This window comes from Shewanella piezotolerans WP3, assembly GCF_000014885.1.
Taxonomy (GTDB): Bacteria; Pseudomonadota; Gammaproteobacteria; order Enterobacterales; family Shewanellaceae; genus Shewanella; species Shewanella piezotolerans.
This window is the reverse complement of record NC_011566.1, coordinates 2,237,634-2,335,000: the sequence shown is the minus strand read 5'-3', so window position 1 is coordinate 2,335,000 and position 97,367 is coordinate 2,237,634. Positions and strand designations below refer to the sequence as shown.

Below are 97,367 nucleotides of genomic sequence, written 5' to 3'. Positions count from 1 at the left end.
TTTCAAATACCCGAAGATATTCGAAGTTTACATATTGCTATGGTCACTCAGTGGTTCATTGAGAAATATTTTTGATTGCATCTAAGATGCAATTTCGAATAACTCAACACCTGTGAGTGCCCACACAGATTTGCTTGTCATATTGTTAAAGAGCGTGAAGTCATCTTTCATACTTCGCCGAAGACGCTAGGTCGTTGGCTTGAGGAGGCGTATTCTACACTCTCCAGTGTCGGCGTCAAGCGCTTATTTTAAGAAGTTTTCTAAGCGTTGATTTCTTAATCACTCTCGTGAAATCCATCATCACCCGAAGCCCTTAAAGCGATTGTCACCTGAGGCTAATTTCCGAAGAAGTTAATCTCTCTAACACTGCTGCAAGTCCCGTACTACCTAAGTAGTTGGCCTGCTGTGCCGTGTCAGTGGATGCGAATTATAGGCAAATCCTGAGCAAGCGCAAGCGCTTTTTAAAGAAATAATATCTTTTTTATCACGTTTCTAGTTAAGCACATTTTAGTCACTAGTTACCCTCAGAGTTATCCACAAACAGCACTTAAAACGGCTACTTTATGGGCACGCGGCCTCAATGCTATAGTTGAGTACATTATTAACTTAGTCTTTAATGTTAGCGGTGTTTCCAGTTCACGCTAGTCAAAGTGCTAAGAGCTTAGAATAAGCGGCGGGCCCCCTTATTCGCTTCAAAATAAATTACTTAATAATAAGTAAAAAAAAGGGCGACTTTATAAGTCACCCTTCTATGTCTATTTTGTCGCGGTCTTAGCTTAGCTTAGCTTACCGTGACACTGTTTGTACTTCTTACCAGAACCACATGGACAAGGATCATTTCGACCCACTTTCTCACCTTCACGTACCTGAGGCTGAGTTGCAGCTAATGCTGCGCTCTCCTCCGCACCGACTATAGCTTCAGCTGCAGCATGTTGGTAATCACGACGGATCTTTGCATCTTCTTGACGACGACGCTCTTCCATCTCTTCAACATCTGACTGCGCTTGAACTTGTACTTTAGACAAAATACTAATCACATCGTGCTTTAATGACTCAAGCATCTGCTGAAATAGCTCAAACGACTCACGCTTATACTCTTGCTTTGGATTCTTTTGCGCGTAGCCACGTAAGTGAATACCTTGACGTAGATGATCCATGGCCGATAGATGCTCTTTCCAAAGCCCATCCAAAGTTTGCAACATAACTGCTTTTTCAAATTGACGTAGAACTTGCTCGCCTACCATCTCTTCTTTAGCTTTATATGCATTAATCCATGTATCTACAATACGCTCACGCAATGTTTCTTCATGAAGATCATCTTCCTTATCTAGCCACTCTTGGATAGGAAGTACCATTGTATACTCTTGCTGCAATCGCTGTTCTAAACCTGCAACATCCCATAGCTCTTCTACTGACTGAGGCGGGATATACTGATCCATTAATTCATTGATTACATCAGTCTGAATATTAGTAATGGTATCTTTAATACTCTCAGCATCCATAAGCTCATTACGTTGAGCATAAACAACCTGGCGCTGGTCGTTAGCAACATCATCAAACTCAAGCAGCTGTTTACGAATATCAAAGTTACGTGCTTCAACTTTACGTTGTGCATTCTCAATGGCACGAGATACCCACGGATGCTCAATAGCTTCACCTTCTTCCATACCGAGTTTCTTCATCATTGAAGATACTCTGTCAGAGGCGAAGATACGCATTAAGCTATCTTCCATAGATAAATAGAAGCGGGAAGAACCAGCATCACCTTGACGACCAGAGCGACCACGCAACTGGTTATCGATACGGCGAGATTCATGACGCTCTGTACCTAGGATATGCAAACCGCCAGCATCAACAACTTCGTCGTGACGAATTTGCCAATCAGCCTTAATTTTAGCTCTTTGCTCATCGGTAGGATTAGCAAGGGCTTCAATTTCCATATTCCAATTGCCACCTAACACGATATCGGTACCACGACCGGCCATGTTAGTTGCAACGGTTACCGCGCCAGTACGACCCGCCTGGGCAACGATGTCTGCTTCACGCTCATGGAATTTAGCATTCAAAATCTCATGAGGGATCTTTTCTTTCTTTAATAAGCTGTGCAGTAATTCTGATTGCTCAATTGAAACAGTACCGACAAGCACTGGTTGACCGCGTTCACGACAACCAACAATATCCTTTACAATCGCTGCATACTTCTCTTCAGCAGTCAGATAAACCAAATCAGGATTATCTTGACGAACCATTGGACGGTTAGTCGGAACGACTACGGTATCCAGACCATAAATATGCTGGAATTCGAAAGCTTCGGTATCCGCAGTACCCGTCATACCCGCAAGCTTCTCATATTGACGGAAGAAGTTCTGGAAGGTAATAGATGCTAAAGTTTGGTTCTCATTTTGAATATGAACGCCTTCTTTTGCTTCTACAGCCTGATGCAGACCTTCAGACCAACGACGACCAGGCATAGTACGACCTGTATGCTCATCAACAATGATCACTTCATTATCTTGAACAATATAGTCGACATCTTTTTCAAATAAGGTATGTGCACGCAGTGCAGCATTAACATGATGCAACAGAGAAATGTTAGCAGCAGAGTACAGTGAGTCGCCTTCGGCTAACATGCCACGCTCAGTAAGTAGCACTTCGACCTTTTCTTGGCCTCGCTCTGTCATATGAACTTGCTTGGCTTTTTCATCGATAGAGTAATCACCTTCACCGATCTCTTCTTCAGTATCTTCTTTTTCTTGCTGAATCAGATTTGGGATGAGGGTATTTATCTTAGTATATAGCTCTGAGCTATCTTCAGCTGCACCAGAAATAATAAGTGGAGTACGCGCTTCATCAATTAAGATTGAATCGACTTCATCGATAAGTGCATAATGCAAAGGGCGCTGAACACGCTCGGCAGGCGAAAACGCCATATTGTCACGCAGGTAATCAAAGCCAAACTCGTTATTGGTACCGTATGTGATATCGGCATCATAAGCGGCTTTCTTTTCTACTTGCCCAAGTCCTGCAACATTAATTCCTACGCTTAAACCAAGGAACTCAAAAAGAGGACGGTTATTTTCGGCATCACGACCAGCTAGGTAGTCGTTAACTGTAATAACGTGAACACCTTTACCTGTTAAGCCATTTAAGTAGGCTGGCAAGGTCGCCGTAAGCGTTTTACCTTCACCGGTACGCATCTCTGCAATTCGGTTACTATCCAAAATCATGCCACCAATAAGCTGGACATCGAAATGACGCATTTCGAAAACACGCTTTGATGCTTCGCGTACGGTTGCGAATGCCTCTGGTAAAACGTCATCTAGGGTTTCCCCTGCCTCTAGACGTTCACGAAAGACTTTAGTTTTTGCTTTTAATTCTTCATCTGATAACTGCCCGTACTCTTCTTCAAAACCATTAATTTTATTAACGACTTTACCGAAAGCCTTAAGCGTACGATCGTTGCGACTACCAAATACTTTTGTCAGTAATTTACCAAACATCTGAACCACTTCTATGTTGTTGGCCAAGTCCCTTTTAGAGCCTGAAAGCCTATTTTCGATTAACCTGCCTTGCGGTAGACATATTTTTGCGGATCAATTTGCTGTCCACCGCGCAACACTTCATAGTGCACATGAGGCCCGGTTGAGCGCCCAGTACTTCCCATAACAGCGATCTTATCGCCTTTAGCGACCACGTCGCCTACGGTTACTGACAAAGCTTTATTGTGACCATAACGAGTTCGTAGACCATTACCATGATCAATTTCAACTAGCTCGCCATACCCAAACATCTTGTCCGCCCACATAACTACGCCACCTGCGGTAGCGACTACATCGACGCCCTCTTCTCCAGCAAAGTCGATGCCTTTATGCATCGTACGTTTACCGCTAAAGGGATCATTTCGTAAACCATAGGGCGATGATAACCAACCTTTCTTAATTGGTCGCCCAGATATATAACGTTCTTCATCTATATGGAGATTAGATGCTACCGTTTCAAGTAGTGAGAGCTGAACATTATTATTATCCATTCTTAATACCAGCGCATCCATATCGGCAATGAGCTGATCGAGTTCAATGTTAGTACCTAATTCACTCGCACCACCAACACCGACTTCTGAAGAGAAATCAAATTGATCTTCTAATTGATTATTTAGAGCAACTTGCTGACCCAACGCTTCTATACGCGTGAGTTTAGCTTGCATACGTGCAACGTGCGCCACTAACATCGACAATTGAGTTTCAGTTGCACTCTTTAAAGAGAGCAACTCGCTTTTTTGCTCTTCACGAGCCAAGCGTTCACTATCGGCATTGGTCTGTTGCTCTATAAGCTGCTTAGCATTGTGTTGATAAAGACCTGTTCCTGCTGCAATGAGCAAGATAGGTAATAACAACCAACGCTTTCCCGGTTGCCAGCGTGCGGCACCGTTTCGACCTTGAATAAAAACTGTTACACTCATAGCCTAATTAAGCCATTTTATTATCATATGAAAAAGCCCCCACAGGATCTCAGTCAGTTACTGCATCAGCAAGGGAACATGCCCAATTTGGCTGAAAAAGCAGAACTGCTATTACACTTAGATCACTACGTCAAAAAAGTGCTTACTGATCCAGTGATAGAGCAGCTAAAGGTTGCCAATCTACGCCAAGGTACCTTGGTAATTGAAACAACAACGGCGGCTTGGGCTGCAAGAATTAACTTCCAAAAACCCAAAATATTGCAAATGCTGCAAGCCGAAACGCTACCCATGCTTACCGCTATCGAAGTCAAAGTCAACCCAAGCTTGTTAATGTATGAAACAAAATCCAAACCTGCTCACAACCACATAAGTGAAAATGCGGCAGCTCACATTGAAGCTTTAGCTGAACATGCAGAAGGTACGTTGGCGGTAAAACTAAAACGGCTGGCTGCATTAGCCAGCCGTTCAAGGCAATCTTAATTCGTTATTAAGCGAATACGGCACCTGAAGGTACTGAGAAACTTACTGGAGCATCAGCTTCTTTTTCAAAGCTGACTATCTCCCAAGCATCTTGCTGTGCAAGCATTGCACGCACTAACTGGTTGTTCAGTGCATGCCCTGTTTTATAGGCACAGAACTCACCAACAATCGCATGACCTGCAACATAAAGGTCACCAAATGCATCTAAGATCTTGTGCTTAACGAACTCGTCCTCATAACGCAGGCCATCGGGGTTGAGGACTCGGTATTCGTCAAGTACAACGGCGTTTTCCATACTGCCACCAAGCGCAAGATTATTTGCTCTCAAGTATTCAATATCGCGCATAAAGCCAAAGGTTCTCGCACGACTGATATCTTTAACAAAAGCAGAAGATGAAAAATCCATCACCATGTGCTGTTGACTACGGGCGATCTCTGGATGATTAAAGTCAATGGCAAAATCAACTCTAAAACCTTTGAATGGTTTTAACTCAGCCCACTTATCACCGTCTTCAACACGAATCGGTTTAGTGATCTTGATGTACTTCTTAGCGGCGGCTTGCTCTTCAATACCTACAGACTGTAGTAGGAATACAAAAGGGCTCGCACTGCCATCCATAATCGGGATTTCAGGAGCATCAACTTCAATAATGGCGTTATCAATGCCCAATCCAGCAAGTGCTGCAAACAGATGCTCAATTGTCGAAATACGAACACCGTCGTCATTTACTAGCGCAGTACACATTGTTGTTTCACGTACTTGTTCAGCAACAGCTGGAATTTCAACTGCCGGTGACAAATCGGTACGAACAAGCATGATGCCAGTATTAACAGGTGCGGGTTTAATGATCAAAGTAACCTTGTTGCCGGAATGCAATCCAACACCAGTAGTTTTAACCATTTCTTTGACTGTTCTTTGAAAAATCATGTATTTACCCGTTTATTCGCTCAACAAAAAAGCACAATCCATACACTTTTCAACCGTGTACAGGCGATGCTGGTCGGATATCTTAGCATATCTTTGCAAATATACCAAAAACACACCCACTATAAGACAATATATTAGTATAGCCTTATAATAGTTAACACCTTATTAACATTCGCTTTAATCAGCTTGCTTACGCAAAAATGCTGGAATATCTAAGTAATCAAGGTCGCTCTTTTTCTCTGCTGTTGGTGCTGCTGCTGGTTGAGTTGCAGCAGCTGTATTCCCGTGTGATAACGTTGGCGAAATTGGTTCTTCCGCTGCAAAGGTTTCAGCACGAGTTTCCGCAGGAACAATCGGCTCTGGACGTGGAGTGGGCTTTGTTACCAGCTGAATATCTGGCTTTTTCTCAGCGCCAATACCTGTTGCTACAACCGTGACACGCAATTCATCTGACATTTCAGGATCAATAACTGCACCGACAACCACAGTCGCATTGTCAGAAGCATAAGCTTTAACATGGTTACCCACAGTCTCAAACTCTTCGATGCTCATATCCATACCGGCTGTGATATTCACAAGTACACCACGAGCACCGGCAAGATCGATATCTTCTAGTAAGGGGCTTGCAACAGCAGCTTCTGCAGCTTCTTCTGCGCGATCTTCACCGCTCGCTACACCTGTGCCCATCATAGCATTGCCCATTTCCGACATCACGGTTTTCACATCGGCGAAATCGACGTTAATCAAACCTGGACGCGTGATAAGCTCAGCAATACCTTGCACCGCACCAAGCAGTACGTTGTTTGCTGCAGCAAAAGCATCAAGCAGTGATGTACCACGACCTAACACTTTTAACAGCTTTTCGTTTGGAATGGTGATCAGTGAATCAACATTTTTAGCAAGTTGCTCAATACCTTGATCCGCGAAGGTCATGCGTTTTTTGCCTTCGAAAGGAAATGGCTTAGTTACCACAGCAACGGTAAGGATGCCCTCTTCGCGAGCAACCTCTGCAACAACAGGAGCTGCACCTGTTCCAGTACCTCCCCCCATACCCGCGGCGATAAAGATCATGTCAGATCCTTTAATTGCGTTGCGAATACTTTCTTTGTCTTCTTCAGCGGCTAAACGACCAATTTCAGGATTAGCTCCAGCACCTAAACCTTTAGTTACATCGCGGCCCAATTGAATCGTTGTGCTAGCAGCAGACTTACGTAATGCTTGCGCATCAGTATTTGTCGCTACGAATTCAACACCTTCGATATTGTGCTTAACCATATGTTCGACAGCATTACCACCACCGCCACCGACACCGATGACCTTGATCACCGCTTCATCTGTATGACTATCCATGATCTCAAACATGGTATTTTCTCCGTTTGCCTGCGTTACTAAATTAAAACTCGCCTTTAAACCAACTTTGAACCCGATTCCAAAGACTGGTGACCCCTTGTCGTTCTGGACGCTCAAACTGACGTTCTATCACTCTGCGCGCACCATAATGAAGCAGCCCAACTCCTGTGGAGTAGATAGGCTGATCGACATATTCATATAAACCTTTAACTGGCAACGGTTGTGCCATTCTTACTGGCATTCCAAACGTTGCTTCGGCAACATCAACAGCCCCTTCAATTGAGGCCGTACCACCTGTTAACACAATGCCCGCTGCAACTTGGTCTTCAAGTCCGCTTTCGCGTAGTTGCTTTAGTATTAATTCAAATAGCTCTTGGTATCTTGGCTCAACCACTTCTGCCAATGTATGCCTAGACATACTGCGCGATGGTCGCCCTCCGACTGAAGGGACTTCGATGCTGTCTTCTCGACTTACCATGGAGCTTCGTGCACTCGCGTGCTGCACTTTAATTTGCTCAGCATGGGATAACGGAGTGCGGAAAATTTTAGCGATGTCGTTAGTCACCTGATTACCTGCAACAGGCACTACTGCACAATGGCGTAGTGCACCATTAGTATAAACCGCAATATCGGTTGTACCGCCACCCATATCAACTAAACAGACACCCAGGTCTTTCTCGTCATCGGTTAACACCGAGTCTGCAGAGGCAATGGCTGAAAACACTAGATCATCAACTTTTAGTCCGCAGCGCTCTACGCTCTTGGTAATATTCTTTGCCATGTCATTAGCGCAAGTCACGATATGTACTTTTGCCTCCATTCGCATACCAGACATGCCAATAGGACTCTTAATCCCATCTTGTACGTCGATGGCATACTCTTGCGGTAACACATGCAAAATTCGTCTTTCAGTTGGAATTTTTACTGAGCGCGCCGTATGGATAACATTGTCGACATCTTCTTGTGTCACCTCTTCATCGTTAATCGATACCATGCCATTTTCGTTCTGACATTCGATATGTTTACCCGATATACTCAGATAAACGGAAGAGACTTGGCAATCTGCCATTAATTCTGCTTGATCGAGTGCTCGCTGTACGCTGCGTACAATAGAATCAAGATCGTTTACACCACCTTTATCCATCCCTCGTGAAGGGTGGTTGCCGAGGCCGACAATACTGATCTCGCCATCAGGCAATACTTCACCAATGATCACAGCAACTTTTGAAGTTCCTATGTCCAAGGCAACGATCAGATTTCTATCTAGATTCTTAGTCATTAATTAACGGCTCTCTGTTTGTGCATCATCCCAATCTACGGCCAGTCCAGTGTCGTAGCGCAAATCCACCACTCCTACCTTTTTATCTTGCGCAGCAAGCTTGGGGTAGACGTGGATAAACCTTTGTATCCTTGTCATACTATCTTCTCGGCCAAGCTCAAGCCTGATACCGTTATTTAACTCTGCATGCCATGCATGTCTTGCACTTAAGCTCAAACTCTTCAAGCTAAATCCATTGATGGTTAACAGCTCTCCAAGTTGCTGATAGGTTGTCAGTACTGACTTACCTTGTGCCTCTGGTCCCGTCAACGAAGGTAAATTGGGTATCCCCTCTTTCACTGGAGCATCAAACACCTCGCCATAGGTGTTGAGCCAAGCATCCCCATTCCAATGGGCAACAGGAACTTGCTCGATCAAATACACTTTTAACTTTGCAGGCCACTCACGTCTTACCGACGCCTGATAAACCCATGGCAAGGCTTCCAATGCCTGCTGCACTTGATTCACATCTGCAGAGAAAAAGCTTCTTTGCATCAAATCTTGCAGTGCAACTTGAATCTCTTGGTCAGCGGTATAATTTCGCTCACCATTAATCGCAACAGCTTCAATCGGTAACGCATCTGCATCATTTAGCACTGCATTCAGTTTAAAAGCAGCAGCTGAAAGCCCAATTAAAACACATGCTAGAAACACTAACCCAAAGCATAAATACCAATCGGTTTTTAACAGCAAAACTCGAATACGTTGGCCTTTATCGCTCCAAGACATCTTTACGCCCTCTTTTTAGGTCGCGAAGAGGGAAAACCGGCCATTATATAGACCTTATCCTGAGCGTCAAAATTTGCTGGGTAACTCATTGTATATATTTCTAAGTTACCCATTTTTCTCTTCAGCTTCTTTTACGTTAAAGCCTAAATTCGACTGTGCCAAATTTCGCGACAACACGCCAATGTTACCCGCGCCTTGAGTGAGAAGCAGATCACCGTTTTGAAGTATTTCTGGCAATACGGTTTGCAACTGTTCGGTACTAGCAACAAATACAGGTTCAAGTTGACCACGTACGCGGATAGAGCGACACAGTGCACGGCTATCAGCCCCTGGTATCGCAGCTTCTCCAGCAGCATAAACATCAAGTAGCAATAAGCAATCCACCTGAGAGAGTACCTCGACAAAATCCTCGTAGAGGTCACGAGTGCGGCTATAACGATGTGGCTGATAGATCATCACCAACCTTCTTTCAGGCCAGCCCTGTCTAGCAGCTTTGATTGTTGCTGCAACTTCACTTGGATGATGACCGTAATCATCAACTAATTTGACTTCACCTTTAGCGGTTTCAAAGTCACCAACCTGCTGAAAACGGCGACCTATGCCTTGAAACTCTGCTAGCGCTTTGATGATAGCTTCATCTTCAATGTCATCTTCACTGGCGACAGCAATTGCCGCTAAAGCATTTAGTACATTGTGTTCACCAGGCAAGTTCACTGACAGATTCAGATCGGCAACGCCACTTCGCCTTACTGTAAACTGGCTGCTATAACCTGTTTGAGTGAAACCAACCGCTTGTACATCTGCATCATCACCGAAACCATAAGTCACTACTTTCCGGCTAAAACGCGGTAAAAGTTCTCGCACAATAGGATCGTCGATACAAACCACCGCGACACCATAAAATGGTAAGTTATGAATGAAGTCGACAAAGGTGTTCTTTAACTTCTCAATGTCTCCACCATAGGTATCCATATGGTCGGCTTCGATGTTAGTTACAACACTCACCATAGGCTGTAGATGCAAAAAGCTCGCATCACTTTCATCGGCTTCAGCTATCAGGTAACGGCTATGCCCTAAACGTGCATTAGTGCCTGCGCTATTTAATAAGCCACCAATAACAAAAGTAGGATCACGATCTGCTTGGCCATATACACTGGCAATTAAACTGGTTGTGGTTGTTTTACCGTGAGTGCCTGCAACAGCAACGCCGTGGCGGTAACGCATTAACTCCGCTAACATCTCTGCACGTTGTACCACAGGGATCCGCAATTCTTTCGCAGCCATCAACTCAGGGTTATCAGCACTGATCGCGGTTGAAACTACGACTACGTCAACATCCTTAACATTATCGGCATTGTGGCCAATATGGATCACAGCGCCCAACTGACTTAGTCGATCTGTAACTGTATTTTCAGCGATATCAGAGCCACTCAATTGGTAGCCCTCGTTAACAAGCACTTCCGCTATGCCGCCCATACCTGCACCACCTATTCCTACAAAATAGATATGCTTCACCCTACGCATTTCGGGGATCATGGTTCTTAGCTGCGAATACTTCTCTGCTTTGTTACTCATCTCAACCCTTTTCCGCTAATTTAATACAGGCGTAGGCAACTCGTTGCGTTGCATCGAGTACTGCCACGTCTCGGGCGCGCTCGCCCATTTTGCATAACTCTTTTCTGTCAGACGCTAGCATCGACAATTTACTTATCAACTTACTGCTATCCACTAAAGGTTGTGGTAGTAAAAATGCAGCGCCAGCCTCAACTAACACCTGGGCATTTTTGGTTTGATGGTCATCTACAGCATGAGGATATGGCACTAATAGACTCGGCAGTCCGACTGCTGCAAGCTCTGATACCGTCAATGCACCCGAACGGCACACAACCACATCAGCCCAGCGATATGCTGCTTCCATATCGTCAATAAACTCAGCGACCTTCACGCTACCATCTTGGCCTAAGTGCTGATATTCAGCCTTAACCGATGCTAAATTATTACGTCCAACTTGATGCCAGACTGTCATTGGATGGGTTTTACTCACCCCCTCAAGCGCACCTGGCATGACATCGTTAAATATCTTGGCCCCTAAACTACCACCCACCACTAAAACCTTCAGCGCTTCCTCTTCACAAGCTTTATCTCTATTGCCACCCAGGGCAATTAACTCTTTGCGAATTGGATTACCAACAGTTTCAGCACGAACATCTGTAAATGTGTCCGGGAATGCACACAGCACTTCAGTCGCGACCTTAGATAAAAGCTTGTTGGTCATCCCTGGAATAGCGTTTTGCTCATGTAAAACTAATGGGATGCCTGATAACCTTGCAGCTACGCCACCCGGTCCACTGGCAAAACCGCCCATGCCCATCACCACATCAGGTTTAAAATCTTGGATCACTGAGCGAGCCTGCATAACTGAGCGCAGGATCTTGAATGGAGCAGCCAATTTACGTAATAAACCGTTTCCTCGAACCCCTTTGATATCAAGAAAATCGATATCGAAGCCGTGTTGAGGCACTAATCTCGCTTCCATTCTATCGGCCGTACCTAACCAGCGCACCTTCCACCCCTGCTGGCTTAAGTATTTAGCAACCGCAAGCGCAGGAAAGACATGGCCGCCAGTGCCGCCTGCCATAATTAAAATGCGCTTTTGTTGTGCTTGGTCAGTCATTAATTCACTCATTATTTTGGACCTCGGCCTTCAACGGCTTGGATCACACTTAATCGTCTTTCGTAATCAATTCGGATCAGCATCATCGCTGCTGCCGTCATGACCCATAAACTACTACCACCATAGCTAATGAATGGCAGGGTCAACCCCTTTGTGGGTAGCATGCCGATACTTGCACCTACATTGACCACCGTTTGAAAACAGATCCAAATACCAATGCCGTAGGCAAGGTAGCCATCAAATGCACGTTCAAGCGATAAACACATGTTACCTAGCTTAATCGCTCTCAAAGCGACAAACAGCAGCACTGCAAGCACCACAATAATGCCGATAAATCCTAATTCCTCACCAATAACGGCAAAGATAAAATCGGTATGAGCTTCAGGCAGGTACTCTAGTTTTTGAATACTATTTCCTAAACCTTGTCCAAACCAGTCGCCACGCCCATAAGCCATTAACGATTGGGTTAGCTGATAGCCACTGCCAAATGGATCTTGCCAAGGATCTAAAAATGACGTCACTCGTCGCATACGATAAGGCTCTAATGCCACCAAAGCCACAAACGCTAATACTCCGGTCAGGATCAGCGCAAAAAAGTCTAACAACCTGGCTCCAGCCAAAAATAACAAGCCTACAGTGCCAACAAATAGCACCACTACAGTGCCTAAATCCGGCTGCATTAAAATTAGAAATGCATACACTGCAAATACGGCAATTGGCTTATAAAAGCCTTTAGCGTTTTCTCTAATTTCTTGATGCCGCCTTACCAAATACCCAGCCATATAAATTGCAAAAACAAACTTGGCGATCTCTGCAACTTGTATTCGAATCGGACCAACCGTTAACCAGCGCGTAGCACCGTTTACCGTGGTCCCTACTAACAATACTGCGACCAGCATAATGCCTACAATCAACAGCAAAAATGGACTAAAATTTTGCCAATGCCGCATCTCTACTTGTAAAACGACTGCCGCAATAATCATACAGCCCACTAAATACGCGCCATGGCGCCATACAAAGTGAAATGGATTACCTGTTAAACTCTGCGCTTCAGGCATCGAGGCGGACATCACCATCACAAATCCAAAGCAGATTAACGACAATACCGCGAACAGCAGTGCTCTATCATACAGCTGCATACCTGGCGCAGCTCTATCTGCAAATAAGTTTGCTAGCGACCACTTAAAGCGGCCGCTAAACAGACTGAGCTGCTTCTCTGTGCTAGGCATTTAACTTGCCAACTTCAGCACGAAAATCATCACCACGCGCCATAAAATTAGGGTACATATCTAAACTGGCACATGCTGGTGACAAAATAACGATATCGCCTGCAGTTGAAATTTCATTGGCTAACGCTACCGCCTCAGCCATAGTCTTAACGGACTGCGAGCCCTCTTTAAGAGCGGCAATTTTGTCACCATCTTTACCTAAGGTGATTACACTGCTGACCCTTTCGAGCGCCGTCGCTAGGGCGGTAAAATCTGCACCTTTACCATCACCGCCAGCAATCAAAATCAATTCGCCTAAGTGCTCACTTAAGCCTTCGATTGCTGCTACTGTTGCGCCAACATTGGTAGCTTTAGAGTCGTTGACATAAGTCACCCCAGCAATATCGGCAACCACTTCACAGCGGTGAGTCAGCCCTGTGAACTGTTTAGCCACTTCGACTAAATATTCGCGGCCAATATCAACACTACTCGCCAGCGCCATTGCTGCAATCAAATTAGCGTGGTTATGACTGCCCACCAATGCAACCTCACTAATAGGCATAATCACACTGCTACCACGTACGATATTCCCTTCTGCACCCCCCCAAGCATCAACTTCTGGCGCATCTAAACCAAAGCTATTTTGGTTCATTGGGCTATTTGGCAACGTCAGAAGATCTTCTCGATTAAACAGTACGCTTTTGCTTTGGTCATACAGATTCAATTTGGCTTGTCGGTAAGACTCCAAATCATTGTAACGATCCATATGATCTTCACTAATGTTTAAACAGGTTGCAGCAATACAATTGAGGCTATGGGTGGTCTCAAGCTGGAAACTTGATAGCTCAAGCACATAAAGCTCTTTTGGATTCAATAACAGATCCAGTACAGGAATACCGATATTGCCACCCAAGGTATAAGATAATCCTGCCGCGGCAGCCATTTCACCGACTAAAGTAGTGACTGTAGACTTACCATTTGAGCCGGTAATACCTATCACACGGGCGGGGCTATTGGCGATCGCTCTAGCGAATAGCTCGACATCGCCAATCACTTCTATGCCCATATCAAATGCCGCGCGTACCTCTGGTGTTTCTACCGAAATACCGGGGCTAATAACAATCTGAGTCGCTTGAACTAAGTAACGGCAATCAAACCCGCCAGCGATTAACTCAACATCAGGATAGGCGGCAGCCAGTTTATCTGCGCCAGGGGGCTGCTCTCGACTGTCCATCACCAATGGGGTTATCCCTTGATCACACAGGTAGCGTACAACTGACAAGCCAGTTGCTCCCAATCCTAATACTATGTGTGAATACTGCTGCGCCATGTTATATGTCCGTTTTATCTAAGCTTCAACGTTGCAAGACCGAGCAACACTAAGAACAGGGATATGATCCAAAAGCGTACGATAACGCGCGGTTCTGGCCACCCTTTTAACTCATAATGATGATGTATAGGTGCCATACGGAAGATACGCTGGCCTCTTAGCTTGTAAGAACCGACCTGCAATATAACGGATACGGTTTCCATGACGAATACACCACCCATGATGACAAGCAAAATCTCCTGACGCACTAATACCGCAATTGCGCCAAGTGCTGCGCCAAGTGCTAGAGAGCCAACATCGCCCATAAATACTTGTGCTGGATAGGTGTTAAACCATAAGAATCCAAGCCCTGCACCGACAATCGCGGTACAGACAATCACTAACTCACCCGCTCCAGGAAGATAAGGAATGTGCAAATAGTTAGCAAATTGAACGTGTCCAGAAAGGTATGCTATTAATGCAAAAGCAGCTGCGACCATAACAGTTGGCATAATAGCTAGACCATCGAGACCGTCTGTTAAGTTAACCGCGTTACTTGACCCCACAATAGTGAAGTACACTAATACAATGAAAAAAGCCCCCAATTGTGGCATCACATCTTTAAAGAAAGGCACCACTAACTGCGTTTCTCCAGCCGTATCGGCTGATGCGTAAAGATAAACTGCAATCACAATGGCAGCAATAGATTGCAATAGGTACTTCCAGCGTGCAATCAAGCCTTTAGTATCTTTCCTAACCACTTTACGGTAATCATCGATAAACCCAATGGTGCCGAAACTTGCTAGCACAAACAGCACAACCCACACATAGCGGCTACCTAAATCGCCCCAAAGCAATACACTAATAAAAATACCAGCAAGAATAAGTAAGCCACCCATAGTAGGTGTTCCACGCTTACTAAAGTGAGACTCAGGGCCGTCATTACGCACGACTTGACCAATTTGCAATAATTGCAATCGTTCTATCATCTTTGGTCCCCACCAAAGACTAAACATCAATGCCGTCATCAATCCAAGAATGGCTCGGAAGGTGACATAAGAAAATACGTTAAACCCACTGTAAAACTGGGTTAAATACTCCGCCAGGTAAACCAGCATTAAACAAACTCCCCGCGACCAAAGGCCATTGTTAAAGCTTCAACTACACGTTCCATTCTCGCACTGCGAGAACCTTTGACTAATATAGTGATATCAGCATTAGACTCATTAATGTAAGTCATTAACTTTTCTACTAATTCATCAATATTTCTGTGGTGTGCAGCACCAAAAGCATGACTTGCACCTTCACTTAGCTCGCCAACACAAAACAGTGCATCAACACCCTTTGCTTTAGCTTCTGCGCCTAGCTCATTGTGCAAAAGGGCGGCATTGTCGCCTAATTCTCCTAAATCGCCCAGCACTAAACACCGATTTCCGCTAATTTCTTGAAGCCAGTCAATCGCGGCGCCTACCGAGGCGGGGTTAGCATTATAGCTATCATCAATTACCGTCACTCTACCTAAACGAGTTGGCAACATTCTGCCCTTAACGGGTTCAAGCAGGCTCAGTCCTTGATTGATAAAGCTTAATGACATACCAAGTGCCAAACATATACTACTAGCAGCCAATGCATTAAGTACCTGATGACGGCCTGCAAGTGGTAAAACAACAGATTCAACCTGGTCTGCATAGGAAATATCGAAGCTGTATCGTCCACCTTTATCTGCGTGTAATGCAGTTGCTTTTACATCAGCGGCCGCATCAATAGCGAAGGTCAACTGAGTTAAATGTTGAGATGCCGCTAACATCACAGCCGCAAAAGCATCATCGGCATTGATAACCGCTATACCATCTGTAGCAACGTGATTGAATATCTCAGATTTAGCTTTGGCAACACCCGCTAACGAACCAAACCCTTCAAGGTGCGCCGAGGCAACATTATTCACCATCGCCACACTAGGTTTAACTAGGCTAGAGGTATAATCAATTTCACCAGCATGATTAGCACCAAGCTCAAACACACCAAACTGATCACCGGCTTGTAATCGTAATAATGTCAGCGGCACACCAATTTCGTTGTTAAAATTCCCAGCGGTATAAAGCACTTGATGTTGCTGTGACAGAATGGTGGCAACCATCTCTTTGACGCTGGTTTTGCCATTTGACCCTGTTAATGCAACACAAACTGGCGCTAGCTTCTCTCGAACATAAGCGCCAATATCACCCATTGCTCGCTGGCTATTGTCTACAATGATTTGCGCAACAGCATCTGGGAGTTCGCGCTCAACCAGCACAGCCCTTGCGCCATTCTCAGCAGCTGATCCAACAAAGTTATGGCCATCAAAGTTGTCACCTTTCAGTGCCACAAATAGTGTTTTTCCATCCACTGCGCGACTATCACTCGATACCTGCTCTATCGAAAAATCGTCTCCGAGCAACTTGCCACCAAGGTGCTCAGCGATTTCGGTTAGCGATAGCTTTATCATGCGTTACCTTCCGCTATGGCTTTGGTAAACGCGCGTTCGTCATAATTCAATTTTTCACCATTAACTTCTTGGTAAGTCTCATGCCCTTTACCGGCAAGTAGCACCATGTCACCAGGTTTTGCCAAGGCAACCACTTCTCTAATCGCCGTTTTTCGATTAACTTGAGATTGCGCCTTTTGTGGCTCTGTAAATCCTGAGAATACATCTGCGATGATATCTTCAGGGTTTTCACTGCGTGCATTATCGCTGGTCACCATCACGTGGTCCGCAAACTGCTCTGCACTACTTGCCATCATAGGGCGCTTACCTGAATCTCTATCTCCACCACAACCAAACAGGCACCATAATTCACTCTTACAGTGCACTCTTAACGCCTGTAAAGCCTGCTCGATAGCATCTGGCGTGTGGGCATAATCAACCACTAAAGTCACATTACCTGAGGTGGTAAAACGCTCCATTCGACCAGCAACAGGCGTCAGGGCTGACGCGAGTCTTACTATGGCCGCCATATCTTCACCGACAAGGTAAAGTGCGCCCAGCGCTGCCACTAAATTAGAAAGATTAAAGTCACCTAATAGCGGCGACTGCAGTTTAGCTTCGCCTTCAGGCCAAACTAATGTGCATGTAACACCACCATCATGGTATAGACACTGCTTGGCATAGATATCTGCCTTAGTATTGCCCTTAATACTGAAGCCTAATGTTTTAGTTGATGTAGCTTGAGCTAACCACGAGGCGCCTATTGCATCATCGCAATTTATCAAGCCGGCACGTAGAGAACTGAATGTAAACAGACGTTGCTTAGCTGCGCCGTAAGCCTCCATCGTATGGTGGTAATCGAGATGATCACGGCTCAAATTTGTAAAGACAGCCACATCAAAAGGTACCGCCTCAACACGGCCTTGTACTAAACCATGACTAGACACTTCCATAGCGCAGGTATCTGCATGGCTTTTTTCAAAATTTTGTAATTGCTTAATCAGGGTAATTGCATCGGCAGTGGTGTTGCCACTATCGACGAGTTCCCCCCATAGTCCATTGCCCAGCGTCCCCATCACAGCAGTTTGCTTGCTCTGCAGTTGCTGTAATTGGGCAATTAACTGCGTAACTGAGGTTTTACCGTTAGTGCCCGTAACCCCGATAATTTTTGGTCGTTTGCTCGACAAAGGGTACGCCTGCGCTGCTAGCACTGACACTTGACGGTTTAACTGGAAAAACGAAATTAGCAAACCATCATCGGTGCTAATATTGCCGTGCTCTTCTGGCGAGTCGGTATGCACCAACACCGCTGCGGCGCCATTGTCCAATGCGGCTTGAATATACTGTCGTCCATCTACCTGATAACCCGGTACAGCGACAAAAAGATCGCCCGCTTTTAGCGCGCGGCTATCAAGCGTGAGATCATTGAAAACTTCTATGCCTGAATAGTGGAACCAGGGAGCAAGGAGATCTCGAATTAACATTATTCTGCACTCCTAGATAAAGCAGCCAAACGAACTTTTTCGCGGCTAGAAATGGGCTCAACATTCAACATTTGTAATGCTCCAGACATTACTGATGCAAATACAGGGGCAGCAATATCACCGCCGTAGTATCTATCGCCTTTGGGTTCGTTAACAACAACGGCGATAGCAAGTCTAGGGTTATGCACTGGTGCGACTCCGGCAAAAATAGCCACATAATCTTCACCATAACCTCCAGCAACGGCTTTACGCGCCGTACCTGTTTTACCTGCAACAGGATAACCTTCAATATGTGCCTTGCGCGCGGTACCCCCTTTCTCGGTGACACCAACCAGCATCTCCATCACATTCTGCGCAACATCCGCAGAGATCACTTGGGTACCTTCAGGCTTTTGTTTAAGCTTTAAAATTGAGGTCGGATAGAGTACCCCCTTGCTGCCAAGGGTTGCGTACATTCTGGCGATCTGTAATGGTGTAGCCATTAAGCCATAACCAAACGACAGTGTGGCTCGCTCAAACTCAGACCACCGACGTCGATCATGGATCAGGCCAGCACTCTCGCCCTCAAGGTTAATACCTGAATAGTTGCCCAGTCCCATCGCTTGATAGGAACCGAGCAACTCTTGTACTGGCATCGATAATGCAATTTTTGTCATGCCGACGTTACTTGAATGCACCAAGATACCTGCAAGTGATAAGTCACCATAATTACGGGTATCACGCACGATTTTACCACCAATACGCATTCGACCGGGATTCGTTTTAATGATGTCATCGAGCTTAATCGTGCCCGCTTCAAGCGCTGCAGCAACCACAAAAGGTTTAATCGTTGAGCCAGGCTCATAAGCATCGGTAAGCGCACGGTTTCGCATGCGATAACTTTGTAAGTTCTCGCGGGAATTTGGGTTGTAAGAGGGGGTATTAGCCATCGCCAACACTTCACCAGTATTCACATCTAGCACCACAATGGATGCCGACGTTGCTTGGTTAGCTTCAGTGGCCTTTTTTATCTCTCGATATGCTAACTGCTGAATACGTTGGTCAATACTTAACACGAGGTCATTAGGGCTTTCGCCCTCTTGCACCATATCCAGACGCTCAACAACGTGACCATCACGTGATTTGCGCACCTTCTGTTTGCTCGGCGTGCCCGTTAACCAGTCGTTGTAGGTGTTTTCTATCCCTTCAATGCCTAAATCGTCAATATTGGTAATACCGACTAGCTGTGCCGAGATCTCACTGGTTGGATAATAGCGACGTGATTCAGGCTTGAGGTATACACCAGGAAGTTTAAGCTTCTTAATATAGTCAGCAACGGCTGGTGTGACTTGGCGCTTTAGATAGGTAAAGCGTTTACGCGGATTACTTTGTACTCGCTTTAAAATTTTCTCTTTCGGTTCATGCAACACGTCAGCGAGAGCTTGCCAACGGCGCATATCAACAAAGCCATTTTCGTCATGTACAACTTTAGGATCGGCATAAACCGCTTTAACAGGCACACTGACGGCCAACATTTCGCCATTACGATCGGTGATAAGGCCTCGCTGCACTTCACGACTGGTGGTCCTTAGAGTACGCATGTCGCTTTCGTGGCGCAGCTTTTCTGGTTCAATAATTTGAATATATGCCGCTCGACCGATAAGACTGGTAAATAGCATGCAGACAAACGCCACAACAACGTATAAACGCCATTGAATCAGCTGTGGTTTCTGTTTGCGCTTTGCCTGTTTACTCATGGGACTCTAACTACCACCTCTTCTTTGGGTAAAGGACGCCTCATATCGAGCTCTTTAGTCGCCATCCGGGTTACCCTGCTATGTTCTGAGCGAGACTGCTCTTCAAGTAGCAAATTTCGCCATTCAATATCTAATCGATCCCGCTCTTGTAGCAACTGCTCCCACTGGCTGGTGTATTTTCGCCCTTCATAACTGGTGTATACCACCGCTATTGCATTGAGCATGACGAGTAGCGCAACCACCATGACCCATTTGTGATGCCATAAATCCAGCAACACAATACGAGTTAGGTTTAGCTGCGATTTACTCACCAAAACCTCTACACTGACTCAAGGTCATAAGGTAAACGTTCACCAATACGCAATACTGAACTTCTCGCTCTAGCGTTACGCTCAATCTCTTCTGCCGACGGCTTGATTGCTTTGCCTATGCCTTTCAACTTACGTGACTTATTGATCTCGGCTTCAGTGATAGGCAAACCATGCGGCACACTTTCCCCTTGGCTATGACGGCGAATAAAGCGCTTAACCATGCGATCTTCCAACGAGTGGAAGCTAATGACAGATAAACGCCCTTCTGGCGCCAGCACAGTTAACGCCCCCTCCAATGCTTGGTCAATCTGCTCAAGTTCACTATTGATATAAATACGAATAGCTTGGAACACGCGGGTTGCAGGGTGTTTATTACGCTCTTTATTCTTGGTAATACGTGCAATGAGATCGGCTAACTCTTTAGTCCGTAAAAAGGGGGTCTTCTCGCGATCGGCTGCAATGCAACGAGCAATATGGCGCGAATTTTTCTCTTCGCCATAGGTTTTAAATACCCATGCCATATCTTCAATTTCGGCACGAGCAATCCACTGGGCTGCGGTCTGACCTTGAGAATTATCCATACGCATATCCAACGGACCATCACGTAGGAAACTAAAACCACGTTCAGCATCATCAAGCTGCGGTGAAGACACACCAAAGTCGAGCAATACACCGTCAATCTTACCTTTCAGCCCGAGCTCTTCAACATACTGTGCTAACTGACCAAAACCACCGTGCACAATCTGAAAACGACTATCGTCTTTAAACTGTTCTGCGGCCAAAATGGCCTGCGGATCTCTATCAATCGCAATCAAACGGCCATTAGGTCCGAGTTGCTCAAGCACTTTTCTTGAATGACCACCACGGCCGAAAGTACCATCTATGTAGATGCCATCTTCGCGTATATTTAAGCCTGCGACTGTTTCGGTCAACAAGACTGATAGGTGTTCAAATGATTGCGTCATGTTTATCTTCTATATATTAATTGTCGCTAACTAAAGCGAAAAGTCAGCTAAACGTTGATTAGCTGCTAAATCTTCATTAAGAATCGCAATGCGACTCTCTTCAATCTGCTGTTGCCATGCTGCTTCATCCCACAACTCAAACTTATTAAGTTGCCCGACTAACATCGCCCGTTTTTCCAAATTGGCGTATTGACGTAGGGGGGTGGGTAACAGAATGCGGCCATTGCCATCTAATTCACATTCATGGGCATAGCCAAGCAACATGCGCTTAATGGCTCGCTCCGCTGGCTGGGTATCTGATAATTGAGATAACTTAACCGCTATTTGCTGCCACTCTTGCACTGGATAGAGCAGTAAACAGGGTGATTGAATATCGACAGTAATCACTAATTGACTGTTATGATGGGCGTGCAAAGGCTCACGGTGCCGTTTTGGCATCGCAATTCGTCCTTTCGCATCTAAATTAATAGCGCTAGCCCCAGAAAACACGTTATGTCGTCCTTGTTAAATTATCAAAAATCCACAAATATCCACATTTACCCACAACAGCTAAGTTTAGGGACACAATGCAAGAATTGTCAAGGGGGCGGTGTTATTTAAAATCCAGTAACCAAGCGGGTTAGCAGGGAGTTTGAATCTAAATGCTATCGAGTGCACAAATAGGGATTTTTGTGGGAGATGGGTTATTAGAAATATCTAAAAAGTAGGAAAAACAGACAGAAGAGAGTCGTACAGTGGACTTTCAGTAACACTTAAGTGGAGTTTATTCCCCTTGGCTCTTCATTAATAAAGCCTAAATTACACTCGCTATTGGCTAATAATCTAGGTTCGATATCTGCAAACTTAATTTAGGTTAACGATATTTAACCCATTGCCGACTCTATTGAGAGTCTTATTCACTCACTGCACTTCACCGCGTATCCAGATGAGGGTTCTGCTTTCACAGCAGATCAAATAGTGTCATTCACTGCAATTTTTATTATATAGTTTATATTTGACTAAATTTTAACCAAGTCCTGCCGATATATAAGTAATCAATAACTTACGTTGTGAAGGACCTATGATTAGTTTAGACAGTGTTTATGCCATGTTAGCAAGACCACCTCTGCGTGAGATTAAGCAAAAAGATGGCGTAAAACCGGTTAACAATAGCGCTGCTATCACCGCTGATAGCCATGAACAGCCGCAAGCACAACTGCCACCACATTTAGAAAGGCGTCAGTCTCGAGAAGACCGACGCAAAAAAACGTCTGTACTTTATCAACTTGATCCTAGCTTAGAAAGGCGTAAGAACTACGTCGAAGACAGGCGAGAGGATGAGCAACAGACATCAATGAACAAAAGAGACGAGGATGACTCGCCCTTTGGTCATATCGACATCAATGTTTAGCGAGTTCTGGCCACAGCCTCTTTCCAGCCGTCATAAAGTGTTGCTCTCTGAGCATCGTTAATCTTAGGTTTAAAGCGTCGTTCAATACCCGCTTTGTGTTTAAGTTCAGCAGTCGAACTCCAAAAACCAACAGCTAATCCAGCTAAAAAGGCTGCACCCATTGCCGTGGTTTCGGTTAACTCGGGGCGCAATACATCTACATTAGTGATATCTGCTTGAAACTGCATTAGGAAGTCATTAGCGACCGCACCACCATCAACCTTGATCTGCTTCAGCTCCACGCCGCTGTCTTTACTCATAGCATCAAGTAGATCTCGACTTTGATAAGCAATAGCTTCCAGAGCTGCACGAATAATATGATTTCGATTTGCACCACGGGTTAAGCCAACTAAAGCGCCTCTGGCATCGGGATCCCAATACGGCGCGCCTAAACCAACAAAAGCAGGTACCAAATATACGCCATTGGTATTTTCTACCTTCGAAGCAAAGTATTCAGTGTCTTGTGCATCCCTAATCAACCCTAACTCATCGCGCAGCCATTGAATCGTTGCTCCGCCCATAAATACTGAGCCTTCGAGTGCATAATTAACCTCACCTTTAGCGCCCACTGCAATTGTCGTTAACAAGCCTTGTTGGGATTTTACCGCCTCAGTACCAGTGTTCATCAGTAAAAAACAGCCTGTACCATAGGTATTTTTAGCCATGCCCTCGTCAATACAAAGTTGACCGAATAACGCTGATTGTTGATCGCCCGCAATACCTGCGATAGCAATGCTACTGCCTTCACCTGCTATGCGAGTTTGACCATAGATAGCAGATGAAGGTTTAACCTCTGGCAGAAGAGAGCGCGGTATACCTAACGCGTTAAGTAGCTTTTCATCCCAAGCTTGCTGATGAATATTGAACAATAGCGTTCGGGAGGCATTGGTTGGATCGGTGACGTGTACTTTACCTTCGGTAAGCTTCCACACTAACCAAGTATCAATGGTACCAAATAATAATTCGCCCTTTTCTGCACGCTCCCTTACTCCCTCAACATTATCTAGGATCCACTTAATTTTGGTGCCAGAAAAATAGGGATCGAGCAGTAACCCCGTGCAATCTTTAACGTACTCTTCTAAACCTTGAGCCTTCAATTCATCACAAATCGCTTTGCTTCTTCGGCACTGCCATACAATGGCGTTATACACGGGTTTGCCAGTCATTTTATCCCAAATAACCGTGGTTTCACGCTGATTGGTGATCCCTATCGCGGCGACATCTTCACTATGAATATCCGCTCGTGCTAACGCTTCAATTAAGGTTGAGCTTTGCGATGCCCAGATCTCCATTGCATCATGCTCTACCCAACCTGGTTGTGGGTAAATCTGGCCAAATTCTCGTTGTGAGCTCGCCACCATATTCGCATCGTGATCGAAAACAATTGCTCTTGAACTCGTGGTACCTTGATCCAATGCGATGACATATTTCTTTGACACAAAAACTTCCTTATTGACGTGTTTCTTTTAGTAAACCGATTTCTGGTTGCACAATATTATCGCCGCCAGGCTCCAGTTCACAGGCATGGGCAGGGTAATACCACACCGCATTAATTTTACCTTGCTTTAACTCATAAACCCCGATGCTACATTGGCTATCTAGCTCACCGTCATGACTCCAAGTCACCTTTTCAATGGTACTCACATAATTGGCTGAGCTTACCGCCTGCGTCAACGTGGCTTTAGCATCAGGTAGTGTTTGAAAATAGTCGGCCATCGCCGCACCAAGCTCATTTTTTGATGAGGTCTCTATGAGCATTTTACTGCCAGATATATTGAACCAATGTACAGAGTCAGTAGTGTGAGATAGCAACTGCCCGACACTATGCTCATTAAAAGCCGCTATAAACTGCTCAACCACCTCGATTGAAGCATTAGCTTTGATTGGCATTACATCATCGGCACTGCAATAGGCTGGGACAAAACTGATTAACAGCAAACAACCCGATAAGTTAAGGGCTTTAATGTTCATTTGAAACCTCTTTTATGTAGAGCTAGATGTGACAATAACTCGATTTAGTTTCGCGTACTGAATTTGAAAACTGGGTGTTATTAACCCGCAGCAAGTTAACTCTTTTACCATGAAACCCACCTAATAATCCAATGGCTAACAAAGTAAAAAGCCCCGCTAATGCGAGGCTTAAACTTACAGACACATATGTTTAATACATGCCAACTTGTTATGACTACACTTTAAAAGCGGTAGCTTGTTTGGATACCTACTAACAAAATATTACCACTCGTTGTGCCGGTAAAAGTACCACCAAAATGAGCAGAAGAATCGTCTGAAGGGATACCTGGACGCGGTTCTACAACTGGAGATTCATCAGCAAAGATGTAAGTCAGACCAAAATCCACATCAAAGTTTTCGCTAATGCGGTAACCCATACCAGCACTCAACCATAGACGATCCATCTCTGGAATTGTCAGAGTACGGTTAGCATCAGACACAGCAGATTTGTCGTAAGCAACACCCGCTCGCATGCTTACAGTGTCATTCAGTTGATATGTCGTACCCAGCGCAAAACGGTAGTTATCTTCCCAATTCTCTTGCTTCACTAGCTGAGTAGGCTCAGAGAGTGCAGGGATAACCGCTTCTAACTTCTCGAATGAGCTCCAATCGGTCCAGTTAATACTGGCATGAATAGCAAGTTTTTCGCTTAATTGATGGTAAGAAGCAAGCTCCGCCGTTGCAGGTAAAGACAGCTCCATAGAACCCGCCATCTTCATTGTTGGATCCAATGGATTAAAGGCTAAACCATTGGCTTCACCTTCAAGATTTTGATCTACTGCTGAGCGGTAGTTAAAGCCAACTCTGTTGTCAGCATTTATCTGCCAAGCACCGCCTAACTGCCATCCCCAAGCGGTGTCGTCACCTTCCATATACTTCAACGTGGTACCTTTCGGTACTGGTAAGTTACCAACTGGTGTAGGAAGAACTGTGTCAGCTGAGCTTTTCGCACCAATGCTACCTTCACCAATCACAAAGCGCACACCGCCGCCGATACTAAACTGGTCATTGATACGGTAAGCGACGTTAGGATTGATCTCTATAGTGGTAACAGATGCTTCATTACCAAACTGAGTGCCGCGGAAGTTGTCATCCAGTTCAGTTGCCATGCCAAAGTTACTACCAAGCGCTAAACCAACAAACCAGTTGTCATCTATCTGGTGAGAGACATAGAAATTAGGAATAACAGCATCATCGGCAATGTCGTGAGCAGATGTTGGATTAGTACCGTCGGTATAAGTCACTTCACCATTGATATCAATATTCGGCATAACCAAGATGGCACCAGCTGTCATTTGAGTACCATTTAAATAGGTAAGCATTGCAGGATTGCGAAACTGTGCCGCCGCGTTATCAGCCATTGCCGCTTCACCAGCAAACGCACGCCCAAGTCCCGTAGCCGAGTATTCTGCTAACTGAAATCCAGCAGCTTGAACCTGTGTTACATTCCCCAAAAGTACCGTACTAACGGCAAGTGTTAATAAACGCTTATTCATTTGTATTCTCTAATTATGTAATTACAACAAGTAGAGCAATTACTCCACTTAAAAGTGGAGCGGATTTTACAACCACAGAATATCTTTACAAGTGTTTTAATAAAAACAGCGTAAAACACTAGCAAAAGACAAGGGGAGCAGTGAAAACAAAACCAAGATCACATCACAAAATAAAAAAGAGAATACAAATCTATAAAAAAGCTCGCTCAACCGAAATAAAAATATAAGAGCGCCTAACAACAAGCTCAATAAAAACAGATATTTAAAACAAAAAACCAAGCAAACAGCTGTTCACTTAAAATAAGTGCACCTAGTAGCACAAATGACTAGCGGAAAATTAAAATGAAAAGCACTACTAATGGATATAAAAAATAACCTTTAAATACAACAAACTAAACAAGTGGCATTAGTAATTAAAACAAAAGCCACCTAGCTATAACGCTAAATGGCTTTTATATATCAACTCAGTGGTACATGTGTATGCTTAAATCATATTGCTTAGGAATAGCGTTATGCTCTCCAAGCAGGAAGATTTGCCTCATAGTGACTGATGGCATCACCATGAGCCAAAGTTAACCCAATAGCATCAAGTCCATTAAGCAGGTTATGTCTGGCCGATTCTGCTATTTCAAAGCTAAACACCGATCCAGATGGTGAGGTCACTGTTAGCGCTTGCAGATCAACGGTCACGTCAGCACCGGGTAACGCTTCAACTTCAGCCATAATTTGCTCAACTTCGGCTTCCGTTAACTTAACGGGTAATAAACCGTTATTTATCGAATTACCGTAGAAGATATCAGCAAAACTCGGCGCAATAATCGCTTTTAAACCAAAGTCAGCTAAAGCCCATGGCGCATGCTCACGGCTCGAGCCACAACCAAAGTTCTCTTGCGATACTAAAATAGAAGCGCCTTTATAACGCGGTTTGTTCAAATTAAAATCTGGATTAGGCTGGTCTCCTGCATCATCTAGATAGCGCCAATCATGGAATAAGTGAATACCAAAACCATCACGAGTGACTTTCGACAAAAACTGTTTTGGGATAATCTGATCAGTATCAACGTTTGCGCTATCAATGATAACCGCAAGCCCTGTGTGTGCAATAAATGGTTGCATAACTTAACTCTCTAGTAAGGTTTACGGATATCAACAAAATGGCCAGCTACAGCGGCTGCTGCTGCCATAGCAGGACTCACCAAGTGAGTGCGACTACCTCGTCCTTGTCGACCTTCAAAGTTACGGTTACTTGTCGATGCGCAGCGATCGCCAGCTTCCAACTTATCGTCGTTCATGGCTAAGCACATTGAGCAACCAGGCAGACGCCATTCGAAACCTGCTTCCAAAAATATTTTATCTAAGCCTTCAGCTTCAGCTTGCTCTTTTACTAGACCTGAACCTGGCACAACTATCGCCTTCACGCCCTCTGCAACCTGACGCCCTTTGGCGTGCACAGCAGCAGCACGAAGATCCTCTATGCGTGAGTTAGTACAGGACCCAATAAATACCTTATTAATTCCAACATTAGTCATTAAAGTGCCTGCGCTTAAATCAACATATTCAAGTGCTTTCTCGATGCTTGAACGAACTGTTGAGTTAGTCTCTTCAGCAGGATTAGGTACGAACTGATCTATCGCGACCACTTGCCCTGGGTTAGTCCCCCAAGTCAGCTGCGGCGCAATGTCACTAGCTTGCAGTACCACAGTTGCATCAAAAGTGGCGTCAGCATCAGATTTCAATTCAGCCCATGCCGCAATTGCTTGCTGCCAGTTGTCGCCTTTAGGTGCGAATTCACGGCCTTTTAAGTACTCTGCAGTCGTTGCATCAGGCGCAATCATACCCGCTTTAGCCCCCATCTCGATCGCCATGTTACATACTGTCATGCGCCCTTCCATTGTGAGCGCCTCTATCGCTTCACCGCAGAACTCCACCACATAACCAGTACCACCATCCATGCCGATTTTGCCAATAATCGCCAGTACGATATCTTTAGCGGTAATCCCCTCAGCCACGTGACCGCGTACTTCGATCTTCATGGTTTTGGCTTTTAGCTGGCGCAAGGTTTGCGTCGCCATAACATGCTCAACTTCTGAAGTACCAATACCAAAGGCAAGCGCACCAAAGGCTCCATGAGTCGCAGTATGTGAATCACCACATACAATCACAGTTCCAGGCAAGGTAATACCCAGCTCTGGGCCCATTACATGAACGATACCTTGATTTTTATGGTGAATATCATAAAGTCTTACGCCAAATTCTTTACAGTTTCGCTCAAGTGTTTGCACTTGAGTTCGCGCCATAGGGCTAAGTGCGTCTAAGCTCGCACTCGTTGTTGAAGTGTTGTGATCCATGGTGGCGAAAGTCTTTTCAGGTGCACGCATTTTGCGCCCAGCCACCTCTAAACCACTAAAGGCTTGAGGTGATGTCACCTCATGCACTAAATGCCTATCAACATAAATAATTGGTGCTTCACCTTCGGCGGCAACCACGATATGGGCGTCCCATACCTTTTCATATAATGTCTTAGCCATGATTAAACACCTTCTTTAACAAGCTGGGCGATATAGTCACCCATTTCACTGGTTGATTTCGCATTATGGCGCTCTTCACTAGACAGTAACTCACCTGTTAAATAGCCATCACTTAATACTTTACCCACTGCGGTTTCAATTGCTGTAGCCGCCGCTTCTTGCTTTAGGCTATGGCGAAGTAGTAGTGCTGCAGACAAAATCTGCGCGACAGGGTTAGCAATTCCTTGACCAGCGATGTCTGGCGCACTGCCACCTGCAGGCTCATATAAACCAAAACCAGAACTATTCATGCTGATAGACGACAATAGCCCCATAGATCCTGTAAGCATGGCTATTTCGTCTGAGATGATATCGCCAAATAGGTTTGAGCAAAGCATGACATCAAACTCGTCTGGACGACGCAGTAGTTGCATAGTCGCATTGTCGATATAGATATGTTCAAGCTCAACATCGGGATAGTCTTTAGCAACCGTCTCTACCACTTCACGCCAAAGTACCGAACAGGCAAGTACATTCGCTTTATCAACAGAGGTAACCTTTTTGCGACGACCTTGAGCAGTCTCAAAGGCAATCTTAGCAATACGGGTGATCTCTTTGCGGGTATAACGCATAGTATCGAATGCTTCTTCATTCTCACCTTCACCTTGACGACCTTTGGGCTTGCCGAAGTAAATGCCACTGGTAAGTTCACGTACACACAACACATCAAAACCACGTGATGAGATATCACTACGCAGCGGCGACATATGCTCAAGACCTGCATGCAGCTTTGCTGGGCGCATATTACAGAACAACTCAAAGTGTCCACGTAACGGCAATAATGCACCGCGCTCAGGTTGATCATTTGGTGCTAGGTGCTCCCACTTTGGACCACCTACTGAGCCAAAAAGGATCGCATCGGCAGCTTCACAACCTTTAAGTGTTGCGTCAGGCAGAGGACAACCTTGGCTGTCAATCGCAGCGCCACCAACATCGTAATCAGTATATTCAATAGAAAGGGAAAAACGTTCCTCTACAGCCGTAAGTACTTTACGGGCTTCTGCCATGACTTCAGGACCAATCCCATCTCCAGCCAATACTGCTATTTGATAACTCATACGACAACTAACTCCTTTAATTTTCTTTATATTCTGTAATCAGGTACATATACCCAAGTAAATTGGGTATAAAGCAAATATGGACATTAAGAACTTAAACGCCGCCTAACACTTGCTTTTCTTGCTGGATTTTTTGTTTACAATCAGCCACTTTATCCGCTCGCCAAGTCAAGTTCATCACATGCACTAAGGCCTTTACTGATGCTTCGACAACATCTGTTGCAAGCCCAACACCGTGGAAATTCTGATTGCGGTAACTAGCAGTAATATCGACTTGGCCAAGTGCATTTTGCCCCTCACCTTTCGCGCCGAGTTGATAACTGGTGATATCAATTTCACAACCACTAGCGCGTGCAACTGCTTTATAAGCGGCGTCTACAGGGCCATTACCAATGGCAGCTTCAGTCACTGTTTCGCCGTTCACCTCAACTTTTACCGTGGCTGTGGCACTACCTTCTGTTGAATCTGAATGTACAACTAGCTGCTGCAATTTAAAATGGTCATCATCTTCAGCTTGCGCTTCCATAAAAGCCAAAGCTTCAAGATCATAATCAAACACTTGACCTTTCTTGTCTGCAAGTACAAGGAAATCTTCGTATAGAACATCCATATCGTAGTCTTGATCGCCGTAGCCAAGCTCACTCATGCGGTGCTTAATGACATGTCGACCCGAGCGCGAAGTCATATTCAAGTTGTTACGGTTAAGACCAATACTTTCCGGTGTCATGATCTCATAGGTATTCTGCGCTTTAAGCATGCCATCTTGGTGAATACCTGAAGAGTGTGTAAAAGCATTCGCGCCAACAATCGCCTTATTTGCTTGTACAGGCATATTACATAGCTGGCTCACCAAACTAGAGGTGCGGTGGATCTCTTTTGCATTAATGCCAGTTTCTAAACCCAATTCACCTTTACGGGTAGAAAGGATCATCGCAATCTCTTCCAGAGAACAGTTACCAGCACGCTCACCAATACCATTCACGGTACATTCGATTTGGCGAGCACCATGCTGCACAGCCGTAATAGAGTTCGCCACTGACAAACCCAAATCATCATGACAATGTACAGAAATAACCGCTTGGTCGATATTCGGGACGCGATTAAACAAGGTTTGAATAATGCCACCAAACTCGCTGGGTACTGTGTAGCCCACGGTGTCAGGAATGTTAATCGTGCGAGCACCAGCCTTAATCGCTTCCTCTACCATACGGCATAGGTTATCGATGGGAGTACGGCCTGCATCTTCACAGGAAAACTCAACATCATCAGTAAATCGGCGAGCGTATTTAACCGCACCGACAGCCATTTCCAATACTTGGTCGAATGAGCGCTTAAGCTTGCTCTCAACGTGAATGGTTGATGTCGATATAAAGGTATGGATACGAAACTGATCAGCAACCGATAATGCTTGAGCTGCAGCATCGATATCTTTCTCTAGCGCTCTTGATAAGGCACAAACACGGCTGTTCTTTACCGTTCTAGCAATTGTCTGTACTGATTCAAAGTCACCAGGAGAAGAAACCGGAAAACCGACTTCCATGACGTCAACACCTAGACGTTCCAATGCCAGTGCTATTTGAAGTTTTTCCTTAACCGTTAAACTGGCAGCCAATGCTTGCTCGCCATCACGTAGTGTCGTGTCAAATATAATTACGCGGTCAGACATCTATTCTCTCCATTGAACTTCAAACGTTCAGTTATGCTTTCAGGCAATTTAAATACAAAAAACCCCGCGTACTATTCGCGGGGTTTATAAATGCAGGCTTTCTTAAGCGTGTAGCACTATATCCTCCGCGCAGTGACTGCGAGAATGAGACTGAGGAGTATGAGTAATGTGCTTGTACGCTTCATAAATGGTTATTCAACTTTTCTATATAACTATGTCAGCGAGTTCTGCTGCTTCGGTTAATTTTTAACGCGAGCAGCCATCTATGTCAAGCCTAAATTGCTCAACTTAGGCATTTAACAAACTGAACATTGCTCACAAAAATCACAAACTTGAAAATTAACTCTACAAAAAACGACTTTTAAAAGATATTATTGCGCAGCATCTCTAATAATGCTGTTAAGTCGCAATATTCTCAACTGTTTAGCTTTTTTATGCATATTTTTAGATAAAATGGTTATAATAGCCCCACTCTGCTAATGGAAAGCGGATATAGAGTCACTACTGGAGCTACAAATGGACTTTAGGAGCATCGTACTCTGTCTAATACTCTGGGTTTCCCCAGTGTTTGGCAGTACGTTGGAACAACTAGATCAGTTAAATACACTCGTCTACCAATATCCAAGCAAAGCATTGTCAGAGATCAATGCGCTTGAACGTCACTATTTGGGTGTATCGAGATCAGATACTCTATTGATGCGTTTAAACGCACTCAAATGTGAGTCCTATATCCAACTAGGTGAAAACGCTGCCGCCATTAATCTGGCTCGCTTAAATGATGCCAAAGCAAAGCAATTAGCGCTTGAGCATGCGAGGCCCTATTTTCTAAACTGTATGGCACAAGCTTATGCAAGTTTTGGCGACTACCAGCAAGCACTACCGCTTTTATACTCTTCCATTTCGCTATCGCGCAAACTAAAACAACCGCAGGCACTCATCGGTGGCCTTTGGCTCAGAAGCAAGCTCAATGCCGATGTAAAACACAATAATGCTGCGATAGAAGACATAAGACTTGCTCTGGATATTTACCCCGAGATCACTTTGCAAGATCAACGCTGGACTTGGCCCCCGAAAGGTTATTTATATACCTCTATGGCTAAGCAGTTATCCGATATTGATGAACAAAAAGAAGCCGAGACTTACCTTAAAAAGGCACTTGATGAACCCACAACACTAGGTAAAGTGAAGCTTTTTATCGCACTTGATATGGCCCGATTTGCTCAGCAAAATCAACAGCCGAATCTACGAGATAAATATACCCAAATAGCCAGAGTCACACTTGCTGAACTCAGCACCCCACTAGAGCTAGCCGTTGCTTACAATGCGATCGCTTTAATTGATTTTAATAGTGGTAAATATAGTAGCGCAGAACAACTGATTAACCTCAGTTTGGCGACCTTTCGCAAAGAAGCTGACTCTATTGGCACCATTAGCGCATTATCTCTCAATGCTCGGATCAAACTGAAGCAGTACCGTGAAGCAGCTGGCCTCACATTAATGGAACAGGCTATTTCGTTGGCGAAAGAGAAAGCACGCTACTCTGATTTAAAACATAGCTATGCCACCTTGGCAGAGTATTTTGCTAAACAGGGAAAGTTTTCACTGGCTTATCAATACCAGCTCAAACAGTTAGAGGCACTAGAAAGCGAAACGCTATCAATTAAAAACATTTGGTTATCGCAACTCAAATCGGGGTTAAGTCGTGAAGAGCAAATAGCCGCTCCTAATCACTCCCTCATTACAGCAACAACAGTAAACAGCATTATTCCCAGTTCACTTTTCCCTATCGCTCTAATGATCATCAGCCTAATCATATTCATCACTTGGCATCAAAAGAAAGCACCAAAACCAACACAGCCCGAGCAAATAGTCCTCAATCTTGATACTAAAGTTGATAAAAAGAAGTCATTTGAAGATCTGTTAAACATAAGCAAGCAGGCGGGTTATCCGTTGTCATTATTAGTATTCAACCCTAACCACATTTTTAAAACTGACGTGCCAATAGTGATAGAGCAGTTAAAAACTAAGCTCAGAGAACAGGATGTGCTTTTACAGCAAAATGATCAGCAGATCGTAATTATGTTGCCGCACACCTCTGAGCAAGGTGCAATAAACGTCATTGATCAATTGGCAAGTACTATTCAAGTTTGGCAAGAAGGTTCCAAAGTGAATATTGGTCTAGCCTGTATGCAGCAGTTTGATAATTTAGAGTCAATGATCAAGCGAGCCAATATCAGCCAGTTGAGGAAGCTAAAAGTTAACTGATTTTTTGTTAACCTTCCGCTAAGTAATTTTCAATTTCATCTAAAAATTCACCGCCAAAACGCTCCAACTTACGTTCACCAACTCCATTTACAGCCAATAATTCACCAGGGCTTGTTGGTAATATTGCAGCCATTTCAGCCAAGGTTGCATCGTTGAATACCAAATAGGGTGGTACATCTAACTCTTCAGCTAGTTTGCGCCTTAATAACTTCAATCGAGCAAAAAGTTTACGATCGTAGTTTAATGGGGCTTTCGGATTATGACCACGACGCTTGGTGGATTGAATCACGATTCTTGGCTCTGCAAGCAGCAATTCCACCTCGCCTTTTAACACCGTTCGTGCAGATGGATTAAGCGTGACCGATGAACCTCGAGTAATGTCCTGATTAGCGAGCCCAAGATGAATAAGCTGCCTAATCACACTCAACCAATGCTCATGACTTTTCTCTTTGCCAATGCCCCAAGTTGAAAGCTTATTATGGCCTCTATCCATTACCGTGGCGGCTTTTGAACCTCGTAGCACCTCAATGAGGTGGTTAACACCAAAGCGCTGTCCAAGCCGGTAGATACACGACAGCACCTTTTGCGCATCTTGAATGCCATTATATTTCTTAGGCGGGTCTAAACAGATGTCACAGTTACCGCATGGTTCTAGCGCACTTTCGTCAAAATAGTGCAGCAACACTTGGCGGCGGCAGGTTTGCGCCTCAGCAAATGCAGCCATGGTGTTGAGTTTATGGAACTCAACTTGCTGCTGTGGCCCTGGCTCTGATTGTTCAATAAGGTGCCTGACTCTGCCAATGTCAGCAGGGTCAAACAACATCAAAGCTTCAGAGTCCAAACCATCACGGCCTGCTCGCCCAGTTTCTTGGTAGTAGGCTTCAACACTTTTTGGGATATCATAGTGCACCACATAACGCACATTTGATTTATTGATCCCCATACCAAAAGCGACCGTGGCCACTACAATATCGAGTTGATCTTTTAAGAACCGGTCTTGAACATCTGCCCGCTCTTCTTGGGTTTTACCTGCATGGTACGCCTCAGCTTGATGCCCTTGCATACGCAGACGTTCAGCAACCTCATCAACCCGGCGACGACTACTGCAATAAACAATACCGCTATTACCATTTTGCGCATCAATAAACTGTCGCAACTGATTTGCAGCATTTAGCTTTTCAGCGACAGTATAGCGAATATTAGGTCTATCGAAGCTGGTTAGTAGCGAAAATGGTTCAATGGTTAACCGCTCGCAGATATCGACGCGCGTCGCATTATCCGCCGTTGCTGTTAACGCCATAATCGGCACCAGAGGAAATTGCTGACGTAAACGCCCAAGCGCAGCATATTCGGGTCTAAAATCATGACCCCACTGTGAAATACAGTGCGCTTCATCAATGGCAAATAGCGAGATATTCAACTCGTGTAAACGATCGATAAAGCTGGCTTGCAACAACCTTTCTGGCGATACGTACAGCAACTTTAGTTCGCCATAGCGCATCTGCTGCAAAATTTTTAGGCTTTCTTCTCTTGGTTGAGAAGAGTTAAGGTAAGCGGCTGAGACACCCGTCTGAATAAGACTATCGACCTGATCTTTCATTAGCGAGATCAGCGGTGAAACCACAACCGTTAAGCCTGGTAACTGCAGCGCGGGTAACTGGTAACATAGGCTTTTACCACCGCCGGTCGGCATGATCACCAAGCAATCTTGGCCAGCACAGATCTGTTCGATTACTTCACGCTGACCATCCCTAAACGTGCGATAACCAAATACCGACTGAAGGCTTGCTGATAATTGATCGACCGGATGTTCTAGTGCCGCCTGATCCATAGTGAACCTGTGTTAATCATAAGGCCGACCATTCTAATCGAGCGAACCTCTCTTGTCTCTCTTCAAACGATTTATCGACCAAAATTTAAACTTGCAACACAGGCTCCATTAGCGATAGATTAAATGCTCTAATACTAAGCAATTGATCTGACAAGGAACGCGCAGGGAGCCGTATGAGCAATATTATTCAGCAAGAAACATTACGCAGAGTTGCAGAGGTTTTTGACAAGCATGTGCCTTTTCATAACTTACTTGGGATGGATATCAAGCGTTATGATGTGGACGGTGTAGAAGTTGTCGTAAAAATGAAGCCTGAATTAATTGGTAATATTCATCAGCAAATATTGCATGGAGGCATGACCGCCACCGTTTTAGATGTCGTTGGTGGCCTCACTGCTTTTTCAGGCTTAGTCGCCAGTCGTGACGATTGGAGTCTTGAGGAACTAGAAAAACGCATTCAGACATTAGGCACTATTGACCTTAGAATTGATTACTTACGCCCTGGCCGTGGTGAAATATTTACAGGTACGGGTACGGTGATCCGCGCCGGAAATCGAGTGTCTGTTTCTAGAATGGAGCTTCACAATGAAAAAGGAGACCATATTGCTTTCGGCACAGGGACTTATATGGTGGGTTGATGCTAATTATAGCCACTAGGACGTCGCCCTTTTGCGGCGTTTTAAACACCCTGTGATCTCAAACTTAATGATAACTGGCACGGTTTATTGACTAAACGTCATGGCCGCCAGAGAAGATAAACGGCGCGGTTAGCTTGAGTCTAGGCTTAGGCAGGATTACAATCAGCGCTTACTTCCTCTTCTTAGTACATTTCAATGCAAGATACTGAACATCGCAAAGGCATAGCATTTGCCATTTGCGCTTATACGCTGTGGGGCTTTGCGCCGCTGTACTTTAAATTATTGACAGATGTATCTGCCGCTGAGATTTTACTGCACCGCGTACTTTGGTCGTTCCTTTTTATGGGATTGCTGATGAGCTTTTTCGGTGGATTTGGTCGTGCCAGGCAGTTACTTAAAAAGCCTAAACAACTGGCAGTACTTTGTGTCACCTCCTGTTTAATCGCCGCTAACTGGCTGTTATTCATCTGGGCAGTCAATAACGATCATATGTTAGATGCCAGCCTAGGTTATTTCATCAACCCATTGGTTAATGTGTTCTTAGCCATGCTGTTTCTGGGGGAGCGCCTGCGTAAACTACAATGGGCAGCTGTATCTTTAGCAGCTATTGGGGTGTCAATTCAGCTTATTTCATTCGGCTCAATACCACTAGTATCGCTGGGTTTGGCGGGATCATTTGCCTGTTATGGCTTATTGCGAAAAAAGGTCAACATTGATGCGAAAACCGGCCTATTAGTAGAAACCGCTATCTTAATGCCTGTCGCGTTATTCTACCTACTTAGCAATATGGGTGACTCGCTGACGCACCTTATGAGTAACGATATACATCTAAACGGATTGTTACTCGCAGCAGGCGTCATCACCACTGTGCCGTTGCTGTGTTTTGCCGCTGCAGCAGTACGGATCCCATTTACTATGTTGGGCTTTTTCCAGTATATCGGCCCCAGTATCATGTTCATTCTTGCTATAAGCTTGTTTAATGAACCTTTCGATATGGAAAAAGGCATTACTTTTGGCTTTATTTGGGCAGCATTAGCACTGTTTACCGCTGATATGTTTTATAAGCGCAAACAGAAAAAGTAACCCTTTAACATGCAAAAAAGCGAGCCTAGTCGGTTCGCTTTTTATTATTGAGCTTAAACTCTATGTCGCTATTACTTAAAGTGACTTAACAGTGCCTCTGGTTGCTCAAGGCTCAATAGTATCGGATAACCTTGGACTGTCGGGATCAGCACCACATTATCAGTTTCAGTAACCGCAACAAAAGCTTTCGAGTGACCGCCTAAACTGAACCAGCCTAATTGAAATCCAGGCATACCCACACCATTAACCCGAAGATCAGGTTTAAATTCAGTATCAGTTTCTGCTGACCAATTTAATTGGCGCACTCCCACTAAATCTACCTCTTCTATCGGTAGGCTAAACTGATAAAATGGTACATCGATAGTAATCAAATCCGCCGTCACAATCAGTTTTGCATCATTAACTTTATAGAACATCCAGCTGAATGCTATGACCATCGGCAGTAATACTGCAGCAATAACCACCTTACTGGTTTGCGGCAGCGCTTTGTAATAAATATAAATCCCTATTCCAATTAAGCCAATGAGTAAGGCAATAAAGCTCAACGTACCTGTTACGCCTAGGGGAGTAAGTGCAAAAATTTGAGTCATCGTCTGATCCTGTCAATGAGATAAGCTAATCTTTGACCAGACGACATATTATGTCAAGATAGGATTTTGGGGACTCGTTTACAGATCCAACGCTAAAATCTTTGATTTGCGCTGATAATTGTAGAGCTGTTTCTTCTTTCCTGGTAACTCATCAACTTCAACGATATTAAAACCATGCTCTAAGAACCAGTGAATACTGCGTGTCGTCAGCGCAAATAGTCTTGAGTAGCCTCTCACCCGCGCTTGGCTAATAATATTTTGCAGCAGTAAACTGCCCCTATCGGCATCTCGATATTCTGGGTGAACCACCAAACAGGCAAACTCACCAGCATTATCCTCTTCAAACGGATAAAATGCCGCGCAGCCAATCACTAAACTGTCACGCTCGATCAACATAAACTGCTCAATTTCGACCTCTAGCTGCTCTCTTGAACGGCGCACCAGAATGCCTTTTTCCTCCAGAGGACGGATAAGATCGAGTATGCCACCGATATCCCGAATAGAAGCACGACGCAGACGTTCGGCACTTTCTGTCACAATTTGGGTGCCGATACCATCACGGGAGAAAAGCTCTTGCAGTAGAGCTCCATCATCTAGATAGCTAACAAAGTGACATCGACTAACGCCATTTCTACAAGCATCTATACTGGCTTGCAAGAATGCTTTAGTACTTAAACAAAGTGGCGCTTGTTCAGGTAAATTATTAAGAATAGCTTGCGCATCTGTAGGCATCAGCTCTGCAAGCACTTCGCCAGCCTCATCCATAATCCTATTATGGGCGCTAAAGCCAATCATCTTATCGGCCTTGAGTTTTACCGCAATTTGGGTTGCAACCTCTTCAGCCGTTAGGTTAAAGCTTTCACCCGTCACTGATGCAGCCACAGGGCCTAACAATACAATGCCACCATTATCCAGTTGACGCTTTAAGCCTTGGCTATCTATACGCCTTACTCTGCCACTGAGACTGTAATCAACTCCATCTTCTACCCCCAACGGCTGTGCAATAATAAAGTTACCGCTAACCACATTGATTTGTGCCCCTTGCATAGGCGTGTTGCTCAAACTCATCGACAATCGCGCTGTAATATCGAGTTGCAATGCGCCTACAACTTGCTTAATGACTTTAAAGGTTTCTTCTTCGGTAATTCTCACACCATTGTAATATTCAGGGGTTAAGCTTTGTTGTGCCAACGCATCATCAATCTGCGGACGCGCACCGTGCACTAGGACAATTTTAATTCCTAGACTATGCAACAAGGCAATATCGTTAATAATGGCTTTAAACTGCGGCTGAGCAAGCGCTTCACCACCAAGCATAACCACAAAGGTTTTACCTCTGTGAGCGTTAACATAGGAAGCTGAATGACGAAAACCATCGACGAGTTCTGTAGTACGCACGCTAAATCCACCTTATAAGTCTAAATAGACAGTCGCAACAATCTGGTTTTTTGATAATAAACCATTATGATATTGCATTTTAATGCAATTAAAAAGCATTTATTATCACTATTGCTATTAACAAATATCGAGCCAAACCCATTAAACTTAAAAGATTAGATGTAAAACCACCTATATGCACAAGTGAATAGTTGTTGCTAACTGCATTATAAAAGTAGTGAGATTGAGCAATCTCGTAAATTTTGAAATCACTGATGCTCTTAATTCAAGTGGTGGGATGAAAATTAGGATAAGAAATGGCTATTAGGCCAATAGCAGAAGTGATATTCACTAGGTTCAAGGTTTAATCGTTCAGCGAGTGTTTAGTGGGTGGTAAATTTAAGGCAAAAAAAAACCTCTATAAATAGAGGTTTTTGAAGATGCTTTAAACAAGTATTTACTTGATTTTAGCTTCTTTGTACATAACGTGCTGACGGATAACAGGATCAAATTTCTTGATTTCCATCTTTTCAGGCATGTTACGCTTGTTCTTTTCAGTCGTGTAGAAGTGACCAGTTTTAGCGCTAGATACTAGCTTGATCTTCTCACGATTACCTTTAGATTTAGCCATGGTTTATTATACCTTCTCGCCGCGGGCACGAAGTTCAGCAACAACAACTTCAATACCTTTCTTATCGATGATACGCATACCTTTAGTAGAGATACGTAGCTTAACGAAACGCTTTTCAGTTTCTAACCAGAATCTGTGATTCTGTAGGTTAGGTAAAAAACGACGACGCGTAGCATTCTTCGCGTGCGAACGGTTGTTACCAACCATTGGTTTCTTGCCAGTTACTTGGCATACTCTTGACATGTCAAACTTCTCCAAAACAATATATATAACGCTCGAGCATTAATGTACCTCGAACACGGCCGTCGCCTGAGGCACACAACAGAGGGCGCATTTTATACAGGATCTAAAATCAAAGATCAAGGGTTAGATTAATCTATCCACCCTCGTTCAGCGAAAGAAACTATCTCTCGATCGCCTACAACCATATGGTCCAGCAAGGAAACATCGATGGTTTGTAGTGCTTGTTTCAATCGCTCAGTAATTCGTCTATCGGCTGTACTTGGCTCTGCAATTCCAGAGGGATGATTGTGACACACGATCACAGCCGCAGCCTTTTTCTCAAGCACCAAGCCCACCACATCTCGTGGATAAACCGACGCTGAGTTAATGGTACCCCTGAATAATTCAACGAATTGAATCACCCGATGTTGACTATCAAGTAGTAAAATAGCAAACACTTCGTAGGCACGATCTCCCAATTGTCTCATTAAATAGTCTCGAGTTAAATCAGGATCCGATAAAATTTTGCCTCTTTTTAGATTTTCTTTCGAAATTCGCTTGCCAATCTCTACTGCAGCTTGCAATTGAGCAAACTTAACCGGGCCTATCCCATCTAGCCGGCACACTTGGGCTTGAGAGGCTGTCAGTAAGCTTCTGAGCCCACCAAACTCCGTTATCATCATACGAGCAAGCTCAACAGCACTTAACCCTTTTAAGCCAACTCTGAGCAATACAGCGAGTAACTCTGCATCCGACAGCTGCTCTGCACCATCAAGCAGTAGTTTTTCTCTTGGTCCTTCACCCTGTGGCCAATCTTTAATTCCCACAATAACCTCCTTGTCATTATTTCTAATTGAGTATGGTCGACAATTTACTAACTTGTTCATCAACTGCAGAGTGATTGTGATATCTTACGACTGCGCAGATAATATTTAGATCTGTAAAAATGATTATGGAAAGAGTAGCTATGGGTTTGAAAAACAAGAAAGTACTTTTAGGAATTGGCGGCGGTATCGCAGCCTATAAATCTGCTGACTTAGTTCGCAAACTAAAAGATCGCGGCGCTGATGTTAGAGTGGTTATGAGCCTGAGCGCGCAGGAATTTATTACGCCACTCACCCTGCAAGCATTATCAGGCTATCCGGTCTCGACCGATCTACTTGACCCAAGTGCTGAAGCATCTATGGGGCATATTGAATTAGCACGTTGGGCAGATTTAGTGATTGTGGCACCAGCCACGGCGAATTTAATCGCGCGCATCAGTAGCGGCATGGCTGATGAACTCATCACCACCACCTGCTTAGCGACCGAAGCTCCTATCGTACTTTGCCCAGCAATGAACCAGCAGATGTATCGCAACGCCGCGACACAAGCCAATTTAGTCACCGTCGCTCAGCGTGGCATGACGATTTGGGGCCCAGACTCAGGCTCTCAAGCCTGCGGAGAAGTTGGCCCAGGTAGAATGTTGGAGCCTGTGGCTATTGCGGAAAAAGCCGCACAGTTCTTTGGCCCTAAATTATTAGCAGGCATATCTTTATTGCTAACAGCGGGGCCTACACGCGAAGCCATCGACCCCGTTAGATACATCTCTAACCACAGCTCTGGAAAAATGGGCTTTTCATTAGCAAGTGCCGCAGCAGAAATGGGGGCTGAAGTGACACTGGTTGCAGGGCCAGTTAATCTAGCAACACCAGCGAATGTCAGCCGCATCGATGTTGAGTCGGCACAAGAGATGCTTGATGCAGTCCTACCAGAAGTCGAAAAAAACCAAATTTTTATCGCTTGCGCCGCAGTCGCTGATTATCGAATTGCGGATGTGGCCGAGAGTAAGATTAAAAAATCAGCTGAGCAGATGCAGCTTGCGCTAGTGCGAAATCCTGATATCTTAGCCAGCGTTGCCAGCCACCCAAAACGTCCGTTTACGGTTGGTTTTGCAGCAGAAACCAATAATGTTGAGCAATACGCAAAAGGTAAACTTGAGCGCAAAAAACTTGATATGATTGCCGCCAATGACGTGTCGAATAGCAACATTGGTTTTAATAGCGACAATAACGCGCTTAGCGTCTTTTGGCATGATGGTGTAACCCACCTCCCCGCTGTCGACAAGCAAACTCTGGCCAAGCAATTACTGACCCTAATCGCAGAAAAAGTAAGAACTAAATGAAAACACCGATCGAACTAAAAATTCTCGACTCACGCATTGGTACACAGTTTCCGTTACCCGCCTACGCGACTTTGGGTAGTGCAGGAATGGATCTACGAGCAATCACTGATATTGCACTCACCATACAGCCAGGTGAAACCGTACTCATTCCAACGGGTATTGCTGTACATGTCGCAGATCCGAGCTTGGCGGCTATTATTCTGCCTCGTTCAGGCTTAGGCCATAAGCACGGTATCGTACTCGGTAACTTAGTGGGACTGATTGATTCCGATTATCAAGGGCCACTGATGGTCTCTTGCTGGAATCGCGGCAGTGAGCCATTCACTATAGAAATCGGTGACCGCCTCGCGCAATTAGTATTTGTTCCCGTTGTGCAGGCAGAGTTTAAGCTTGTTGATGAGTTTGATAGCTCAGATCGCGGTGCTGGCGGCTTTGGCCATTCAGGCACAAAATAATAACCACATTTAAGCACATCACTACATTTTATGGACAGCACGGAGCGTTGTTTCCTTGCCGTCTCGCTCAGTAGTAATCGAGTGAAGGACTGATAAATGGCTGCAAGCCCAAAGATTAATCGCCGCGAACACATTCTACAATGTTTAGCGACCATGTTAGAGACAAGCCCAGGACAACGCATCACTACCGCTAAACTGGCTGCAGAAGTGGGTGTATCAGAAGCGGCACTCTATCGTCATTTTCCGAGCAAAGCGCGGATGTTTGAAGGCCTGATAGAGTTTATCGAAGAGTCATTACTATCTCGCATCAATCTCATCATGGATGAAGAAAAGGACACCATGAAACGCTGTCAACAATTACTGCAATTGTTGTTGGTTTTTGCCGAACGTAATCCAGGGATTTCAAGGGTGCTCAATGGTGATGCGTTACTGGGTGAAAACGAGCGTTTACGCAGCCGCATTAGCCAGCTTTTCTCAAAAATTGAAACTCATCTGAAGCAAATTTTACGCGAGAAGAGCCTGCGCGAAGGGCAAGCATTTAGCATTGATGAAGCAGTATTAGCCAACCTTTTAATGGCGATTGCCGAGGGACGAATTGCCCAATTCGTGCGCAGCGAGTTTAAACTAAAACCGACTAAGCATTTTAACGAACAGTGGACATTTGTGCAGCAGCAACTTCTGCAAAGCTAGCAATTAATGGGGTTAAGTGTCGAATATAAAGTCACTTAACCTAACTCTTTATTAATCTATTGATCCGTAAATAATTTTACCATACTCTCCCCCTGTTGCTGTTTAAAAATCAAACACACCCAAATACAACAAGGAAGTAATATGAGGATCTTATCTCTCATCTCTCTCGTTGTGCTTATTAGCACGACAATACCTGCTTTTGCAGATGATACACTTTCCATCGCCCAAAAATTCAGCCGAAGTGCCGAATTTACGAACCTAAAGATTTCCCCAGCGGGTGACTATATAGGAGCGATTACCAAGCACGAAGGTAAAAACAAACTGCTCGTGTTAGATGCCAAAACCAAAAAACTACACCACGCGGTATTTTTTCCTAGCAATGCCCAAGTTGGTGATTACTATTGGGTAAATGACGATCGAATCGTATTGCAAAAGGAATACTTAAAAGGCTGGCAAGACCACCCGATCTATTATGGTGAGTTATACGCTGTCAACGCCGATGGTTCAAAGCCGATTTATCTATTCGGTTATAATAGTGGTCAGCAGCAAGCAGGCTCAAATATAAAGAAAAATACCCCAATCAGGGCAACGGCTTATATTTTAGACCCATTGCCAAATGATAAACGTTATATGTTAGTTAATGCTATCCCTTGGGGTAACACTCGCACCCTAAGCTACGAGAAGAAACAAGACGTTTATCGAGTCGATGTTTATAAAGGAAAACGAAGAAAAGTTACTCGTTCTCCCATCGGCCAGGCACGATTTTTAACCGATCACGAGGGTAAAGTTCGTTTTGTTACCGGTGAAGATAAAACCAATACAACGAAACTATTCTACCGCGATGAAGAAGGATGGCATGACAGTGATAACCTCAATCTCGGTTTATCTGATTTCTCTCCAATCTCCTTCGCGGAAGAAAAAAACAGTATTTATGCCGCAGGTCGTGAACAAGGACAAACGTTAGGTGTGTACAAGATCAATCTTGAAAATGGTGTGAAGAAGCAAATCATTCAAGATGAAACAGTCGATCCAAGTAACTTTTGGATTAATCAGAAAACCAAACAACTATATGCTGTTGAGTTTGAGAATGGCTACCCTGATTATGCCTTTGTGGATCCAAAAGACAAACATGCAACACTGTTAAAACAACTGATCGCCTCATTACCAGGTCACCAGATACGAATAGTCAGTGAAACAACCGATTCTAGTAAGCTCATTATCGTCGCGATTAATGACCGTAACCCCGGTGATTACTACATGTTGAGCACTGATCCAATCAAACTAGAGTATTTGGTCTCAAGAAAAGACTGGCTCGATCCAGAGCTAATGGCTGAAGTAAAACCAATTAGCTTTACAAGCCGCGACGGCATTAAAATACATGGTTACTTAACGTTACCCCATGGCCAAGAAGCTAAAAACTTACCCCTAGTGGTCACTCCCCATGGCGGCCCTCATGGACCGCGAGACTGGTGGGGCTTTGATCCGCAAAACCAATTACTTGCCAGCCAAGGGATTGCAGTATTGCAGGTTAACTTCCGAGGTTCTGGTGGCTATGGCGGCGCCTTTGAAGAAGCTGGACACCTTAAGTGGGGCACTGAGATCCAATACGATATTATCGACGCAACTCGGTATGTAATAGAGCAAGGCTACGCCAATAAAGACCGCCTATGTATTGCAGGAGCAAGCTTTGGTGGCTACAGCGCTTTACAGAGTGCGATTATAGAACCAGATCTGTTTAAGTGCGCCATAGGCTTTGCAGGTCTTTATGACCTTCCGCTATGGAAAGAGGACAGTGATGTCGCCGACACAGATACAGGTCAGAGCTACCAAGAGCAAGTACTTGGGAATGATCTAAGCATACTTAAAGCAATGTCACCTGCCTATAATGTTGATAAGCTGAAAACATCATTAATGCTAGTTCATGGTGGTGATGACGCACGAGTCCCCATTGAACAATTAGAATCACTGGAAGATAGCCTAAAGAAGGCAAATTATCCTTATCAAAAGCTGGTTATGGATGATGAAGGTCACGGCTTTTATAACGATGAGCATAGAGCCAAATACTACAGTGAAATGCTAAGCTTTTTAAAAACCAACCTTAACTTGTAATTTGCCAACGAGAAAAACCGACTAAATTAGTCGGTTTTTCTTATCGTCTTCAGGTTTTTTGGTGTATATTTGCAGCAAATCGCTGTATCCTCCGTGCTTCTTAGAGCCAATGCGACCTGTTCAGCTCTATTATTACTGTTTAGCGACAACCAATCGAAATGTGAGTCGCCACCAAGAACACCAGAGACAGCACCACTATCCGTTACAGTGGAGGACCTTATGACATCAAAAGAAGCTATCCTCAGTGAATCAGCACAACTGGTTCAAACAGCTCTGCTTGAGCGTGGGCTTGAAACTCCAATGCTGCCCAGTGAGTTCACTCGCGAAGAGCGTAAAGACAAAATAGAACATCATATGCGCGAGATCTTGACCTTAATGTCGCTCGACCTGCGTGATGATAGTTTAGAAGAAACTCCACGCCGCATTGCCAAAATGTACGTTGATGAAATATTTTCAGGTCTCGATTACGCCAATTTCCCCAAAATCACCGTTATTGAAAACAAAATGGGTTTCGATGAGATGGTTAAGGTGAACGACATTAGCCTAACCAGCACTTGTGAGCACCACTTGGTGACTATCGATGGTTTAGCACGCGTTGCATACTTGCCACGTAAGAATATTATAGGTTTATCGAAGATTAATCGTATTGTGCGCTTCTTTGCTCAACGTCCACAGGTGCAAGAACGCCTGACACAGCAGGTATTAGTCGCCCTGCAAACTTTGCTTGAGACCAAAGATGTAGCTGTAAAAATGGATGCGGTGCATTATTGCGTGAAGTCTCGCGGCGTCATGGACTCGACCAGCTCAACCACGACGACTGCCTTGGGTGGGATCTTTAAATCTAACCCTGCGACACGGGCTGAATTTCTGAGTAATTAGCCTAGGTTGATATCCCCCGGTAATATCAGAATATAAAAAAACGCTGCATCATCCAATGCAGCGTTTTGTCATCTTAACTCGAAGTCACCCTATAATGTCCTAGTGACTACGACCCTCTGTTAGATCCCGTATTGGTCACGGTAAGCGCTTACTGACGCAAGCTGTGCTTCCATTCCTGATTTTTCAGACAGGTAGTTAATCAAGTCTTCAAGCTTGATGATAGAAACAATATCACAACCAAAATCACGCTCAACTTCTTGAATAGCCGATAATTCACCTTTGCCTTTCTCTTGACGATCAAGTGCAATCAACACCCCTGCAAGCTTGGCATTATGAGCCGCGATAATTTCCATTGATTCACGAATAGCAGTACCAGCAGTGATCACATCATCAACTAACATCACTCGACCTTGTAACTCGCTACCCACTAAACTTCCCCCCTCACCGTGATCTTTTTTCTCTTTACGGTTAAAGCAGTAAGGCATATCAATATCGTGGTGATCACACAAGGCAACCGCTGTAGTGGTTGCAATTGGGATCCCTTTATATGCAGGGCCGAACAACAGATCATACTCAATGCCTGAATCAACCAATGCTGCCGCATAAAAGCGACCTAAACGCGCTAAATCACGACCAGTATTGAACAAACCAGCATTAAAGAAGTAAGGGCTAGTGCGGCCTGATTTTAACGTAAATTCGCCAAATCTAAGTACCTGACGCTCAAGGGCAAACTCAATAAACTCACGTTGATAGGCTTTCACAATATCTCCTTAAAATATGTAGGGTAACTCAGTTCTATTTAATCAGTCTTCTATTATAAGCGCTGTCAAAAAGCACTTACAAAAAGGACCCCGTAGGGCCCGAATATCAATGCTGCTTAGCTTAACGAAGCTTTCTGAATATCAACGATTTCTCGGATACCATGCTTCGCCAAGTCCAATAAGCTTAATAGCTCTTCATGAGTGAAAGGCTCACCTTCAGCGGTGCCTTGGATCTCAATCATCTTACCTGTTTCAGTCATGACAACGTTCATATCGGTTTCAGCCGCGCTATCTTCGATATACTCTAAATCGCAGATTGGCTCACCTTTGTAAATACCAACGCTGACTGCAGCAATCAGGAACTTAAGAGGGTTAGTCTTCAATATACCTTTACCACGAGCCCAGTTCAGTGCGTCAACTAAAGCCACACATGCACCAGTAATAGCAGCTGTACGCGTACCACCATCAGCTTGAATCACATCACAATCGATCACGATGGTGTTTTCGCCCAGAAGCTTCATATCAACAGCAGCGCGCAATGAGCGACCGATTAAACGCTGGATTTCTTGAGTACGACCTGACTGCTTACCACGAGCAGCTTCACGGTTCATGCGGCTATGTGTCGAACGCGGCAACATGCCATATTCAGCAGTTACCCAACCTTGGCCTTGGCCTTTAAGAAAACGCGGTACACCCTCTTCAAAACTGGCAGTACAAAGGACTTTCGTGTCACCAAACTCAACCAATACCGAACCTTCGGCATGAGCGGTAAATTGGCGGGTAATCGTCACAGGACGAGATTGTGCTGGAGTTCTGTTGCTTGGGCGCATGGTGAATTCCTGTAGTTAAGAGCTAAGGGCTAATTTGGCTGCATATTATAGGGATATGTTAGGCACTATGCTATCTGTAAAATAAAACCATCTTAAATTCTCAACAGTAAATTATGGTGCAATCCTGCACCTCGATGCTAATTGCGTATATAATCACAGCTCACTTAGACGAACTACACTGGAAACCATCCATGATCCAAAGCATGACAGCCTATGCTCGCATTGAGCACAAAGCAGATTGGGGCACAGCCTCTTGGGAAATCCGTTCAGTTAATCAGCGCTACTTAGAAACATACCTGCGCCTTCCGGAACATTTCCGCAGCTTAGAGCCCGTGCTTAGAGATCGTCTACGTAAACGCTTAAACCGCGGTAAAGTTGAAGTTAATTTGCGTTACGACCTTAATGAAGGTGATAGCAGTGAACTGCAATTAAACCAAGAACTGGCTAAGCAGATCATCAACGCTGCGAACTGGGTAAAGGATGAAGCCAAACAGGGTGAACTCAACGTCGTTGACGTACTGCGCTGGCCTGGCGTTATGTCTAGCTCTGAGCAGGATATGGATGCCTTAGGCAAAGATCTACTGAATGCTTTCAACTTAGCCATCGATCAATTTATCGAAGCCCGTGGCCGCGAAGGTGAAGCTATCAATACCATGCTGCAAACTCGCCTTGACCAAATAGTGGATCAAGTCGCAGTTGTTCGTGAACACATGCCAGCCGTTATGCAATGGCAACGCGATAAGCTAACTAACCGCCTAGCTGAAATCACCGGCGAACTTGATCCTGCCCGTATGGAGCAAGAGATGGTCTTAATGGCGCAGAAGATGGATGTCGCCGAAGAGATGGATAGACTTGATGCACACGTTGCCGAGACGCGTCTAATCTTGAAGAAGGGTGGCGCACAAGGTCGTCGTTTGGACTTTATGATGCAAGAGTTTAACCGTGAATCAAACACCTTAGCCTCTAAATCTATCAGCGCAGAAGTGACTGCTGCGGCAGTTGAATTAAAAGTGCTTATTGAGCAGATGCGCGAGCAGATCCAGAACGTAGAATAAGATCCACCCGCGTCCTCAACGGTACTACACACGCTGTTTTAAAAGGGTTTTATTAAAACCCAAGTCCGTAGAGGTCCACAGTTACCCACCGAAATCGTTAACTAACTGGTGGGTAATATGGTGGGTATGTTAGTATCTAGTCAAAGTGTAGTGGTGGGTAAAAATACCCACCCTTGTATTTACATTGGCTGGAGATGATTTATGGGTGATCTAACCGCAAAAGAAGTTGCAGCAAAATCCAAAGGCGAGCCCGGTCGGTTTGCCGATGGCGAAGGTCTGTATTTTGTCGTACCCAAGTCTGGTAAAGCATTTTGGATGCTGAGATACACATCCAACAAAAAGCGCAAAGAGATGACATTAGCCAAGTACAGCGATATGTCATTGGCCGATGCTCGTACCGAAGCCGCGATCAAAATGAAGCAATTTCGTGATGGCTTAGATCCCCTCCTCGCTAAACAACGTGCCGAACAAGTCGCGATCAAAACCGTTGATGACCTGTTTGCCGATTGGCATATAGGTAATACTAAACGCCTCAAGCATGCCAACATCCCAGAGCGTATTTACCGTAAAGACATCGCGCCACACATAGGTAGCTTTAACGTCGATAGCGTCACCGCCAGGGACATAAGAGAAGTATTGACGACCATTGCAGCCACAGGCCGTCCAGCAATCGCTAACGACGCTCTCATGTACTGTAAGCAGCTTTTTAATCACGGTATAAAACTAGATCTTCTTGGCGCAAATCCTGCCAGCGCGTTTTCGGTATCTGATGCTGGTGGCGTAGAAAAGAGCAAAGACAGAGCCTTAACCATTGAGGAGTTAACCCAGTTCTTTCAAACGGCAGGCAAAAACAGCGACAGCTTTAGCCGTGACAATTATCTCGCCAGTGCATTACTGGTTACATTGGGAGTTCGGAAGTCAGAATTGGCAGAAGCGCCATGGAAGGAATTTGATCTTGAAGAGAAGGTATGGAATCTACCCAAAGAGCGGAGCAAGTCTGGCGTCGGTATTACCATTCCATTACCTGAAATCGTTATGGACTGGATACAAGAGCTAAAAGTGAGAGCTTGCGGATCTGACTATGTGTTCCCTAGCCGTAGAACCAGCAAGAATCCGCACATGGGCGCAGATACGTTAAACAGAGCTATTACCAAGCTCTTTGGTCATGAGGCGGGCAAAAAGAAACAACCACCCAACTTAATGGGTGGTATGGAACATTTCACAGTGCATGATTTACGCCGCACTTGTCGTACCCTGCTAGCCAAGCAAGGCACACCAGGGCATGTCGCTGAACGTTGCCTAAATCATAAGCTCAAAGGCGTTGAGGGAATTTATAATCTGCATGATTATTTCGATGAGAGAAAAGAAGCTATTACTAAACTATCAGAGATGATTTACTCAATTACATCCACGTGATCAAAACTTTCAGATTTTAGCCCTGCATACATGAGTAGGTGATAAGCAGGGCGAACGGTTTATGTGATATAAATTTTAAAGTAACACTCTAGCTCCGGGAACATATCCACCTGCTTTGGCGATCTCTTGCTTTAATTCAAAAAGTGAATCACTTGGCAGAGCAAACCATTTTCGAATTTCTTCAATGCATTCATACAAGCGAAGTGAACTGATATTACGAATAACAATCAATCTATCGTCAGGACCAATATCACCAAAATACTTCTGCTCACTGAGCGAGTCTTCATCAATAGATGCCCACTCCATGATCGATTTCTGAGATAGCTGTATCATAAAGTGATAGTTCATATTATCACTTAAGTACAATTCACAACGTGCATCCTTCCAATAATCAGGCATGTATTGCTCAGGTTTTAAGCCAAGCTGGTGATACTCACTAAATTGAAAGTGATTTTTATTCTTACCAAATAACTCATAAACACCTGAGGTTACTTGTGCACTTTCTAGTGAATGGCTTTTCATTATCAATATACGTTTACCTGTTAGCACTACAGGCTCGATAGATACTTCTGGTTGAATATTTTGGGTAGTGTGCTCACCAAATTGAAAATCAATATCCCACTGAATGAGTTTGGAATATAAAAACAACAATTTAAAGACTGCCAGCTCTTCAATCTGTAAACCTCCAATCTTCAATACCCTATACCCATCTCTACTTGCCGGGCTCCACATAGGCTTTTCTTTAGACACACAACGAAACAACTCATCCCGCAACTGAAACATTTCTCTAGAATCGTCGCTATATTTATCGTTTAGCCTTGTGATGTCCGAGTATTTTCTGCATATTTCTAAATATTCCTCAGATGATAAAAGCTCATTCATCTGAGTTTCAATGGCACTCTTGTCAGCTTTATAATCTTGATTCGAAGTTGAAACCAAATTTAAGAAATGATGATAAAAATCATCATTTTTAGCTAGTTTAAGCAGTTTTCTGTGGAAACGATTAGCAGTAACACTTTTGAAAGAATCAAAAAAACTATGTAAATCGTCATATAGCTCAACTTCTTCATAGCGACCTGAGTTTCTTCTTGGAGCGCCGCAATACTCGACGATCTTGGCCATTAAATTTGGAGAGATAATGCCATTCCCACCTTTCATCTCACTCACCCTAGACTCTTCAAGGCCCAACTGTTTTGCCATATCCTTTTGAGTTTTACCTATACTCTTGAAATACGTTATTGCGTGGTTTATCCAAAGTATCGTGTCATGTTTAGTTAATTGTTCCATCTCTCACCTCTGTAGTTAGCTAGGCTATTAATCTAAAATAACACCCGAAAAATGTAATTACATTTTTATCGTAATTTTTAGTAATTAATTACACTTCAGTATTCTAAGAAAATATGTGCATAAAAATGTATGGTCCGCCTCGTTATTGCAAATGATATTTTCGATAACGAGGTTGGTTTGCGCTAATGTATTCGGAGTCTTCATTAGGTGCTTACCACCTGCTCCACGATGAGTTCCGCGCTAGATTGTCCTCAAAAAGCCCAAAGCATACTGCGTTGCTGTTTTTTATGTCAGGTCTTCAATCTAGTGGTCTGACCGTTCTGTCATCTTCTCTATCATCTGCAAACTCGGTTTAAACTCTTACTTCAAATGCTTGCTTGGTCGATAATACCGACCATGCTATCCGCACTAACTTATTCGCCAAAGCAACAACGGCTACGTTAAATGGCTTCCTTGCTCTGAGCTCTAAAATCCATTCACCAAACACCGCAACCGCAACTTCTGGCCGCGATAATATGGAGCGTGCGCCATGGATAAACAGCGTTCTTAACGCTTTATTACCTCGCTTACTTATCCCCAATAACGTGGTTTTACCACCTGTTGAGTATTGATGAGGGACTAATCCTATCCATGCGGCTAACTGTCGCCCGTTCTTAAAGTTATTTGCATCAGAAATATCAGCTAAGCACTGACTCGCCGTTAGATCTCCTATACCTGGGATTGACTTAAGCTGTTGAGCCTCTTCGCTTTGCTCGACAAGCTGTTTCAGTTTTTTATCTTGCCCTGCTATACGCTTATTAAGCTGTGAATAGTACTCGTGATGTTCAATTAGCTCCTGCATTAACATGGGAGGAATAGGCTCTTTTTTATCTGCAAGCCATTGAAACAACACCTTCATTTTGGCATGCCCTTTAGGAAAGCTCATACCAAACTCAAGCAAGATAGCGCCAATACGCGACATGCACGCTGTACGCTCTTTAACGTAGCTTGAACGGATCCTTTGAATCACTGAGATAACTTGGGATGATTCTGTTTTAACACCCACAAAACGCATCGACGGGCGCGTTGACGCTTCAGCTATCGCATCGGCATCTATGTAATCATTTTTATTGGTTTTGACGTAAGGCTTAACGTACTGAGGGGGGATCAGTTTAACTTCGTGCCCAAGAGATTGACACTTTCTAGCTAGCCAATGTGAGCCACCGCATGACTCCATAGCGATGACGGTTGCAGGCGTTTGAGATAGAAACTCAATAAGCTTTGCACGAGAAAGGTGCTTTCGAAATAGCTCTCGACCGCTATAGTCATGAGCAACAAGATGAAAAGAAGATTTGCCTAAATCGATTCCAATTACTTTAATAGTAGACATGATGGTTCGCCTCTTTGATTGCCTAACCCTAAGGTTAGCTTAGGGGTGAGGCGGACCATCTAATTAAGCCTTCAACAAAAAGGCTAAATCTCCTAGATAAGACGGGGCTCTATCTCCTCAAACTTGTGCTTTTAACTGTAACCAGCCTTATTCACTTAATCGGTTCCATGCAGCAAGAATGTGAACAGGTTCCATTTGAGCTTTTCTAGAACTCCAGCGATGTAAAAGCTCAATGAGTGGTAATAATCAGCAATTGGTGACATAAAGATGCGTTTGACAATTCGGACATGGGTTAATCTTATTACGAATTCCAGTGAAATTTTTACCGCAACCGATGCATTGACATTTAATCTGTTGATGTAATGGGACCTGCAAAACATTACTACCTGTAGCTAATCCTTGGAGGGCATCATTGATGAGCTGGTGCTTTTTATCAAGAAGCTCATTCTCACGAGGATGATATAGCCAGTGTTTTGCCTCAATACTAGTTTGCAGCCACCCCATCAACTGAGATTTTGCTGTTCCTAGTTTCTCAGTCTCCGCCATTGGATGGTGGTAAAAAATCTGCGCTAGGTCTTCAATATCGAGTAATAACACCCCAGCTCTTACATCACGTAACAACGAAAGTTCAAATGGAAACTTGCGGCCTCGGTAGACCAAATAAACAACTAAAGAAGCTGTATCAAACTGATACAAAGCGTCTACTTTATGCCCGAAAAAATCGGCATCCACAGTAAGCTTGGAATCAGCAGCCCTTAAGCACTGCTCTTTAGCAATCTTTACTTCAGGCTTGATATTACCCTTCAATGACTTAGGCACAATTACCGATTTGACATATTCAGGTAATTTGAGAAACACGCCTTCTAGCAGTAATTGATGGGTCATCATCCTAAGCGACACCTCAAAGGAGAACTCGCAGTCGACAATTTTTTCTTTTGGGATATTTCTTGTGTGATGGGCAAAATGCCAATCACGCTCATCTCCGTGCCGAGCTGATAAAGGCAGCTTGCAGGAAGGGCAAATACAATTACATGCTAGGCCACGACTCACCTCCGCGACATCGCACCACTCACCTGTATCTTTATCCTGACCAAAAGGGATACCCAAAATCATGTATGTCAGTCCTTTGAATATAGTTACGAGTATTAGCCGAAGCGATAGCTAAAACATCAACCTAAACAACAATATTAATGGCACAGGCGTTTATACATCCAGCTTTGCTATAAGACAAACTAGTATCATAACTTCGATGAACTAAACACCTCTCATCAAAGGAGCTCATAAACAAGAGCACCTTGGCCTTACTAAACAAGCACTTCCATTTCAGTAATACTAAAACGGGGATTAACCGATATAATTGCTACCGAATTTTAGCAACCAAAAATCGTCTTACATCATTAAATACAATCTAAGCACCTTTAAATATATGAACTCTGTGGTACTCCATATACTTCGCTTGCTCGTCGTTCAGCTTTCCTAAGGAAATAGGTAAGTTAATATTCCAGGTTTTAAGTGCAGATTTGACATGAACATCGAAACATATAATGTTTCCATTCTCACCGAACGATATCCACCCTCGGTCAAATAGCCTATCTATGTGAGGAGCAAGCCACAGGCCATTATTACCATCCAAGCATTCCTTCGGAGTTTTACAGTCCCGCCACGGCTTAACATGGCTCGCAGTTAGAAAGCTTTTATTATCTATCCCGGTTATACGGCATTTCGTTTCGACCTTAGATAAGTTCTTTCTATACTGTCCATGCCCAATTCTTGCCTCTATCATCTGAGCCTTTTTCATCTCATCAATAGTCTTGCTTTGCTGAATCTGCGCTAATCTTTTTGTCTCTTTTTTAACAATGGCTTTCTCGATCGCACTACCGTCAGCACGGGTTTCAAACCATATTTCATAAAGCGGTGAATGATAGAAGTCGACCGCTTTAAGCCCTAGCCTTTTAGCCTCACGTGCTTTTATTTCTGCCAACTTAAAATCAACTTCCCAGCACGCAAGCTTTTTGACATCACGTGAAGATAAATTCTCAAACGCCTTAACTATTTTCAACCTGTGGTTATTACTGCAAATACGCTCAAACTTTTTAGGAAACAAAAGAAACAACAAAATATGCCTAAATTGCCTAGATTTAGTCCCTGAAATAGCCTCAACCCATTTTGAGAAGTATATGGCATCACCCAACAATGCTGATCTATCTGAAGATTTTTCCCCAAAAAAAGTTCTCATTACTTCAATAAAGTATGACAGTTCTCTCCAGCGATTAGTGTTATAACTAACACCCGTCTTTGCATACCCTGTAAGCACAGGATCTTCTATAAGTGAACCATCATTAATTGAATCTCCACTCCATTGCCATACATTCAGGACATTACTCCGCTTTGTCTCTGGCTTAACATTCAGCGATGCCAAAGACATGACCCAAAGCATCTCTGCAGCCAGTTTTACTACACGCGGAGGACACTCACTCAATTGCGCTTCGAGTTTATCGAAAAAGCTTTTATCCGGGCTCTCATCAGGGTTTTCAACAAATGCCTCATAAAGACTTTCAACATTAGATTTGGTCCATACATTTGATTCGGAGAAAACACTACCTTGCTCCACAAGACACTTTTTCTTCCAAAAAGTCGCCGCGGAAATTATCGGTTTAAACTTGTTACCCATGACACCACCCTACACAGAAACATCACAGTACCCATTTAGGACTATAATAAGCAATTTCTGCTCATTTACTCGCTAATGCATTAAATCCTATGAATCGCCAGTGACAGCGACAGTCTTGACAAGACTAACTGCACAGTTAACTTGTTAAAAAATAAAAGAGGATGTACTAAGACATCCTCTATCTTAATTATTAAAGTCTCATAGCCATGACAATCAAATATTTACGGAGTTAACCTTACTTTGAAATTTGTCTACAAATAATTTTTCAGCAAATCCCATTATAAATCCAGCAGACAATGCGGAGTAATTCTTAGTTTCTATTGACAAAGAACTAAACTCACCAAGCTGTATACTTAACAAGCCTGACTTCATCAAAATTGCCATTACTACAGAAAAAGCCATTACAAATATTATTCTAGTGTGTACTCCTTTTTGATCGCCTAATATTGGTAATATTTGGCTAAATTCCATACCTCTTGTTCTAACTGCCAATGAAAGCCAACAACCAACATTTGCACCTAACGCAACGAGTATAAGTTTAGACCCGTACTGAAGAGAGCCATCTTCAAATAAATTTACTCCAAAAAATATCAGAGTTAGAAGTAGCACTGGAAAAAATGATATTTTAATATACTTAAAAAGAAGACTTGTTCGTACTCTAGGGCCAACTTCATGAACAAGTTCTTTTTTCAAATTGTCTAAGCTATTCTTTGCTAGATTAGTTTGTTCTCTCCCTCTATTAAAAGCGAGATCAGCTATCACATAAAGTTTTTCATAATAGCTATCATAAGATGTTTTGTCTTTGTAGTGGTACGGTGAATTTGGCCACCTAGTTAGAGGTGATATCATTACCTCATAAGTAAACAGGTGACACTATGACGAAACGTACAAGAAGACTTTTTAGCGCAGAATTCAAACTTGAATCAGCTCAATTAGTGCTAGATCAAAATTACTCAATTGTTGAAGCCGCTCAAGCTATGAACGTGGGTAAATCGACCATGGATAAGTGGGTTCGGCAATTAAGAGAAGAGCGACAAGGTAAGCAACCTAAAGCATCACCTATATCACCAGAACAAATTGAAATTCGAGAGTTAAAAAAGCAACTAGCTCGCCTCCAGGAGCACAACGAAATATTAAAAAAAGCCACAGCTCTGTTGATGTCGGACTCACTGAACAATTCTTAATAATTGAGAAACTCAGGCAGAGCTACAGCATAAAAACATTATGCGAAGTGTTCAGTATTCATCGTAGTAGTTACAAGTATTGGAGAAAACGGCCAATAACCATAAACGCAGATAAAGTAAAGCTTCGAAGTCTAGTTAGCGAAGTACATACTGCAAGTAACGGCTCGGCAGGAGCTAGGACGGTTGCAGATATGGTTAGCCAGCAAGGTATCTCGTTAAGCCGTTATCGCGCCACTAAGCTGATGAAGGAGCTTGGTATAGTGAGTTGTCAGGTACCTAAGCACAGATACCGAAAAGCGACACTAGAGCACATCGAAATCCCTAATCACCTAGGTCGACAATTCGCTGTCACCGCTCCGAATGAAGTTTGGGTTGGTGATGTCACCTACGTGTGGGCAGGTAACCGCTGGATGTACTTAGCGGTTGTGATTGATCTATTTGCTCGTAAAGTCATTGGCTGGGCTATGTCGTTATCACCTGATAGCCGTTTAACGGGCAAAGCGCTTTCGATGGCCTATGAAGGTCGTGGAAAACCTAAAGGTGTTATGCTCCATAGCGATCAAGGGACTCACTATACAAGCAGAAGATATCGACAACTATTATGGCGATATCAGCTCAAGCAAAGTTTATCTCGACGTGGGAACTGTTGGGATAATAGTCCAATGGAACGCTTTTTTAGGAGCCTTAAGACAGAATGGATACCACCAATAGGGTATCGTAGCTTTGCTGAAGCTCAGCAAGAAATTACACGATACATAATTGGATATTATTGTCAGCTTCGCCCGCACCAATATAACGGCGGACTGACACCTAATGAATCAGAACGATTGTTTTGGTTAAACTCTAAGATCGTGGCCAATATTAGTTGACCACTACAATGTAATGTATAAAATGATGAAGGCGTGGAAACAACAAGTATATAGAGATAAAAAAGATAGGAAATAGCGTTACATTGTAAGATTTCCTTACTCATGAGTAGACTGCTACGCCATCTCAATGATGTTAGCAGTCTACTTACTAGCAAAGCTAACTAACCAGAAAGTCTGGTGATAACGTTTGCCAATGATTTTGCAAAGCTTCTTTATGCTCATCCAGCATAGGCAGTGCTTCAAGCATCTCTGGCCACATAGAGCGAGCCTTCTCTATGGTATCTAGGAGATGTGGTTTAATTGCAACCCATGGAACACCTACCGTATTTGACCACTTCTCAAAATGCTGCATCGTCATTTCATACCACTGCTTAGACTTTGCCATATTCAAGGCAAGGTTATCATGCTCTATGTATGGGGCAGTGAACACCACATCATAGAGCGGTGACAAGCGAGGAGAACGCTGATCTTGATAGATGATAGTCCAGTTCTTTAGATGAGCATCGCCATTACCTAGCAGTATATTAATCAGTAGCCTTCTCGCCATTTGCTGCACATCACCTAAGCGATCATTACTGGTACGGAATAGCACTTGCCCTAGTTGCTCATAGTTAACTTTTTGATATTTATCTACAGGATGCAGGCCAAAGATCTGAGCAAAGTCTTCAGTATGCACTCGTCCTTCATGGGTACGATCAAAACGCTTTATACCATAAGCATATGTTTCATCGGGGAGCCTGATATTCGGTAGGCCCTCTAATTCATCGAGTTTAATTAAACGTATATCAGGAATATTAGCACCAGCGGCTTCGGCTAACCTCATACAGGTATACTCATTGACAGACACACCTTTATGCACCGTTGAAGGCGTTTTAATAATCCACATATCTTCAGAGATTTCCTGATCAATGTGATAGCGCCCATCAACATGAGAAGATGAGAATTTCATCTGCACACCAGCAAGTGAGAATTTAGTATCTGCATGTTTAACGTTAATCTGCTGTGGTTCGGTCGCTAAACGCTGTTCTAATGCCCAATCAGGCATGTCTCCCGCCTTGATGGGCGTCGCCACCAACGCACCAGGCAAATTAGTCCCCAAATAGGCCAAAATCGAGAACTCGTTATTTACGTGGCATTGAAGTGCTTTCGCCACAATATCTCTTAAGATCCCTTCTGGTAATAAATTAGATAGTACAGGAGGTATCTTTTCACTACGGATTTGAGGCTTAGTAAAATAGTTAGGATCTTGAAGCTGCCTAAGTGTAAGCACTGGTCGCTCATGCTTGGGCATTGCAATATATTCAGGGTTAAAGCTGAGTATGTTTTTCCCACCAGCATAATGAGCAACAACACCAATATCGATACCGTGTAACTGAATGTTCAGCCCTTCAACTTGCTCTGTTTGTTTGCTCATTTCTGATCCTCAGATCCAAACCAATATCCTAAATCATCCGAATCATCTTCTAGCGACTCTATACTTTTATCGCTTGAAGCTACTTCTAAGTTCGGTTGTTCAATATTGCCTTCTTTAGGGGTAATGGTTAATTCCATGTTTAAGCCATCTAGAACACGTAACAGAGTAGACAACTTAATATCGCTACCGGCTTCGATTCGCTGATATTGCTGCTGCTTCATACCGATACGCATATACATGTCTTTTTGTTCCATCTGGAGCTGCTTGCGTCGAGATGTTAATAATTTAGAAATTTGATCAAGCGTCATCACATCCAACCTTAAACAATAGATAAGTTGTACACAAACATATAAACAACATCTTAGTTGTAAAAGACGTTACAAACAACTTATTTGGTGTATTAAGCCAGAGGTACAACTTAAGTGTTGTGTTTCTGATTTGGAGGCTCGACAGTCAGAGGTCTTAAGCTTTGACAAGGTAAGTTATGAGATAAAGCAAGTGATCCTTCACAGATAAACCAAGTGGGGAGTATATCGGTGGGTAAAATTAAAATCCGCCCCACAAACGAACTATAAAACATTGATTAAAAACAAATTAAAGAAGGCCGCTCTACAAACAGATCCAAAACGTAGAATAGGGTAAATAACTCGCTTTACTGCATTAGCGAAACTTGTGAAGCTCTATTTTTAGGGCTTCTTCTAACATTCTCTTAGGCTGTACACCTAAGCTCTACCGACAACATAGCGCAGTGGCTAACTCAGGATTAGCAATTGACTCGTGTGTTGAAAACTCATAATGTAACCGCAAATTTTTACCTAAGCCTCTCATGTCTATTCAAATTGAACCAATAAGCTTGTTTAAGTCGTTATCGGACAATATTCGACTCTCTATTCTACTGCTGCTGCAGGCAGAAGAAGAACTGTGCGTATGTGAATTTAGTGAAGCATTAGACGAAATCCAACCAAAAATTTCGCGCAACTTGGCACTGCTTAAAAAAGTTGGCCTAGTGGTTAATCGTCGTCAAGGGCAATGGATTTACTACTCTATCAACAAGCAGTTGCCGCAGTGGGCAACCCAGGTTTTGCTAGAAACTTATAGCGGTAATCGGGAGCACATTGCCGCTCCATTGGCCAAGCTCAATAAAATCGGCGCGAACAAAGATCGCCCGATGATCCTCTGTAAAGGTAGTTCCAAATAAAAAAGTGAGTTACTCCCCTGTAGGAATAACTCACTTATGCTGCTTTACGTTAGCGTTTTAGTAGAGTGTTTTTACATTAAAACTGCGTATGTAGTACACATTAGGATTAGTGTTAGCATCTAGATTTAACTGCTGCGTTTTATGCATCGCGATTAATCTAGCCGCCTCACTTTGCGGATCATCTAGGTCACCGAATACTCTAGCGTTTGACGGACAAGCTGATACACAAGCTGGGTTCAGCCCTTGATCCAACCTATGATCACAGAAAGTACACTTCTCAGTAGTGCGTCTTGAACGCGTCACTGGGTAGGTATCGCCTCGCTCAGGATTCAAGTAAGGCACAACTTTATTGTCGACTTTTTTCAGCAACATATATGGAGAAGCAGTTGCTCCTTCAAGCAATGCTTGGTCATCTTGCCATTTTCGATGCGGTTTTTGCTTGTTATAGCTAATCACCCCATATGGACAAGCACGCATACATTTACGACAACCAATACACTTGTCGTTATCTTGTAAGGTTAGGCCACGCTTATCTTTGTACATCGCTCCTGTAGGACAAACCTTGACACAGGCCGCATCGCTACAGTGGTTGCACATGGTTGGCACGTAGCTATATTTTACATCAGGGAAGCGCCCTTCTGTCACATTTAGATGGCTGGACCATTGGATCCCATCAGGGGTGTTGTTTTCTGTTTTACAGGCTAAATCACAACCACCGCAACCTACACATTTTTGTAGATCGATTACCATTCCGAGTCTCATAATCTCTTACCTCAGACTTTTGCTATTTGAATACGAATATGACCATAGAATGCTGATGCACCACTTAATCTGTCATACCTGTCGGCAATAATGTCGTTATTGTTGCCACCCCTTGCTTCTACACCAAACTGGCTACTAGCAGTCCTGCCATATGCCCAGTGCCCTTGACCAAAGCATTTAGCTACAGTACCTGGACGAACACCTTCCCAAAGCACAGCAGTACAGGTGATTTCTCCTACTGGACTACTAATGGCAATCTTGTCACCGGTTTTTATGCCCAATTTGGCGGCATCAACGGGATTAATCTTGGCGCTATCTTCCTGGACGAGATCACCTGGATCAACATCCTTAAACTCATAGAACCAAGGCGTATTGGCACTACGACCCTCCTTACTCAAGCGAGACTTATGATCCACCAATAGCATCGGATACTTGTCTTTATCACCAAAGCGATATGGCTCCTCGTAATGAGGTACAAAGGCCAGTTTTCCGCGTGCTTGGTAATCACAGACTTCCATTACCTCATCGATACTGACATGGTGATTCTTGGCGTGCTTAGTCAGGGCTTTTTCTAGCGTTTTACTATAGAACTCAAACTGGTGAGTTTCAGTTTTGAACTTGCCCCAGCGTGACTCTAATTGATAGCGGTGACTATTCCAGACGCCTTCTTCGGTAAACTGTTGCCACGAATTCATTGGCTCGCCATATTTATTAGAGGTATCTAACCATAGTGGTGAGGTCACATAGCGCACTAGCAGCTCGCCAAGCTCAGTTTCATTTTTTGCAGCTTGCTTGGTCTCAGGATCGAGTAGCTGTTCATTGATATAGCGCCATGGTTTATCAAAACCTTTCTCAGCCAGCTTTTTAGCCAATAAATAAGGCACTTCTGATTCGTCATCCTTAGTATCCCAAAGACGGTTAATCGATGGTTGTTGTACTGACACTTGATGCACGCCGTTGCCTATTGAGTCGAGCACGCCCCACTTTTCGAACATGTGATGATTAGCAGGTAATACAATGTCAGCAAACCAAGTGAACTCCGAAATATTAGTGGTCACATGTGCCATAAACTCAACTTGGCTTAAGGCATCATTCCAGCGTTGACCTTCCGGTGAAGAGAAGTTGAAGTTATTAAAATACGCCAGTATCACCTTAATATCGTAAGGGTCTGCACTGAGCATGCCATTAGGCGTGTTCGCCGTAACGACACCTCCACCAGGTTTACCTTTTTTAAGTGCAGGGAAAGCCAACGTACCACGCTGATCGATCTTAGGGTATTTAACCCCTTTCTTAGCAATCGCGTCTAAATATGGCTTTGAATCTGGAAATTTTTTATTGAGTTTAATTTTGTTGCCTGGGAATACGCCGCCTTTGCTGTCAATGCCACCAAACAGACCATTAAGTGCATGGCAGGCTAAGGAAGTATATGTGCCTCGGGTATGCATCACCGCTCCGCGAGATGTCCAAACTTGAACAGCAGGTGCTGCTTGACCCATGTCTTTGGCTATTTTTACTATCGTTGCAGCGGGAACCTGACTAATAGATTCTGCCCACTCTGGGGTGCAATCTTTAAGGGTCAAGTTCCACCAATCAACTAGGCCATAGGTATGCTTATCAGCAAATGCGTCGCTAGCAACATCTTGACCTGCAATAAACTGATTCTTACCCGTTTTGAAATCACCAACAAACGGTTTGTGCCAAATGCCTTCAACCAACGCCACGTGTGCAATGGCTAGTGCTAACACACTATCTTGGGCGGGCTCGATTGGGATCCATTTATGCGCTTTACTTGCCGATACCGACAAACGCGGATCAACCACCACCACTTTGGCGTGATCTAACGCATCTCCCCAAGTCTTAGAGTAATAGGAAACTTGGCGGTTACTGGCAATAGGATCTGCACCAAAAGACAGTACAAACTTGGTATTTTCAAGATCATACTGATTGTATCCCCAATTGCCGTCTTGATAATAAGGCCCCATTTTATGGGCTTCAGCACAAATAGAACTATGAGAGATGTTATTAGGAGAGCCAATCATCTGAGTCATATGCTTGTACATAAACTCGTTGATATGAGAGTAACGGCCACGGATCAAAGCGTACTTATGTGCTTCATCAGCTGCACGTAATGCTAAGATTTTGTCAGCAAGCAAATCTAAAGCTTCATCCCAAGAGATAGGCTTAAACATAGGATCATGTTCTCTGCCTTTCTTAGGGTTGGTGCGGATTAAAGGAGTACGGACCCTATCGGGATCATACACTTGCTGTAGACTTAAATGCTGTCTTGGGCAACTCGCTTCGCCGTGAACTTTTGAGTTAACGTTACCGCGCAGCTTTATCGCTCTGCCATCCATGACATAAACTTGCTTAGCACACCAAGAAGTACAACCTTGGCAAGTCGTGCCGACCCATTTACCAGTCCCAGTCAGCGCGTCTTTAGCTGGTAGCTCACTTTCAATGCCTTTTATTACTGGTTCCATTGAACTGCTGCAACCGACACTCGAAAGTGCCGCAGCGGCAGCACTGGTTTTTAGTAGAGTTCGCCTGCCTGTATCAATTTTATCGCTCATCTCAACACCTCTAAACACACCTGTTGCCATCGTTGCGTTATATTCATACAAACGAATACATACGCTATTTTATATATACAGTAATTTATATATAAAATTAGGTATATTTAACAGCATTATCGAGGGGCATATATCACAGATTTAAAACTTAACATTTGCTCAATTTTTTATCAGAATCAAATAGATTAAAGTGATTTATCTCTAGGAAACTGCTAGGAGTGTTTGCGGTTACTGAATTTTCGAGCTTAATTTTTCGAATGCGATGGTTATGGGGCAAGGCTTAAACAATGCTGTTTAGCTCGCTAAATGGAAAGCAAATTGCGCAGCAATAAAAACATCAAACCAACACAAGGCTAGCGGTCTATTTTACAGCGATGTAGGTTCTAAGTGGAGAATGACTAAACTGGCATAGCCTCAAAGTTATAAAAATAGCCAATAAGCTACAGCAAAAACTATCACTCCTGTGTATCCAACCAAGCCCCTACAGCTTGTATAGGTCGGTCTTTTTGCTCTATCCAAGCAACCCAAGCGTAGCGCGTTGCATGCCAGTCTTTCAGTGTGACAGGTTCGATATCAGCAGCGAAGTGATTAGCATTATTGGCTTGCTCAATAAAGACCTGATGCTTGAGCACGGTAAAGTCATGTTGCAGTATTTTATTACGATTTTCACCACGACTAATTTTAGTCTCTAATCCAGCGCCAACCAATGCTAAATGTAACTCTAATGGTGATGTATTGCCTGTTTGGTTATCAAAGTTAGCGCGTAACTGTAAGCCTTGTATCCCAACGGATAACTCACCTACATCAGCTTGTGGCTTGCTAAGTACATCACCGAGTTTACGCTCAAACCAACCACGCCACTCCTGACCATTGATCACAAACTGCGGTGTATAGACTTGCCCAATGTGCTTAGCGTTTAAATGAGCATATTGCCGCTGACTAAAAGCACGTTCACCATAGGGATCTTTCCAGCCGATATAATCCCAGTAGGTCACATGAAAGGCTAGTGGGAAGTATTTGTCCCACAGCGCGGTCTGTTTACTAAAGGCCGATAACCAAGTCTCGGCCGGTGGACAACTGCTGCAACCTTGTGAGGTATAAAGTTCAATAAAGTAGGGCTTATTGACTCCACTTTGCTTGTTAAAGTCGGTGATGGTTTGCGCCCCGACGTTGACTGAAAGCAGCAACAAACAGAGCACCGTAAAGCGCATATTCTTAACTAACATAAACTGATACCTAGTGGGCTTTATAAAATAGACCCTACTAAGCCAAAAAATCATTCACCAACCAAGGAGGCACTATGCAGCAATATCAAGCTATCAATTGCCATTGTCATGACTATCTAGAACTTGCTTGTATGCGAGGTTATTGTTTGCTTTTAGAACTCAAGCAGCGCACTAATCTAACCGCTACAGCCATTACGCTTGAGACCCATAGCGACAAAACTGAATGGCTTATTGTCGATTATAACGGGACAAGGGAAGCGATTCGTTTAGATCAGATATTAGCAATAACACCAACCGACACGAGCGCTAGCTTTCAGCGTATCAACATTGCTCTTTAGCTGTAATCAAGCGCTCTTTTGGATAGGTTTTATGATAAATCCCCAGCATCAATAGCGCACAGAGCAGTACAGCTAACCAACTCCACAAAGTTGATATACCTAGATTAATTAACTGGAAACCGACAAGGGCACTTAAAGCTGCAATCATTGCAAACGGAAGTTGAGTGACAACGTGAGCGTGGGGCTGACAACCGGAGCTAGTCGCACTTATGACGCTGGTATCGGATATTGGTGAACAATGATCACCAAATACTGAACCCGCCATGACCGCACTCAATACGGGTAACATCAAAGCCTGATCCACAGTCACAGCGATTTCAGCACCGATAGGGATCATAATCGCAAAGGTGCCCCAGCTTGAGCCTGTAGTAAATGCCATGATTGCACAGAGCAAAAAGGTACCAGCAACCACGACATTGCTCGAAATGAACTGCTCTGCCCAACTTGCCAGTAGCTTAGCTACACCTAAGTCACCAATCACAGCGCCTATCATCCAGGTAAATAGTAAAATGGCGATTGCAAAACTAATCACTTTAACCCCAGCCAGCATATCTACAGCCAGTAATGCTAATGTTCTTCCCGACAATTTGAGCATCAGCAAGGCTATGCTGGTCGCTAAAATACACGCGTCACGCATAGCAGCGCCAATATCAGCAGAAGTGATCCAATCAGTGATATCCATTGTTGGTGAATTCGTCGCACCTGACCATAAAGTAAGGCCCACAGAAGCCAACAGTAAGCTCACCATTGGTACACCTAATAGCCATGGGCTACCAGCGTCCACTTCATCTATTGCTTGATCTTCTGCTGCGGTATAACCAAAACCAATACCGAACCATGCAATGAGCAACGACAACACGATAACGATAATGGCGTAAAAATTGAGCTTTGCTATTTCGATAAAGGATTCAAGTGGCGACATTGGTAATAGGGAAATTCCGGCCAGAATAGCCATCACATATGGGCCCCAGCTAGAAAAAGGCAATAGCGCGCATAAGGGCGATGCATTTGAATCGACTAGATAAGCAATTTGCTCTTTACTCATGTTATAGCGCTGACTCAAAGGCTGACAAACATGGCCAACCGCGAGGCAGCTAAAAATACCGTCAATAAACACCACCCAACCCAGTAGTACGACCCCAATCCGTGCCTGACGACCACTTTTAATGCGGTGATACAGCCAGTCAGCAAAGGACTTAACCGCACCGCCTCTCGCTAATAGTTGGGTCATCATGCCCAGTAGTACCATCGCAGCCAGTACATTAAGGTGCCACGCTTGCCATTGACCGTCAGCATAGAGTTGCATCCAGGCTTTTGATGACAAATATACAAGCGTATTAACGGGGTTAAATTCGCTAAGAATAAGCGCACCCGAAACAATACCGACACCCAAGGCAACCAATGTACGCCTTAAAATTAACGCTAACACTAAGGTTAATAGCAATGGAGTGAGCATTAAGATATTGGCCAACATGGCTGCATTTCCTATAGAAATAAAGAGAAGAATACTAACGACTTAGTAACAAGTACAAAAAAAAGCCAATCTTACGACTTTTATTATAAGATTTTGGTCCATTTAGCATAATTAACTATTCACTAAGACCCCGTCGCTGCTAGAATCGGAGCTATCATCATGCTACCAAAGGGACTCTCCATGAGCCTTGAACTATTGTCAAAATTGGAAACAAAAATCCAAGCTGCACTTGAAACCATCGAGCTACTAAAAATGGAGCTTGAAGAAGAGAAACAAACAAGCACAAGTTTGACAGAACAAAACCAACAGTTACAGCAAGAATTGAATTCTTGGAATGAAAAAGTAACAGGTTTAGTTGGCTTACTTAACGAAGAGGTTAGCTAATCTTCTACAGGTTAGTTGGCGTAATAGTTATTTTTGCAGTTGTGTCGCTACGCTTATTTACATAGCGACACCTGCGAAAATGATTACTGTGATTTATTGAGCAGAGGTGTGTCGTTGTGCTTCAATCCCTTGCCTTACACAAAATCATGTGAAGCTTTAACTAATTAATAATGCAGCCACTAATACTATGCGGTTTGCATTTCACTATTTTGCGACTCAATTAACTCATTGAGCTCCAATATAGCTTGCTTAACTTTAGGTAAGCTCTTCCTTGGCAATAAAAATCTTCCTTTATCAAATTCAATTCGACCTAGGTCTTTTACCCAGATCACCCCAGTTAAAAATATGCGCGCATGTTTTACAATTAGCTTAGGTGCATAGACAGGAAAAACTCTCACAAGACCTCCCCACAACTTTTGATTGTTGTTATATGTTTTAGTTGGACAGGTGTTTTACCACGAGAGTTTCATCAGATCGAAAATAAAATTGTAAATATTTGAATCAATTTTATACAAACTGTAAATTCTTTTTGCCAATCAGTCACCTAAATAGAAACAATAAAAAATTGCCACTTGCCAATTTTTTGACACCCTGTTACCGTTTAATAGTTACTCAGGGTAACGTTGAGCTATATAGCTCCGTAGCCGTGCTTCTTGCGACCAGGAAGCGCGGTTTTTTTATGCCTCTCTTTTAGCTAATGACCTCCCTTTGAATAGCAGCTACAAAAAAGGAGCCGTTAGGCTCCTTTATGATTACGCGACTACACTTACTTCATTGTAGTGAGATAGTAAGCAATATCGAGTAGTTCGTCGTAAGACTTGATAGCCCCTGTTTCTACACGGTACTTACCGTTTACCACAAGCGCTGGAACGCCTGAGATCTTAGCATTTTGGGTTGCACGCTTCATTTGAGACATTTGTGCATTAACCATGAAAGAGTTAGCTGCTGCATCAAACGCTTTACCGTCTACGCCGTTCGCCACAAATATCGCTTTGACATCATCACGGTTAGTAAAATGCTGTTTTTTATCATGAATTGCAGAGAAGATTGCAGTTTCCATTTTCTCATCAATTTTTAGTTGATGCGCAACAGCAAAGGCACGAGACATCTCTACCCCCATATTGCCGTTAATAAAATCAACGTGGTTTTGCTTAAAAGTCACACCTTCAGGCAAACCTGCTTTAATTTTTGGTACTTCTGACTTGGCAAAGTTGTAGCAATGTGGGCAGTAGAAAGAGAAAAACTCGGTAATTTCTGGCTTGGCTGTTGCCGGGCCTTGATTAACCACCGTGTAGTGAACACCCTCTTTATAATCTGCAGCCATTGCTGCCATAGGCGCAACGATAAATGCTAATGCGACCAGTAATGCTTTTTTCATGTAAATTCCTTGGTGATGCTTCACGCACCTTTAATAATTTTTAAGATAACATAATGCCCTTTCGAGTCGACCTCAAGCGCATAAGTTCATTTTTCTGTTACAAAATGAGAGTTATCACAGAATTTCTCTCACGCTTTCATCGATAAAACGCCAAGCTAGTATTGCGGAATTAAACTCAGTGGTGGCTCATCGAGAGCAGCCAACTGTTCCTTAAAGGCCAATATTTGCTGCTCCCAATATTTATCTTCAGCAAACCAGGGGAAATTCATAGGGAATGCAGGGTCTGCCCAACGACGACTCAGCCATGCGTTGTAATGCAGCATTCGCATCGCCCGCAGAGGTTCAATCAGTTGTAGCTCTCGGGTATCAAACTCACAAAATTCCTCATAAGCCTCTAGCAGCACCTCTAACTGTAAAATCTGCTGTGGTCTATCCCCAGCGAGCATCATCCAAATATCTTGCACTGCTGGTCCCATTTTGGCGTCGTCTAAATCCACAAAACCAGGGCCTTGCGGCGTCCATAATATATTGCTTGGATGCAGGTCACCGTGTAGTCGAATATTTTTGTAGTGCTTGGGCTGCCACATTGCGCTAGCCTTTTCGAGGATCTGCTCGACTACAGTGAAATAGGGCAAGGCTAATCCAGAGGGAATATGCCCAGACTCTTTTAGCCACTTTAACGACTCATCGCCCAATAACTGCGGCGAGAGGGTATCACGAGAGACAAAATCAGCCTGCTTAGAAAATTGATGGATACGCCCGATAAAACGCCCAACGGACTCTAACTGGTCCAGATTATCCACCTCAAAAGCACGGCCGCCAATAGAGGGAAAGAGTGCAAACCGAAACCCTTGAAATTCATGTAATGAACGGCCATCAATGATGACGGGAGTCGCAATAGGTACTTCTTGCTCGGTCAATGCAGCGGAGAAGTCATGCTCCTCTTGGATCTGTTGATCTGTCCAGCGCTCCGGGCGATAAAACTTCACGACATAGCGTTGTCCTCTATCACAACGAAACTGATAGACGCGGTTTTCGTAACTATTTAGCGCCAGTAAGCCAGTCTCAGGATAGATCCCTAATGTTTCAATGGCGGTCAAAATCAGATCGGGAGTCAAAGCTTGGTAGTGAAATGCCGAATCTTCATCTACTGCTGTAGTAATAATCTTACTAGGCTCTTCTCTATTCATTTCTATACTCTAGCTTTAAGTGATAACGGCTAATTAGGTGTTTCAACTGAATGATATTAACGGGTGCTACGCCACTAAATATGGCTTCATCAACTCCGCTAAGTAAACCAATACATCAAATTCATCTTCCCTATCGGTAGATAGCCAACAGATATCACCATAAAATTCATAATGCAGCTGCAAGTGTGACCCTTCAAACTCCAATAGCCATTGATGCCTGTCTGCCCCCCACTGTTTCTCAACGACTCGACAGTCAATGGCTGTTGCAAGTGGTTCAGCAAATTGATCAAACAGCTCAAAATCAATATCGGCTTGCACCGATAGACTTAAGGTTTCACGATCTAACTTAATAGCATTTAGCTTCATCTATCTACTCTGTAACTATTTTAATTAAAACTGCCTATCAGTTAACGGCCGGACACGACTTGATTTTTACACACCAAGTTCTTTCCGTCGGCAACGCACAGGTGACCACATATATAGTCTGCATTTTTGTCATCATTCAGGCGTAGCAAGCCTTTACCTTTAGCGTGGCATTGCTCGATTGAGGCGTAGTATCCACTGATGAACTCCCCCGATTGCTCAATGCTTGGTTTCGCTGCAGCATCAGGATAATAAAGCAGCGTCCACTCAGGAGAATCGGTACATGCCGTCAAACTCAGAGATAAAAATGTCGTAAAACAAACTAGCCGCAATTTCATGCTAAAGGTCCTATAAATAAAAGAGGCGAACAAATGTTCGCCTCCTAGTAAGCAACTAATGCTTATTCTACACCGCTTCGTTAGCGATTGATGAATTTTGCAGGTTATTTATTTGCTTTAGCCTTAGCCTTTTCAATACGAGTGATGCGGCCTTCAAAGCCTGTTACTGTACCGTCGCTAACACCATGCTTAATCGCAGTATTACAGATTGCGATAGCAGCATCGAATTCGCCATTGTCATTTAGTAGCGTCGACATATGCATCAAACCAATACCTTTTACTTCAGTTTTGGCCTCAGCTAAGTAGTGAGTAAATAGGGTAACGTACTGCTCTGAAAGACTAGCACCATACTCAACATATTCGCTTTGTTTGCGTTGTTTATAACATTCAGCAACCGCAGCAGACAGTGCAGTGTATTCAGTAGCTGAATCAGTAGCCTCTGCAGTATCGGCAATAGCCTGAGTTAACTTAGCATTAGCCCAAGTAAAATCTGTCGCTTTTGGCTCTGGCTCTGGCTCTGGCTCTGGCTCTGGCTCTGGCTCTGGCTCTGGCTCTGGCTCTGGCTCTGGCTCTGGCTCTGGCTCTGGCTCTGGCTCTGGCTCTGGCTCTGGCTCTGGCTCTGGCTCTGGCTCTGGCTCTGGCTCTGGCTCTGGCTCTGGCTCTGGCTCTGGCATGATTTCAAGCGCTTCCCCTTCAATATCAAGTTTTTTATCAAAGCTGACACCTTCATCTGCAACCGTTGACACGTCAGTATCTTCTGCGGGGGTAATATCTTTGACTTCAGTCTCAGCAGCCTTATTGGCAGCCTCACTTTGCTGAGTTTTTTGTTCTTGTTCTTCATTTGCTAATCGCTGAGTACGCTTATAGAGATAAACGCCAATTAGGATAAGCAAAAAAATGGCAATGTATTTCATTGTATTCCACCAGTTGTTTGGCCAGAGACTCAATCTGTGAGTCTTTTTATGCATTTCAAATCGCACGAAAATAGAACGTTATTATTAATCTATTCTCTTTCCTAAAATCAAGTATTTATACCTATTTTTTAATCGGGTATCAAAAATAGTGCACTATATCGGCCAATTTAGTCAAAAAGACAGCATAACTCAGCTAAAATCGCGAACTGATAAAATGGAAATCTTGTACTAAAGAGAGTTTTAAAGCGCTATTTTGTGCGCACCTTCAAACTTTAATAGATGATCTTTGTTTGTCGCTTGGTAGGGTTTTATCATGGAAATAACCCAGTGGCTTACTAAGGTATAACATGGCTTTTGAACAACTTTTAACTGGCAAATTACTTAGCGAATTTAAAACCATCTCTGCAATGGTCGAAATCTACTGTAAAGCTCACCATAAAAGTACTGGCGGGGAAGTTTGTCAGGACTGCCAAGAATTCAAAGAATATGCTCATACGCGCTTAGACCGGTGCCCATATGGGCAAGATAAGCCAACCTGTAATAAATGCCCAGTACATTGTTACAAACCACATATGAAACAAAAAGCTCGCGAAATAATGATATTCGCAGGCCCTAGAATGTTACTTCCGCATCCTATTATGGCTATTAGGCATTTACTATCCGAGCGTAAAGATGCGCCAGGCAAGCCACCAGCAGAATCTTCAAACAGGCACCTTCGCATTAAAGTGAAATCTTAAAGCTAGTCTTCAAACCACTGCTATTTTTAACTCTGTAGGCTACAGAGCGCTTCTATATCTAGCTAATTATTATTAGAAAACCTCCCTTAGCGCGCGATATTTTAAAATAGTGTCATGCGCTTTCTTGTCGTATCTAAGATTCACTACTAGACTTTCGGAAAGTAAACGGATTTATTTGAACAACGTCGCAGTATAAATTATTGCTCGTTGGGAATAATCAGCATGGAGGCTGCAGCTTTGATTAAAGAGATCCTGCTCGTAGAAGACAACAAAGTTATGTTGTTGATGATGTCACAGATGCTGTCCTCTCGTGGGTATCAAGTCGTGACTGCAAAACACGGCCTAGATGCACTCTCCCAACTTGAATCACACCCCAACATTCAACTGGTTCTTAGCGACTGGATGATGCCGGAACTAAACGGCATCGATCTTTGTTATCGACTTAAATCACCAGAATTTGGACGCTATATCTTCTTCGTGCTTCTTTCAGGACGAGACGATAAAAAATCAATTGTGGAAGGTATTAATGCTGGTGCTAATGACTTTGTAGCAAAAGATACCAACATCGATGAGCTTGACGCTAGGCTAAAAGCAGGTTTTAGAACACTCGAATTACACAATGAGCTAGTGGCAAAAAATATCGAACTCGATCGAGCTTACGCCACCATTAAGCAAGATTTGGAATCGGCCAGCGAACTCATTCAACGTATGCTACCAAACCAAACAAGCTTTAAAGGCACTGAAATCAATTACACCCATATCCCCAGTGCACAGATTGGCGGCGACATGCTTGGCTGCTTGCAACTAGACGAAGAACATATTGCTATCTACCTCTTTGATGTCGCAGGCCACGGGGTTGCTTCAGCTTTAATGTCTTTTTCTATCCAGCAAAGCATTAGCTCAAACTCAGGCACCACGTCCAATGTCAAACGGAAGAAAGAAACCGATCCCTTTTACAGTCTTATTGAACCCAGCGAAGTTATCTCTCATCTGAATCAAAGTTATATCGGCCAAGATCAAAACAACCTGTACTTCACCATGGTGTATGCCGTACTCAACACCAAAAACGGCATACTTACCTACGCCTTTGCCGGCCATCCACCGATGATCTGGTTGAAGAAATCGCAGAACTGCAGTGAGTTTATCGAACAAGACAGCTTTGTTGCTGGCATGTTCGACTTTGCAGAATACAAAACAGAACAAGTGCAACTAATGCCGGGCGATAGAGTGTTTCTCTATTCTGATGGCATTACAGAAGCGGAAGATAGGTATAAAAATCAGTTCGCAGAAGCTGGCTTGAAGCAGCTCGTTTTAGCACAGAGCAATACCCCTAGAGACCAACAAACTGACAGCATAGTTAGCACAGTAAGTGCTTGGGCTGGCACAACACAGTTTGATGATGATATCAGTCTGCTTGCCCTTGAGTGGCAAGGCGAATAGAGAGGAAACACTATGCAATTCGATATTATAGAAAAAGGCCAGTACACCATAGTTCAAATCAATGAAGGTCGTTTTGATGCAAAACTAGCCCCTGCATTCAGGGAGCAACTAGAGCAAATAAAAGGCAACATTCGTGAACATCTAGTGCTGGATTTAGGTGAGGTGCGCTTTATGGATAGCAGTGGTCTAGGAGCAGTAATGGGTGCCTACAAGATGCTGCGTAACACCAAGATAAGCATTGTTAATCCTCAAAAACCTGTGACTGATCTACTCAAACTTACCCGTATGGACAAGTTAATTCTCAGCCACCCAACAATTGAAGATGCACTGGCTCCAACCGCTTAAAGAGGTAGATGTTATGAAAGGAATGATCTTAGCCGCAGGGAAAGGCACACGTATTAAGCCAATATCTTATGCTATTCCAAAACCTATGGTTCCTATTTTGGGGAAACCCGTAATGGAGTCAATGATCCAGCTATTCGCCAAAAGCGGGATTGATAAAATAGTTATAAATACTAGTCATTTAGCCGAAATTATTGAGAACTACTTCGGCGATGGTCACCATTTCAATGTGCAGCTTTCCTATTCCTATGAAGCGACTGAAGTTGACGGTAAGTTTGTAAGTCAAGCACTCGGTTCAGCTGGCGGCATGCGTAAAGTACAGGATTTCTCCGGCTTCTTCGATGAAACATTTGTGGTGGTTTGTGGCGATGCATGGATTGATCTCGATCTTAAAGCGGCGGTAGAACACCACAAAAAACATGGTGGGATCGCGACCATTATTACTCGTGAAGTTCCCTCTTCTGAAGTGAGTAAATACGGTGTTGTAGTCACAGATAAATATGAGCAGGTCGTTAGTTTTCAAGAAAAGCCGTTAGAGTCAGAAGCACTGTCGAATAAGATCAATACGGGGATCTATATTTTTGAACCTGCCGTGTTTGACTTTATTCCTAAAAATGCTGAGTTTGATATTGGTAGCGATCTCTTCCCACTATTGGTGGAAAGAAAAGCTCATTTTTATGCCGTTAACATGGATTTCCAGTGGTTGGATGTCGGTAAAGTTAAAGATGTTTGGGAAGTAACCAGCGATATCCTGAACGGTAAAGTAAAAGGGTACCCAATACCAGGTACTCAGCTCGCACCTGGTGTTTGGGTCGGTATTAATACTCAAATAGATATCTCTAAATGTAAGATCACGCCTCCTGTCATTATCAGTAGCGGCTGCGAAATTCAAAATGGCGCGACCATCATAGGTCCTGCTGTTGTGGGGGCGAATTGCAAAGTCGACGCTAAGAGCCTAGTTAGCAATACCCTCATTTGCGATTACATCCATCTCGCTGACGATGCTTACATAGTGAACAAAACCATGTTTGGTGACTACTTGCTCGGTCACGATGGTTACACCCAGCTGTTGGCCGATTGTCAGTATGTGCATATTTTGCAAAACCGTAATGTGTCCCGGCCTTTAACAGGGCAAGCCAGTATCGACGATATCTATAACACACGGCAAACTCCGACGGCTAAACCGGTGCCGCTTCAACAGGTGAAATAAGGTCTACTTATGGATGTGAACACAAGGACGTTTCACAAAGAGTATCTCAGTAGCTTAGAGGCATCTAGAGAGGTCGCGGAAGACATAGTCCCTTACTGGAATAGCCTGGGGGTTAGCGAACTGATTATAGGCCAAATGGAGCTTTGCCTGGTTGAGGTTGTCAACAATGTTTTTGAGCATGCCTACAGCAATACCGAGGGCGATAGGTTTGAAGCTAAATCCTATCTGACTCCAGCTCAAAACCTGATTATAGAGATCTCTGATTTTGGTCACTCGATGCCAAGCGGTGTGCTTGAGGAGCTATTAAGTGCAGATTTTGTAGAACCGGTAGCCGATGACCCTGAAACTTGGTTGCAGAGCAAACGAGGGCTGAAGATCATTCAGGAGTTATCAGACAAGTTAGAGTACTTTTCACACCAAAACCGTAACACATTAAAGCTACAAAAAAGCGCAAGCTGAACCAACATAAATTGCCGTTCAGCCTATGCGGCACAACCTAAGGTAGCAACAAGATAAAAGCACCTTAGTCAAAACCGATAAGTGCATGGAGAATAGATAAATGGACTTTTACTTCAGCGAGTTTGAAAAGCGAACTCCACCGCAACCTGCAAGCTATAGCGCATCAAGAGAGTTGCTATATCAATACTTAGCGACCTGTAATATTGCGCTCGGTATTTGGTATCTAGTGTGGCGCTGGGGGTTTGCGCTCAACTACGATGCGATGTGGTTTTCGCTGCCGCTGGCTTTTGCTGAGTCCTGTGCCTTTGTCGGCTCAGTGCTGTTTGCTTTTAACTTATGGAAAACCTCTGACGAACCCATAAAAAGCCCACCAGCCACGATAAATGAATGCATTAACGAGCCCATGGATGATAGACCCATTGGGGTCGATATCATGTTCCCCACCTATGATGAAGAGCCTGAATTAGTCGCTCTTAGTATCCGAGATGCCTTAAATGTACGTTATCCCCATGAAATAGAAACTCGGATTTTTATTCTTGATGATGGCCGTCGCCCTGAGATGGCACAACTCGCCGCCGACATGGGAGTCGAGTACATCACTCGTGATAATAATGTCGGCTACAAAGCTGGTAATTTGCGTAATGCACTTGAACAAACCTACGGTGACTTTATTGTTATTTGTGATGCCGATACCCGTCCTTTTCCGAGCATTTTAGAAAACACCTTAGGTTACTTTAAAGACCCCGATGTGGCTTGGGTACAAACACCTCAATGGTTTTTCGATCTACCCGCTGGCGAGAGATTGCCAGCTTGGCTCAAAAAACGCCTAGGCACACCGATTAGCTGGTTAGGCAGTGCATTTGAGAAAATCTATGGCCCAGTTACACTTGGGCGCGATCCCTACGCTAACGATCCGCAGATGTTTTACGACGTCATTCAGCGACGCCGTAATTGGGCCAATGCCTCATTTTGCTGTGGCGCAGGCTCAATACATCGCCGCGAAGCCGTTATGGAAGCTGCGCTGAGAAGTTATAGCCAACAGATCAGCAAAGAGCATGAAGAAGTAGAAAAGCAGATCCGTAAGCTTACTAAGGAGAAGAGTGTCGATAAGAATATCTCCGCTAATCTACGCCAAGAAATTATCTTCGATACAGAGTTCACTCCCTATAAGTTTCATGTTTCCGAAGACATCTACACCTCGCTTATTCTTCACGGTGATACCGAACGAGAATGGCGCTCCATTCAACATCCTCAAATCGAAAGCAAAATGCTATCTCCCCAGGATTTACAGAGCTGGACAGTACAACGCTTTAAATATTCAGGCGGCTCGATAGATATCTTCATGAATGATAACCCGCTATTTAAAAAAGGCATGAGCCTAAAACAGAAACTGATGTATGGCGCCAGCTTTTGGTCCAATCTATCCGCTATTTGGAACATTATCTTCTTGGCCTGCCCAATAGTGTACTTCCTTACCAGTATCGCCCCCGTTAGCGCCTACGACACTACGTTCTATATGCACTTTCTACCTTTTGTTATTACTGCAGAACTCGCGATGATGGTAGGTACCTGGGGAGTTGCGGGTTACCAAGGTAAAACAAACTTCCTCTCCTTTTTCCCAGTTAACTTGCGCGCGCTATGGACAGTACTGCGAGGCAAGAAGATAAGCTTCCCTACGACTCCAAAGAGCCGTCAACAAGGACTATTTCTTCACTTAGTGATCCCACAAATTGCTGTTTTCGCATTGAGTCTAGGCAGCATGGCTTTTGCTTGGTACGCATACAGCAGTGGCTCATTTGGCAGCTACTCTCTCGGAGGACTTATCCTCAATAGTTTTTGGACTATCAATAACATGATGGCTATGTGGGGCATGATTGCCGCTGCATGCTGGTCACCACCTGCGGATGATGTGCCCACCACCGTTGAAACAACCAAGGAGTTAGATTATGGAATCGAGTAGCTCATTTGTAAAAGCCCGTCACCATATCGTGTTCTTAGCAGGGCTATTTACAGCACTCGCCATCGCTTTCACTATCGAAACCCGTGAATACAATCAGGTGATGGGAAATCTCTCCTTCACCTCTTCTGAACCGATACCGTTTAGGGAGAACCGGGTATTGACTGATCAAGAGTATCAATGGGCTGAAATCGCTTGGCGCTATTTTGAGAATAACTATCAAGACAATACAGGCTTAGTCAATTCAGTGGATGGCTACCCTTCAACAACTATGTGGGATACAGCCTCCTACCTAATGGCACTTATCTCTGCCCAACGGCTGAATGTGATCACTTACGATGAATTTAACTTAAAGATGGAAAAAGCCTTAACAACGCTATCGCGGATCCCACTGGTAAAGGATGAATTACCCAATAAAGCATACGATACGCAAACACTAAAAATGGTGGATTACACTAACAAGCCCACCGCCGACGAATATGGCATAGGGTGGTCTGCCATCGATATCGGCCGTATTCTGGTGCCGATGAATATCCTCATCTGGCAATACCCTAAATTCAATAAACAAGTAAACAGCGTATTACAGCATTGGAAAATTGGCGTGATGACTCAAAACGGCTATATGTTCGGCTCAAGACCAGCCAAATCCGGACCGGGGCTTGATTTAGTTCAAGAGGGTCGAATAGGCTATGAAGAATACGCATCCAAAGCTCTAAGTTTAATGGGGCGAGATGTATTCAATGCACTAAAGTATGCGGATTACCTCAAACTCATCGAAATAGACGGCGTCGATATCCCCACTGATAGCCGAGACCCTGCCAAGTATCATGCCCATAACTATGTGGTGAGTGAATCCTATATTCTCGACAGCATTGAGTTCGGCGCAGATAGTGTCTCCAGAATTTTTGCCTTTAGGGTCTATAAGGCACAAGAACAACGCTATAAACGCTCAGGCATAATCACCGCAGTCAGTGAAGATCATATTGATCAAGCCCCCTACTTCGTATACAACACAGTGTTTTCTGATGGTAAAAAGTGGAACGCGATTACCGATACTGGTGATGACGCCTCTGACTATAGAACCCTTTCCACTAAAGCAGCATTCGGCTGGTATGCACTTTATGACACCCCTTATGCCGATAAACTGATTACAGGTGTCGAATCACTCTATTCAGATAATAAAGGTTGGTACTCAGGGCTGTATGAGAAAACAGGCGAAGCTAACACGGCAATTACTGCCAATACCAATGGAATCGTCTTAGAGTCGCTAGCCTACATCCAATATGGCGCTTTACTCAACGTCGGCGTAGAAGACCAATTATAAAGGGAAGCCTATGCAATTTATTATAATTCTATGTGTCGCTCTAATACTCGTTGCATGCGGTAATAGCTATCAAGGCTTTTCAAATGACATAGTTAAGCGCCACACCCACTGGGATGTGCCCGAGCAACGTTCAGGTGAATTAACAGAGCAAGAGATGGAGATGGCCACCATTGCATGGCAGTACTTTGTCAATAATTACCAAGAGTCTACAGGTCTGGTTAATGCGGTAAACGATTATCCCTCGGTCACTTGGTGGGATGCTTCATCTTATTTGGCAGGCATGGTCAGTGCCCTTGAGTTTGGCATTATTGAAAAAGAGGAGTTCGATCGCCGCTTTATTCGTTTTGTTGCCACGCTCAATACCCTAGATCTTTTTATGGGCGAGCTGCCAAACAAAGCTTATAACACCCAAAATGCTGCCAAAGTAGACTATGCCAACCAACCTGGAGAAATCGGTTACTCAGCGCTCGATCTGGGCCGATTATTAATTTGGCTGCATATTATTAAGCATCGATTTCCGCAATTTGCGAGTGCTATCGACTCTGCTGTACTACGTTGGAACTTCTGCAATGTTGTCGATGAGACGGGGACTATGTTTGGTGCACTGTTAGAACCTGGCAAACCAGTACAATATTTACAAGAAGGTCGGTTAGGCTATGAAGAGTATGCAGCTAAAGGATTTGAGCTTTGGGGGTTTAACACCAAGCAAGCCTTGATGCCCGAGCCCTATGCCACCATTAACATGTATGGCTACGACATCCCTTACGACACCCGCGATCCACGCAAGCTAAAAGCTCATAGCTACGTAGTGACCGAAAGTTATGTGCTAGATGGAATTGAATTTGGTTGGGATGTCACCTCAGATCGTAGCGCACACGATAATAATTATAGCCATCAGTGGGTCGCAGAATTTGCACTACAGATCTATCGAGTACAAGAGAAACGCTACCAAGAAACTGGCATTATCACCGCAAGAACCGAGCATCAGCTCGACGGCGCACCTTACTTCGTTTACGACACCATTTATACCGATGGCTTTGCCTGGAACACTATTTCAGAAGTGGGTGCTTTCCTACCTCAATACTCAGCTGTTGCGATTAAGGGAGCCATGGGAATGTGGGTGTTGTGGGATACCGAGTATACCGACCTACTATTTGAACATGTCAGCCATGTTTATGATCGAGAGAAAGGTTTTTACGAGGGTATATTTGAGAATGGTACCGGGCTCATTAACACCTTTACTTCAAATAACAATGGAATTTTATTGGAGATTTTACTGTTTAAAAAACAAGGTAAGCTACTACAATATCAATCAACGGTTGCACCTAGCCTTTGGGAAAAAGCACTACAAAGTCCATTTGGATACGAAGGGCAATGCCTACCTAGAACTGCAGCAGCTGACTAGTTCAGCATCCTAACTGGGGTCATATGCTACGACAATGTGTGTTGTTGGTATTACTGCTCAACCTTCAAGCTTGTGGTCTAATATACCAGGGAGTTCAGTCAGGTGTATCTGGAGTGAATGAATCACAACTCATTCGCCAAGGTAGACACGGCGAGCTCACGGAGAAGGAAATGGGTTGGGCCAATACCGCTTGGTTGTATTTTGCCAATAATACTCAGCTCTCTACAGGGCTAGTCAATTCCATTGATAATTATCCCACCATGGATATGACCTCACTGGCAGATTATCTTATCGCGCTACAGGCCGCTCGCCAATTCGAGCTGATTTCAACTAAAGCCCATGATGAACGGCTCACGATGGCGATAGACTTTCTTGTCACAATGCCACTGACACGCCAAGGAGTTCCCAATAAAGTCTATTCAACTAGTGCGGGTAACATGGTGGACTACGGCAATCAACCCTCAGAGTTGGGCTGGTCAGCAATCGATATAGGTCGGTTACTCATCGCTTTGGCGATTACTAAACAGCACAACCCTGAATTTTCTGAGTATATTGATAAGGCCGTTCTGCGCTGGAACTTTTGTGCCTTAGTCTCTGATAAAGGCGAATTATATGGCGGTAATATCAGCAATGGTCAAATCCACAGCTTCAAAGAGGGTCGCTTAGGTATCGAAGAGTATGCTTCCTATGGCTATCTTGATTGGCAAATCATTCCCAAAAAAACGATGATGCTCGAGCCCTATGAAGTTGCAACCATCAATGGTATCGATCTGCTCTTTGATGGCAGAGATCCACGTTTTTTTGATGTGTTAAGACCCGTATTCAGCACTCCATACCTGTGGTTAGGACTTGAGTTTAATTGGGATGATATTGACGACCTAGATTCATTCGACGCGCAGCATACCAATGCCCCTCTCGCCGCAATGGCGGATTCTATCTACCAAGTCCAACAAAGTCGCTGGGATGTCGAGCGCATTTATACCGCGCGCGCCGAACATGTTGTCTCAGGAGAACCCTATTTTGTCTATGACGCTATTTACGCCTTAGGCACACCTTGGATCACAGTCGCTGAAGATGGCAGTAGTCACGACCATTTGGCACTCGTGTCCACCCGAGTCGCTTTTCAAATGTGGGCACTGTGGAAAACAGACTATACCGAGCGACTTATCACGCTAGTCCAAGAGCTTTACCATCCACAACGTGGCTGGTACGAAGGCCGCTATGAAATCTCAAGCGCTTACGAGAAAAGCATTACATTAAAAACCAATGCCGGAGTGCTTGAAGCCTTACTCTACAAGGTCAATGGCAAGCTTTACCAAGCAAAGGAAAATAGGGAATACCGCGACGTACGCTTCAACTCCCGCTTTGACCACCCAGGTAAATGCCTATTGGAGACCTTCGATGACACATAAATATCACTTAATACTTGGGTTGGCATTACTCGCACTACCTGTCAGTCAGTCTATTTATGCTGAAGCGCTAAAGCTAGATTTGCGTGCCTTTAGCAAAGGCAACTACCTACTGGCAAAGGGCCGCTACCCACAAACAGCTGCCCATTGGCATCAACTGAGCGTTATGCTTCTGAGTAATCCCAAAAAAGTCTCCCAGCAGGAGATGTGGCAATCTGCTGGCCTTGCGGCCTCATTGGCAGCAATCGCAGCCGATAAAGCCGAAGATCCCATCGCCTATCAGTACTGGTCCGATAGTACCCGTTACCTACTAACCGGCGGTACCAATTGGTCGCAGGTACAGCAGATGCTGCACCAACGATTAGAAACTGCAAATACACAATTGTCCGTCGCCATGCAGGTGACAGATGTTACAAGTGGCATTGATGAAAACCTTGATATAGAGCTCACTGCACTACAACTGTGGCAGGAGAAGTTAAACTTATTTGTCTTTACCGCCCCAAAGCTTGGACTTAATCGTTATGACTCAGAATTCAACACTGGTACGAGCCAGCCATCGCCAGCAGTAAATCAACACACAACACAATCACAACAGCCTAAAACGGGTAAGAAACTGTCAGGTTATGAATCAAACTTCTCCCAAAGCCCCTCTTTTATCCCAGCTACAACTGTAGTTGAAACAGCGGAGCCCAAATCTCAGGATAAGCAGGAAGATAATCTGATAAATGCATCTGATGCGGGTCTTTCCTCCGCAGCACAAACCCAAGAGACAACCCCTGAACCCAAATTACCTGCAGAGGATGGCGCTCCTAATGCTAACCCTCTAGGAATAGGTAATATCAATCAAACTCAAGAGATCAAAGTTGAGTCTCTGCAAAAGCGGCAAATAGAACCTGTACCTGTAACGAAAGAGGATAAAACTAACGACACATCTACTGATAGCACTATCAGGAGTAATGAAGAATCGCAATTACACTAGAAAATGAAACATTTACAACATGACAGGCTAGACAAGCACGGACTGAGCACTATAAAACTCGACTAAAAATGTTTATCGTCTTGCTGTTTAAAAGATCTGTGACTACATTTTAATAAGCTCACGGTCATTACGATTTAAACCGTAGGGCGATCGGGAAGAGTTAATCAATGAAAGGATTCATTATGAAAATGCATAAAGAAGATCTCGAACAAATCTACCGCTCTGCTAGCAACCAATTTGACCTAACCGAATCCTCTCATCAGATTTGTCTCCTTGAACTAGCAGATTCTTTACTCGATCTAAAACAGACCTCCCCTGCACAGCTTTCCGCATTGGCTCAAAAAGAGGATTGTCCGCTGGCATTCAAGCTAGCAGTAAAGCTAGTGCAATCACGCAAATACTTAAAACAGATCAGCAAACCTATCTCCATTGGAATTGTCTTTGCCATGTGGGGTGAGCACCACAGGTTACTAGAAAAGAGTCCTTCGAATATCAACGGTGAAAACTCTTTGCTGACCAAAGTCACTCAACTTAATTGGGCATGTAAAGGCACCAAGGTAAATTGGCAACTTTACCCTGTTGACGACGGATGCCCTCACGGCAGTTTCACTATAGCCAATCGCATAGCAAGCAGAAGTTCACAACCAGAAAAGATATCGGTACTCAACCTCAAAGACGGCATTTCTGCGACTAAGGGGCCACTCGCTAAACTCAAAAATGTAGATGACTCCAGAAAAGGCGGCGCTATTATTCATGGCTGCATGCAAGCGCTAGACGATGGCGTAGATGCAGTGATCTATACCGATGCAGACAACTCAGTGCATATGGGACAACTCGGGCTCATATTAGCTCCATTTGTCGCGAACAACGCTCAGGTTGTACTGGGTAACCGTAAAGACCCGCTGTCTATCTTAGTCAAACAAGAGCAGCGCTGGGGGATCGGCATTAAAACCCTTAGACATATGCAAAGAATGGTTGGCTCAGCCATTTTTTCACAAGGAATTTACGACACCCAAGCAGCTTATAAACTCTTTAGTCGTGAAGCGTTAGTTACTATTCTCGAGCAGCCGACCGTATTTGACTTCTCCTTCGATACCGACTGGATTTTAGCTGCGATGCAACAGCAACAGCATATTGCCACCGTACCTTTTGCTTTTATCGACTCAGCTGCAGAGTCGGCCTCTATCACCCAGGGTCCGATGAGTACTTGGTTAACGTTACTGCAAGGCTTAGTAAAAGCACTACGTGCAAGAGGGGCTGATTACAATCAAGAGATGGCACAACTCATCGACAAAGAGATAAAAACGGCGGAAGATTTAGATCGCATCATTGACCTATTACCAGAAGAGCTATTACACGCCAGTGACGCTGAGCTTGGTAACCCTCAACTGATGAGCCCTGCAGCATTAAAGCAGTGGTTGAGTAAAGTAAGAGCCGAGCAACTCGCGACCATAACTTAGCAAGGACTCACCCAAGCGACACACTCGTGCGTCACCAATATTCGCACAGCTATCAGAATGCTGAACATAGCCGATAAATGAGCAAGAAGGGATCTTAAAATGATAGAAGTTAATGAATTAAGAGCACTATGTGGAGATGATGACTCCATGGTGAAAATGCTACTTAGCATTTACTTAGAAGAGTACGGAGAAAGCGATAATATACTCCAAAGTCGCTTCTCCAAAGATGACGTTAATGGTCTATTTCAGATTTCACATGAGCTAAAGGGGATGTTTAGTAATTTATGCGCTAAAGAGGCAATGACATTAGCCCAAACAGTAGAATCAAGATCTCAAGCGGGATCACTGCCCGACCAAAATGATATCAATGCGCTTTGTGGCAAGATAAAAGAGATCAATCAACAGATAGAGGGCATTTTGCAATAGGCCGTATATTGCAGCAAGGGCACTTCACTACGCGCATACTAAAAATCGCCGTATGCGCTTTCGCTATACTAAGTATTTCAGCGAATAATTCTGCGTGGGCAACGAGCTCAAAAGATGAGCTCGATAACCAAGCCGCTCAGCAGCTGCAACAACCTAACCCAACAGGGTCACAAAGGGTATCCAGAGTCATACTGGGGTCAGAGTCACCCGTTCAACCTCAAATTGAATTCCAGCGTAGAGCTGTTATCCCCCAAGTTAATTCTAAAAATTCAAGCAAAAAGCTTTCCATCATTGCTAATAGCCAAGCCACTGAAATAGTAGCAAAGACGGACGTTACAACAATAGTTCCCGCACCTGTACCGATACCCGTAACTCTCAACCGCTACGAAAAGCTACTCACCAATAAAGCACAGCGCTACATAGATAAAAATTGGAATGAAACTACTGGTCTTATCGATTCGGTGCAAGGCTATACACACGCCACCATGTGGGATATAGCCAGTGGAATAGGCGCACTATTAGCCTTAGAAGCACTCAACGTTAGCGATCCGCACGTCACTGACATTAGACTCGCTAAGTTACTCACAACCCTTTATAACTTGCCTTTATATGACGGTAAACTGCCCAATCGACAATACAATACAGTGACAGGGAAGCCCTCTGGACGATATAGCGATACACCTTCTAATGGCAATGGCTGGTCAGCTTTAGATCTTGGTCGCCTGTATATTTGGCTAGCAATTATAGCCCAAAAAAAACCGCACCTCGCAGCCGATGTCGACAACATCAAGCTAAAGTGGCAACTCAATGCCGCTGTGCATAGAAAAACACTGTATGGCACCAAGTTGACCTCAAAGAAAGAGTACTTTCGCCAAGAGGGACGGCTGGGCTATCTGCAATACGCTGCAACGGGTTATCAAATGATGAACTTAGATGTTGCTAATGCATTTAACTGTGATCGATTAAAAGAGATCAATATTGAGGGTATGTCGGTGAAAACCGATGTTCGTAACCTTCCCTTCTTAACTCTTGACCCATTTTTGCTTTACACCATTGAAGTGGGAAGTGAAGCCTCTTGCTGGAACCAGCTAAGCACATTGTTTGAGCTACATAATTTCAAATACAAAACCAATCAAAAATTAACAGCCTACGCAGAAGATTCGCTGAGTAAGTCACCTTGGTTTTTATATAACAATATTTACTACCAAGGCCAAGCGTGGCACAGCGTCTCCCATTCGGGTAAACCCATCGCCGATTCACAAACCTTTAGCAATAAGGCAGCGTTTGCAATGAGCGTCATTTTTCAAAATGAGTACAGCGAGAAACTTGCAACACAGGTCATAACCAATAGTGCCCGCCATAGCGAGATCCCAACTGGGCTTTATCACAATGGAAAAACAAATACCGCCTATAATATAAATACTAACTCGCTGATCTTAGTTAGCCTTTGGTATAAAACCCGCGGTCGAATCGCTATTTGGCAAGATTAATCGAACCGTCACAATAAGTCAGGAACAAAGACCTCGTTAGGGAAGACGCATTTGATAAAGCGCCAAGGATGGACAGTCAGAAAAGTACTATGGATACCAGTCCTAAGTTTCTTTGCTGCTGAAATTTGCGCGAGTGAGCACCAAACCGAAATGGCAAAGCATGCACCGAAACCTGTTGAAACTAAGGTTATAAATAGCTCTGAACCACCAAAAACTGAAGAGTCCTCGACTGCAGATCTCATTTGGAATGGGGTCACAAGCTCTTTCATGCTGCCCTTGGAGACTTGGGATACTGACACCCCTTGGTACAAACGTTGGAGCGCTAGCGTTGCCGTAGGCTACCCATTGGTAGACACCCCTGCAGTTATTCCTGCAAATGCCACTACAGGTCCAAGTAACCAAAACCTTACCGCAAGCTTGTCACTAAAATATTCGATTATTGGCAATTGGTTTATCTCTGCAACCGCCTACCACTATTTTGACAAAGAGCTACAACAAGCCTGGAACCCAGATTTTACCTATGTATTCGGTTACAGTGATTGGCGGCCATATACTTTTAGCCTGTTGTACTCTAATTATGGGGGAAACCGTTTCTCTCCTGAGCCAGGTGGAAAGCATACCGAATTCTCCCAAGGTACCTGGGCTCTAGGCTGGAAATTTCCCATCACCAAACCCTTTATCGATTGGTTTTCCTTTACCGACGAAGGCGCCATGGGCTGTCAACTTGATTACAATTACACGCCAGAGTATTTCGACTTAGCCAGTATCGAATATAAAACCAGCCATCAAACGATAAGTTTAGGCTGCAAATATTCCATCGTCGGTAACTGGTACGTCAATGGAACTGCCTTTTACTACTTAGATAGCAGCCAAAAGCAACCTTGGAATCCAGATTTTACTTACGGTTTTGGATACTTTGATTGGCACCCCGGTACCATAACGATTCAGTACAATAACTATTCTGGTAATCGCTGGAATAGTGCAGATAGAGGAGCAGATACAGGTAGGTTTAAAGATGGTTCGATCAGTATCAGTTACTCTTTTGATTTCTAACCATAACCTTTGAGACACGTTTTATTGACTTAAACGGTTAAGGACTTTTTTCTGACACTTAGGACATTCATAGGAGTGGCGATGAATTTTACAGCCACACTCTGGACAGGGGAGCATTTTCCTATCTTTACTAAGCAGCAAAATAAGCACCCCGATAGGCCCCAAAACATAGCCTAGCAGCGCTCCTGCAACAATATTACCTTTGTAGTATCCAATAACGGTAGAGATCACTAGCATCACAAGATAAAAGCTAAGCCAAAATGTAATGTTACCCATAATTAAAACACAAAGTTTACTGTGAGACTTAACAGATCAACATCCTCTTTTTCACCGTATAACAGCGGCGAGGTGATGAACTGCGCTCGATTACCAGGTTCATGCGAGAAAATAGACTGCATCTCAAAGTTAAGTGAAATTGTCGATGTTGCATCATATCTCAGCCCTAATGTTACGCCTTTGCTCTCACGCAATTCATGGCTCTCAGCGTAAACAAGATAAGGGGTTAAGCCCACATCACTGAATGCGTAAGCCATGCTGGCGTACCAATTGGTTTGCAGTTCATCATATTCAATTTCAGCCATCCATAACCAAGCATCTAAACTGTATTCGGCACCGAGTGTGTATATATCTAATTTCTGAGTTTCAGTCGTTGGCCGTGGAGTATACTTTGCCTGCATAAACCCCGCGTGCACTCGATAATTAAACCCCACTAAATCAACATAAATACCTGCCATATACTCAGTATCGAATTGCAAAATTGCAGAACCTAACTCAACCTCATTGAGTCGTTCAAAGCCATAATATGGTGAGATATGCAGCGACACTTCATCTGATAATTCATAGTCCCAAGCTAAAGAAATACCATCGTAGGAGGTAAATCCTAAAATCGCATCGTAGACCTCCTGTGGTGGTCTCGCCCAAGTATAGGCTTGGCCTACATAATAGAACTCTGACACTAAAAATAGTGGTAAACGCAATCGCCCTGCCCGTACCTCAAAGTCACCAAATTCGTAACCTAGATATGCCCATTCAAGTTCTGGCTCACTCCAGTTATCTTGAGTACGCTTCACCAATTGCGCTGAAGCATCCACCCCCTCAAAGAGAGCAACATCAAGCTGTAACCCAAATATAGTGTCGCAGTCATAGCAGGTCTCATCAGCTATTTCACGATTGACGAATAACGGCGTTTTATTGTCAGTCTTACTGATCGATGTAGAACCAAAACCACTGAGCATGATGTTATCGGTCAGCTCAATGGCAGCTTCGGCATTCGCTACCAATCCCAAGCTTAAGGCTAAAAAAGTATATTGGCGGCTTAATAACATGGCTACTCTCCCTGTGGCACGGTAATTAAGATATTAACTTCTTCAGGAACCGATTCGATCGGCGCATAGGCGATGCCGTTAGGGTTATCGTTCAACCACTTCAGGATCTGCTTAATATCGTCACCATCTAACTCTTCGGGTGGCGAACCTTTTCCCGAAAATGCTAACCCTGCCCAATAACCATTCATTTGTGATACCGATTTACCCAGTAACATGCTGTAAAAGTCTTCACGATGCATCGAGGTTTCAGGCAGATCCACCAGCACAATCTTAAGGCTACCACCGATTTTTTTGGATTTACCACGGTAGAGCATTCTGGCTTTACTTTTACTTAAAGGAGGGAGTTCATTATTAAGGCTAAAGATTGCAAACTCGACCTCGGTGCTGTCGCTTGGATCGGCCTCTAACGCCAATACCGAAGTCGATAAAGAAAGGATTATGATTAAAGCTATAATTTTCACATGAAAAAACAATGCATTACAGTTTAGTCCATTAAACATATAAAAACCCTCAATCCTAGATAGTTTTTTGTACTATGCTGAATATAGTCAAGAGTCATGTAATACACAAGGATATGGCTTGCACGTTCAATTCAAGGAGCAGAAATGAACACATTGAATCGTATTTCAATAAAAACACGGATGTTGGCGCTAGTATTATTGCCATTACTTTTTGTAGCATTTCTGTCTGCGTTAGAGATCCGAAAACAAACCAACAATGTCCGTGCGCTTAATACGCTTAATAGCAAAGTCACTTTCCTTGAATCATTTTCTGCACTTAATATCAAAATCAATCAAGCCAGAGAAGGCTTATATGCGCAGGGGCACTCTTTTGTATTAGCCGACTTTACCCCCATTGTTGCCGAATTCCCAACCTTGCTACCAAAAGCCTTTACAGCAAAAAATTTGCAGGACATTCAAGCTTGGTTTAACAGCACAAAAGAGGCGTTAACAGAATCGCCAGACCTCAGCAATGACAGCGTGGTGGATTGGTCAACTTGGATGAGTGAGTTGCAATCTCAGGCGCTTGTTGTACTAGAGAAAGATAAACTCGATGTCCCCGAACAAATAAACCAAAACCTCACTATTTTATATCAGCTGCAATGGTTATCGCTTTGGTCTACGGAAGAGAAGTGGCTGATTAATCAGCTTCTCAGTAATAAAAATGATACCGAGCTCCTAAATCAATTAAACATAAGCGCTGAGAGGCAACAGCTCTATGTCGAGCGTTTCATCAATATCAATGCTAAGCCAGAACAGGTCGACCTATTACTGAGCACATTTTCAGATAAAGCCTTCGAACAAAGCTATCAACTACGTAGCCATATTTTGCATCAGGACGTATTAGTTGAAAGCCCAGAGGAAAACCTTGCTGCTTTTAGTCAAAGGCTCAGTCTAATTCAATTTGTAGTGACCACATTCTCAGATCAACTGACCAGCAAAATTCACAGTGAAATTGCTCAGTCAAAAAATCTTATTATCGTTTTTTGTGCGGGACTCTTCGCCTCACTACTGATCATCGGAACTATAGGAGCAAACCTCTATCGACGTATTCTTAATTACCTACAACACGTCATTAAGACCATGTCAAAAATTGAGGAGACCCATGATTATTCAAATAAGATAAATGAAAATGGTAAAGATGAGCTCAGCTTATTCTCTAAAAAACTCAACAATCTTATTCACGAGCGTTACCTCAATGATGAGAAAATATTACGAGCCAAATCTGATGCAGAGAAAGCTAACTTCGCCAAGAGCTCTTTCTTAGCAAATATGTCCCATGAGATTAGAACACCTCTAAATGGTATTATTGGTATGTCAGAGATTTTGGCAGGAACTAAGCTGACTCCGGTGCAAACTGAATATTTGCAGACCATTGAAACCTCTTCACACACCTTGTTGTTATTAATCAATGATATTTTAGACCTATCTAAAATTGAGTCTGGTAACTTGTCCATCGCCAACACAGATACCAACATTGCCGAAGTCGTTTATGACACGCTCACTATGGTGCTTGCCAAAGTCGTTGAGAAAGATCTCGATCTACAAATTGATATCCCCACCGATACAGCTTATCTGGTATCACTCGACGAACATCGCATGCGACAAGTATTGATGAACCTGCTATCCAACGCCGTTAAGTTCACCAATAAAGGCTTTATCAAAGTGGCTATAACCAGCCAATTTGATGAAAAGCCTTATGCCAACATGCAGATAAAAGTCTTTGACAGCGGTATCGGCATCGCCGAAGACAAGCAGCAACAAATTTTCTCCCCTTTTACTCAAGAAGATGGCTCTATTACTCGAGAATTTGGCGGTACTGGTCTAGGGCTCTCAATCTGCAAACAATTAGTGGGTCTAATGGGGGGAGATATAAAAATCACCTCAGAAAAAGGCAAAGGCAGTTGCTTCTCTGTTGAACTTAAAGCGCGGATAATTGCGCAAGAAGCGCCCCTAAACGATGAATTCAAACACCTAACAGCGGCGCTCATTTCAGCCGATAATCAGATCACCGACACCATTGAAGAAACCTGTATCAGACAAGGGTTTAAGCTTAATTATCGCTATCAATCTTGCTTCGATCTGCTGCAAGATAAACAGAAATTTGACCTACTGTTCGTCGATAACTCCTCCATCACCAGAGATGCACTTGCGACCCTGCCAGAGTTACTGTCCGAGCAAGATATTTTTACTATCGCGATAAATACCCCGTCAGAGCAGAGAACGCTCGATAATATTGATTCGACAGTTACCTTGCCATTACTTGGCAGACGCTTTAATAATGCTATTCGTAACGGCATAGAGAACAGAGCACTTAGAAACGAACAACCTTCAGAGCAAGCGCAGAGCGACAATGACAATGCAAAAGTCACCGTAAAAGTGGTCATTCTTATTGTCGAAGACAATTTAGTGAATCAAAAAGTCGCTTCACTGCTGGTCAAGCAGGCTGGCTTTGACTTTATTATTGCCAATAACGGGCTCGAAGCCTATGAATACATCAGCAAAGGCGAAGTGATCAGCGCCATCCTTATGGATTGCATGATGCCGGTAATGGATGGCTTTACCGCAACGGCGAAAATTAGAGCTTGGGAAAAGCAACACTCAGAGCAGCGCCTACCAATCATTGCGCTTACAGCCAGTGTGTTAGACCAAGATATAGAGAAGTGCTATGAATCAGGCATGGACGATTACTTGGCTAAACCCTTTAAAAAAGATGTATTGCTCGATAAGCTTAAGCAAGTATCTAGGCTTGCCAGCTAAAATTTCTCGTAATGGTCTATGCTTCCTGAATCGGCGCTCGTTAAACGATTACCGTCCATAATTTAATTTCAGGTAAAGCGATAAGCCTGTCAATTGGCCAATAGCCTTTACGGACTCAAACCTAAACTTGCATCTCACAGGTTAATAGGTTGAAATAACAGCAATATGAATGAATTTAGTGATGTTATTGCACAAGGGTATTGGTGGATCTCTTTGCTTGGTGGTCTTCACTGCCTAGGCCTAGGTTTATACATCCGTTATATCTATCATGAGAAAAATGGTAACCATAAGATTTTAGGTAGTATCTTTAGCCTAATGGCACTTTATTTTTTTACAGGCCTACTCACTAAAGAAAATGCGCCCGCTCCGATACATTTTATCTTCCTCTTAATCATCCCAGTCTATTTTCTGTTGATGCCGATGCTTTACCTGTATTGCTATCGAAGCTTGCATGATGCGAGAACCCCGATTGGTTTTTCACCTCACTTCTACCCTTCGTTAATCGTCGCAATTACCGTACTCAGTACTGCAATTTACCGTGTAATAAAACAGGAACAACTTCCAGAAATATCCCTAAGTACCGCTCCAGCATTGAGCCATCTGAGTTTGCTTGGCGCCACTCTGCCAGGGTTACTATTTTTGCAAACTACACTCTATTTTTTCTTTTTATTAAAAATGCTCAGCCATTATCCAGGGCGCACCTCTCGGTTACATCAAGAGAGCCTGAAGGACATTAAGTTCAGATGGTTACTGGTGCTGACATTAGCGTTATTGAGCAATTGGATTATCAGAGCTGTACTGGTCATTTTACCCTTTTACTTGGGGGAGCAGTTTATAAGCATCAATCATGCTGCAACAAAACTGGTACTGCTACTCACTATTTATATCCTTGCTATTTACGGCTTAAAACAGATCACCTACGCTGCATTTTTACGCGGTAAATTAACCCGTCCCACTGAAAAATCGCCCATGAAAGCCAGCCAGCAACTGCTCAGCTCAGAAGAGCTCGCTTACTTACAAAAACTGATGCAAGACGAAAAAAAATAATGTTGTAACTCGCCTTATATCATGGATTTTGCGCCCCTAATTGCGCTAGTGTACTCAGGCTATCTCATTATAAATATACAAAAATACCTTGAAGGGTAGGAACTACAACATGGACAGATTGAACAAGCTAACTCTGCTTGCTACCGCAATGACCGCATTGCTTGGCACGAGTATGGCCACCTCAGCAGCAGAAAGAACTCACGATATTATTATTGATGACTTTTTCGATATTGGCGGCATGAGTGCTGTCACGCTCAGCCCGAATGGAAAAAAAGCCGTGTGGCTTGAGTCTCGCTGGGATAAAGAGCTTGATAAAAGCCAGCGCGACCTGTGGCTCGTCGACACTAAATCTCGTCAAACAAAGCGAATGACGTTTACCAACGAGAGTGAATCAAGCCCACAATGGAGCCCTAACGGCGAGTATGTTTATTATTTGGGGAAGATAAAACAGCCTGATGCAAAAGCGCCTTATAATGGAAAAACTCAGGTATTCCGAATCTCCATCAGCAGTGGCGATAGCCAACCTATGACGAAAGAGAAGGAAGGTGTTAGCAGCTTTGAGCTTAGTCATGATGGAAAAAGTCTATACTTTTTAGCCAATAAAACCGTAAAAGATACCGATGAATGGGCATCAATGCGAGCTAGCCATAGCGCTCCCAAATATGGTCATGGAGAGCGTAAAACTAACCCGCTTTACCAACTTGATCTAGAGCACTTTAAACAGCAATTGCTGCTCGATGACGACAAAGTCGTTTGGGAATTTAAGGTGAATAATGATGGCAGTAAAATTGCCCGTATCACCACCACAGATAACGAATTGGTATTCTTAGAGGGTTGGTCTGACGTTGAAGTCTTTAATACTCAAACCAAACAAAATGAAGTACTTGCAGATAAGCAGTGGCGCGAAAAAGCCCCTTCACCTTATGGCTGGTTACTCGGATTAGCTTGGCAAGAAAATAATACCGAACTGGCATTTAGAATCGATTTTGACGGCCACCCGGGTAAGTTATTCATCAACAATACCAAAGCTGCCGATAAACCTTCACTTGAAGTATCACGCCCAGAGATGGTCACTCTCACAGCAAGCGATCTCACTTGGCGTCCAAATAGCGATGAAATTTGTTACCGCGGCGCCGATCACGCTCGGGTCAAACTGTTCTGTACTGAAATTGAAGACGGCGAACAGGGGGATACCCGTACAGTCATCCCTGGCGACACTGTCATTGGTAGCTTTAGCTTTAGTCAAAATGGAGAGTCGGTTGCATTTAGCCATAACGGTTTAGATCACTTCTACGACATGTTTATTGCTGATGCCGATAGCAACCGAGCTAAACCTACACGCTTAAGCAATATCAACCCACAAGTTGATAGCTGGAAACTGCCTCAGGTGTCTGTTGTAAAATGGACTGCTCCTGATGGCACTACTGTTGAGGGAATCTTGGACCTACCCGCTGGCTATAAAAAAGAGGATGGTCCACTGCCATTAATAGTGCAGATCCATGGCGGGCCAACATCCGCAACTCCCTACGCCCTGCAACACAGATCATATGGTCGCTCTACCTTTACCGCAAAGGGTTGGGCATTACTATCACCAAACTATCGCGGCTCTACCGGTTATGGTGATAAATTCTTAACAGATCTTGTTGGACGTGAGCACGATATCGAAGTCAAAGATATCATTGCCGGTGTCGATCAACTTATAGCCGACGGCATTGTCGATGCTGACAAAATGGCTGTCATGGGATGGAGTAATGGTGGCTACCTCACTAATGCATTGATCAGTACTACTGAGCGCTTCAAAGCAGCAAGTTCCGGCGCGGGAGTCTTTGATCAACGTCTGCAGTGGATGTTAGAGGACACTCCTGGCCACGTAGTTAACTTCATGGAAGGCCTGCCTTGGGAAAAACCTGATGCCTATACCCACGGTTCTTCACTTAGCCATGCGGATAAGATCAAAACTCCGACACTTATCCATATTGGTGAAGGCGATCAACGCGTACCACTTGGACATGCTCAAGGCCTATATCGCGCACTTAAGCACTACTTAGACGTACCTGTTGAGCTTGTGGTTTATCCTGGTGAAGGCCATGGTTTAAGCAAGTATCAACACCGTAAAGCCAAAATGGAATGGGATCAGAAGTGGTTCGAACATTATGTGTTAGGTAAACCTGTCGAATAGCCTTGTCTGCGACATCAATAAAAGCGCCTCAATAGGCGCTTTTATTTTGTCTTTTTAATGAGATATAAATCGATACAAAAAGCCATTCATTTTCGGTTCAGAATGGGTATGCTAAGGTCTAGTCCAGTTTGCTAGATAAGGATAGTTACATGACAAGCTCAATCAAACGCCTCACCGCCAGCATATGTTTATTCGCCAGCATGTTAATCGCGCCGCAAGCGCTTGCAGAAGATGGCTATAGCCAAGCAAAAAGCACCTTTAAGCAAGCAAAGCAAACTCATAAATTTTTTGACTCTGCCTATGGCTACGCTCTTTTTCCTACGGTCGGCAAAGGCGGGATTGGAATTGGTGCAGCGTACGGTAAAGGCCGAGTTTACCGCGGTGGCAGCTATAAGGGTGACACAAGCCTAACGCAGGTATCTTTTGGTTTTCAGCTTGGTGGCCAAGCCTATAGTGAAATAATTTTCTTTAAAGATGAGGCTGCGTACAAAGACTTTACCAGTGGCAGCTTTGAGTTTGGTGCCCAAGCATCAGCTGTCGCCATCAACATTGGTGCCAACGCACAGGCCGGTACAACGGGTAACTCTGCAGGCGCAGGCAAAACAGCCGCTAAGGCAGCTTATATCAATGGTATGGCAGTATTTACTGTAGCAAAAGGTGGCTTGATGTTTGAAGCAGCATTAGCAGGCCAATCTTTTACCTTTGAAGAAAAGTAAGCGGACCTCATCTTTGTACTAAATAGCCCAGTGATGACTAATATCACTGGGCTTTATTTTTAACTGACTGCAATATTTGTTACTTATGACCCCAAGGTACTGGCGGTAACGCAACAGGCTTATTCAAGTCGAAATCAACTCTGAAATCACGATTCTCTCGGGTTAAACGGTAAGTAAACTCTTGCGGTTTAACATACATATGCCACACATTAGTGATAGACACATCTAGGCCGTTCTCTCTGAAGTTATTAATCGAGTAAGCATCTACAGGGAAAGACTGCTCTGTCGCGCTGCCCATATCTGCGGTCATACCGCCATACATAGTCACTTTATCTTCACTGCCATCTTTATGGCGATGATCGTGAGCGAGATGCAGCCCATATTGCGTCTTAGTGATCACCCAAGTTCGAGAATGATCATCACCGACATGAAATGGCACTTTAAGCACAGTGTCACTGCATTCGCGTACATGCATAATCAATTTTTTGCCATTGAACGCAGAGTCCGCGCTATTGCCTGCCGTCACCGTGCCTTGAAACGCTTTACCACAATGAGCGGCTAAGTTATCAAAAAATGCCGTTTGTTCTGAAGTGACAGCCATCGCTGGCAGCGACAAGGCACTGACTGTTAGCAGCGCAATTTGTGAGTATTTTGTTGTTTTCATTATTATCTCCGATGATTTGTGACTAACCCTATCACAAAGAGATAAATTTTAACTTAAGAGCTCAACGCTCGGCAGGAGTAAAAAATCCCCTCAGCGAAAAAGTACTGAGGGGGAAACTTACAGGATGATATGAATTAAACTTTCTCCACTCGAACTGGGATCCCATGACGGCAATTGGCGCCGGTCCAGTAGTCATTGAGCATACTGGCACTTTGCTTACCGATAGGATCTGCATTAGAAGCCATTTGGTTAAAATGCTTAGGAGCAGAAAAGCCCCCTCAGCCAAATAGAATACTGAGGGGAAAATTGATCGCAGGAGAGCTAAACCTTCTCCACTCGAACTGGGATCCCATGACGACAATTAGTGCCGGTCCAGTAGTCATTGAGCATACTGGCACTTTGCTTACCGATAGGATCTGCATTGGAAGCCATTTGGTTAAAATGCTTAAGAGCAGAAAAGCCCCCTCAGCCAAATAGAATACTGAGGGGAAAATTGATAGCAGGAGAGCTAAACCTTCTCAACTCGGACTGGGATCCCATGACGGCAATTGGCGCCGGTCCAGTAGTCATTGAGCATACTGGCACTTTGCTTACGAGTGGGATCAGATGGGATCATCTGATTGATCGCAACGCCGCCAGCTCGCTCTTTGAGCCCAGCAAGCTTCTCTCCATTAATGACTCTATCGTCACCACCAAACCCCTTTGAGTGACCAAAGCCATGCGAGACACATACCGCACCTTTGGCCACACCAAAATCGGTTTGCAACACCCCCTCAGCAGGTTTGCCATTAGCGGTCACTAATCTCACGCTATCGCCATCAGTTAGATTCTGCGCTTTTGCTGTTTCTGTGTGCATATAAACAAAGTTGGTCGGACTGATTTCAGCTATACGCTTATAGGCAACCGCATAGTTCGATCT

88 protein-coding genes (1 of these 88 only partly in view) are annotated in these 97,367 nt (G+C 43.9%); 34 read left to right on the top strand and 54 right to left on the bottom strand.

Translation table 11 applies throughout. The annotated features are described in order from the left end of the window. Positions 1–776: 776 nt before the first annotated feature. Complete coding sequence (gene secA, locus SWP_RS10015; protein ID WP_020912349.1) at positions 777–3,500, bottom strand: preprotein translocase subunit SecA; 2,724 nt, start codon at positions 3,498–3,500, stop codon at positions 777–779. 59 nt (positions 3,501–3,559) lie between these two features. Next, complete coding sequence (locus SWP_RS10010) at positions 3,560–4,459, bottom strand: M23 family metallopeptidase (protein ID WP_020912348.1); 900 nt, start codon at positions 4,457–4,459, stop codon at positions 3,560–3,562. 27 nt (positions 4,460–4,486) lie between these two features. Between SWP_RS10010 and SWP_RS10005 the strand changes: the two genes are divergently transcribed. Further along, the gene (locus SWP_RS10005) at positions 4,487–4,939 is read left to right on the top strand and encodes a DUF721 domain-containing protein (protein ID WP_044555828.1); all 453 of its coding nucleotides are present in this window, start codon (positions 4,487–4,489) and stop codon (positions 4,937–4,939) included. Positions 4,940–4,946: 7 nt separating this feature from the next. Here the strand turns inward: SWP_RS10005 and lpxC are convergent, their stop codons facing one another. From lpxC to mraZ, 15 genes are all read right to left on the bottom strand, one after another. Further along, complete coding sequence (gene lpxC / locus SWP_RS10000) at positions 4,947–5,867, bottom strand: UDP-3-O-acyl-N-acetylglucosamine deacetylase (RefSeq protein ID WP_020912346.1); 921 nt, start codon at positions 5,865–5,867, stop codon at positions 4,947–4,949. A 177-nt stretch (positions 5,868–6,044) separates the two neighbouring features. Then, entirely contained in the window at positions 6,045–7,229 is a 1,185-nt protein-coding gene (gene ftsZ / locus SWP_RS09995) for a cell division protein FtsZ (protein WP_020912345.1), read from the bottom strand. Positions 7,230–7,260: 31 nt separating this feature from the next. Further along, a complete protein-coding gene (gene ftsA / locus SWP_RS09990; RefSeq protein ID WP_020912344.1) occupies positions 7,261–8,496 on the bottom strand; it encodes a cell division protein FtsA in 1,236 nt (411 codons plus the stop codon). Positions 8,497–8,499: 3 nt separating this feature from the next. Further along, a complete protein-coding gene (locus SWP_RS09985; RefSeq protein ID WP_020912343.1) occupies positions 8,500–9,264 on the bottom strand; it encodes a cell division protein FtsQ/DivIB in 765 nt (254 codons plus the stop codon). Positions 9,265–9,369: 105 nt separating this feature from the next. Beyond that, positions 9,370–10,839, bottom strand: a complete 1,470-nt coding sequence (gene murC / locus SWP_RS09980; protein WP_020912342.1) for a UDP-N-acetylmuramate--L-alanine ligase — start codon at positions 10,837–10,839, stop codon at positions 9,370–9,372. 1 nt (position 10,840) lies between these two features. Then, positions 10,841–11,938 (bottom strand): undecaprenyldiphospho-muramoylpentapeptide beta-N-acetylglucosaminyltransferase, encoded by a 1,098-nt coding sequence (gene murG / locus SWP_RS09975; protein ID WP_020912341.1) that lies wholly within the window; start codon positions 11,936–11,938, stop codon positions 10,841–10,843. Between the two features lie 11 nt (positions 11,939–11,949). Next, positions 11,950–13,167 carry a cell division protein FtsW gene (gene ftsW / locus SWP_RS09970; RefSeq protein ID WP_020912340.1) on the bottom strand — a complete coding sequence of 406 codons (1,218 nt, stop codon included), beginning with the start codon at positions 13,165–13,167 and terminating at the stop codon, positions 11,950–11,952. Further along, the gene (gene murD, locus SWP_RS09965; RefSeq protein WP_044555827.1) at positions 13,160–14,476 is read right to left on the bottom strand and encodes a UDP-N-acetylmuramoyl-L-alanine--D-glutamate ligase; all 1,317 of its coding nucleotides are present in this window, start codon (positions 14,474–14,476) and stop codon (positions 13,160–13,162) included. Before murD ends, ftsW begins: the two co-directional genes overlap by 8 nt. A 14-nt stretch (positions 14,477–14,490) precedes the next feature. Then, complete coding sequence (mraY, locus tag SWP_RS09960) at positions 14,491–15,573, bottom strand: phospho-N-acetylmuramoyl-pentapeptide-transferase (RefSeq protein ID WP_020912338.1); 1,083 nt, start codon at positions 15,571–15,573, stop codon at positions 14,491–14,493. Beyond that, positions 15,573–16,940, bottom strand: coding sequence for a UDP-N-acetylmuramoyl-tripeptide--D-alanyl-D-alanine ligase (locus SWP_RS09955; protein ID WP_020912337.1), 1,368 nt, complete (start codon positions 16,938–16,940; stop codon positions 15,573–15,575). Before SWP_RS09955 ends, mraY begins: the two co-directional genes overlap by 1 nt. Continuing rightward, positions 16,937–18,406, bottom strand: coding sequence for a UDP-N-acetylmuramoyl-L-alanyl-D-glutamate--2,6-diaminopimelate ligase (gene murE, locus SWP_RS09950; protein WP_044555826.1), 1,470 nt, complete (start codon positions 18,404–18,406; stop codon positions 16,937–16,939). Before murE ends, SWP_RS09955 begins: the two co-directional genes overlap by 4 nt. Next, on the bottom strand, positions 18,403–20,139 hold the full coding sequence (locus SWP_RS09945) for a peptidoglycan D,D-transpeptidase FtsI family protein (protein ID WP_020912335.1): 1,737 nt from the start codon (positions 20,137–20,139) through the stop codon (positions 18,403–18,405). The genes murE and SWP_RS09945 overlap by 4 nt, the downstream gene beginning before the upstream one ends. Further along, positions 20,136–20,450, bottom strand: coding sequence for a cell division protein FtsL (ftsL, locus tag SWP_RS09940; protein WP_020912334.1), 315 nt, complete (start codon positions 20,448–20,450; stop codon positions 20,136–20,138). The genes SWP_RS09945 and ftsL overlap by 4 nt, the downstream gene beginning before the upstream one ends. Positions 20,451–20,458: 8 nt before the next feature. After that, positions 20,459–21,415, bottom strand: a complete 957-nt coding sequence (rsmH, locus tag SWP_RS09935; RefSeq protein ID WP_020912333.1) for a 16S rRNA (cytosine(1402)-N(4))-methyltransferase RsmH — start codon at positions 21,413–21,415, stop codon at positions 20,459–20,461. Between the two features lie 30 nt (positions 21,416–21,445). Continuing rightward, positions 21,446–21,904 (bottom strand): division/cell wall cluster transcriptional repressor MraZ, encoded by a 459-nt coding sequence (mraZ, locus tag SWP_RS09930; RefSeq protein ID WP_020912332.1) that lies wholly within the window; start codon positions 21,902–21,904, stop codon positions 21,446–21,448. A gap of 571 nt (positions 21,905–22,475) precedes the next feature. Between mraZ and SWP_RS23190 the strand changes: the two genes are divergently transcribed. Next, a complete protein-coding gene (locus SWP_RS23190; RefSeq protein ID WP_020912331.1) occupies positions 22,476–22,805 on the top strand; it encodes a hypothetical protein in 330 nt (109 codons plus the stop codon). Here the strand turns inward: SWP_RS23190 and glpK are convergent. The 7 genes from glpK to leuA form a co-directional block, all read right to left on the bottom strand. Next, a complete protein-coding gene (gene glpK / locus SWP_RS09920) occupies positions 22,802–24,283 on the bottom strand; it encodes a glycerol kinase GlpK (RefSeq protein ID WP_020912330.1) in 1,482 nt (493 codons plus the stop codon). The two genes, SWP_RS23190 and glpK, sit on opposite strands and share 4 nt — an antisense overlap. A gap of 10 nt (positions 24,284–24,293) precedes the next feature. Further along, entirely contained in the window at positions 24,294–24,815 is a 522-nt protein-coding gene (locus SWP_RS09915) for a nuclear transport factor 2 family protein (protein ID WP_020912329.1), read from the bottom strand. A 221-nt stretch (positions 24,816–25,036) separates the two neighbouring features. Next, a complete protein-coding gene (locus SWP_RS09910; protein ID WP_020912328.1) occupies positions 25,037–26,350 on the bottom strand; it encodes an outer membrane protein transport protein in 1,314 nt (437 codons plus the stop codon). A 510-nt stretch (positions 26,351–26,860) separates the two neighbouring features. Further along, entirely contained in the window at positions 26,861–27,466 is a 606-nt protein-coding gene (gene leuD, locus SWP_RS09905) for a 3-isopropylmalate dehydratase small subunit (RefSeq protein WP_020912327.1), read from the bottom strand. A gap of 11 nt (positions 27,467–27,477) precedes the next feature. Continuing rightward, complete coding sequence (leuC, locus tag SWP_RS09900) at positions 27,478–28,878, bottom strand: 3-isopropylmalate dehydratase large subunit (protein ID WP_020912326.1); 1,401 nt, start codon at positions 28,876–28,878, stop codon at positions 27,478–27,480. Between the two features lie 2 nt (positions 28,879–28,880). Next, positions 28,881–29,975: a 3-isopropylmalate dehydrogenase gene (leuB, locus tag SWP_RS09895; RefSeq protein WP_020912325.1), complete on the bottom strand. Its 1,095-nt coding sequence runs from the start codon at positions 29,973–29,975 to the stop codon at positions 28,881–28,883. 94 nt (positions 29,976–30,069) lie between these two features. Next, entirely contained in the window at positions 30,070–31,641 is a 1,572-nt protein-coding gene (gene leuA / locus SWP_RS09890; RefSeq protein WP_020912324.1) for a 2-isopropylmalate synthase, read from the bottom strand. 516 nt (positions 31,642–32,157) lie between these two features. Here leuA and SWP_RS09885 point away from each other — a divergent pair. Beyond that, complete coding sequence (locus SWP_RS09885) at positions 32,158–33,906, top strand: tetratricopeptide repeat protein (protein WP_020912323.1); 1,749 nt, start codon at positions 32,158–32,160, stop codon at positions 33,904–33,906. A 7-nt stretch (positions 33,907–33,913) separates the two neighbouring features. On the opposite strand, the gene recQ is transcribed toward SWP_RS09885, so the two are convergent. Then, a complete protein-coding gene (gene recQ, locus SWP_RS09880; RefSeq protein WP_020912322.1) occupies positions 33,914–35,737 on the bottom strand; it encodes a DNA helicase RecQ in 1,824 nt (607 codons plus the stop codon). 173 nt (positions 35,738–35,910) lie between these two features. Here recQ and SWP_RS09875 point away from each other — a divergent pair, with 173 nt between their 5' ends. Next, positions 35,911–36,375, top strand: a complete 465-nt coding sequence (locus tag SWP_RS09875) for a thioesterase family protein (protein WP_020912321.1) — start codon at positions 35,911–35,913, stop codon at positions 36,373–36,375. A gap of 195 nt (positions 36,376–36,570) precedes the next feature. Then, positions 36,571–37,458, top strand: a complete 888-nt coding sequence (rarD, locus tag SWP_RS09870; protein ID WP_020912320.1) for an EamA family transporter RarD — start codon at positions 36,571–36,573, stop codon at positions 37,456–37,458. 71 nt (positions 37,459–37,529) lie between these two features. On the opposite strand, the gene SWP_RS09865 is transcribed toward rarD, so the two are convergent. The 5 genes from SWP_RS09865 to radC form a co-directional block, all read right to left on the bottom strand. Then, entirely contained in the window at positions 37,530–38,048 is a 519-nt protein-coding gene (locus tag SWP_RS09865) for a PH domain-containing protein (RefSeq protein ID WP_020912319.1), read from the bottom strand. A gap of 78 nt (positions 38,049–38,126) precedes the next feature. Next, complete coding sequence (gene argA, locus SWP_RS09860) at positions 38,127–39,446, bottom strand: amino-acid N-acetyltransferase (protein WP_020912318.1); 1,320 nt, start codon at positions 39,444–39,446, stop codon at positions 38,127–38,129. 436 nt (positions 39,447–39,882) lie between these two features. Next, positions 39,883–40,056, bottom strand: coding sequence for a 50S ribosomal protein L33 (gene rpmG, locus SWP_RS09855; protein ID WP_011494790.1), 174 nt, complete (start codon positions 40,054–40,056; stop codon positions 39,883–39,885). Positions 40,057–40,062: 6 nt separating this feature from the next. Beyond that, positions 40,063–40,299 (bottom strand): 50S ribosomal protein L28, encoded by a 237-nt coding sequence (rpmB, locus tag SWP_RS09850; RefSeq protein WP_020912316.1) that lies wholly within the window; start codon positions 40,297–40,299, stop codon positions 40,063–40,065. Between the two features lie 128 nt (positions 40,300–40,427). Then, entirely contained in the window at positions 40,428–41,105 is a 678-nt protein-coding gene (gene radC / locus SWP_RS09845) for a RadC family protein (RefSeq protein ID WP_020912315.1), read from the bottom strand. 140 nt (positions 41,106–41,245) lie between these two features. On the opposite strand from radC, the gene coaBC reads away from it, so the two are divergent. From coaBC to folE, 5 genes are all read left to right on the top strand, one after another. Further along, positions 41,246–42,442, top strand: coding sequence for a bifunctional phosphopantothenoylcysteine decarboxylase/phosphopantothenate--cysteine ligase CoaBC (gene coaBC / locus SWP_RS09840; RefSeq protein WP_020912314.1), 1,197 nt, complete (start codon positions 41,246–41,248; stop codon positions 42,440–42,442). Then, positions 42,439–42,897 (top strand): dUTP diphosphatase, encoded by a 459-nt coding sequence (gene dut, locus SWP_RS09835; protein ID WP_020912313.1) that lies wholly within the window; start codon positions 42,439–42,441, stop codon positions 42,895–42,897. Before coaBC ends, dut begins: the two co-directional genes overlap by 4 nt. Before the next feature lie 96 nt (positions 42,898–42,993). After that, positions 42,994–43,587: a nucleoid occlusion factor SlmA gene (slmA, locus tag SWP_RS09830; protein ID WP_020912312.1), complete on the top strand. Its 594-nt coding sequence runs from the start codon at positions 42,994–42,996 to the stop codon at positions 43,585–43,587. A gap of 141 nt (positions 43,588–43,728) precedes the next feature. Then, positions 43,729–45,696 (top strand): alpha/beta hydrolase family protein, encoded by a 1,968-nt coding sequence (locus SWP_RS09825; RefSeq protein ID WP_020912311.1) that lies wholly within the window; start codon positions 43,729–43,731, stop codon positions 45,694–45,696. 219 nt (positions 45,697–45,915) lie between these two features. Next, positions 45,916–46,575 (top strand): GTP cyclohydrolase I FolE, encoded by a 660-nt coding sequence (gene folE, locus SWP_RS09820; protein WP_020912310.1) that lies wholly within the window; start codon positions 45,916–45,918, stop codon positions 46,573–46,575. A 119-nt stretch (positions 46,576–46,694) separates the two neighbouring features. Here the strand turns inward: folE and pyrE are convergent, their stop codons facing one another. Next, positions 46,695–47,336, bottom strand: coding sequence for an orotate phosphoribosyltransferase (gene pyrE / locus SWP_RS09815; protein WP_020912309.1), 642 nt, complete (start codon positions 47,334–47,336; stop codon positions 46,695–46,697). Positions 47,337–47,452: 116 nt separating this feature from the next. Continuing rightward, the gene (rph, locus tag SWP_RS09810) at positions 47,453–48,166 is read right to left on the bottom strand and encodes a ribonuclease PH (RefSeq protein ID WP_020912308.1); all 714 of its coding nucleotides are present in this window, start codon (positions 48,164–48,166) and stop codon (positions 47,453–47,455) included. A gap of 191 nt (positions 48,167–48,357) precedes the next feature. Between rph and SWP_RS09805 the strand changes: the two genes are divergently transcribed. Together SWP_RS09805 and SWP_RS09800 are read left to right on the top strand one after the other, a co-directional pair. Next, complete coding sequence (locus tag SWP_RS09805; RefSeq protein WP_044555825.1) at positions 48,358–49,221, top strand: YicC/YloC family endoribonuclease; 864 nt, start codon at positions 48,358–48,360, stop codon at positions 49,219–49,221. A gap of 201 nt (positions 49,222–49,422) precedes the next feature. Beyond that, positions 49,423–50,637 carry a tyrosine-type recombinase/integrase gene (locus SWP_RS09800; RefSeq protein ID WP_020912306.1) on the top strand — a complete coding sequence of 405 codons (1,215 nt, stop codon included), beginning with the start codon at positions 49,423–49,425 and terminating at the stop codon, positions 50,635–50,637. Positions 50,638–50,712: 75 nt separating this feature from the next. Here SWP_RS09800 and SWP_RS09795 read toward each other — a convergent pair whose 3' ends face one another. From SWP_RS09795 to SWP_RS09775, 5 genes are all read right to left on the bottom strand, one after another. Next, positions 50,713–51,924, bottom strand: coding sequence for a helix-turn-helix domain-containing protein (locus SWP_RS09795; RefSeq protein ID WP_020912305.1), 1,212 nt, complete (start codon positions 51,922–51,924; stop codon positions 50,713–50,715). 352 nt (positions 51,925–52,276) lie between these two features. Further along, complete coding sequence (locus SWP_RS09790; protein ID WP_020912304.1) at positions 52,277–53,293, bottom strand: IS110-like element ISSpi6 family transposase; 1,017 nt, start codon at positions 53,291–53,293, stop codon at positions 52,277–52,279. A 246-nt stretch (positions 53,294–53,539) separates the two neighbouring features. Then, positions 53,540–54,406 carry a competence protein CoiA family protein gene (locus tag SWP_RS23025; protein WP_020912303.1) on the bottom strand — a complete coding sequence of 289 codons (867 nt, stop codon included), beginning with the start codon at positions 54,404–54,406 and terminating at the stop codon, positions 53,540–53,542. 295 nt (positions 54,407–54,701) lie between these two features. Beyond that, entirely contained in the window at positions 54,702–55,964 is a 1,263-nt protein-coding gene (locus SWP_RS09780; protein ID WP_020912302.1) for an HNH endonuclease, read from the bottom strand. Positions 55,965–56,177: 213 nt separating this feature from the next. Further along, positions 56,178–56,726 (bottom strand): hypothetical protein, encoded by a 549-nt coding sequence (locus SWP_RS09775; protein WP_187148572.1) that lies wholly within the window; start codon positions 56,724–56,726, stop codon positions 56,178–56,180. A 113-nt stretch (positions 56,727–56,839) separates the two neighbouring features. On the opposite strand from SWP_RS09775, the gene SWP_RS09765 reads away from it, so the two are divergent. Next, positions 56,840–58,017 (top strand): IS3-like element ISSpi4 family transposase gene (locus SWP_RS09765; protein ID WP_143711184.1). Its coding sequence is split into 2 segments (ribosomal slippage): positions 56,840–57,098 and positions 57,098–58,017, totalling 1,179 coding nucleotides; the frame shifts between segments, so codons are not numbered across the junction. Positions 58,018–58,174: 157 nt separating this feature from the next. Here the strand turns inward: SWP_RS09765 and SWP_RS09760 are convergent. Both SWP_RS09760 and SWP_RS09755 read right to left on the bottom strand, forming a co-directional pair. Next, on the bottom strand, positions 58,175–59,431 hold the full coding sequence (locus SWP_RS09760) for a type II toxin-antitoxin system HipA family toxin (protein WP_020912298.1): 1,257 nt from the start codon (positions 59,429–59,431) through the stop codon (positions 58,175–58,177). Further along, positions 59,428–59,739, bottom strand: a complete 312-nt coding sequence (locus tag SWP_RS09755; RefSeq protein ID WP_079891930.1) for a helix-turn-helix domain-containing protein — start codon at positions 59,737–59,739, stop codon at positions 59,428–59,430. The genes SWP_RS09760 and SWP_RS09755 overlap by 4 nt, the downstream gene beginning before the upstream one ends. 518 nt (positions 59,740–60,257) lie before the next feature. Here SWP_RS09755 and SWP_RS09750 point away from each other — a divergent pair. Then, the gene (locus tag SWP_RS09750; protein WP_020912296.1) at positions 60,258–60,629 is read left to right on the top strand and encodes a metalloregulator ArsR/SmtB family transcription factor; all 372 of its coding nucleotides are present in this window, start codon (positions 60,258–60,260) and stop codon (positions 60,627–60,629) included. 57 nt (positions 60,630–60,686) lie between these two features. On the opposite strand, the gene arrB is transcribed toward SWP_RS09750, so the two are convergent. From arrB to SWP_RS09735, 3 genes are all read right to left on the bottom strand, one after another. Further along, on the bottom strand, positions 60,687–61,391 hold the full coding sequence (arrB, locus tag SWP_RS09745) for an arsenate respiratory reductase iron-sulfur subunit ArrB (RefSeq protein WP_079891929.1): 705 nt from the start codon (positions 61,389–61,391) through the stop codon (positions 60,687–60,689). An 11-nt stretch (positions 61,392–61,402) separates the two neighbouring features. Further along, the gene (gene arrA, locus SWP_RS09740; RefSeq protein WP_020912294.1) at positions 61,403–63,961 is read right to left on the bottom strand and encodes an arsenate respiratory reductase molybdopterin-containing subunit ArrA; all 2,559 of its coding nucleotides are present in this window, start codon (positions 63,959–63,961) and stop codon (positions 61,403–61,405) included. A 455-nt stretch (positions 63,962–64,416) separates the two neighbouring features. Further along, complete coding sequence (locus SWP_RS09735; RefSeq protein WP_228371129.1) at positions 64,417–65,187, bottom strand: DUF1223 domain-containing protein; 771 nt, start codon at positions 65,185–65,187, stop codon at positions 64,417–64,419. 74 nt (positions 65,188–65,261) lie between these two features. Between SWP_RS09735 and SWP_RS09730 the strand changes: the two genes are divergently transcribed. Then, entirely contained in the window at positions 65,262–65,525 is a 264-nt protein-coding gene (locus SWP_RS09730) for a Rho-binding antiterminator (protein ID WP_020912292.1), read from the top strand. On the opposite strand, the gene SWP_RS09725 is transcribed toward SWP_RS09730, so the two are convergent. Continuing rightward, positions 65,509–66,999 (bottom strand): Na+/H+ antiporter NhaC family protein, encoded by a 1,491-nt coding sequence (locus tag SWP_RS09725; RefSeq protein WP_020912291.1) that lies wholly within the window; start codon positions 66,997–66,999, stop codon positions 65,509–65,511. The genes SWP_RS09730 and SWP_RS09725 overlap by 17 nt on opposite strands. 180 nt (positions 67,000–67,179) lie before the next feature. Between SWP_RS09725 and zapB the strand changes: the two genes are divergently transcribed. Then, complete coding sequence (zapB, locus tag SWP_RS09720) at positions 67,180–67,383, top strand: cell division protein ZapB (protein WP_044555820.1); 204 nt, start codon at positions 67,180–67,182, stop codon at positions 67,381–67,383. A 185-nt stretch (positions 67,384–67,568) separates the two neighbouring features. On the opposite strand, the gene SWP_RS09715 is transcribed toward zapB, so the two are convergent. The 6 genes from SWP_RS09715 to SWP_RS09690 all read right to left on the bottom strand — a co-directional run bounded on the left by SWP_RS09715 (position 67,569) and on the right by SWP_RS09690 (position 71,566). Further along, the gene (locus tag SWP_RS09715) at positions 67,569–67,781 is read right to left on the bottom strand and encodes a DUF1107 domain-containing protein (protein WP_020912289.1); all 213 of its coding nucleotides are present in this window, start codon (positions 67,779–67,781) and stop codon (positions 67,569–67,571) included. A 368-nt stretch (positions 67,782–68,149) separates the two neighbouring features. Beyond that, the gene (locus tag SWP_RS09710) at positions 68,150–68,761 is read right to left on the bottom strand and encodes a thiol:disulfide interchange protein DsbA/DsbL (RefSeq protein ID WP_020912288.1); all 612 of its coding nucleotides are present in this window, start codon (positions 68,759–68,761) and stop codon (positions 68,150–68,152) included. A 155-nt stretch (positions 68,762–68,916) separates the two neighbouring features. Then, positions 68,917–69,951: a serine/threonine protein kinase gene (locus SWP_RS09705; protein ID WP_020912287.1), complete on the bottom strand. Its 1,035-nt coding sequence runs from the start codon at positions 69,949–69,951 to the stop codon at positions 68,917–68,919. A 66-nt stretch (positions 69,952–70,017) separates the two neighbouring features. After that, positions 70,018–70,317, bottom strand: a complete 300-nt coding sequence (locus tag SWP_RS09700) for a DUF3630 family protein (protein WP_020912286.1) — start codon at positions 70,315–70,317, stop codon at positions 70,018–70,020. A gap of 41 nt (positions 70,318–70,358) precedes the next feature. Next, positions 70,359–70,652, bottom strand: a complete 294-nt coding sequence (locus tag SWP_RS09695; protein ID WP_044555819.1) for a hypothetical protein — start codon at positions 70,650–70,652, stop codon at positions 70,359–70,361. Between the two features lie 104 nt (positions 70,653–70,756). Beyond that, positions 70,757–71,566: a hypothetical protein gene (locus SWP_RS09690; protein ID WP_044555818.1), complete on the bottom strand. Its 810-nt coding sequence runs from the start codon at positions 71,564–71,566 to the stop codon at positions 70,757–70,759. 347 nt (positions 71,567–71,913) lie between these two features. On the opposite strand from SWP_RS09690, the gene SWP_RS09685 reads away from it, so the two are divergent. The 14 genes from SWP_RS09685 (at position 71,914) to SWP_RS09620 (ending at position 87,257) form a co-directional block, all read left to right on the top strand. Next, positions 71,914–72,303, top strand: coding sequence for a nitrous oxide-stimulated promoter family protein (locus tag SWP_RS09685; RefSeq protein WP_020912284.1), 390 nt, complete (start codon positions 71,914–71,916; stop codon positions 72,301–72,303). A gap of 222 nt (positions 72,304–72,525) precedes the next feature. Next, a complete protein-coding gene (locus tag SWP_RS09680) occupies positions 72,526–73,743 on the top strand; it encodes a SpoIIE family protein phosphatase (RefSeq protein ID WP_048908463.1) in 1,218 nt (405 codons plus the stop codon). Between the two features lie 12 nt (positions 73,744–73,755). Continuing rightward, complete coding sequence (locus SWP_RS09675) at positions 73,756–74,088, top strand: STAS domain-containing protein (protein ID WP_020912282.1); 333 nt, start codon at positions 73,756–73,758, stop codon at positions 74,086–74,088. Positions 74,089–74,101: 13 nt separating this feature from the next. Then, a complete protein-coding gene (locus tag SWP_RS09670) occupies positions 74,102–75,295 on the top strand; it encodes a nucleotidyltransferase family protein (RefSeq protein WP_020912281.1) in 1,194 nt (397 codons plus the stop codon). 9 nt (positions 75,296–75,304) lie between these two features. Further along, complete coding sequence (locus SWP_RS09665) at positions 75,305–75,754, top strand: ATP-binding protein (RefSeq protein ID WP_020912280.1); 450 nt, start codon at positions 75,305–75,307, stop codon at positions 75,752–75,754. Between the two features lie 100 nt (positions 75,755–75,854). Beyond that, positions 75,855–77,714 carry a glycosyltransferase family 2 protein gene (locus SWP_RS09660; protein WP_020912279.1) on the top strand — a complete coding sequence of 620 codons (1,860 nt, stop codon included), beginning with the start codon at positions 75,855–75,857 and terminating at the stop codon, positions 77,712–77,714. Continuing rightward, the gene (locus SWP_RS09655) at positions 77,701–79,035 is read left to right on the top strand and encodes a DUF3131 domain-containing protein (RefSeq protein WP_020912278.1); all 1,335 of its coding nucleotides are present in this window, start codon (positions 77,701–77,703) and stop codon (positions 79,033–79,035) included. Before SWP_RS09660 ends, SWP_RS09655 begins: the two co-directional genes overlap by 14 nt. Positions 79,036–79,045: 10 nt before the next feature. Then, positions 79,046–80,440: a DUF3131 domain-containing protein gene (locus tag SWP_RS09650; RefSeq protein ID WP_044555817.1), complete on the top strand. Its 1,395-nt coding sequence runs from the start codon at positions 79,046–79,048 to the stop codon at positions 80,438–80,440. 113 nt (positions 80,441–80,553) lie between these two features. Next, the gene (locus SWP_RS09645; protein WP_228371128.1) at positions 80,554–81,852 is read left to right on the top strand and encodes a DUF3131 domain-containing protein; all 1,299 of its coding nucleotides are present in this window, start codon (positions 80,554–80,556) and stop codon (positions 81,850–81,852) included. Further along, positions 81,842–82,828: a hypothetical protein gene (locus tag SWP_RS09640; protein ID WP_020912275.1), complete on the top strand. Its 987-nt coding sequence runs from the start codon at positions 81,842–81,844 to the stop codon at positions 82,826–82,828. The genes SWP_RS09645 and SWP_RS09640 overlap by 11 nt, the downstream gene beginning before the upstream one ends. 182 nt (positions 82,829–83,010) lie before the next feature. Continuing rightward, the gene (locus SWP_RS09635) at positions 83,011–84,288 is read left to right on the top strand and encodes a glycosyltransferase (protein ID WP_044555816.1); all 1,278 of its coding nucleotides are present in this window, start codon (positions 83,011–83,013) and stop codon (positions 84,286–84,288) included. 99 nt (positions 84,289–84,387) lie between these two features. Then, positions 84,388–84,714: an Hpt domain-containing protein gene (locus SWP_RS09630; protein ID WP_020912273.1), complete on the top strand. Its 327-nt coding sequence runs from the start codon at positions 84,388–84,390 to the stop codon at positions 84,712–84,714. Further along, on the top strand, positions 84,663–86,204 hold the full coding sequence (locus SWP_RS09625) for a DUF3131 domain-containing protein (RefSeq protein ID WP_228371127.1): 1,542 nt from the start codon (positions 84,663–84,665) through the stop codon (positions 86,202–86,204). Before SWP_RS09630 ends, SWP_RS09625 begins: the two co-directional genes overlap by 52 nt. A gap of 150 nt (positions 86,205–86,354) precedes the next feature. Further along, entirely contained in the window at positions 86,355–87,257 is a 903-nt protein-coding gene (locus SWP_RS09620; RefSeq protein ID WP_187148549.1) for a hypothetical protein, read from the top strand. Positions 87,258–87,278: 21 nt separating this feature from the next. Here the strand turns inward: SWP_RS09620 and SWP_RS09615 are convergent, their stop codons facing one another. Genes SWP_RS09615 through SWP_RS09605 form a run of 3 tightly spaced genes read right to left on the bottom strand, consistent with a single transcriptional unit; the run spans position 87,279 to position 89,082 of the window. After that, positions 87,279–87,533 carry a hypothetical protein gene (locus tag SWP_RS09615; protein ID WP_020912270.1) on the bottom strand — a complete coding sequence of 85 codons (255 nt, stop codon included), beginning with the start codon at positions 87,531–87,533 and terminating at the stop codon, positions 87,279–87,281. Between the two features lie 2 nt (positions 87,534–87,535). After that, complete coding sequence (locus SWP_RS09610; protein ID WP_020912269.1) at positions 87,536–88,582, bottom strand: hypothetical protein; 1,047 nt, start codon at positions 88,580–88,582, stop codon at positions 87,536–87,538. A 2-nt stretch (positions 88,583–88,584) separates the two neighbouring features. Beyond that, positions 88,585–89,082 (bottom strand): hypothetical protein, encoded by a 498-nt coding sequence (locus SWP_RS09605; RefSeq protein WP_020912268.1) that lies wholly within the window; start codon positions 89,080–89,082, stop codon positions 88,585–88,587. 105 nt (positions 89,083–89,187) lie between these two features. On the opposite strand from SWP_RS09605, the gene SWP_RS09600 reads away from it, so the two are divergent. The 4 genes from SWP_RS09600 (at position 89,188) to SWP_RS09585 (ending at position 95,784) form a co-directional block, all read left to right on the top strand. Then, positions 89,188–91,842: an ATP-binding protein gene (locus SWP_RS09600; protein ID WP_020912267.1), complete on the top strand. Its 2,655-nt coding sequence runs from the start codon at positions 89,188–89,190 to the stop codon at positions 91,840–91,842. 165 nt (positions 91,843–92,007) lie between these two features. Continuing rightward, complete coding sequence (locus tag SWP_RS09595; RefSeq protein WP_020912266.1) at positions 92,008–92,889, top strand: hypothetical protein; 882 nt, start codon at positions 92,008–92,010, stop codon at positions 92,887–92,889. Between the two features lie 109 nt (positions 92,890–92,998). Next, positions 92,999–95,068: a S9 family peptidase gene (locus SWP_RS09590; protein WP_020912265.1), complete on the top strand. Its 2,070-nt coding sequence runs from the start codon at positions 92,999–93,001 to the stop codon at positions 95,066–95,068. Between the two features lie 149 nt (positions 95,069–95,217). Continuing rightward, the gene (locus SWP_RS09585) at positions 95,218–95,784 is read left to right on the top strand and encodes a lipid-binding SYLF domain-containing protein (protein WP_020912264.1); all 567 of its coding nucleotides are present in this window, start codon (positions 95,218–95,220) and stop codon (positions 95,782–95,784) included. Positions 95,785–95,863: 79 nt separating this feature from the next. Here the strand turns inward: SWP_RS09585 and SWP_RS09580 are convergent, their stop codons facing one another. Together SWP_RS09580 and SWP_RS09575 are read right to left on the bottom strand one after the other, a co-directional pair. Continuing rightward, on the bottom strand, positions 95,864–96,448 hold the full coding sequence (locus tag SWP_RS09580; RefSeq protein ID WP_020912263.1) for a hypothetical protein: 585 nt from the start codon (positions 96,446–96,448) through the stop codon (positions 95,864–95,866). Between the two features lie 508 nt (positions 96,449–96,956). Continuing rightward, positions 96,957–97,367 carry the 3' end of a molybdopterin-dependent oxidoreductase gene (locus tag SWP_RS09575; RefSeq protein ID WP_020912259.1) on the bottom strand. The gene runs 2,625 nt beyond the window's last position, so the window shows 411 of its 3,036 coding nt (coding positions 2,626–3,036); its start codon lies off the right edge, out of view; the stop codon is at positions 96,957–96,959.

Bases quoted from the DNA above. Each gene is read 5' to 3' on its own strand.
- secA (WP_020912349.1), bottom strand. From the start codon at position 3,500: ATGTTTGGTAAATTACTGACAAAAGTATTTGGTAGTCGCAACGATCGT.
- SWP_RS10010 (WP_020912348.1), bottom strand. From the start codon at position 4,459: ATGAGTGTAACAGTTTTTATTCAAGGTCGAAACGGTGCCGCACGCTGG.
- SWP_RS10005 (WP_044555828.1), top strand. From the start codon at position 4,487: ATGAAAAAGCCCCCACAGGATCTCAGTCAGTTACTGCATCAGCAAGGG.
- lpxC (WP_020912346.1), bottom strand. From the start codon at position 5,867: ATGATTTTTCAAAGAACAGTCAAAGAAATGGTTAAAACTACTGGTGTT.
- ftsZ (WP_020912345.1), bottom strand. From the start codon at position 7,229: ATGTTTGAGATCATGGATAGTCATACAGATGAAGCGGTGATCAAGGTC.
- ftsA (WP_020912344.1), bottom strand. From the start codon at position 8,496: ATGACTAAGAATCTAGATAGAAATCTGATCGTTGCCTTGGACATAGGA.
- SWP_RS09985 (WP_020912343.1), bottom strand. From the start codon at position 9,264: ATGTCTTGGAGCGATAAAGGCCAACGTATTCGAGTTTTGCTGTTAAAA.
- murC (WP_020912342.1), bottom strand. From the start codon at position 10,839: ATGAGTAACAAAGCAGAGAAGTATTCGCAGCTAAGAACCATGATCCCC.
- murG (WP_020912341.1), bottom strand. From the start codon at position 11,938: ATGACTGACCAAGCACAACAAAAGCGCATTTTAATTATGGCAGGCGGC.
- ftsW (WP_020912340.1), bottom strand. From the start codon at position 13,167: ATGCCTAGCACAGAGAAGCAGCTCAGTCTGTTTAGCGGCCGCTTTAAG.
- murD (WP_044555827.1), bottom strand. From the start codon at position 14,476: ATGGCGCAGCAGTATTCACACATAGTATTAGGATTGGGAGCAACTGGC.
- mraY (WP_020912338.1), bottom strand. From the start codon at position 15,573: ATGCTGGTTTACCTGGCGGAGTATTTAACCCAGTTTTACAGTGGGTTT.
- SWP_RS09955 (WP_020912337.1), bottom strand. From the start codon at position 16,940: ATGATAAAGCTATCGCTAACCGAAATCGCTGAGCACCTTGGTGGCAAG.
- SWP_RS09945 (WP_020912335.1), bottom strand. From the start codon at position 20,139: ATGAGTAAACAGGCAAAGCGCAAACAGAAACCACAGCTGATTCAATGG.
- rsmH (WP_020912333.1), bottom strand. From the start codon at position 21,415: ATGACGCAATCATTTGAACACCTATCAGTCTTGTTGACCGAAACAGTC.
- SWP_RS23190 (WP_020912331.1), top strand. From the start codon at position 22,476: ATGATTAGTTTAGACAGTGTTTATGCCATGTTAGCAAGACCACCTCTG.
- SWP_RS09915 (WP_020912329.1), bottom strand. From the start codon at position 24,815: ATGAACATTAAAGCCCTTAACTTATCGGGTTGTTTGCTGTTAATCAGT.
- SWP_RS09910 (WP_020912328.1), bottom strand. From the start codon at position 26,350: ATGAATAAGCGTTTATTAACACTTGCCGTTAGTACGGTACTTTTGGGG.
- leuD (WP_020912327.1), bottom strand. From the start codon at position 27,466: ATGCAACCATTTATTGCACACACAGGGCTTGCGGTTATCATTGATAGC.
- leuC (WP_020912326.1), bottom strand. From the start codon at position 28,878: ATGGCTAAGACATTATATGAAAAGGTATGGGACGCCCATATCGTGGTT.
- leuB (WP_020912325.1), bottom strand. From the start codon at position 29,975: ATGAGTTATCAAATAGCAGTATTGGCTGGAGATGGGATTGGTCCTGAA.
- leuA (WP_020912324.1), bottom strand. From the start codon at position 31,641: ATGTCTGACCGCGTAATTATATTTGACACGACACTACGTGATGGCGAG.
- SWP_RS09885 (WP_020912323.1), top strand. From the start codon at position 32,158: ATGGACTTTAGGAGCATCGTACTCTGTCTAATACTCTGGGTTTCCCCA.
- recQ (WP_020912322.1), bottom strand. From the start codon at position 35,737: ATGGATCAGGCGGCACTAGAACATCCGGTCGATCAATTATCAGCAAGC.
- SWP_RS09875 (WP_020912321.1), top strand. From the start codon at position 35,911: ATGAGCAATATTATTCAGCAAGAAACATTACGCAGAGTTGCAGAGGTT.
- rarD (WP_020912320.1), top strand. From the start codon at position 36,571: ATGCAAGATACTGAACATCGCAAAGGCATAGCATTTGCCATTTGCGCT.
- SWP_RS09865 (WP_020912319.1), bottom strand. From the start codon at position 38,048: ATGACTCAAATTTTTGCACTTACTCCCCTAGGCGTAACAGGTACGTTG.
- rpmG (WP_011494790.1), bottom strand. From the start codon at position 40,056: ATGGCTAAATCTAAAGGTAATCGTGAGAAGATCAAGCTAGTATCTAGC.
- rpmB (WP_020912316.1), bottom strand. From the start codon at position 40,299: ATGTCAAGAGTATGCCAAGTAACTGGCAAGAAACCAATGGTTGGTAAC.
- coaBC (WP_020912314.1), top strand. From the start codon at position 41,246: ATGGGTTTGAAAAACAAGAAAGTACTTTTAGGAATTGGCGGCGGTATC.
- dut (WP_020912313.1), top strand. From the start codon at position 42,439: ATGAAAACACCGATCGAACTAAAAATTCTCGACTCACGCATTGGTACA.
- slmA (WP_020912312.1), top strand. From the start codon at position 42,994: ATGGCTGCAAGCCCAAAGATTAATCGCCGCGAACACATTCTACAATGT.
- SWP_RS09825 (WP_020912311.1), top strand. From the start codon at position 43,729: ATGAGGATCTTATCTCTCATCTCTCTCGTTGTGCTTATTAGCACGACA.
- folE (WP_020912310.1), top strand. From the start codon at position 45,916: ATGACATCAAAAGAAGCTATCCTCAGTGAATCAGCACAACTGGTTCAA.
- rph (WP_020912308.1), bottom strand. From the start codon at position 48,166: ATGCGCCCAAGCAACAGAACTCCAGCACAATCTCGTCCTGTGACGATT.
- SWP_RS09805 (WP_044555825.1), top strand. From the start codon at position 48,358: ATGATCCAAAGCATGACAGCCTATGCTCGCATTGAGCACAAAGCAGAT.
- SWP_RS09800 (WP_020912306.1), top strand. From the start codon at position 49,423: ATGGGTGATCTAACCGCAAAAGAAGTTGCAGCAAAATCCAAAGGCGAG.
- SWP_RS09795 (WP_020912305.1), bottom strand. From the start codon at position 51,924: ATGGAACAATTAACTAAACATGACACGATACTTTGGATAAACCACGCA.
- SWP_RS09790 (WP_020912304.1), bottom strand. From the start codon at position 53,293: ATGTCTACTATTAAAGTAATTGGAATCGATTTAGGCAAATCTTCTTTT.
- SWP_RS23025 (WP_020912303.1), bottom strand. From the start codon at position 54,406: ATGATTTTGGGTATCCCTTTTGGTCAGGATAAAGATACAGGTGAGTGG.
- SWP_RS09780 (WP_020912302.1), bottom strand. From the start codon at position 55,964: ATGGGTAACAAGTTTAAACCGATAATTTCCGCGGCGACTTTTTGGAAG.
- SWP_RS09760 (WP_020912298.1), bottom strand. From the start codon at position 59,431: ATGAGCAAACAAACAGAGCAAGTTGAAGGGCTGAACATTCAGTTACAC.
- SWP_RS09755 (WP_079891930.1), bottom strand. From the start codon at position 59,739: ATGACGCTTGATCAAATTTCTAAATTATTAACATCTCGACGCAAGCAG.
- SWP_RS09750 (WP_020912296.1), top strand. From the start codon at position 60,258: ATGTCTATTCAAATTGAACCAATAAGCTTGTTTAAGTCGTTATCGGAC.
- arrB (WP_079891929.1), bottom strand. From the start codon at position 61,391: ATGAGACTCGGAATGGTAATCGATCTACAAAAATGTGTAGGTTGCGGT.
- arrA (WP_020912294.1), bottom strand. From the start codon at position 63,961: ATGAGCGATAAAATTGATACAGGCAGGCGAACTCTACTAAAAACCAGT.
- SWP_RS09735 (WP_228371129.1), bottom strand. From the start codon at position 65,187: ATGTTAGTTAAGAATATGCGCTTTACGGTGCTCTGTTTGTTGCTGCTT.
- SWP_RS09730 (WP_020912292.1), top strand. From the start codon at position 65,262: ATGCAGCAATATCAAGCTATCAATTGCCATTGTCATGACTATCTAGAA.
- SWP_RS09725 (WP_020912291.1), bottom strand. From the start codon at position 66,999: ATGTTGGCCAATATCTTAATGCTCACTCCATTGCTATTAACCTTAGTG.
- zapB (WP_044555820.1), top strand. From the start codon at position 67,180: ATGAGCCTTGAACTATTGTCAAAATTGGAAACAAAAATCCAAGCTGCA.
- SWP_RS09710 (WP_020912288.1), bottom strand. From the start codon at position 68,761: ATGAAAAAAGCATTACTGGTCGCATTAGCATTTATCGTTGCGCCTATG.
- SWP_RS09705 (WP_020912287.1), bottom strand. From the start codon at position 69,951: ATGAATAGAGAAGAGCCTAGTAAGATTATTACTACAGCAGTAGATGAA.
- SWP_RS09700 (WP_020912286.1), bottom strand. From the start codon at position 70,317: ATGAAGCTAAATGCTATTAAGTTAGATCGTGAAACCTTAAGTCTATCG.
- SWP_RS09695 (WP_044555819.1), bottom strand. From the start codon at position 70,652: ATGAAATTGCGGCTAGTTTGTTTTACGACATTTTTATCTCTGAGTTTG.
- SWP_RS09690 (WP_044555818.1), bottom strand. From the start codon at position 71,566: ATGAAATACATTGCCATTTTTTTGCTTATCCTAATTGGCGTTTATCTC.
- SWP_RS09685 (WP_020912284.1), top strand. From the start codon at position 71,914: ATGGCTTTTGAACAACTTTTAACTGGCAAATTACTTAGCGAATTTAAA.
- SWP_RS09680 (WP_048908463.1), top strand. From the start codon at position 72,526: ATGGAGGCTGCAGCTTTGATTAAAGAGATCCTGCTCGTAGAAGACAAC.
- SWP_RS09675 (WP_020912282.1), top strand. From the start codon at position 73,756: ATGCAATTCGATATTATAGAAAAAGGCCAGTACACCATAGTTCAAATC.
- SWP_RS09670 (WP_020912281.1), top strand. From the start codon at position 74,102: ATGAAAGGAATGATCTTAGCCGCAGGGAAAGGCACACGTATTAAGCCA.
- SWP_RS09665 (WP_020912280.1), top strand. From the start codon at position 75,305: ATGGATGTGAACACAAGGACGTTTCACAAAGAGTATCTCAGTAGCTTA.
- SWP_RS09660 (WP_020912279.1), top strand. From the start codon at position 75,855: ATGGACTTTTACTTCAGCGAGTTTGAAAAGCGAACTCCACCGCAACCT.
- SWP_RS09655 (WP_020912278.1), top strand. From the start codon at position 77,701: ATGGAATCGAGTAGCTCATTTGTAAAAGCCCGTCACCATATCGTGTTC.
- SWP_RS09650 (WP_044555817.1), top strand. From the start codon at position 79,046: ATGCAATTTATTATAATTCTATGTGTCGCTCTAATACTCGTTGCATGC.
- SWP_RS09640 (WP_020912275.1), top strand. From the start codon at position 81,842: ATGACACATAAATATCACTTAATACTTGGGTTGGCATTACTCGCACTA.
- SWP_RS09635 (WP_044555816.1), top strand. From the start codon at position 83,011: ATGAAAATGCATAAAGAAGATCTCGAACAAATCTACCGCTCTGCTAGC.
- SWP_RS09630 (WP_020912273.1), top strand. From the start codon at position 84,388: ATGATAGAAGTTAATGAATTAAGAGCACTATGTGGAGATGATGACTCC.
- SWP_RS09620 (WP_187148549.1), top strand. From the start codon at position 86,355: ATGGCAAAGCATGCACCGAAACCTGTTGAAACTAAGGTTATAAATAGC.
- SWP_RS09615 (WP_020912270.1), bottom strand. From the start codon at position 87,533: ATGGGTAACATTACATTTTGGCTTAGCTTTTATCTTGTGATGCTAGTG.
- SWP_RS09610 (WP_020912269.1), bottom strand. From the start codon at position 88,582: ATGTTATTAAGCCGCCAATATACTTTTTTAGCCTTAAGCTTGGGATTG.
- SWP_RS09605 (WP_020912268.1), bottom strand. From the start codon at position 89,082: ATGTTTAATGGACTAAACTGTAATGCATTGTTTTTTCATGTGAAAATT.
- SWP_RS09600 (WP_020912267.1), top strand. From the start codon at position 89,188: ATGAACACATTGAATCGTATTTCAATAAAAACACGGATGTTGGCGCTA.
- SWP_RS09595 (WP_020912266.1), top strand. From the start codon at position 92,008: ATGAATGAATTTAGTGATGTTATTGCACAAGGGTATTGGTGGATCTCT.
- SWP_RS09590 (WP_020912265.1), top strand. From the start codon at position 92,999: ATGGACAGATTGAACAAGCTAACTCTGCTTGCTACCGCAATGACCGCA.
- SWP_RS09585 (WP_020912264.1), top strand. From the start codon at position 95,218: ATGACAAGCTCAATCAAACGCCTCACCGCCAGCATATGTTTATTCGCC.
- SWP_RS09580 (WP_020912263.1), bottom strand. From the start codon at position 96,448: ATGAAAACAACAAAATACTCACAAATTGCGCTGCTAACAGTCAGTGCC.